101 protein-coding genes, 4 tRNA genes, 2 pseudogenes, 1 riboswitch and 3 other annotated features are annotated in these 102,027 nt (G+C 54.0%); of the genes and pseudogenes, 55 read left to right on the top strand and 52 right to left on the bottom strand.

The features are described 5' to 3' along the window. The 50 genes and pseudogenes from L5656_RS01080 to dnaA form a co-directional block, all read right to left on the bottom strand. Positions 1-91: pseudogene (locus L5656_RS01080) on the bottom strand (30S ribosomal protein S10); the annotation flags it as partial. Positions 92-208: 117 nt separating this feature from the next. Continuing rightward, positions 209-1,411 (bottom strand): elongation factor Tu, encoded by a 1,203-nt coding sequence (gene tuf / locus L5656_RS01075; RefSeq protein ID WP_297197760.1) that lies wholly within the window; start codon positions 1,409-1,411, stop codon positions 209-211. Positions 1,412-1,487: 76 nt separating this feature from the next. Further along, positions 1,488-3,566: an elongation factor G gene (gene fusA, locus L5656_RS01070; RefSeq protein ID WP_297197758.1), complete on the bottom strand. Its 2,079-nt coding sequence runs from the start codon at positions 3,564-3,566 to the stop codon at positions 1,488-1,490. A gap of 35 nt (positions 3,567-3,601) precedes the next feature. Further along, positions 3,602-4,072, bottom strand: coding sequence for a 30S ribosomal protein S7 (gene rpsG, locus L5656_RS01065; RefSeq protein ID WP_297197756.1), 471 nt, complete (start codon positions 4,070-4,072; stop codon positions 3,602-3,604). 42 nt (positions 4,073-4,114) lie between these two features. Next, positions 4,115-4,489 carry a 30S ribosomal protein S12 gene (gene rpsL / locus L5656_RS01060; RefSeq protein WP_297197753.1) on the bottom strand — a complete coding sequence of 125 codons (375 nt, stop codon included), beginning with the start codon at positions 4,487-4,489 and terminating at the stop codon, positions 4,115-4,117. A 120-nt stretch (positions 4,490-4,609) separates the two neighbouring features. After that, positions 4,610-4,861: a ribosomal L7Ae/L30e/S12e/Gadd45 family protein gene (locus tag L5656_RS01055; RefSeq protein ID WP_297197750.1), complete on the bottom strand. Its 252-nt coding sequence runs from the start codon at positions 4,859-4,861 to the stop codon at positions 4,610-4,612. Between the two features lie 39 nt (positions 4,862-4,900). Beyond that, positions 4,901-8,383, bottom strand: a complete 3,483-nt coding sequence (gene rpoC / locus L5656_RS01050) for a DNA-directed RNA polymerase subunit beta' (protein ID WP_297197745.1) — start codon at positions 8,381-8,383, stop codon at positions 4,901-4,903. Positions 8,384-8,413: 30 nt separating this feature from the next. Continuing rightward, positions 8,414-11,851: a DNA-directed RNA polymerase subunit beta gene (gene rpoB, locus L5656_RS01045; RefSeq protein ID WP_297197742.1), complete on the bottom strand. Its 3,438-nt coding sequence runs from the start codon at positions 11,849-11,851 to the stop codon at positions 8,414-8,416. Positions 11,852-12,135: 284 nt separating this feature from the next. Then, positions 12,136-12,519, bottom strand: coding sequence for a 50S ribosomal protein L7/L12 (gene rplL, locus L5656_RS01040; RefSeq protein ID WP_297197740.1), 384 nt, complete (start codon positions 12,517-12,519; stop codon positions 12,136-12,138). Between the two features lie 22 nt (positions 12,520-12,541). Next, complete coding sequence (rplJ, locus tag L5656_RS01035) at positions 12,542-13,084, bottom strand: 50S ribosomal protein L10 (protein WP_297197736.1); 543 nt, start codon at positions 13,082-13,084, stop codon at positions 12,542-12,544. 22 nt (positions 13,085-13,106) lie between these two features. Further along, positions 13,107-13,246, bottom strand: a sequence feature (ribosomal protein L10 leader region). A gap of 13 nt (positions 13,247-13,259) precedes the next feature. Further along, a complete protein-coding gene (gene rplA / locus L5656_RS01030) occupies positions 13,260-13,961 on the bottom strand; it encodes a 50S ribosomal protein L1 (protein ID WP_297197733.1) in 702 nt (233 codons plus the stop codon). Positions 13,962-14,053: 92 nt separating this feature from the next. Continuing rightward, the gene (rplK, locus tag L5656_RS01025) at positions 14,054-14,479 is read right to left on the bottom strand and encodes a 50S ribosomal protein L11 (RefSeq protein WP_084662963.1); all 426 of its coding nucleotides are present in this window, start codon (positions 14,477-14,479) and stop codon (positions 14,054-14,056) included. Between the two features lie 40 nt (positions 14,480-14,519). Continuing rightward, positions 14,520-15,047 carry a transcription termination/antitermination protein NusG gene (gene nusG, locus L5656_RS01020; RefSeq protein ID WP_297197723.1) on the bottom strand — a complete coding sequence of 176 codons (528 nt, stop codon included), beginning with the start codon at positions 15,045-15,047 and terminating at the stop codon, positions 14,520-14,522. Positions 15,048-15,081: 34 nt separating this feature from the next. Beyond that, positions 15,082-15,309: a preprotein translocase subunit SecE gene (gene secE / locus L5656_RS01015; RefSeq protein WP_297197720.1), complete on the bottom strand. Its 228-nt coding sequence runs from the start codon at positions 15,307-15,309 to the stop codon at positions 15,082-15,084. A 26-nt stretch (positions 15,310-15,335) separates the two neighbouring features. Then, entirely contained in the window at positions 15,336-15,500 is a 165-nt protein-coding gene (rpmG, locus tag L5656_RS01010) for a 50S ribosomal protein L33 (RefSeq protein ID WP_366017780.1), read from the bottom strand. Between the two features lie 118 nt (positions 15,501-15,618). Further along, the gene (locus L5656_RS01005; protein ID WP_297197714.1) at positions 15,619-16,134 is read right to left on the bottom strand and encodes a TQO small subunit DoxD; all 516 of its coding nucleotides are present in this window, start codon (positions 16,132-16,134) and stop codon (positions 15,619-15,621) included. A gap of 120 nt (positions 16,135-16,254) precedes the next feature. Next, complete coding sequence (locus L5656_RS01000) at positions 16,255-16,917, bottom strand: response regulator (protein ID WP_297197711.1); 663 nt, start codon at positions 16,915-16,917, stop codon at positions 16,255-16,257. Between the two features lie 11 nt (positions 16,918-16,928). After that, on the bottom strand, positions 16,929-18,356 hold the full coding sequence (locus tag L5656_RS00995) for a sensor histidine kinase (protein WP_297197708.1): 1,428 nt from the start codon (positions 18,354-18,356) through the stop codon (positions 16,929-16,931). Between the two features lie 78 nt (positions 18,357-18,434). Then, positions 18,435-19,718, bottom strand: a complete 1,284-nt coding sequence (gene serS / locus L5656_RS00990; RefSeq protein WP_297197704.1) for a serine--tRNA ligase — start codon at positions 19,716-19,718, stop codon at positions 18,435-18,437. Positions 19,719-19,779: 61 nt separating this feature from the next. Beyond that, entirely contained in the window at positions 19,780-21,357 is a 1,578-nt protein-coding gene (gene serA / locus L5656_RS00985) for a phosphoglycerate dehydrogenase (RefSeq protein ID WP_297197701.1), read from the bottom strand. A gap of 27 nt (positions 21,358-21,384) precedes the next feature. Next, positions 21,385-22,542, bottom strand: coding sequence for a pyridoxal-phosphate-dependent aminotransferase family protein (locus L5656_RS00980; RefSeq protein WP_297197699.1), 1,158 nt, complete (start codon positions 22,540-22,542; stop codon positions 21,385-21,387). Positions 22,543-23,579: 1,037 nt separating this feature from the next. After that, positions 23,580-24,659: a redox-regulated ATPase YchF gene (gene ychF, locus L5656_RS00975; RefSeq protein ID WP_297197696.1), complete on the bottom strand. Its 1,080-nt coding sequence runs from the start codon at positions 24,657-24,659 to the stop codon at positions 23,580-23,582. Between the two features lie 57 nt (positions 24,660-24,716). Continuing rightward, positions 24,717-24,792, bottom strand: a tRNA-Thr gene (locus L5656_RS00970). A gap of 1 nt (position 24,793) precedes the next feature. Continuing rightward, positions 24,794-24,869 (bottom strand) — tRNA-Met (locus L5656_RS00965). Between the two features lie 59 nt (positions 24,870-24,928). Next, a tRNA-Tyr gene (locus tag L5656_RS00960) sits at positions 24,929-25,014 on the bottom strand. Between the two features lie 153 nt (positions 25,015-25,167). Further along, entirely contained in the window at positions 25,168-25,812 is a 645-nt protein-coding gene (sigH, locus tag L5656_RS00955) for an RNA polymerase sporulation sigma factor SigH (RefSeq protein ID WP_297197693.1), read from the bottom strand. Between the two features lie 141 nt (positions 25,813-25,953). Continuing rightward, positions 25,954-26,709 carry a 23S rRNA (guanosine(2251)-2'-O)-methyltransferase RlmB gene (gene rlmB, locus L5656_RS00950; protein ID WP_297197690.1) on the bottom strand — a complete coding sequence of 252 codons (756 nt, stop codon included), beginning with the start codon at positions 26,707-26,709 and terminating at the stop codon, positions 25,954-25,956. Further along, positions 26,694-27,422: an FAD-dependent thymidylate synthase gene (gene thyX, locus L5656_RS00945; protein ID WP_366017787.1), complete on the bottom strand. Its 729-nt coding sequence runs from the start codon at positions 27,420-27,422 to the stop codon at positions 26,694-26,696. Before thyX ends, rlmB begins: the two co-directional genes overlap by 16 nt. Positions 27,423-27,558: 136 nt before the next feature. Beyond that, positions 27,559-29,028: a cysteine--tRNA ligase gene (gene cysS, locus L5656_RS00940; protein ID WP_297197685.1), complete on the bottom strand. Its 1,470-nt coding sequence runs from the start codon at positions 29,026-29,028 to the stop codon at positions 27,559-27,561. Beyond that, positions 28,970-29,686 (bottom strand): serine O-acetyltransferase, encoded by a 717-nt coding sequence (cysE, locus tag L5656_RS00935; protein ID WP_297197682.1) that lies wholly within the window; start codon positions 29,684-29,686, stop codon positions 28,970-28,972. The genes cysS and cysE overlap by 59 nt, the downstream gene beginning before the upstream one ends. A 69-nt stretch (positions 29,687-29,755) precedes the next feature. Beyond that, positions 29,756-30,011, bottom strand: a binding site (T-box leader). A 38-nt stretch (positions 30,012-30,049) separates the two neighbouring features. After that, entirely contained in the window at positions 30,050-30,544 is a 495-nt protein-coding gene (gene ispF / locus L5656_RS00930) for a 2-C-methyl-D-erythritol 2,4-cyclodiphosphate synthase (RefSeq protein WP_366017786.1), read from the bottom strand. Next, on the bottom strand, positions 30,535-31,269 hold the full coding sequence (gene ispD / locus L5656_RS00925; RefSeq protein WP_297197676.1) for a 2-C-methyl-D-erythritol 4-phosphate cytidylyltransferase: 735 nt from the start codon (positions 31,267-31,269) through the stop codon (positions 30,535-30,537). Before ispD ends, ispF begins: the two co-directional genes overlap by 10 nt. After that, the gene (locus L5656_RS00920) at positions 31,257-32,381 is read right to left on the bottom strand and encodes a PIN/TRAM domain-containing protein (protein WP_297197673.1); all 1,125 of its coding nucleotides are present in this window, start codon (positions 32,379-32,381) and stop codon (positions 31,257-31,259) included. Before L5656_RS00920 ends, ispD begins: the two co-directional genes overlap by 13 nt. Before the next feature lie 159 nt (positions 32,382-32,540). Beyond that, the gene (gene radA, locus L5656_RS00915; protein ID WP_366017785.1) at positions 32,541-33,899 is read right to left on the bottom strand and encodes a DNA repair protein RadA; all 1,359 of its coding nucleotides are present in this window, start codon (positions 33,897-33,899) and stop codon (positions 32,541-32,543) included. 18 nt (positions 33,900-33,917) lie between these two features. Next, a complete protein-coding gene (locus L5656_RS00910) occupies positions 33,918-34,742 on the bottom strand; it encodes a PHP domain-containing protein (RefSeq protein ID WP_297197666.1) in 825 nt (274 codons plus the stop codon). 591 nt (positions 34,743-35,333) lie between these two features. Next, positions 35,334-35,969: an HD-GYP domain-containing protein gene (locus tag L5656_RS00905; RefSeq protein WP_297197663.1), complete on the bottom strand. Its 636-nt coding sequence runs from the start codon at positions 35,967-35,969 to the stop codon at positions 35,334-35,336. Between the two features lie 80 nt (positions 35,970-36,049). Beyond that, positions 36,050-36,150, bottom strand: a riboswitch (cyclic di-GMP riboswitch). Positions 36,151-36,213: 63 nt separating this feature from the next. Next, positions 36,214-36,567, bottom strand: a complete 354-nt coding sequence (locus tag L5656_RS00900) for an AbrB/MazE/SpoVT family DNA-binding domain-containing protein (protein WP_297197660.1) — start codon at positions 36,565-36,567, stop codon at positions 36,214-36,216. Then, complete coding sequence (gene pnpS, locus L5656_RS00895; protein WP_428849287.1) at positions 36,545-37,954, bottom strand: two-component system histidine kinase PnpS; 1,410 nt, start codon at positions 37,952-37,954, stop codon at positions 36,545-36,547. Before pnpS ends, L5656_RS00900 begins: the two co-directional genes overlap by 23 nt. A 42-nt stretch (positions 37,955-37,996) precedes the next feature. Beyond that, positions 37,997-39,211 carry an HD-GYP domain-containing protein gene (locus L5656_RS00890; protein ID WP_297197654.1) on the bottom strand — a complete coding sequence of 405 codons (1,215 nt, stop codon included), beginning with the start codon at positions 39,209-39,211 and terminating at the stop codon, positions 37,997-37,999. Positions 39,212-39,309: 98 nt separating this feature from the next. Beyond that, entirely contained in the window at positions 39,310-39,534 is a 225-nt protein-coding gene (locus L5656_RS00885) for a DUF1858 domain-containing protein (RefSeq protein WP_297197651.1), read from the bottom strand. Positions 39,535-39,622: 88 nt separating this feature from the next. After that, positions 39,623-39,723, bottom strand: a tRNA-Sec gene (locus tag L5656_RS00880). A 37-nt stretch (positions 39,724-39,760) separates the two neighbouring features. Beyond that, entirely contained in the window at positions 39,761-40,870 is a 1,110-nt protein-coding gene (locus L5656_RS00875) for a glycoside hydrolase family 15 protein (protein WP_297197648.1), read from the bottom strand. Between the two features lie 77 nt (positions 40,871-40,947). Next, positions 40,948-41,517 (bottom strand): pyridoxal 5'-phosphate synthase glutaminase subunit PdxT, encoded by a 570-nt coding sequence (pdxT, locus tag L5656_RS00870; RefSeq protein WP_297197645.1) that lies wholly within the window; start codon positions 41,515-41,517, stop codon positions 40,948-40,950. A gap of 33 nt (positions 41,518-41,550) precedes the next feature. Further along, positions 41,551-42,471: a pyridoxal 5'-phosphate synthase lyase subunit PdxS gene (pdxS, locus tag L5656_RS00865; RefSeq protein ID WP_297197643.1), complete on the bottom strand. Its 921-nt coding sequence runs from the start codon at positions 42,469-42,471 to the stop codon at positions 41,551-41,553. Positions 42,472-42,548: 77 nt separating this feature from the next. Beyond that, on the bottom strand, positions 42,549-44,960 hold the full coding sequence (gene gyrA, locus L5656_RS00860; protein WP_366017784.1) for a DNA gyrase subunit A: 2,412 nt from the start codon (positions 44,958-44,960) through the stop codon (positions 42,549-42,551). A gap of 37 nt (positions 44,961-44,997) precedes the next feature. After that, positions 44,998-46,908, bottom strand: coding sequence for a DNA topoisomerase (ATP-hydrolyzing) subunit B (gyrB, locus tag L5656_RS00855; protein ID WP_297197638.1), 1,911 nt, complete (start codon positions 46,906-46,908; stop codon positions 44,998-45,000). A 39-nt stretch (positions 46,909-46,947) separates the two neighbouring features. Beyond that, positions 46,948-47,202, bottom strand: coding sequence for an extracellular matrix regulator RemB (gene remB, locus L5656_RS00850; protein ID WP_297197634.1), 255 nt, complete (start codon positions 47,200-47,202; stop codon positions 46,948-46,950). 25 nt (positions 47,203-47,227) lie between these two features. Then, complete coding sequence (recF, locus tag L5656_RS00845) at positions 47,228-48,304, bottom strand: DNA replication/repair protein RecF (protein WP_297197631.1); 1,077 nt, start codon at positions 48,302-48,304, stop codon at positions 47,228-47,230. Between the two features lie 8 nt (positions 48,305-48,312). Next, positions 48,313-49,431 carry a DNA polymerase III subunit beta gene (gene dnaN / locus L5656_RS00840; protein WP_297197628.1) on the bottom strand — a complete coding sequence of 373 codons (1,119 nt, stop codon included), beginning with the start codon at positions 49,429-49,431 and terminating at the stop codon, positions 48,313-48,315. 153 nt (positions 49,432-49,584) lie between these two features. Beyond that, positions 49,585-50,922, bottom strand: coding sequence for a chromosomal replication initiator protein DnaA (dnaA, locus tag L5656_RS00835; protein ID WP_297197625.1), 1,338 nt, complete (start codon positions 50,920-50,922; stop codon positions 49,585-49,587). A 246-nt stretch (positions 50,923-51,168) separates the two neighbouring features. Here dnaA and rpmH point away from each other — a divergent pair, with 246 nt between their 5' ends. The 14 genes from rpmH to L5656_RS00765 all read left to right on the top strand — a co-directional run bounded on the left by rpmH (position 51,169) and on the right by L5656_RS00765 (position 62,787). Further along, a complete protein-coding gene (gene rpmH, locus L5656_RS00830; protein ID WP_297197622.1) occupies positions 51,169-51,303 on the top strand; it encodes a 50S ribosomal protein L34 in 135 nt (44 codons plus the stop codon). Positions 51,304-51,346: 43 nt separating this feature from the next. Beyond that, complete coding sequence (rnpA, locus tag L5656_RS00825) at positions 51,347-51,718, top strand: ribonuclease P protein component (protein WP_297197619.1); 372 nt, start codon at positions 51,347-51,349, stop codon at positions 51,716-51,718. Continuing rightward, positions 51,693-51,920: a membrane protein insertion efficiency factor YidD gene (yidD, locus tag L5656_RS00820; protein ID WP_297197615.1), complete on the top strand. Its 228-nt coding sequence runs from the start codon at positions 51,693-51,695 to the stop codon at positions 51,918-51,920. Before rnpA ends, yidD begins: the two co-directional genes overlap by 26 nt. A gap of 36 nt (positions 51,921-51,956) precedes the next feature. After that, positions 51,957-52,634 (top strand): YidC/Oxa1 family membrane protein insertase, encoded by a 678-nt coding sequence (locus tag L5656_RS00815; RefSeq protein ID WP_297197612.1) that lies wholly within the window; start codon positions 51,957-51,959, stop codon positions 52,632-52,634. Then, complete coding sequence (jag, locus tag L5656_RS00810; protein ID WP_297197610.1) at positions 52,631-53,254, top strand: RNA-binding cell elongation regulator Jag/EloR; 624 nt, start codon at positions 52,631-52,633, stop codon at positions 53,252-53,254. The genes L5656_RS00815 and jag overlap by 4 nt, the downstream gene beginning before the upstream one ends. Before the next feature lie 141 nt (positions 53,255-53,395). Further along, positions 53,396-54,775: a tRNA uridine-5-carboxymethylaminomethyl(34) synthesis GTPase MnmE gene (gene mnmE / locus L5656_RS00805; protein WP_297197608.1), complete on the top strand. Its 1,380-nt coding sequence runs from the start codon at positions 53,396-53,398 to the stop codon at positions 54,773-54,775. 44 nt (positions 54,776-54,819) lie between these two features. Continuing rightward, positions 54,820-56,721 (top strand): tRNA uridine-5-carboxymethylaminomethyl(34) synthesis enzyme MnmG, encoded by a 1,902-nt coding sequence (gene mnmG / locus L5656_RS00800; RefSeq protein WP_297197605.1) that lies wholly within the window; start codon positions 54,820-54,822, stop codon positions 56,719-56,721. 37 nt (positions 56,722-56,758) lie between these two features. Further along, positions 56,759-57,484: a 16S rRNA (guanine(527)-N(7))-methyltransferase RsmG gene (gene rsmG, locus L5656_RS00795; RefSeq protein ID WP_297197603.1), complete on the top strand. Its 726-nt coding sequence runs from the start codon at positions 56,759-56,761 to the stop codon at positions 57,482-57,484. 160 nt (positions 57,485-57,644) lie between these two features. Then, positions 57,645-58,406 carry a ParA family protein gene (locus L5656_RS00790; protein ID WP_297197600.1) on the top strand — a complete coding sequence of 254 codons (762 nt, stop codon included), beginning with the start codon at positions 57,645-57,647 and terminating at the stop codon, positions 58,404-58,406. Continuing rightward, positions 58,399-59,277 (top strand): ParB/RepB/Spo0J family partition protein, encoded by an 879-nt coding sequence (locus tag L5656_RS00785; RefSeq protein ID WP_297197597.1) that lies wholly within the window; start codon positions 58,399-58,401, stop codon positions 59,275-59,277. Before L5656_RS00790 ends, L5656_RS00785 begins: the two co-directional genes overlap by 8 nt. An 86-nt stretch (positions 59,278-59,363) precedes the next feature. After that, on the top strand, positions 59,364-60,197 hold the full coding sequence (gene larE, locus L5656_RS00780; protein WP_297197594.1) for an ATP-dependent sacrificial sulfur transferase LarE: 834 nt from the start codon (positions 59,364-59,366) through the stop codon (positions 60,195-60,197). Next, complete coding sequence (gene larC / locus L5656_RS00775) at positions 60,194-61,414, top strand: nickel pincer cofactor biosynthesis protein LarC (RefSeq protein WP_297197591.1); 1,221 nt, start codon at positions 60,194-60,196, stop codon at positions 61,412-61,414. Before larE ends, larC begins: the two co-directional genes overlap by 4 nt. 184 nt (positions 61,415-61,598) lie before the next feature. Continuing rightward, a complete protein-coding gene (locus tag L5656_RS00770) occupies positions 61,599-62,114 on the top strand; it encodes a DUF4446 family protein (RefSeq protein WP_297197588.1) in 516 nt (171 codons plus the stop codon). A 31-nt stretch (positions 62,115-62,145) separates the two neighbouring features. Continuing rightward, positions 62,146-62,787, top strand: a complete 642-nt coding sequence (locus L5656_RS00765) for a phosphoribosyltransferase (RefSeq protein WP_297197584.1) — start codon at positions 62,146-62,148, stop codon at positions 62,785-62,787. Here the strand turns inward: L5656_RS00765 and yyaC are convergent. Further along, positions 62,772-63,404: a spore protease YyaC gene (yyaC, locus tag L5656_RS00760; RefSeq protein WP_297197582.1), complete on the bottom strand. Its 633-nt coding sequence runs from the start codon at positions 63,402-63,404 to the stop codon at positions 62,772-62,774. The two genes, L5656_RS00765 and yyaC, sit on opposite strands and share 16 nt — an antisense overlap. Before the next feature lie 225 nt (positions 63,405-63,629). Between yyaC and L5656_RS00755 the strand changes: the two genes are divergently transcribed. Beyond that, complete coding sequence (locus tag L5656_RS00755) at positions 63,630-64,658, top strand: GerMN domain-containing protein (RefSeq protein ID WP_297197578.1); 1,029 nt, start codon at positions 63,630-63,632, stop codon at positions 64,656-64,658. A gap of 6 nt (positions 64,659-64,664) precedes the next feature. Here L5656_RS00755 and L5656_RS00750 read toward each other — a convergent pair whose 3' ends face one another. Beyond that, positions 64,665-65,111, bottom strand: coding sequence for an Hsp20/alpha crystallin family protein (locus L5656_RS00750; protein WP_297197575.1), 447 nt, complete (start codon positions 65,109-65,111; stop codon positions 64,665-64,667). Between the two features lie 129 nt (positions 65,112-65,240). Here L5656_RS00750 and L5656_RS00745 point away from each other — a divergent pair, with 129 nt between their 5' ends. The 40 genes and pseudogenes from L5656_RS00745 to L5656_RS00555 all read left to right on the top strand — a co-directional run bounded on the left by L5656_RS00745 (position 65,241) and on the right by L5656_RS00555 (position 101,935). Beyond that, positions 65,241-66,407: a M24 family metallopeptidase gene (locus L5656_RS00745; RefSeq protein ID WP_297197766.1), complete on the top strand. Its 1,167-nt coding sequence runs from the start codon at positions 65,241-65,243 to the stop codon at positions 66,405-66,407. A 152-nt stretch (positions 66,408-66,559) separates the two neighbouring features. Then, positions 66,560-67,963: an L-seryl-tRNA(Sec) selenium transferase gene (gene selA / locus L5656_RS00740; RefSeq protein ID WP_428849286.1), complete on the top strand. Its 1,404-nt coding sequence runs from the start codon at positions 66,560-66,562 to the stop codon at positions 67,961-67,963. A gap of 14 nt (positions 67,964-67,977) precedes the next feature. Next, the gene (selB, locus tag L5656_RS00735) at positions 67,978-69,888 is read left to right on the top strand and encodes a selenocysteine-specific translation elongation factor (protein ID WP_297197569.1); all 1,911 of its coding nucleotides are present in this window, start codon (positions 67,978-67,980) and stop codon (positions 69,886-69,888) included. A gap of 114 nt (positions 69,889-70,002) precedes the next feature. Then, positions 70,003-70,797, top strand: a complete 795-nt coding sequence (locus tag L5656_RS00730) for a DUF1848 family protein (protein ID WP_297197566.1) — start codon at positions 70,003-70,005, stop codon at positions 70,795-70,797. Between the two features lie 57 nt (positions 70,798-70,854). After that, positions 70,855-71,134: a binding site (T-box leader), on the top strand. Between the two features lie 40 nt (positions 71,135-71,174). Beyond that, positions 71,175-72,296, top strand: coding sequence for a 3-deoxy-7-phosphoheptulonate synthase (gene aroF, locus L5656_RS00725; protein ID WP_297197563.1), 1,122 nt, complete (start codon positions 71,175-71,177; stop codon positions 72,294-72,296). Between the two features lie 73 nt (positions 72,297-72,369). Beyond that, positions 72,370-72,792 carry a DUF1934 domain-containing protein gene (locus L5656_RS00720; protein WP_297197560.1) on the top strand — a complete coding sequence of 141 codons (423 nt, stop codon included), beginning with the start codon at positions 72,370-72,372 and terminating at the stop codon, positions 72,790-72,792. A 30-nt stretch (positions 72,793-72,822) separates the two neighbouring features. After that, positions 72,823-74,505 (top strand): arginine--tRNA ligase, encoded by a 1,683-nt coding sequence (gene argS, locus L5656_RS00715; RefSeq protein WP_297197557.1) that lies wholly within the window; start codon positions 72,823-72,825, stop codon positions 74,503-74,505. A 6-nt stretch (positions 74,506-74,511) separates the two neighbouring features. After that, entirely contained in the window at positions 74,512-76,146 is a 1,635-nt protein-coding gene (locus L5656_RS00710) for a CTP synthase (protein WP_297197554.1), read from the top strand. Further along, complete coding sequence (locus L5656_RS00705) at positions 76,137-77,252, top strand: lipid II:glycine glycyltransferase FemX (protein ID WP_297197551.1); 1,116 nt, start codon at positions 76,137-76,139, stop codon at positions 77,250-77,252. Before L5656_RS00710 ends, L5656_RS00705 begins: the two co-directional genes overlap by 10 nt. Positions 77,253-77,342: 90 nt before the next feature. Continuing rightward, positions 77,343-78,572 (top strand): alanine racemase, encoded by a 1,230-nt coding sequence (gene alr / locus L5656_RS00700; protein WP_297197548.1) that lies wholly within the window; start codon positions 77,343-77,345, stop codon positions 78,570-78,572. A gap of 141 nt (positions 78,573-78,713) precedes the next feature. After that, entirely contained in the window at positions 78,714-79,118 is a 405-nt protein-coding gene (locus tag L5656_RS00695) for a response regulator (RefSeq protein WP_366017783.1), read from the top strand. A gap of 109 nt (positions 79,119-79,227) precedes the next feature. Then, positions 79,228-79,617, top strand: a complete 390-nt coding sequence (locus tag L5656_RS00690; RefSeq protein WP_297197545.1) for a hypothetical protein — start codon at positions 79,228-79,230, stop codon at positions 79,615-79,617. A 114-nt stretch (positions 79,618-79,731) separates the two neighbouring features. Then, positions 79,732-80,586, top strand: coding sequence for a class II fructose-1,6-bisphosphate aldolase (locus L5656_RS00685; protein WP_366017782.1), 855 nt, complete (start codon positions 79,732-79,734; stop codon positions 80,584-80,586). 67 nt (positions 80,587-80,653) lie between these two features. Then, a complete protein-coding gene (locus L5656_RS00680; protein ID WP_297197539.1) occupies positions 80,654-80,806 on the top strand; it encodes a DUF1540 domain-containing protein in 153 nt (50 codons plus the stop codon). 140 nt (positions 80,807-80,946) lie between these two features. After that, positions 80,947-81,594, top strand: a complete 648-nt coding sequence (gene fsa / locus L5656_RS00675; protein WP_297197537.1) for a fructose-6-phosphate aldolase — start codon at positions 80,947-80,949, stop codon at positions 81,592-81,594. Position 81,595: 1 nt separating this feature from the next. Beyond that, positions 81,596-83,164, top strand: a complete 1,569-nt coding sequence (gene rho / locus L5656_RS00670) for a transcription termination factor Rho (protein WP_297197535.1) — start codon at positions 81,596-81,598, stop codon at positions 83,162-83,164. Between the two features lie 149 nt (positions 83,165-83,313). Further along, positions 83,314-84,222, top strand: a complete 909-nt coding sequence (locus tag L5656_RS00665; RefSeq protein WP_297197533.1) for a peptidoglycan DD-metalloendopeptidase family protein — start codon at positions 83,314-83,316, stop codon at positions 84,220-84,222. A 177-nt stretch (positions 84,223-84,399) separates the two neighbouring features. Beyond that, positions 84,400-84,600, top strand: coding sequence for a 50S ribosomal protein L31 (gene rpmE, locus L5656_RS00660; protein ID WP_297197530.1), 201 nt, complete (start codon positions 84,400-84,402; stop codon positions 84,598-84,600). A 48-nt stretch (positions 84,601-84,648) separates the two neighbouring features. After that, on the top strand, positions 84,649-85,533 hold the full coding sequence (locus L5656_RS00655) for a DUF1385 domain-containing protein (protein ID WP_297197527.1): 885 nt from the start codon (positions 84,649-84,651) through the stop codon (positions 85,531-85,533). Further along, a complete protein-coding gene (prfA, locus tag L5656_RS00650) occupies positions 85,527-86,603 on the top strand; it encodes a peptide chain release factor 1 (protein WP_297197525.1) in 1,077 nt (358 codons plus the stop codon). The genes L5656_RS00655 and prfA overlap by 7 nt, the downstream gene beginning before the upstream one ends. 149 nt (positions 86,604-86,752) lie before the next feature. Beyond that, the gene (prmC, locus tag L5656_RS00645; RefSeq protein ID WP_297197522.1) at positions 86,753-87,655 is read left to right on the top strand and encodes a peptide chain release factor N(5)-glutamine methyltransferase; all 903 of its coding nucleotides are present in this window, start codon (positions 86,753-86,755) and stop codon (positions 87,653-87,655) included. 11 nt (positions 87,656-87,666) lie between these two features. Beyond that, positions 87,667-88,743, top strand: coding sequence for an L-threonylcarbamoyladenylate synthase (locus tag L5656_RS00640; RefSeq protein ID WP_297197520.1), 1,077 nt, complete (start codon positions 87,667-87,669; stop codon positions 88,741-88,743). 45 nt (positions 88,744-88,788) lie between these two features. After that, positions 88,789-89,337 carry a manganese efflux pump MntP family protein gene (locus L5656_RS00635; RefSeq protein WP_297197517.1) on the top strand — a complete coding sequence of 183 codons (549 nt, stop codon included), beginning with the start codon at positions 88,789-88,791 and terminating at the stop codon, positions 89,335-89,337. Between the two features lie 164 nt (positions 89,338-89,501). After that, entirely contained in the window at positions 89,502-89,993 is a 492-nt protein-coding gene (locus tag L5656_RS00630) for a low molecular weight protein arginine phosphatase (protein WP_297197513.1), read from the top strand. A 76-nt stretch (positions 89,994-90,069) separates the two neighbouring features. Next, positions 90,070-90,510, top strand: a pseudogene (gene rpiB, locus L5656_RS11290) (ribose 5-phosphate isomerase B); the annotation flags it as partial. 81 nt (positions 90,511-90,591) lie between these two features. Beyond that, the gene (locus L5656_RS11285; RefSeq protein ID WP_366017781.1) at positions 90,592-91,119 is read left to right on the top strand and encodes a TIGR01440 family protein; all 528 of its coding nucleotides are present in this window, start codon (positions 90,592-90,594) and stop codon (positions 91,117-91,119) included. A gap of 21 nt (positions 91,120-91,140) precedes the next feature. Further along, the gene (gene glyA, locus L5656_RS00620; RefSeq protein WP_297197507.1) at positions 91,141-92,385 is read left to right on the top strand and encodes a serine hydroxymethyltransferase; all 1,245 of its coding nucleotides are present in this window, start codon (positions 91,141-91,143) and stop codon (positions 92,383-92,385) included. A gap of 108 nt (positions 92,386-92,493) precedes the next feature. Continuing rightward, complete coding sequence (locus L5656_RS00615) at positions 92,494-93,015, top strand: ComE operon protein 2 (RefSeq protein WP_297197504.1); 522 nt, start codon at positions 92,494-92,496, stop codon at positions 93,013-93,015. Then, positions 92,981-93,289 carry a MazG-like family protein gene (locus L5656_RS00610; RefSeq protein WP_297197501.1) on the top strand — a complete coding sequence of 103 codons (309 nt, stop codon included), beginning with the start codon at positions 92,981-92,983 and terminating at the stop codon, positions 93,287-93,289. Before L5656_RS00615 ends, L5656_RS00610 begins: the two co-directional genes overlap by 35 nt. Before the next feature lie 20 nt (positions 93,290-93,309). Beyond that, on the top strand, positions 93,310-94,494 hold the full coding sequence (gene wecB / locus L5656_RS00605; protein WP_297197497.1) for a non-hydrolyzing UDP-N-acetylglucosamine 2-epimerase: 1,185 nt from the start codon (positions 93,310-93,312) through the stop codon (positions 94,492-94,494). 136 nt (positions 94,495-94,630) lie between these two features. Then, positions 94,631-94,900, top strand: coding sequence for an AtpZ/AtpI family protein (locus L5656_RS00600; protein ID WP_297197495.1), 270 nt, complete (start codon positions 94,631-94,633; stop codon positions 94,898-94,900). A 49-nt stretch (positions 94,901-94,949) separates the two neighbouring features. Then, entirely contained in the window at positions 94,950-95,252 is a 303-nt protein-coding gene (locus tag L5656_RS00595; RefSeq protein ID WP_297197492.1) for a hypothetical protein, read from the top strand. A 185-nt stretch (positions 95,253-95,437) separates the two neighbouring features. Continuing rightward, positions 95,438-96,130 (top strand): F0F1 ATP synthase subunit A, encoded by a 693-nt coding sequence (gene atpB / locus L5656_RS00590; RefSeq protein ID WP_297197488.1) that lies wholly within the window; start codon positions 95,438-95,440, stop codon positions 96,128-96,130. A gap of 48 nt (positions 96,131-96,178) precedes the next feature. Further along, positions 96,179-96,397, top strand: a complete 219-nt coding sequence (gene atpE / locus L5656_RS00585) for an ATP synthase F0 subunit C (RefSeq protein ID WP_084666915.1) — start codon at positions 96,179-96,181, stop codon at positions 96,395-96,397. A gap of 90 nt (positions 96,398-96,487) precedes the next feature. Then, positions 96,488-96,994 carry a F0F1 ATP synthase subunit B gene (gene atpF / locus L5656_RS00580; RefSeq protein WP_297197483.1) on the top strand — a complete coding sequence of 169 codons (507 nt, stop codon included), beginning with the start codon at positions 96,488-96,490 and terminating at the stop codon, positions 96,992-96,994. Beyond that, positions 96,991-97,536, top strand: coding sequence for an ATP synthase F1 subunit delta (atpH, locus tag L5656_RS00575; protein WP_297197480.1), 546 nt, complete (start codon positions 96,991-96,993; stop codon positions 97,534-97,536). The genes atpF and atpH overlap by 4 nt, the downstream gene beginning before the upstream one ends. Positions 97,537-97,660: 124 nt before the next feature. Continuing rightward, positions 97,661-99,169: a F0F1 ATP synthase subunit alpha gene (gene atpA, locus L5656_RS00570; RefSeq protein WP_297197477.1), complete on the top strand. Its 1,509-nt coding sequence runs from the start codon at positions 97,661-97,663 to the stop codon at positions 99,167-99,169. Between the two features lie 31 nt (positions 99,170-99,200). After that, positions 99,201-100,049 carry an ATP synthase F1 subunit gamma gene (gene atpG / locus L5656_RS00565; RefSeq protein ID WP_297197475.1) on the top strand — a complete coding sequence of 283 codons (849 nt, stop codon included), beginning with the start codon at positions 99,201-99,203 and terminating at the stop codon, positions 100,047-100,049. 32 nt (positions 100,050-100,081) lie between these two features. After that, positions 100,082-101,473 carry a F0F1 ATP synthase subunit beta gene (gene atpD, locus L5656_RS00560; RefSeq protein ID WP_297197472.1) on the top strand — a complete coding sequence of 464 codons (1,392 nt, stop codon included), beginning with the start codon at positions 100,082-100,084 and terminating at the stop codon, positions 101,471-101,473. Between the two features lie 30 nt (positions 101,474-101,503). Then, complete coding sequence (locus L5656_RS00555; RefSeq protein ID WP_297197469.1) at positions 101,504-101,935, top strand: F0F1 ATP synthase subunit epsilon; 432 nt, start codon at positions 101,504-101,506, stop codon at positions 101,933-101,935. Positions 101,936-102,027 lie beyond the last annotated feature (92 nt).

The raw sequence follows: 102,027 nt of genomic DNA, 5'->3' as shown, positions 1-102,027 counted from the left end.
TAGCTGTCTCCACAATCTTCTGGGAGGACTGATCCAGAACCCTATGGTCAAAGGCCTTAAGACGGATTCGTATCCTCTGCTTAGCTGCCATGAATACCTTTCCCCTCCCTCCTGGCCGTCTTTTTATTTTCGGAAGGGTTCCCGCCCTGCACATGACGGGGATATGCCCCGGCAGAAGATTCCAGGAACATATCCCCGCCCTTCAGGGCTATTCCAGAATCTTGGTGACCACTCCTGCACCTACGGTGCGTCCGCCCTCCCGTATGGCGAACCGTAAACCTTCCTCGATAGCAATGGGTGTTATTAGCTCTATAGTCATCTTTACGTTATCGCCCGGCATGACCATCTCTACACCTTCGGGCAGCTTTACTACGCCAGTAACGTCGGTGGTCCGGAAATAGAACTGGGGCCTGTACCCGTTGAAGAACGGCGTGTGCCGGCCGCCTTCCTCCTTGGTCAGGACGTAAACCTCTGCTTCGAACTTAGTATAGGGTCTGATGGTTCCCGGCTTGGCCAGAACCATTCCCCGTTCTACTTCTTTACGCTCTATCCCTCGCAGGAGGGTACCGATATTGTCACCAGCCACAGCCTCGTCCAGGGTCTTGCGGAACATTTCCACACCCGTTACGACGGTCTTACGGATATCCTCCCTTAAACCTATAATTTCTACCTCATCTCCTACCTTTACCTTACCGCGCTCCACACGCCCTGTGGTAACCGTTCCACGACCGGTGATGCTGAATACGTCTTCAATGGGCATAAGGAAGGGCTTATCCACATCCCGCTGGGGCGTAGGAATGTACTCGTCCACAGCATCCATAAGCTCCAGTATCTTGCTGCACCACTGGCACTCGCGCTTTCCGCAACCGCATTCCATGGCCTTAAGGGCCGAACCCTTCACCACCGGCACCTCGTCGCCCGGGAACTCGTACTGGCTAAGGAGCTCCCGTACCTCCATCTCCACGAGCTCCAAAAGCTCGGGATCGTCCACCATGTCCACCTTGTTGAGGAACACCACGATGTAAGGTACACCGACCTGCCGGGCCAAGAGTATGTGCTCCCTGGTCTGGGGCATAGGCCCATCGGCGGCCGATACCACCAGGATAGCCCCGTCCATCTGAGCAGCTCCGGTTATCATGTTCTTTACATAGTCAGCATGGCCCGGGCAGTCTACGTGGGCATAGTGGCGTTTCGGTGTTTCGTACTCTACGTGGGCGGTAGCGATGGTGATACCGCGCTCTCTTTCCTCCGGAGCCTTATCGATCTGGTCATAAGCCGTAGGTGTAGCCAGCCCCTGCTTGGCGAGGCAGAAGGTGATGGCTGCGGTCAGCGTAGTTTTACCATGGTCTACATGCCCTATGGTACCTACGTTGACATGTGGCTTAGTCCGTTCAAACTTGGCCTTGGCCATGATTTCCCTTCCTCCTTACAGGATAAGCTTTTTATATAAGTATTGCTCTCCGGCGGGACGTGCCCGCCGGAGCTGTTTACGCGCTCTGGCGCTTCTTTATAATTTCTTCGGCTAAGTTGGCGGGCACCTCGCTATAGTGGGAGAACTGCATGACGTAGGTGCCCCGTCCCTGGGTGCGGGAACGCAAATCCGTCGCGTACCCGAACATTTCCGCCAGGGGCACGTAGGCACGGATAACCTGAGCTCCCGCCCTGGGCTCCATACCTTCGATCCGGCCCCGCCGCGCGTTGAGATCGCCTATCACGTCTCCCATATACTCTTCGGGAACGGTAACTTCCACCTTCATGATGGGCTCAAGGAGTACCGGTTTAGCCCTCTTTACCCCATCCTTTAAGGCTTGGGAGGCCGCAATCTTGAAGGCCATCTCTGAGGAATCTACCTCATGGTAGGAACCGTCTACCAGAATGGCCCGGATATCCACCAAAGGATACCCGGCGAGCACCCCGTTTTCCATGGCTTCCCGGATACCGGCATCCACCGCCGGAATATACTCCTTGGGGATAACGCCACCCACGATTTTGTTTACGAATTCATAGCCCTTGCCCGGCTCAAGAGGCTCTAGCTCAAGGATCACGTGACCGTACTGGCCGCGACCACCCGTCTGGCGTATATACTTGCCTTCCGCCCGGACGGGCCTGCGGATAGTCTCTTTGTAGGCCACCTGGGGTTTGCCTACGTTGGCGCCCACCTTAAATTCCCGCAGCAACCTGTCTACAATTATTTCCAGGTGGAGTTCTCCCATGCCGGAGATGATGGTCTGGCCGGTCTCCGGATCCGTATGCATCCTGAAGGTAGGATCCTCTTCGGCCAATCTCTGCAGGGCCAGGCTCATCTTTTCCTGGTCCGCTTTGGTCTTGGGCTCTATGGCCACGGAGATCACCGGCTCGGGGAAGTCCATGGATTCTAGGATAATAGGATGTTGTTCATCGCAAAGGGTATCGCCGGTGGTGGTTTCCTTTAGCCCCACAGCCGCTATGATATCACCCGCAAAGGCCTCGCCAACTTCTTCGCGGTGATTGGCGTGCATGCGCAAGATACGCCCTATGCGCTCCCTCTTGCCCTTAGTGGAATTGTACACATAGGTTCCGGGCTTCAGCGTCCCCGAGTATACACGGATAAAGGTAAGCTTGCCCACGTAGGGGTCGGCCATGATTTTAAAGGCCAGGGCAGCTAGAGGTTCGTTATCGCTGGCCTTTCTCCTGTCCTCCTGCCCCGTCTCGGGATCTATACCCCTGACCGCCGGGATGTCGACGGGGGAAGGCAGATAATCCACAATGGCGTCTAGAAGAGGTTGGACGCCTTTATTCTTAAAGGACGAGCCACAGAGCACCGGAACCATTTTGAGAGCGATGGTGGCCTTTCTGATGCCTTTCTTTATTTCTTCTTCTGTAAGCTCTTCGCCCTCCAGATACTTGACCATCAATTCTTCATCGCTTTCTGCTACTGCCTCAAGGAGTTTCTCCCGGTACTCGTCTACAAGCTCCTGCATATCTTCGGGTACCGGACCTTCCTCGATCACCGTGCCCAGCTCATCGACGAAATAGAGGGCTTTTTTGCGAATGAGATCTACCACGCCCTGGAAGCTATCTTCCACCCCGATGGGAAGCTGAACCGGCACAGGTGTGGCCCCCAGCTTTTCGGAGATCTCCCTTACGGCGCGGAAGAAATCAGCTCCTACGCGGTCCATCTTGTTAATGTAGGCGATGCGCGGTACGCCGTATTTGTCCGCCTGCCTCCAAACAGTCTCCGATTGGGGCTCTACGCCACCCACGGAGCAAAATATGGCTACAGCTCCATCCAGCACCCGTAAAGAGCGTTCTACTTCCACGGTAAAATCCACGTGCCCTGGCGTGTCTATAATGTTTATACGACAGTCACGCCAGAAGCAGGTGGTAGCCGCCGAAGTAATGGTGATACCCCGCTCCTGCTCCTGGACCATCCAGTCCATAGTGGCCGTACCCTCGTGTACCTCACCCATCCGGTGAACCCGGCCGGTGTAGAAAAGTATCCTCTCTGTGGTGGTAGTCTTACCGGCATCGATATGGGCCATTATGCCGATGTTGCGCGTCTTCTCTAGTGGATGCTCCCGTGCCATGTTCTCACCCCCTCGCAATCAGGTGTATACAGCAATTACCACCGGTAATGGGCAAAGGCCCGATTGGCTTCCGCCATCTTATGGGTGTCTTCCTTCTTTTTCACGGCGCCACCGGTGTTATTGGCAGCATCTATAAGTTCTGCGGCAAGTTTTTCCTCCATGCTCTTCCCGCTACGCTCCCGGGCGTAGTTCACAATCCAGCGGATGGCCAGCGTCTGCCGCCTCTCCGGCCGCACCTCTACCGGAACCTGGTAGTTGGCTCCACCTACCCGCCGGGCTCTGGTCTCTAAAACCGGCATCACATTTTTCAAAGCCTGTTCAAAGACTTCCAGGGGATCTCTCCCGGTCTTCTGTCTAATTATTTCAAAGGCGTCGTAACAAATACGCTGGGCCAAGGATTTTTTGCCGTTGCGCATAACTTGATTGATAAGTTTAGTTACTTTCGTACTACCATAAATCGGGTCGGGTTCTACCTCTCGCTTGGGTACGCTTCCCCTTCGCGGCACCCCTTTATCCCTCCTTTCGCGCCCTCATAAACGGCTCCCAGCTTATTTCTTAGGCCGCTTAGCACCATACTTAGAACGGCCCTGGTGCCTGTTCTGAACACCAGCAGCGTCAAGAGCACCGCGAATTATATGGTATCTTACGCCTGGCAAATCTTTTACTCTGCCTCCCCGCACCAGAACTACCGAGTGTTCCTGCAGGTTGTGTCCTATACCGGGGATATAGGCTGTAACCTCGATCCCGTTGGTGAGCCGTACACGGGCCACCTTGCGGAGAGCTGAATTAGGTTTCTTAGGTGTAGTAGTATAAACCCGCGTACACACGCCACGGCGCTGCGGCGCCCCCCTTAAGGCCGGTGCCCCCGATTTTTTCTCTACTTTTTTACGCGCCTCACGGACCAACTGCTGAATGGTGGGCATCCCTCGCACCCCCTTCCCTGCCACGGAACCCCCACAAGAAATCCCCCACTTCTATTATCAGCCGCTGGGCCGCGAACTACCTCCTTACGGCCCAGCGGGCTTTTAGCGCACTACCTTTAACTACTCTTCCAGGATGGCTGCCGATGCTGAGCTAACCTCGATACCACAGGCGCGGCCTAGCTCCCTCATAGAATCTACCATAATGACTTCGACACCCTTCTCCCGGCACAGGGAGACAAGGGGCTCGGTAACGTGTGGCTCAGCATCTCTAGCTATGAAGACCACCCGGGCTAGGCCCTTCTGGACGGCCTTGGTAGTCTCCCTGGTACCGACCGTCCTCTTTTTGGCCGCCTTTATACGCTCGTAAGACACTATCCGACCCTCCCAGGTGTCACACATTTAGTTATATTATCATTTTCCAGCAGCGGAGTCAACAGCATCTGTCAATTCTTGTTCCTCAGGAATTACGACTTTAATGTTCCGGTAACGAGCCATGCCTGTTCCTGCCGGGATGAGCTTTCCTATGATCACGTTCTCCTTAAGGCCCATGAGGGGATCCACCTTCCCCTTTATGGCCGCTTCGGTAAGTACCCGGGTCGTCTCCTGGAAGGAGGCTGCTGAAAGGAAGGATTCCGTCGTAAGGGAAGCTTTAGTAATCCCCAGGAGCACCGGGCGAGCCACCGCAGGCTTGCCGCCCTTAGCCTTGACTTCCTCGTTTTTATCGGCGAATTCAAAGGCATCCACCAGGCCCCCGGGCAACAGATTGGTGTCACCGGGGTCCTCCACCTTTACCTTGCGGAGCATCTGCCTTATCATAATCTCAATGTGTTTATCGTTTATTTCCACACCCTGCATGCGGTAAACCCTCTGAACCTCTCGCAGGAGGTAAAGCTGTACCCCCCGCACCCCTTTAACCTTTAACAAGTCATGGGGGTTGACCGAACCCTCGGTCAGCTCATCGCCCAGTTCTACCCGCTGGCCGTCTTCCACCCGCAGCCGGGAGCCGTAGGGAACCTGGTAGGTGTACCTTTCTCCGCTGTCCGCCACGAGTTCTATTTCCCGCCGCCCTTTAACTTCATTGATCCTTACAATACCGGACGCCTCGGCGATAATGGCCTGCCCCTTGGGCTTCCGGGCCTCAAAAAGCTCCTCTACCCGCGGAAGGCCCTGGGTGATATCCTCGCCGGCCACGCCGCCCGTATGGAAGGTACGCATGGTTAGCTGGGTACCGGGTTCCCCTATGGACTGGGCGGCGATGATACCAACAGCTTCCCCTATCTCCACCAGCTTACCCGTAGCGAGATTACGGCCGTAGCATTTACAGCACACACCGTACCTTGTCTTACAGGTGAGCACGGAGCGGGCAGGAACTTTCTTGATACCTGCGGCAAGTATGGCCTCCAAAGCCTCTTCGTCTATTTCTTCATTCCGGCGGACAATAACTTCCTTCGTTTCGGGGTGTACGATATCCCGGGCAGCTACACGCCCTAAAAGACGTTCCTCCATCTTTTCAATGACTTCGTTACCGTCCTTAAGATCTTCGATCTCCACATACTCTTCGGTGCCACAATCGTATTCACGCACGATCACATCCTGGGCTACGTCCACCAGCCTCCGGGTGAGGTATCCGGAGTCCGCGGTGCGTAACGCCGTATCCGCCAGACCCTTACGGGCACCATGGGTGGAGATGAAATATTCAAGGACCGTAAGACCCTCACGGAAATTGGATTTGATGGGCATATCAATTATACGCCCGGACGGGTCCGCCATAAGGCCCCGCATACCGGCAAGCTGCCGTATCTGCTGGATGTTGCCCCGGGCTCCCGAATTAGCCATCATAAACACGGGGTTTAATTTATCCATCTTCTCCACGAGGGCTTTAGTTACTTTTTCTGTAGCCTCATTCCATATCTTAATGACCTTCTGGTAGCGCTCTTCTTCGCTTATAAGGCCCCTCCGGTACTGTTGTTCTACACTTTCTACCTGTTCTTCTGCCTGACTTACTATCTCGCTTTTCTCCTCAGGTACATCAATGTCATCCAGACCGATGGTAACTCCGGCTAAGGTAGCATAATGAAAGCCCAATCTTTTTATACCATCTAGCATCTTGGCAGTAGCCGCGGTGCCCAGCTCCCTGTAGCAGCGGGCTACAATCTCTCCTAGCTGCTTCTTACCTATTTCACAGTTGTAGAATCCCAGTTCTTTAGGGATGGGGCTCTCTTTGTTGAAGATCAACCGACCTATGGTGGTCTCTACCAGCTTGCCATCCTCCATCCGCACTTTAATAAGGGCGTGAAGGTCGATAACTTTGTGTACGTAAGCCATATAAGCCTCTTCGTAGCTGGCAAAGACTCGCCCCTCTCCTTTAGCACCCGGTCTGGCCACCGTAAGCCAGTAACACCCGAAGACTATATCTTGGGTCGGGGTAACCACCGGACGACCATCCTTGGGGTTAAGTATATTGTTGCTGGCCAGCATGAGGAGCCTCGCCTCTGCCTGTGCTTCCGCGGAAAGGGGCACATGTACAGCCATCTGGTCACCGTCAAAGTCAGCGTTATAGGCCGTACATACCAGGGGATGTATCTGAATGGCCCGTCCTTCTACCAAGACCGGCTCAAAAGCTTGAATACCCAAGCGGTGCAGAGTGGGAGCGCGGTTTAGGAGCACGGGATGCTCTTTGATAACTTCTTCCAACACATCCCATACTTCATTGCGTACGCGCTCTACCATGCGTTTGGCGCTTTTTATATTATGGGCAAAGCCCTTGTCCACCAGCCTTTTCATCACAAAGGGTTTAAAAAGCTCCAAAGCCATCTCCTTGGGCAGCCCGCACTGGTGAAGCTTAAGTTCAGGCCCAACTACGATCACAGAGCGCCCGGAATAATCCACGCGCTTACCCAAAAGGTTCTGGCGAAAGCGACCCTGTTTGCCCTTTAACATATCGCTTAGGGACTTCAGAGGCCGGTTGCCGGGCCCCGTCACCGGCCGGCCCCGGCGGCCGTTATCTATAAGGGCATCTACAGCCTCCTGGAGCATGCGCTTTTCGTTGCGTACAATGATGTCCGGCGCGCCCAAGTCCAAAAGTCTCTTTAAGCGGTTATTCCTGTTTATAACCCGCCGGTAGAGGTCGTTTAGGTCCGAGGTAGCAAACCGCCCACCGTCCAACTGGACCATCGGTCTAAGTTCAGGGGGAATAACTGGGATCACATCCAGGATCATCCACTCAGGCCGGTTCCCCGACTGGCGGAAGGCTTCCACCACTTCCAAACGGCGTATGGCCCGGATACGCCGCTGGCCGGTGCTCTCCTTAAGCTCCTGCCTCAATTCTTCGGCCAATTTATCGAGGTCTATTTCCTGCAGAAGCTCCTTTATGGCCTCCGCACCGATACCTGCCCTGAACCGGTCGCCATACTTCTCCCGGTATTCCCTGTACTCAGCTTCAGAAAGGAGCTGTTTCTTGGTTAACCCCGTATCTCCGGGATCGATAACTATATAAGAGACGAAATAGAGCACCCTTTCTAAGGCCCGCGGGGACATGTCTAACAGTAAGCCCATCCGGCTGGGTATACCCTTAAAATACCAAATATGGGACACGGGAGCCGCAAGCTCAATATGGCCGAGCCTCTCGCGCCGTACCTTGGAGCGGGTCACCTCCACGCCGCAACGGTCGCACACTACACCTTTGTACCGGACCCTTTTGTACTTACCGCAATGGCACTCCCAATCCCGGGTAGGCCCAAAGATGCGCTCGCAGAATAGGCCGTCCCGTTCGGGTTTCAAGGTACGGTAATTTATGGTTTCCGGCTTCTTCACTTCTCCGCTCGACCAGGCCCGGATCTGCTCCGGGGAGGCCAGGGCGATACGTATACGTTCAAAATTGCTTAAATCCAGCACAGGACTCCCTCCCAAGAAATTTTGGGTGCTCTATTCTTCCTCGTCTTTTGATTCATCAAGGTAAGATAAATCGAGGTCTTCTTCCCCCTCTTCTAAAGGAGGAAGCTCTGCTTCAAACTCTGCCAGGTCCAGCTCCTCCTCTGCCTCCTCTTCTTTATCCTCGGCTTGTTCCGCTGCCTTTGGCTGTGCAGCCTTAAGGAGCCTGGGCTCCGGGTGAATGTCTAAGCCCAGATCCTTGCCCGGCTCTGTAATATCTTCATCTTCATCCTTTATCTCTATCTCCTGGTTTTCTTCCGAAAGCACCTTCACATCCAGGCCCAAGCTCTGAAGCTCCTTAATGAGAACCTTAAAGGATTCGGGTACTCCCGGCTCCGGCACATTTTCTCCTTTGACAATAGCTTCGTAGGTTTTAACACGTCCCACTACATCGTCGGATTTTACCGTGAGGATCTCCTGGAGGGTATAAGCCGCGCCGTAAGCTTCCAAGGCCCACACTTCCATCTCTCCGAAACGCTGGCCGCCGAATTGGGCTTTCCCGCCCAAGGGTTGCTGGGTGACCAGGGAATAAGGCCCTGTAGACCGGGCATGTATCTTGTCATCTACCAGGTGGGCCAGCTTAAGCATATACATATACCCGACGGTAATAGGCCTATCGAAGGGCTCTCCGGTCCGGCCGTCATAAAGGATGGTCTTACCGTCCTCAGGAAGCCCGGCCCTCCGCAGGGCCTCCTTGATATCTTCTTCATCGGCACCGTCGAACACAGGACAGGCCACATGGATCCCTAAGGTCTTGGCCGCCCAACCCAAGTGGGTTTCGAGGATCTGGCCTAGATTCATACGGGAAGGCACACCCAAAGGATTGAGCACTATATCCACAGGCGTACCATCGGGCAAGAAGGGCATATCCTCCTCCGGCAATATCCGGGAGATAACTCCCTTATTACCGTGGCGGCCAGCCATTTTATCCCCCACGGAGATCTTACGTTTCTGAGCCACGTAAACCCGGACCAGTTTATTTACCCCCGGTGGTAGTTCATCTCCGTTCTCCCGGGAGAACACTTTAACGTCCACGACTTTACCCGATTCTCCATGGGGAACCCGTAAGGAGGTATCCCGTACCTCCCGAGCCTTCTCACCGAAGATAGCCCGTAGCAGCCTCTCCTCGGCCGTAAGCTCCGTCTCCCCTTTAGGCGTCACCTTACCCACCAGAATATCCCCGGGCCGTACTTCGGCTCCGATGCGTATGATACCGCGCTCATCCAGATCTTTTAGTACATCTTCGCCCACGTTGGGGATGTCCCTGGTTATCTCTTCGGGACCCAGCTTGGTATCCCGGGCTTCACACTCGTACTCTTCTATATGAATGGAAGTAAAGATATCCTCCTTAACTAAGCGCTCGCTTATAAGAATAGCGTCTTCGTAGTTATAACCCTCCCAGCTCATAAAGGCTACCAGAACATTGCGGCCCAAGGCCAGTTCTCCCTGATCGGTGGAAGGGCCGTCGGCGATAACCTCTCCCGCTTCCACCCTCTGCCCCTTCCGCACAATGGGCTTCTGGTTAATGCACGTCCCCTGGTTGGACCGCACGAACTTCTGGAGCTTATAAACGTCGGTAGTGCCGTCGTCCTTGCGTATAACAATTTCCTGCGAAGTAACCCGTTCTACAACACCGGAATTCTTAGCCAAAACGACTACACCAGAATCGCGCGCTGCACGCCACTCCATACCGGTACCTACTAAAGGTGCCTCTGTTCGGATCAACGGTACGGCCTGCCGCTGCATGTTGGCACCCATTAGTGCGCGGTTGGCATCGTCGTGCTCGAGGAAAGGAATAAGGGAAGCTGCCACGCTCACCATCTGTTTGGGTGAAACATCCATAAGGTCTACGCGCTCGGCAGGTACCACTACTATTTCGCCCCGGTGCCGGGCGGTCACTTTCGGCACCAAAAAGCGGCCTTCTTCATCTACCGGTGTATTAGCTTGGGCAATAACGTACTGATCCTCCTCATCGGCCGCCAGGTACACCACCTCATCGGTAACTACGCCCCGTTCCTTATCTACTTTGCGATAAGGGGTCTCTATGAAGCCGAATTCGTTCACCCTAGCATAGGTACCCAAGGAGCCGATTAGCCCAATATTCGGACCTTCCGGAGTTTCGATGGGACACATGCGGCCGTAGTGGGAGGTATGCACATCGCGTACCTCGAACCCCGCCCGCTCGCGGCTTAAACCTCCCGGACCCAAGGCCGAAAGACGGCGCTTATGGGTGAGCTCTGATAGGGGGTTAGTCTGGTCCATAAACTGCGACAGCTGGCTCGAACCGAAAAATTCCTTTACCGCTGCGACCACCGGCCGTATATTTATCAATACCTGCGGGGTTATAGCCTCTACGTCCTGGATGGTCATGCGTTCACGCACTACCCGCTCCATACGGGCAAGGCCGATTCTGAACTGGTTCTGCAGCAATTCCCCTACAGAGCGGACCCGGCGGTTACCCAGATGATCTATGTCATCGGGCTTAACCTCACCATCCATAAGGCGCAACAGGTACTTAATAATGTGGACTATGTCCTCTTTGGTAAGGCAACGGATGTATTCTCGCCGGCCGTTGACTTCTTGGGTGAGCACACCGTGGTTTAGTTTTTTATGCAGCTTGTAGCGCCCAACGTGGCCGAGATCGTAACGCTTGGGATCGAAGAAAAGGGACTCTACGAGGTTCCGGGCACTATCTACGGTAGGCGGCTCGCCAGGACGCAAGCGTTTATAAATCTCTACCAAAGCCTCTTCTTCGGAATCCGTAGTATCCTTTTCCAGAGTAGTTTGTATACGGACATCATAATCGAAAAGCTCCAAGATCCGGGCCTTAGTGTTATATCCTATGGCTTTAAGGAGCACAGTGACAGGAATTTTGCGCGTGCGGTCCACACGGACGTAGATGCTTCCCGTATTGTCGGTCTCCAGCTCCAGCCAGGCCCCGCGGTTGGGGATGAGGGTGGCGGTATATATTTTGGTCCCCGAAGGGTCTACCGCCTCCGAGTAATAAACCCCCGGAGAACGTACAAGCTGGCTGACGATCACCCTTTCGGCCCCGTTAATAACAAAGGTCCCCTTAGGAGTCATCAGGGGCAGGTCCCCCATGAAAACCTCCTGCTCCTTGACCTCCCCTGTCTCCTTATTTATAAGGCGTACCTTAACCCTTAGAGGGGCCGCATAGGTCATATCCCGCTCTTTACACTCTTCTACCGTATACTTGGGCTCACCTAAAGAATGTTCGCCAAATTCGAGGATGAGATTACCTGTAAAATCTTGAATGGGGGAAATCTCCTGGAAAGTCTCCCGTATCCCTTCCTCGATAAACCACTGGTAAGACCTGCGCTGGATCTCGATAAGGTTGGGCGGATCTATAACTTCTTTGATGTTAGCATAGCTCCACCGTTCTCTTTTGCCAGTCTTGATGGGAAAAGGCATGCCCGGTCCCCCTTAAAAGAAACTACAAAAGCAAGGTATCAGCAACCTCGCTTCTTTAAAAAGGCCACCTTACTCTAAGTAATTATTGCCCAGTCAGGAAAAATTTAATCCTACCAAGACCCCAAAATAATGGCATTTTAAAATGCTAGCATAAGGCCGAAGGCCTGTCAAGATTTACAGAAAAAATTTTTATGCTAGGGGTGCCCATAGAAAACTGGGACCCACCGGTCCTTTCGGAAATGGGTCCCAGCCCAAGAAATTCTCTTCACACGGGCAATTTAGCATTATTTTATTTCTACAGTAGCGCCCGCTTCCTCGAGCTTGGCCTTTATACGCTCGGCTTCTTCCTTGCTTACCTTTTCCTTTACCGGCTTGGGAGCTCCATCTACCAAGTCTTTAGCCTCTTTAAGGCCTAAGCCGGTAAGCTCGCGGACAACCTTGATAACATTAATCTTCTTATCTCCCGCCGCTTTGAGGATAACATCAAATTCCGTTTGCTCTTCGACTTTTGCCTCTGCCTGGGCAGGAGCAGCACCCGGTGCCACCGGCATTGCCACCGGTGCAGCAGCAGTCACACCGAATTCCTCTTCCAAAGCTTTAACCAGTTCGGCAAGCTCTAGAACCGTCATCCCTTTGACGGCTTCGATTATTTCTGCTACTTTGCTCATGTAAGGTATTCCTCCTTTTTAGCTAAGCTTGAGTACCAGCCGCAGCCTCTTGTTTCCTGCGGATGGCCTCCAACACGTAGACCAGCTTGCGGATGGGCCCAGATAAGGCGCTTACCATGCCATACAGAGGCGCCTGCAAGGAGCCCACCATTTTGCCCAGAAGCTCTTCCCGGGGGGGGAGCTCGGCCAGGGCTTTGATCTGGTCTAGCCCGATAACTTTCCCCTGGAGAACCCCGGCTTTAAGTTTGAGATGCTCATTATTTTTAGCCATGTTAGAAAGTATCTTAGCCGGGGCCACCGGATCCGTTAAACTAAAGGCGATGGCCGTGGGACCCTCAAGATAGGGCTCTAAATCTTGAAGCCCCAACTCCCGGGAAGCGATGCGCGTCAAAGTGTTTTTTACTACTTTAAACTCCACACCCGCAGCCCGCAGTTCACGCCTTAGCCCGGTCATCTCGGCCACGTTGAGGCCGCGGTAATCTACCAAAATAGAAGCTATAGACTGCCCCAGCTTATCCTTAATTTCCTTTACCACCAGGGCCTTGGCCTCCCGCTGTTTGCTCAAGGCATCACCCCCTTTAACCTGCTGTTAAAATATTATAGCCCCTGCCGCAGACAGCAGGGGCACTGATCCCTTAAGGAATTTTAGGGGCTAGCAACCTCGGCAGGCTGGCTTTAAGCTCCTCTAAGGAGCACCTGCTGTCTATGGCTGCAACTATTTCTTAATTTGATTGTAAAACCTACTTGCGACCTAAAACCTTGGCCGGATTCACCTTTATACCCGGTCCCATGGTACAAGACAGGGTGATACTTTTTATATACTGGCCCTTTGCAGCAGGAGGCTTGGCTCTGATTACAGCCTCGACCAGGGTTTGGAAATTCTCCCGCAGCTTTTCCTCGTCAAAGCTCACTTTGCCGATCGGAGCATGGATAATGCCCGCCTTGTCCACCCGAAATTCTATTTTACCGGCCTTGACCTCCTTAACCGCCCGGGCCACATCCATAGTCACCGTACCGGCTTTGGGGTTAGGCATCAGACCCCGCGGACCTAAAATCCGTCCCAGTTTACCCACCATTCCCATCATATCCGGTGTGGCTATGGCTACATCAAATTCTAGCCAACCGTCCTGGATCTTTTCTACCAGCTCTTCGGCCCCTACTATATCGGCTCCAGCTTCTTCTGCCTCCCGGGCTTTATCCCCTTTGGCAAAAACCAGAACCCGCCGTGTCTTACCCGTACCGTGGGGCAGGACCACGCTACCCCGCACTTGTTGGTCAGCATGGCGGGGATCTACGCCTAAGCGTAGAGCCACTTCGACCGTCTCATCGAATTTAGCCGTAGCTGTTTTCTTTACTAGACTTATGGCTTCCGCGGGATCATACAGCCGTCCAGGCTCTACCAGTTTCCTGGCTTCTAAATACTTTTTCCCGTGCTTAGGCATAACATCTTCCTCCTTGTGGTACCAGCGGAATACTCCTCCCACTAGAGAGAGCACCCAGAACCGCTTCGAGCTACTTTTAGATACTTTTGAGGCTATCCTTCCACCTCTATACCCATACTCCGGGCCGTGCCCTCGATCATGCGCATGGCTGCCTCAATATCATTGGCATTAAGATCCTTCATCTTGAGCTCGGCTATCTCCCGGATGGTTGCCCTTGATACCTTCCCTACCTTTTTGCGGTTGGGTTCTCCGGAGGCCGTTTCAATCCCCAAGGCCTTCTTCAGCAGGACAGATGCGGGCGGGGTTTTGGTTACAAAGGTAAAGGAACGATCCTCATATATGGTTATCTCTACCGGAATTATGAGCCCCGCCTGGGAGGCCGTCCTCTCGTTAAATTCTTTTACGAAGGCCATTATATTAACTCCGTGCTGGCCGAGGGCTGGACCAACCGGAGGAGCAGGGGTGGCCTTACCAGCCGGAACCTGTAGCTTCACCACCGCCATAACTTTCTTGGCCATAAATCATCACCCCCAGGTTCGCTACTCCACAATAAAAAGTTCAATCTAGCTTTTCTATCTGGGTAAACTCCAATTCTATCGGTGTCTCACGGCCGAACATGGAGACAAGAACCTTTAGTTTCCCTTTCTCCGGATAGATCTCTTCTACCGTCCCGATAAAATTCTCAAAAGGCCCGCTGGTAACCCTGACATTCTCGCCCACGCTCACGTCTATCCGCGGGCGCGGTGTCTCCACACCTGTACGTTCGAGGATCTGCTTTACCTCTTCCTCCTGTAAGGGAATCGGTTTATTGCCAGCGCCCACGAATCCGGTAACTCCCGGCGTGTTGCGGACTACATACCAGGAATCGTCGGTAAGGATCATTTCTACTAGTATATATCCCGGGTAAATGCGGCGCTTGACGATCTTCCGTTTCCCGTCCTTTATCTGTATCTCATCCTCCATGGGTACTACTATCCGGAAGATCTTGTCGCCCATGTTCATGGATTCTATACGCTTCTCCAAATTGGCCTTAACCTTATTCTCATAACCCGAGTAGGTGTGGATAACATACCAGGCCTTTTCCATAAGATTATCCCTCTATAAATATAAGCTTAAACACCTACAATATGAGCCTAAACAAAAAGCTATAGACGGAATCCATTATCCAAAGGAGAAGCCCTACCAAAAAGACAGCCAGTAAAACGACCCCCGTGTAGACTACAAGCTCCCGACGTGTGGGCCAATGAACCTTTTTAAGCTCCGCCCAGGAGCCCTTAAAAAACTTGACCAGCCTTTCTCCCGCTTTCGCTTTCTCACCGGCCGGCTTGGCCACTGACTTGGTAGCCATTTTCCTCACACCTTACTTACTTCGCCTTATTTGGTCTCTTTATGCACCGTATGCCTGCCGCAATGCGGGCAATATTTTTTTAGTTCTAACCGGTCCGGATCGTTACGCTTATTTTTAGTGGTAGTATAATTACGCCGCTTACATTCAGTGCACTCTAAGGTTATCCCTATCCGCAAAACGGCCACCTCCATGCGCTGGCCCGAAAGAATGCCTAACCTAATTTAGCATAAAAGCCATACCCTGTCAACAAACCCGAGGCTTTAAAAATGAAAAACCCCGGCACAAGCCGGGGCTTTGTTTCTTCGTTCTTTAGGTGCGGGTAGCCACAGCTTCCTTCCGGCGCATCTGCTGGATATAGGGCAGAAGATAGCGATCTATACCGTACTGGTAAGCCGCTTGGCCGGCCAGCAGGAGTAGGATGGCTACGGTATATAATACCGGATTGGTACTAGCCGTACCCGCCAGCATGAAGTTAAGATTCATGAAGGCTCCTACTGCCAGGGCAAAAACAGTGGCCACACCCAGGATGAGAGCTATACCCGTAAGAAGTTCACCGAAAACAACCAACTTGGAAAACCACGTATAATGACCGCCGTCTAGCAAACCCTGGATGAAGGCCTTATACCAGCCGTACTTGATGGCCGGTTGGGTATTGGGCAGAGCGCCCACTGCCTTGGCCCAGAAACCTTTTAACGCCTCTCCCCCTTGCATCCACTTAGGATCCGAAATTTTGTGCAACCCTGCCTCCAGCCACTGCCAACCCAGCCAAATCCTTAGCAACGTCCACAGCGGGGCAAGACGCGGGTTACGTAAAATACTTAACATGAGGCCTCCCCCCTAGTTTGTACTCGCTCTCTTAAGCTTTACTATATCTTCGGGGAGGAAGCCTTTGCTATCGGCTTAACATCCGATTTTATCTAGGATACAGACCCTAGGGTATTAGCCCTAGTCCTCTTTCTCGAGGTGAAGTAACCCCTTCCTTAGAGCATACTTCACCAGGTCCACCCGGTCGTGAACCCCCAACTTCTTCATTAGGTTCGCACGGTGAGCCTGCACGGTTTTTACGCTGATGAAGAGTTTCCGGGCGATCTCTTGATTAGTAAGACCTTCGGCCACCAGGCGAAGGATTTCCTCTTCCCTAGGGGTAAGTTCGGGGTCTGTTTCACTACCCCTGTTTAGGGGTAGGCCCTTCTGCAACCCCTCCACTACCCGGCGGGCGATGGTGGAATCCAAGTAGGCTTCCCCGGAGTGTACAGCCCGTATAGCCTTTAAGAGTTCGGCCACTCCGGCCTTCTTTAACACATACCCTGTGGCCCCCGATTTTAAAGCCCGTATAACCGTCTCTTCTTCATCATACATGCTTAAAATAACTACCTTTATATCCGGAAAGGCCTCCTTAAGTGCCCGGCAGACTTCCATCCCGCTTTTACCGGGAAGCCGCAGGTCAAGGACCACTACCTCGGGCCGGGTCTGAGCAGTTACTTGTAAAGCTTCCGCAAAATTTCCCGCTTCCCCCACTATTTCGATATCCTGTTCCGAAGCCAGTAACGCTTTAAGGCCCTCCCGAACTATGACATGATCCTCTACCAGCATTACTCTGATGCCCACCAGCTCACCCCCTATTTTTCGGACGCTACATAGGGGATCCACACCTCAACCTCCGTACCCTTACCCAGCCCGGAGGTTATCTCCACCCAGCCCCCGGCTAGGGCCGCCCGCTCCCGCAAATTTACAAGCCCCATGCCTCGAGAAAGGTTGGCTTCGGGGATAAAGCCCACCCCGTTATCCTTAACCAGTAGGCGCAACCCTGAAGAACCCAAATCCAGTTCAACGTGTACAAGGGTTGCCCGGGAGTGCCGCCGTATATTGCTTAAAATTTCTGTCGCCATGTAGTACAAGTGTTCCCTCTGAACAGGGTCAAGCTCCCGTGGCTGCTTGCCCCGGACATTAAACACCAACCTCTGATCCGTAGAGGCCATATATCCGGCCAAAAGTTCTTCCAAAAGCGCAACAGCACGGCCGGGTAGTTCTACGGGAAACTCCATATTTTTTAAGTACCCTCTGAGCTGGTTTATGACCTCGCCGGCCCGCTCTTTCAGTTCCTTGAGTTTGTCCCGGCAGGCACCGGAGTTGCCCTCCAAAAGATTTAAAGCATGATCTAACCCTAAGACCAGACCGTAAATAGCTTGAGTTATGCCATCGTGAAGGTCCCGCCTTATACGCTCCCTCTCCAACCAAAGAAGCTCTCGCTGCCGCAAGTTTTCTAACTTCTTTCGGTTTTCCACTTCGTAAAATTCCAGGCTGCAGATGATAAAGTAAGCCATAAAGAGCCCAGCTATAGCCCGTAAAAACTGCACAGGGAGACCCAACCGTAACATCAAAGAGGTATTTAGGAAACTCGCCGGAGGAAAGGAAGCCGGCGGAACCACCAACCCGCCGGCAAAAGCATAAAGCCCAAAGGCTAAAGAAGCCCCTATAAGGCTGCGCTCTAAAGGCGGATGCCTTAATCCCCTAAGCTCACTACGCTGCAAGATCATACCTAAAGAGCTCAAAAGAGCACCGGGAAAGGCCAAACAATAGCGTACCAGTATCTCTGTATAACCCAACCAGCCGGGAATCTCCGAGGCCTCATTAGGCTGGGAGATGAAAAAAATCCCTAACCACACGCCGAAAAGAAGGACGGCCAGCTTCTTCCCCCACCCCGCCCGGCCCCAAGTGCTGGCTAAAAGCTCCGCCCCGAAGGCAAAAAGGAAGGCAAAGGAAAGGGCTATAAGCACAGCATGTCCTCCAGTAAGCACAGCTCCCTTGAGGGCCTCACGGCCACCGGCCAGAAATCCCGGTGTAAGAAAAATGTAAGCCCATTCCGCCGTTCCGTGCAGGAGGCCGAAGCCGGCCAGCAATCTAAGATGTTGCCCCAGCCGGAAGGTGCTGGGGCGTTTAGCCTGCAAGGCGATACTAAAACCCATAAGAAAAAAGGCCAAACCGTAAATGAAAAAGATGAGATACCAGTTCCGGTCCAGCACATCCTCAAAAGAACCCTTAAGCACCAGATGCCCTCCTGCTCGTGAATACCACTCCGCGCCCAAGGCTATTACCTAATCCCCGGGTGGCTGCCCGGGGACTTCTTAAGATCCTTTCCTGGCTATCACCTCTTGTCCGCCCATATAAGGCCTTAAGACAGGAGGAATCACCACCGATCCATCCTCCCTTTGGTAGTTCTCTAAGATAGCCGCTAGTGTCCGGCCTACGGCCACTCCCGAACCGTTCAAGGTGTGCACATAACGTGGCTTTTCCTTGGGGCTGGGTCTAAAGCGTATGTTAGCCCGCCGGGCCTGGAAATCCTCGCAGTTGCTGCAGGAAGAAATCTCCCTGTAGGTGCCTGCAGCGGGGAACCACACCTCAATATCATAAGTCTTAGCGGCGGAAAACCCCAGATCTCCAGCGCACAATACTACCACCCGGTAAGGAAGACCGAGAAGTCTAAGGACTTCCTCCGCATCGCGGGTCATTTTTTCCAGCTCCTCGTAAGAGTCCTCCGGGCGTGTAAACTTGACCAGTTCCACTTTATTGAACTGGTGCTGGCGGATTAAGCCCCGCGTTTCCCGGCCCGCGGCCCCGGCCTCGGCTCTAAAGCATGCGCTGTAGGCTACATGGTAAATGGGAAGAAGATCGCCGTCTAGGATCTCATCACGGTAAAGGTTGGTCACCGGCACTTCGGCTGTAGGAATGAGGTAATAATCGGTACCCGTGACGTGAAACATATCTTCGGCAAATTTAGGAAGCTGCCCGGTGCCGATCATGGTCTGGCTGTTTACCAAATAAGGGGGAAATACTTCCGTATAACCGTGCTTCTCTATATGCAAATCGAGCATGAAATTTATAAGAGCGCGCTCAAGGCGGGCCCCAGCCCCCCGGTAAAATACGAAGCGCGCGCCGGCGACTTTAGAACCCCTTTCGAAATCTATAATCCCCAGCTCTTCCCCTATCTCCCAGTGGGGCCGGGGGGTAAAGGAGAAAGAAGTTTTTTCCCCCCAAGTGCGCACCACCACATTATCTTCGGGCCCGGAGCCGTCCGGTACCGAAGAATGGGGAAGGTTGGGGAGGGTGAGAAGCTCCTTATCTAGCTCTTCCTCCACTGCGCGTATCTCTTCATCCAAGGCTTTGATCCGCTGGGAGACCTCCCTCATCTCTGCGATGAGTTCTACTGGTTCCTTCCCCGCCTTTTTAAGTTTGCCTATCTCCTCGGAGACGACATTCCTCTTGTGCTTTAGTTTTTCAACTTCAGTAAGAAGGCTACGCCGCCGGGCATCTAGCTCAAGGAAGTGGTCCAAAGGGGCAGCCAATCCCCGCCGCTTAAGCCCCCGGTCTACGAGCTCTGGATTATCGCGCAAAAGTTTGATATCTAGCACCAGGTTCTTCCTCCTTCCCCCATTATTATTACCCCATCCGGCCTCCTTTAGCAAATATTACTTACAGGCAAAGATACCTTACATCTAAAACCCCGTCTACCTGGCGGATGCTATCCAGAACCTCCCGGGGTACCTCAGAATCTATGCGTAGGATCATCACCGCCTCGCCACCAGCCTCCCGGCGCCCTACTTGCATGCCAGCAATGTTTATGCCGTAGTCGCCTATAGCCAGTCCCACCGGACCTACAATTCTGGGCTTGTCTATATGGGGTATCACCAGCATATGGCCCTCAAGCTCGGCATCCAAACCGTACCCGTTAAGGCCCACCAATCTCGGCTCGCCTCGCTGGTTTACCGCACCAGCTACCGTATAACCTTCCCGCCGACCCTTAACTGTGGCAGATATCACCGTGGTATAATAACCCATCTCCCGGGTTTTATTTTCCCTTACACGGATACCCCGCTTCCTGGCCACTACAGGGGCATTCACGTAGTTTACCGTCTCGCCCAGAAGCGGCCGCAAAAGACCTTTAAGGAACGCATTGGTTAAAGGAGAAAGCTCGTGCTGAGCCAACTCACCGCTGGTGGAGAGTTCGGCCTCTAAAATAGGACCTTCCATGAGTTGGGACAAGAAGCTGCCCAGCCTTTCCACTAGTTTAAGATAGGGTCGCAGGGTCTCTAAGGCCTGCCCACGTAGCACAGGAATATTAACCGCGTTGAGCACAGGCTCACCTCTAAGGCAGCGTACAACATCCTGGGCAACTTCCACAGCTACCGCTACCTGGGCTTCGGCAGTGGATGCTCCCAGATGAGGGGTAACAATGACGTTATCTAGTTTAAACAAGGGGCTGTCGGTCAAAGGCTCTTCTTCAAATACATCTAGGGCAGCGCCCGCCAGGTGGCCAGAGGCTAAAGCTTCGTATAAGGCCTGCTCATCCACTATCCCACCCCGGGCCACGTTAAGAAGGCGCGCGCCTTGCTTCAGCAAAAGAAGCTTTTCCCGGTCAAGGAGATGGTAGGTATCCCGTGTAAGCGGAAGGTGCAAAGTTAGAAAGTCGGCCTGTTTTAGTACTTCTTCCAAAGGCAGGAGGGTCACCCCTAAACGCTCGGCCTGCTCAGGAGAAACATAAGGATCATAGGCTATAAGGCGCATGTCGAAGGCGCGTGCCCGGCGCGCCACTTCGCTCCCGATTTTACCTAGACCAAGGATCCCTAAGGTTTTGTGCCTTAACTCTACTCCCAAGAACTTCTTTTTCTCCCATACGCCCTGTTTTAAAAGGTTGCTCGCCTGGGGAATATTCCTGGCCAGGGCCAGCATCAGAGCCAAGGTATGCTCCGCTGCGGCCACCGTATTGCCTTCCGGAGCGTTAACGACCAGTATACCCTTTTCTGTAGCCGCATCTACGTCAATGTTATCTATACCCACTCCGGCCCGGCCGATAATTTTAAGCTTCTTCGCCCCTGCCAGGGCGGAAGCGGTAACCTTGGTACCGCTGCGCACGATGAGGGCGTCAAAGGAGGGAAGAGCTTCCTTAAGCTCTTCCTCCTTCATTTTACCCCTAGCTTCTACTTCCAACCCGGCCTCCTCAAGCACCTTTATCCCCTGAACATCTATGTCGTCTAAAGCCAATACCTTCATAACTTCCCGCCTCCCTATTCTCCCCCTTTAAGCGTTGAATTTCTGATAGACTTCTAACGCTTTGGCCACACCGATACCGCTAACGGAAATAACTCCCAAGCTGGCCAAAACCTCCTCCAGGGCCGCAAGGCCACTTAAAACGTCCATATGATTAACATAACCTAAGTGACCTATGCGAAAGACCCGGTCCTTCACCTGCCCCTGGCCTCCCGCCACCACTACCCCGTGCTTTTCCCGGAGCGGCACGGTAATGTCCGCAGGTTTAAGGCCTGCAGGTACTTTAACCGCAGTTACCGAAGGAGAGGCTACCCGGTCATCAGCTAAAGGTTCAAGGCCCAGGGCCTTTATGCCGGCGCGTACCATATCCCTTAAGCAAGCATGCCTGCGGAAGCTTTTCTCCAACGTTTCCTCTTCCAACATGGCTAAGGCTTCCTTAAGCCCGTACAAAAGAGATACCGCGGGAGTGTGGGGGGTCTGGCCCTTTAGTCCGTAATTTCTGGCGTCCTTGAGGTCCAGGTAATAGCGGTGGTTTTTGCACTTTTCTACAGCCTGCCAGGCCCTATCGCTTAAGCTCAGCATAGTAAGCCCTGGCGGGACCATAAAAGCCTTCTGGGAGCCAGCAATGGCCACATCGATGCCCCACTCATCGACCCGCAGGTCGGCAGCAGCCAGGCCACTGATGGTATCCACCACAAGAAGGGCAGGGTGATCGCCGCGGGCCTTGCTTATGGCTTCTATGTCGTTAAGCACGCCGGTAGAGGTTTCGTTATGCTGCACCAGAATAGCTTTTATCTCTCCTGCCTTATCCCGGGCCAGTCTTTCGGCTACGGCTGCAGGGTCTGCTGCCTGGCCATAGGGGAAGGCCAGCACTTCCGTTTCCACTCCAAAGCGTTGGGCTATCTTAACAAAGCGCTCACCAAAAACTCCTACCGTTACTACTAAAGCCTTATCTCCCGGGGAAAGGAGATTGGCTACCGCCGCCTCCATACCTCCGGTCCCCGAAGCGGTAAGGATAACTACATCGTTATTGGTTTTAAAAACCCTTTTCAGCCCCTGCGTTACTGTGTGGAGCAGCTCACTGAATTCAGGGCCCCGGTGGTTGATGGCCGGTCTGGCCATGGCCAGGGCCACACGTGGCGGTACGGGGGTCGGTCCGGGTAGGAGCAAGATCTGCTTATCAGTCATACTCTACATCCCTCCCTGTAAGTTAAATCTGGTTAAAATAAAAACCCCCGTCCCCGCACATGGCAAAGGGACGGGAGTTTTCTCCCGCGGTGCCACCCTTCTTGGCCAGGAAGGCTAGCTCCTTCTTTAAACCCATCCTGTTTATAACCCCTCCTGACCCACTCTACATGCATAACGGGCATGCCCGGGCCGATTTGCTCCGCAAGACAAGCCTTGCGGATTTCTCACCGGCCGCTCAGGGGTGCCTGGCTACGACCTCCGGGCTGGTTCCCACCGACCACCAGCTCTCTCGTTTACCGGAGTGGGTCGTGCCCTGTCCCCCTCATCACTTTTCCGCTTTTCTGTTTGGGCATGATTGTAGCACAGGGTAAAGGAAAACGCAAGGGGGTCTTGCCCCGGCGTATCACCAGTTTTGATCCGAGCCCTGCTTGGCTTCCCTCGCGGGCAGGACTTTTGCTTGGCTCAAGGCTCCGGCAGGCTTCCCGGCAAATTCGGCTTCCTGCCTCAGTTGCGGGCCGCAGGTTTCTCATGCCCTCGGGCCTTTCTTAAGCCTTTCGCCAAGCTTGAGTTGGGCTACCGCTCGGGTTTAGTCGGTCGCTTTCAAGCTCAAGCAGGCCTGCTCTGTAAAAAGTGGGGATAACTCAGGGGACTTGCCCTGGTGCATCTCCACTTTCACTCTGAGGGCCCTGAAAAAAGAAGCCCGCAAAAAGGGTCTTGCGGGACACATAGGAGGGGATTTGTCACCTCTTGGTTATAACCAGGTAAACAAGATGAGCAACAATATCAAAAACAAGAACACCAGCCCGCCATCCGCTACAATATCCCGGGCAGTCTGTTGAGTTACCTGTCCGGCCTCCACCATAAAAAGCCCTCCCGTCAAAATTTTTCCGTTACTTTATTATGAACCTGGAAGCCGTAAGGTTCCGCCGAAGTTTTAAATATTCCACCTGAGCCAGGCCCGGTAGGTGTTAATTTTCCCGGGAGGTTTTCGTTCCGCTAAGGTTTTAATCGCCTCTGCGGTTTATAAGCTTTTGCTGTTACCTGTGAACGTTAAACCGGAAGTTGATTATATCTCCATCTTCCACTACATAATCCTTGCCTTCCAGGCGCACGAGGCCCCTTTCCCTGGCTTTAGCCATATTACCGCAGGCCAAAAGGTCCTCAAACTTTACTACCTCGGCCCGTATAAAGCCTCTCTCCATGTCTGAATGAACTTTGCCGGCCGCTTCCTTGGCCCGCGTCCCTTCCCGGATGGTCCAGGCCTTAACTTCATCCTCACCGACGGTCAAAAAGGAAATAAGTCCCAGTCTCCGGTAGATGGCCCGGGCCAGGCGGTGAATACCGGGCTCATCTATCCCCATCTCTTTCAAGAAGGCTTCACGGTCGGCAGGATTTAACTCCGCTATCTCCGCTTCAAGCTTGGCACACAGTGTTAAGACAGGTAGCCCCCGTGCCGAAATATAAGCTTCAACTTCTGCCCGCCCTTGGTAATCCCCGTTTTTGAGCTGTTCTTCATCGATATTAACCACAATAATCATGGGCTTAGTTGTAAGAAATTCGATATGCCGAAGCGCGCGCCATTCCTCCTCCGTGAGGCCGGCTTCGCTTAAAGGCCGCTCCTCCTCGAGGGCCGCCTTACAGCGTTTCAGCGCTTCCTGCTCAGCCAGAAGTTCTCCTTTGACTTTTTTACTTGCGGCAATCCGCTCCAGCCTAGTTTCTACAAGTTGAAGATCGGCCAGGATAAGCTCTGTATTAACGGTATCTAAATCCCGGGAGGGGTTGATCTCTCCTGCTACATGGGGTACGTCTTCCCGGCGGAAAGCACGTACCACGTGAATTAAAGCATCAACTTCTCGGACTGCAGAGAGAAAGGCGGCTCCTGCTCCCGGCGTAAATCCTGGGACGTCGATGACTTCCAGGGTGGCCGGAGTTACCTTGCGGGGCCGATAAAGGGAAGCCAGAAAGTCAAGCCGGCGATCGGGAATGGGTGCCGTCCTGACGTTAGTCTTGGTCTTTCCGGCAAAGGTGGAGGTATCCGCTTGGGCCAAGGTAAGAAGGTTGAATAAAGTGGTCTTCCCCACCAGGGGAAGGCCGATTATCCCGCAGGTTAAGGCCAATTCCCTTCACCTCGTCTTAAAATGTTTGGCCCCGGGGACTTCCCCCGGGGCCAGATTTGGAGCCCATAACCGGGATCGAACCGGTGACCTCCGCCTTACCAAGGCGACGCTCTACCCACTGAGCTATATGGGCATGGTTGCGGGGGTTGGATTTGAACCAACGACCTTCGGGTTATGAGCCCGACGAGCTACCCGCTGCTCCACCCCGCAACGCGATCTTTAGGATCTTTAGGCTTTAAGGCAAATCTTTTAAGGTAAGTGCTCCTTCCTGGTGGAGGGGGCTGGATTCGAACCAGCGAAGGCATCGCCAGCAGATTTACAGTCTGCCCCCTTTGGCCAGCTTGGGTACCCCTCCTTGAGCACTTGCGCTGGAAGCAAGACTAATTATAACAACTCCTTCAACCTTCGTCAAGGCATATTAAACTTTCAATTTCCTGTTCATTTTCCTTTTCCTCTTTAAAAAGGGCTATAAACTACTTTTACGGTTTGCTCCCCTGGCATATTTCTGTTATTCCTCTCTTTTCTCCAGATACCGCTCCAGTTTGCGTTTGACCCTTTGCAAGGCATTATCTATCGACTTAACATGCCTTTTTAAATCCACGGCTATCTCCTGGTAGGACTTACCCTCTAAATACGACATCAGTACCTGCCATTCCAGGGAGCTTAAGATCTCGCCCATTTTTTCCTCTATATTATCAAACTCTTCCCGGCTGATGATAAGCTCTTCCGGGTCCGCAATGCTTGAGCCGGAAATAACATCCAGCAGAGTGCGGTCGGAGTCCTCATCGTACACGGGCTTATTCAGGGACACGTAGGAGTTGAGAGGAATATGTTTTTGACGGGTGGCTGTTTTAATGGCGGTAATGATTTGCCGGGTTATGCATAGTTCGGCAAAGGCACGGAAGGAGGAAAGTTTATCTCCACGGAAATCCCGGATGGCTTTATAGAGGCCTATCATGCCTTCCTGAATGATGTCTTCCCGATCGGCCCCCACTAGGAAGTAAGCACGTGCTTTGGCTCGCACGAAGTTGCGGTACTTATTTATGAGATATTCTTGGGCTACATCGTCCCCCCCTTGGGCCAGCGTGACAACTTCCTCATCCCCCATGACCTCATAGGTTTGGAAGGCTTCGCGCTGGAGATCAACGCTCATGACATCGCCTCCGCCCCGGTTTCTCCGTAGTCGTTTAGGTTTTATCTCTGTTTTCGGGAGGCTTTTACCTTGTCCAATGACACCATTAATTATACCGGAAACAGGCGCCCCAAGCAAGACTGGAAAAATTTCCTGCCCTTCTTAAGTCTCCTGAAACACCTTGGGAAATTTTCTCTGCCGGACCACCTCGTAAAAGAGAACTGCTGCGGCTGTAGCCACGTTAAGGGAAGTTACATGCCCCAGCAGGGGAAGCCTTACTACCATGTCGCACTGTTTCCTTAACAAAGGTGAAAGTCCCTTTCCCTCACCTCCCAGGATAAGGACCAGAGGTACCGTAAAATCAGCCTCAAAGGCCAAAGTTTCCCCGTCTCCTTCGGCGCCTATGATCCACATGCCGGCATCTTTTAAGGTGTCCACAGCCTGGCGAAGATTGCTCACCCGGGCCACAGGTACATACTCAACGGCTCCGGCCGAGGCCCGGGCTACGGCGGAAGAAAGTCCCGCACTGCGCCGTTTCGGAATTATTACACCTTGAACGCCGCAAGCATCGGCCAAGCGCAAAATGGCCCCCAAATTTTGAGGATCTTCCACCCCGTCCAGCATAACGAGGAAGGCGGGATCCTCCTTAGCCTTAGCTGCGCTTATCAAATCTTCTAGTTCAACATACTCCTTGGCTGCAGCCAGGGCTACTATCCCCTGGTGGGAGACACCCTCGGCCAGCCTGTTGAGGGCCTTACGCTCTACTTTTAACACAGGTATACCGCGTTCCCGGGCCAGGGATTGAATCTCACCAAGAAGGGAGCCTGTTGCCCCTTCTGCTATTAATATCTTATGCAGAGGCCTCCCGGCCTTAAGCGCTTCCCGCACCGCTTGGCGCCCGGCTATGACTTCTCCCATAAGTCTCTCCGCCCTCGGTACTCTTCTACTCCGGCTTCTGCCCTAGACTTGATCACCGGAGCCCGGCCACAGCTAAAAGGGCCCTCGTAACATATCCCTAAAATTTCACAATTAGGACCGGCCTTGGCGAACAACCGGGGTGCCACCTGCCGTACGGCGTCCCTCATTTTAAATGCCAGCTCCCGTATCTCCCACTGGGCCCGGGAGCAACAGCGCAGGCGGAAAAAATTAAAAAGGCTGCGGGCATTAAAGGTGCATACCAGCTTGGTCTCGCAGGCCTGGGGCAATATGTACCGAGCATCCTCACGGGGAACAAGCTTTATAAGGCGGGCGTAGGCCTCCTTTATCTGGGATAGGCAATCCTCAAAAACCTTTAAGGCTTCCGGTTCTTTATTTATCGTAGGCGGCACGATGTAGGAAAAATTTTCTTCGGAAACATAACGCTGGGAGCGTTGGGAGTAGGAGGCTATACGGTGCCGTACGAGCTGGTGCGATAACGCCCGGCTTACCCCTTCTATAGCAAAGGTAAAGGTAACGTGTTCCACGGGCGACTCATGGCCTGAAGATAAAAGCAAGCCGATTAACCTCTCTATTTCTTCATCTCCCATGTTTTCCATAAGTTCGCCCGCCCCTTTCTGGGAATAACAAATACGGGCGGCCGCGGCCACTATTTTCTCCGGTTCAGGAGTATACGCGATGAGCTCCACCCTCAAGCTTCTTCTCCCCTTCTCGCAACCGTGGGTTTCCGGCACAGGTTTTCTTCCGTTTAGAATCAATGAGCAATGCTCTTTTACTTTGTAGCCGGAGGTACTAGTGGATACAAACACCGGAAAAGTCAGTTAACGAGGGCTAGCGCCTTATTTTCCAGCGTGTACCATGGGGGGTATCTTCCAGCGTTATGCCCAACGCATTAAGCCGCTCCCGCAGGTAGTCGGCCGTAGCCCAGTCTTTCTTTCGGCGTGCTTCCTGCCGCAACTCCACCACCAGTTCTATCAAGCCGTCTACCAGGCCGGTGTCAGCAGCCCTTTTAGCAGGGCCGAAGAGCCCCAGCACCCCCTCACCTAGCTCCTCGAGGGCCGCTGCAGCAGATTTCAATGCTTCCTGGGCTCCGGGCCCGGCTTCCCCTTTGTGCAAATAGCTGTTTATCTCCCGCACCAGTTCGTACAGTACGGCTAGGCCCTGGGCGGTGTTAAAATCATCATCCAAGGCTTTTTCAAACTGGCCCCTCAGTTCCTCTACCTTTGCTTTCAAGTATATGCTGGAAGTTTTTTCTTCCCTCGCAGGTACGTAGCCTTTCCCCGCTTCCTTCTCCTCTCCTTCCAGGCGTTTTAAAGCTTCCGACAACAAAGTGCGGGCATTATCTAGCCGTTCGAAGCTGCGCTCGGCCTCCTCAAGGTATTCATCGGCAAAATCCAAAGGGCTGCGATAATGGGTGCTAAGGAGGTAAAGGCGCACGGCTTGGGGTGAAAAGCGGCCAAGGATCTCCCGCACGAGGAAAAAATTTCCCCGGGATTTGGACATCTTCTCCCGGTTTACGGTAATAAACCCGTTATGCAACCAAAAACGGGCAAGGGGTTGACCCGTCCACGCCTCCGCCTGGGCTATTTCATTTTCGTGATGGGGGAAAATAAGGTCCGCGCCCCCGCCGTGGATATCGAAGTTGGGTCCCAGATATTTTAAGGCCATGGTAGAACACTCAATATGCCAGCCCGGCCTTCCCGGACCCCAGGGGCTTTCCCATGCCGGCTCCCCCGGCAGGCTCTTCTTCCATAAGGCAAAATCGAGGGGATTTTTTTTACGGGCATCTACTTCCACCCGGGCACCGGCCAGCATCTCTTCAGGCCGGCGGCGGGAGAGTTTCCCGTAGCCCGGGAACTTGTCCACCGCAAAGTAAATATCTCCTTCTACGTTGTACGCATATCCTAAACGCAGCAGGTCTCCTACTACCTTTATGATGTCGCCTATATGGTCAGTCACCCGGGGGTAAAAATCGGCCCGCCGGACATTTAAGGCATCGGCGTCCTTGAAATACTCTTCAATATACCGGGCAGCCACCTGAGCCGGGGTGCTTCCTTCTTCCTGGGCACGCTTTATGATTTTGTCGTCGATATCGGTGAAGTTTTGAATATAAAACACCCGGTAGCCTTTATATTCCAGATACCGGCGAAGTGTATCGAAAACCACCAAAGGCCGGGCATTACCCAGGTGGATATAGTTATAGGTAGTCGGCCCGCAAACGTACATGCTCACCCGGCCCGGTTCACGAGGAACGAACTTTTCCTTGCAACCCGTCAGCGTGTTGTAAAGATATAGGCTCATGGCATTTACCCTCCAGCTCCTCGATCCTGCGCTCCAGCCGCTGTATCTGGCGCTGCAAGCAGAGCAGCATCTCCGCCACGGGATCCGGCAGATCTTCGTGCCGCAGGTCGATTTCGGACACTTGAGCATCCGCCACGCGGCGGCCGTTGCGTACCACGATCCTGCCCGGAACCCCTACTACGGTACAGTTGGCAGGTACGTCCCGCAAAACCACTGAACCCGCCCCTATTTTTACGTTGTCTCCGATACAGATATTACCCAGCACCTTGGCTCCAGCTCCTATGACCACATTATTACCGATGGTCGGATGCCGCTTACCCTTCTCCTTACCGGTGCCCCCCAAAGTTACGCCTTGATAAAGGGTGACATTATTCCCGATCTCAGTTGTCTCGCCTATAACCACGCCCATGCCGTGGTCGATGAACAAGCCTTCTCCTATACGGGCTCCCGGATGGATCTCTATACCCGTTAAGAAGCGGTTGAGCTGGGAAATAACCCGGCCCAGAAGCTTAAATCCTTTGCACCAGAAAAAGTGCGCTATGCGGTGGAGGAGAATGGCATGGAAGCCGGGGTAGCAGAGAATAACCTCTAGGACGCTACGCGCTGCAGGATCCCGCTCAAACACGACCTGAATATCCCGCTTAATCTGCCTCCACATATACACCCACCCCGCCCTTTTACAACTTAGCATTTTAAAACCCAAATAACCTCAAAAGCCCCCCACCCTTTCAGGGGCGGAGGGCTTCCGCGGTCCCACCCTGCTTGGAAGGCAAAAGGCCTGCCTTCCCCCTCTTTTAGCGCAGAACGCGCCTTACGCCTTTAACGGGGCTAACCCGGAGCAGCCTACTTAAGGCCTTCAGCCTTTCGGCCACCCGGCTCCCGGGCGCACTTCAGCGCCTGCCTTCCTAGGGCCGCTTCCAGCCCCCGGCGGCCCCTCTCTGGAGGAGGCAAACGCGCTTACTCTGCCCGTTCCTCGCCTTTACCCTTTCTTTTAACTCAGCTTTACTCTTCCCTTTGCCCATTATAAGTCCGGGGGGATCTCCCTGTCAAGAAAAAGCAGGACGGTAGCCAGCGCGGCGATCCCCTCACCCCGCCCGGTAAAACCCAATCCCTCGGTAGTGGTAGCTTTCACCCCTACCCGCTCCACTCCGACTTGCAAAATCCGGGCAATGTTTTCCCGCATGGCAGGTATATAAGGAGAAAGCCGCGGCCTTTCGGCCACCAAAACGGTATCTACGTTCGCCACGCGGTAACCCAACTGGCTAACTTTATCCCAAACCTCCTGCAGGAGAACGCAGCTGGAGGCACCTTTCCACCTGGGATCATGGGGAGGAAAATGCTGCCCGAGGTCTCCTAGGGCGGCTGCGCCGAGCAAGGCATCGGCCACCGCATGAAACAAAACGTCCGCATCCGAGTGCCCATCTAAGCCCCGGTCGAAAGGGATCTTTACACCTCCCAGGATGAGATCACGGCCCTCGACAAAAGGATGCACGTCAAACCCCAATCCTACGCGTATGGCCCCGGCCTCCTTTCCCCGAGGAATGCCCAGTCTTGCCTTTTGCGGGCTTCCAGAAGAGCGGTGGCCAAAATCACATCTACGGGGGTGGTTACCTTTATATTCCCGTAATCACCTTTCACTATCCTAACGGGGTAACCGCACCTCTCGACTAAAGATGCATCATCAGTGGCACGCCATCCTTCCAGCATAGCCCGGCTGTGGGCTTCTTCCAACCAATCCCGGCGGAACACCTGGGGCGTCTGGGCAGCCCACAGCCCCTCCCGGTCAACCGTACCTTCCACTATTCCGGCCGTCCCGGAACGCTTAATGGTATCCTGTACCGGGACGGCTGCTATAGCCGCACCCGTCTCCAGCGCGGCTTCTACTACTGCTGCCAGAAGCTCTTGCGTCACCAGGGGCCGGGCTGCATCATGTACAGCCACAAACTCGGTTTCCGCAGGCAGGGCTTTCAAGCCTTGACTTACTGAGTCCTGCCTTTCTTCTCCTCCTTCTACCACCCGGATACTTTTAGCATATCCGCGGCCTATCACATCCCAACATTTAGCCACATCTCCGGGAGCAGTGACTACTATCACGGCCTGGACCAGCGGAGATTTTTCTAGCACCTCCAGGCTGTAACTCAACAATGGACGGCCTTTAAGGTGTAAGAAAACTTTATTATACCCCAGCCCCAGCCTCCGCCCTTTTCCCGCTGCCGCTACCAGGGCGGTTACGAAAGGCACTGGTATTCTCCCCGCTCCAAGGACTGGTGCTGGTTATTCTTTTTGTCAAAGGCCTTGGGCCGGGCGAATATCATCCTCCCTGCCGAAGTCTGCAGGACGCTGGTCACAAGGACCGCTATGGACTGTCCAATAAACCGCCGCCCGTTCTCTACCACTATCATGGTGCCATCATCCAGATAACCGACGCCCTGGCCGGCTTCTTTCCCGTCCTTGATAACCTGTACAGTCATCTCTTCACCCGGCAGCACTATGGGCTTTACAGCGTTGGCCAGTTCGTTAATGTTTAAAACCTTTACACCGTGGAGTTCCGCCACCTTATTTAGATTATAGTCGTTAGTTAAGATGGGTGCCTTGAGCTTCTGGGCCAAACGTACAAGTTTAGTGTCCACTTCAACAGCATCCTCAAAATCTTCCTCGTAAATTTTTACGTTGACGCCTAACTCCTTACGGATTTTATTCAACATATCTAGCCCCCGGCGGCCGCGGTTCCTTTTAAGCACATCCGAGGAATCCGCTATATGGCGGAGTTCTTCGAGTACAAAGCTGGGAACTATTATGGTCCCCTCCAGGAAACCTGTGCGGATAATATCCGCAATACGGCCGTCGATTATGACGCTCGTATCTAAAATCTTGGCGCTCGAGGCAGGAGATCCTCCTTTGGACTTATCCTTGGAGGTGAGCTTAAAAAAGGAAAAAAGACCCCAGAGTTCTTCCCTCCTTTTAGTTCCCAAGCTCCAGCCCAGATAGCCGAACAATATACTTGCCGCCATGGGTACGTACGGGCCCACCCAAGGCAGGTGTATAAAAGAGGCCCCCAGCAAATTAGCGATGATAAGTCCGAGGATAAGACCCATGGCGCCGCTTACTATCTCTTGAGCAGAAAGGCGCTGGAGCTTGTTTTCCAGGCGGCGCACGAGCTGTAAGGTGGCCTCGATCAGGTGACGGGACACGACGAAGCCGGCTAGGGCGGCCAGAAGGGTGGCGAGCGCTATAAGAGAGTACTTGGCTCCGGGGGGAACGCCAACCCACCAGCTCAAAACGCTTTGAGCCAGGGCAAACCCCAGGGCGCCTCCCACCAGAGATATCACGCCCCGAAAAAAGAGGTATAACATCTTCTTCCTCACCTTCTTTAGTTAGATTTTCTTTCCTGGATTATTCCTCACCGCCCACCACATTATACCAGCCCCTTCGCCCGGTCTTGATTATAACAGATATTTGTAGGAATGGCAAAGTTGACCTAGGAAAGCCTAGCCAGTTAATTTGCGGTTAACTTAAATGGCCAGCTCTAAAGCCTGTGTTATGCTTTTCACATAGTAAATTTCCGCCTTCTCCCCTGCCAAGGCCGTACGATTCCCTTCCGGAAGGATGAAGCGGGAAAATCCTAACCGCCGCGCCTCCTCCAACCTCTTATCTATCTGGGGGACGGCGCGAACTTCTCCGGCCAGGCCCACCTCCCCTAGTACTAAAAGGCGCGGGTCTACAGCCCTATCCCTTAGACTAGAAGCCACGGCCAAGCAAACCGCGAGATCGGCTGCCGGCTCGCTGATACTTATGCCCCCTGCGACATTGAGGTAAATATCACATAGACTCAAAGGAAGCTGGGCTCTTTTCTCCAGGACGGCAACAAGTAGTGCGGCCCGGTTATAATCAAGGCCAGTTGTAAGGCGCCGGGGATTTCCAAAACTCGTGCGACTCACTAAAGCCTGTATCTCCAAAAGTAAAGGCCGGGTACCCTCTACGCACGCCGTAACCACTGAACCGGCCACGCCTTGGGGGCGTTCTGCAAGAAGCACCTCCGAAGGGTTGGGTACTTCCATGAGACCTCGGGACGTCATAGTGAAAACACCTATTTCATTGGTGGAACCGAACCGGTTTTTTACGGCCCGCAAAAGCCTGTACCCCTGCAAGCCCTCCCCGTCTAGGTACAACACGCAATCCACCAGGTGTTCCAAAACCTTAGGGCCAGCCAGTAAACCGTCTTTAGTTATATGTCCCACCAAAATTATGGCCAGACCCCCTGTTTTTGCCGCGCGCAAGAACAGGCTTGCGCTCTCCCGCACCTGGGATACACTTCCGGGGGCCACAGGTATCTCCGGTATAAAGACCGTCTGGATGGAATCCACAATTAAAAGCACGGGTTTTAAATGCTCTACGTGCTCCAGTATAGCGGGAACACTGGTCTCGGAAAGTAAGTAAATGGAAGAAGATAACGTTCCCAGACGCTCAGCCCTGAGGCGGGTCTGGGACAGAGATTCTTCTCCGGAAACATAAAGCACCGAGCCCCACCGGCTCCCCACAGCGTAAGCCAATTGGAGAAGGAGGGTGGACTTCCCTATCCCCGGTGAGCCTCCCACCAGAATGAGAGAACCGGGTACCAGCCCTCCTCCCAACACTCTATCCCACTCTCTAAGCCCCGTATACAGGCGGTCTTCTTGTGGCCGCGGGGCTTCTGTCAAAGGCACGGGCGGCCCTGTTCCAGTCCCGATACCAGCTTTAGTGCTGCGTGAATTTACAGGAAGGGTCTCTGCCGTAAGCGTATCCCAGGCACCGCAGGCCGGACAGCGGCCAAGCCAGCTCGCACTCTCATACCCGCATTCCTGGCAAACAAACTTAGTTTTAGCCCTCGCCAGTCCACCCATCCCCCAATTTTAAAACCCCCGGCCGGTCCGCGGCCGTCTCCGGTGCCACCCCAGGAACTCCTTCACCCTGGCGGCGGTAAGATTGACTATCTGATCCTCGGTTATCCCTGCACCCCGCACCACTTGCCAGGCCCGCATAAAGCTCCCTACGGCCGTAAATACATGAGCATCGCTCGATAATACAATAGGGACTTTATATTTTTTAGCTAGCTGGGCTAGGTGCTGGCACCGGGGTAAACTGCCCGGACGGCTATAGAAAAAAGAGTTATTGTTAAATTCCAAGGCCTTACGGTTGGCCGCCGCAGCCTGGGCCACAGCTTCAAGATCCAGCGGGAAGTCCGGATTTCCGGGATGAACCAAAACGTGTACATAAGGGCTGGCCAGAGCGGCCAAGGCGCCGCGTGTATACTCCTCTTGGGAACGCCCATCAAACCCCGTACCGGCATGAAAGCCGGCCAGTACTATATCGAGTTTTTCTAAAATATGTTCTGGGACGTCCAGATGCCCCTCTGCATCGATGATGTTGGCCTCCACCCCTCTTAATATCTCTACTTCACCTATTTTACGTGGTAATGATATCAGATTATTGAAATAATATTCGTGGGGGCCTCCAGGCATAGCCAGGCCGTGATCGGTGATGGCTATCATTTTTAACCCCTTCACCTGGGCTGCTTCCGCAAGCTCCTTCACTGTGCTGTAAGCGTGGCCGCTAGCTATGGTGTGGGTATGGAGATCGGCCTCGCAGTACATCATCTTCCGCTCCTTTTCCTCTAAATACGGTTTTCTATCTACAAGTATAGCGTAAAGACAATAACTTGTCCTTCTGTTTAACAAAAAAAGATCGCTTTTTCCTTTTAAAGAATATAATATTGTCGCCCGGCCGGGGTAATAATAATAACGTCAGGGTCCATAGGGGCCGAGCCCAGGAGGTTGCCGGGTCCTAAATTAAGGGCTCGGTAATCTCCGGCCAAAGGCCGATACCGGGTCAAAGGGCTCGGTACCGACCGGCGGGAAGATCAAGGATAGGTCCGTCAAGGCTTGTCTCTGGTCCGAAGGACCAGAGACGGGTCAGCAGGATGATCCTTGGTCGGGCTAAGACAGTTTAAGGTGCCGCAGGCACATGCTAGAGGTCGGGCAAGGTCGAGAGATCTGGCCCGGCTTCTCAGGTACTTTAAACTGTCGAGCTAAGGTCAGCATAGGTTCCGTAAGGGTCTATACCAGCCGGAAGGCTGGTGTGGGCTCTGCAGGGACGTATGTTGGCCGGAGCGAAGGTCCTTATGGGCTCTTTAAGGGAAGGCCGCATTTTGGCGGCCTTCTTTGCTGGTCAAAGAAAAGCCCAGAGGAATTCTCTGGGCTAAAAAGGTTTATATTTAAAAAGGAGGTCAGAGGACGCTTGTGATGGGCTAGCGGGCTTTCTATTGGAGATCATAACTCCTTACTGTTAAGTTTGCTTGTCGTTGTATTTAAGATCAGGTTAATTCTACTTGGGTCAAAAACTTGCCGGCCTTTAAGGAGGTCACAAGTCAAAGAAAAGAAGGCCTCCACCACCCGCGGGTCGAACTGGCTACCGCTACATTCCTCGATCTCCTTTAACACAGCGCTCAAACAGCGTGCCTTTTGATAAGGCCGCCATGAGGTCATGGCATCAAAGGCATCGGCCAGGGCAATTATCCTGGCTCCTAAGGGGATGCTCGGGCCTTTCAAACCGTAATAGCCCCTGCCGTCCCATTTTTCATGGTGGTAGAGGATGATATCCTTAACGGGTCGCCAGGTGGGATCATCTGGGAGAAAACGGCTTCCTTGTTCGGGATGTTTATACATGATCTCCCATTCCACTTGGGTGAGCCTTCCTTTTTTATGCAGGATACCCCGGGGGATGTTGAGCTTCCCGACATCGTGCAACAGCGCCCCCAAGAAAATCCTCTCCACCTCTAAATCTTCTAGTCCGAGCTCCATGGCTAATTGGCGGGCGGTAACAGCTACGTGCAGGGAATGATAGTAGGTAAGCCGCGAATGCCTGAAGAGTGCCTCGAGCAACGCGCTAACGGCGCAGGCGTCCACCTTAAGTGCATCCCCTTTTAAAAAACAAAATAACCTTGCTTCAGAGCAAGGCTCATAAGGGTGACTTCACCCCTTCCAGAGCTGGCAGCCTGGCGATCATAGCCCCCCTTTTAAAGTTAGGGGAAGCCTTAGACCCATGGCTTTGTGCCCCTGCCTTTCGACAGGTTTACCCTGAAGCAGCTCCCGTATCGAGATTTTTCTTTGTAGCAGTAAATTTGTTCGACGCCGTTAGCGAAAATCCTTCTTAATCTGGCAAATTCCCACCTGTTCCCACAGAAATATCCAGTCGGAGCTCCCGGGCCAGAAGAAATACATATTTTTGGGCGCAGCGGCGGCAGAGGACTTGTCCCCAAACCTCTATCAAGTCCGCTCCGCAACCGCAAAAGGTGCAGGATCGCTGGTGGAGGCCCTTACGTATGTACCATTCCCCGTCCTCCCGCAGGAGGAATTCCACCTCTTCTCCCGCCCGTATCTCCAGTTGCTGCCTCATCTCCGTAGGTAAGGTTACCCTTCCCTTCTCGTCTACCACCCGCCGGAAGACCCTTTCTCCAGACCCTTCCCGGGCCGCTACCGTCTTAGCTTTCCGTAACTCCCTCACCCCCCTCCTTTCCTTCGGCTTGGGGAAGTATAAAGTAGAAGGTACTACCCTCCCCCACCCGGCTACGGACTCCCACCGTTCCACCGTGGGATTCTACCATATGCTTCACAATGGACAATCCCAAACCGGTACCTCCCAATTCCCGGGAACGCGCTTTATCCACCCTGTAAAACCGTTCAAAAATCCGGGGCAGGCTTTCCTCCGGTATCCCGATACCCGTATCCCGCACTTCTACACGGATATTACTTCCTTCCCTACCGGCAGATACGGTCACCGAACCTCCCGCAGGGGTATATTTAATCCCGTTGTCTAAAAGGTTAAGAAGAACTTGTTCGAGAAAGTTCTCCGGAAACTTTAAGGGCGGAAGATCAGGGGGAAGTTCCACCTTTAACTCTACACCTTTCTCCTTGGCCAAAGGCTCTACCACCTCTAACACCCGGTTTAAAGTACGGGACAGAGAAGCTCCTTTAACAACCTTTTCGGGTTTTTCGTGCTCAAGCCGGGAAAGGGTAAGAAGATCTTCAATTAACCGCTGCAAGCGCTGGGCTTCGCTATTTATGATGGTTAGAAATCTGCGGCTTATATTTTCATCTTCCAGGGCTCCCTCCAGGAGGGTTTCTACAAAACCGCGGATGGATGTCAGGGGTGTTCTCAGTTCGTGAGAAACATTGGCCACAAATTCGCTGCGGACCTGCTCCAGCCGCCTGAGCTCCGTAATATCCCGGATGGAAAGGACCGCACCAACGATCCTGCCCTCTTCACTGTTTATAGGAGCGCCGTGGACCCTAAACACCCGGGACGAGGTGGGAAATAAACGAAGTTCGGCCTCCCGTATCCCGCCTTTATCTAAGATGTCCCTGGCCAGGCTGTCCATCTCATGGCTGCGGATAACTTCCAGGAGAAATTTCCGTACCATCTCCTCTTCTTTCTTCCCCAACATTTCTTCCGCCGCCGGGTTTACGAACATGATTCTTCCTACCTGATCCACTGCCAGTACCGCATCCGTAAGACTCGTCAATATGGCCTTAATTTTGTTCCTTTCTGCTGAGATCTCCTTTATATTGTTACGGAGGCGGTCCACCATATCGTTTAGGTGTTTGGCCAGGACTCCTAGCTCATCATCCCTTTCTACTTCTATACGCTGTTCTAGATCACCGGCGGCTATCTTACACGTTGCAGGCAGCATGGTCTTTAAAGGCAGCAAGAGTCTATAACACAGGTAATAAATTCCCGCTCCTGCGACCAATAGAAAAGCTACAAAGATAATCCCCGTCTGCCCGGAAAAACCCACAAAATCCCTTGCCCCCGGTAATCTTAAGATGTACCGCAGGACTAGATAAAAAACGAGCAGAACAGAAATTATCCATAAAGTGGCATGGATGGCCATTTTCCGGGCTAGGCGGCTCAATTTTTTTCACCTCATAGGTTATTATTCACCGATATTTTCCACGAGTACACAAGCCACATCCACTATACGGGGATCGAACTGGGAGCCTGCCCCTTCACGGAGGTGTTCTAGGGCTTGCCGGGGAGTCCTCATAGGCTGGTAAGGACGGGAAGAGGTCATGGCATCAAAGGCATCGGCTACTGCAAGTATGCGGGAGGGAAGGGGTATTTTCTCCCCCTTCAGCCCGTACGGATACCCCTTGCCGTCGTACCTTTCGTGGTGCAGACCCGCTATTTCAGCCAGGCGGCGCAGCCCGGATACCTGTTCAAGCAAGGCCATAGTCCGCAGAGGATGGCGCCTGATTATTTCAAATTCACCGGGATCTAAGGGGCCAGGCTTATCCAAAACTGACCGGGGTACAGCTACTTTCCCAAAATCGTGTAGTAAAGCAGCTATCTCCAAATCTTCCCTTTCTTCCTTTTTAAGCCCCAAGGCTTCGGCCAATTTCAAAGCGTAAGCGGCCACCCGGTGGGAATGCCCTCCAGTATAAGGGTGCTTGGCGTCTATGATATGGGCGAAAAGGGAGATGGTTACCTTTAAAAGATCCCCGGTTAAACCGTCAATAGGAGGCAAAATTTCATGCACCGTCCTGAGGCGCTCGTCTAGGCTACTGTCATAAGCGATCTCTTCCCAAAAGGATGAATTCATCAACCTGTCAAAGACCTTCCAGAGGTCCGGCGGATACGCCTTACCTGAAAGTTCCGCCATTGTCGGCCTTACCCTCTCCCAGGTTTTCACCCGGGAAACCCGCAAGCGCAGATCGAATATGTCGCTTATACCTATAAGCAGGGCACCGGGATGTATATCCCCGTTTTTGAGCCCCCGGGGATAACCTGAGCCATTCCAGTGTTCGTGGTGCTGTTCTATCATAACGGCAATTTGAGGTCCCAAGACGGGGAGAAGGCGTACCATCTCCGCACCCCTTAGGGGATGCTGCCGCACCTCTAGATCTTCTTCTCCTCCAGGCTGCAGGACCCTGTGGACAATGTGATCAGGTAAACCTATGCCTCCCATGTCATGGAGAAGGGCTGCATAAAAAATACGGGCCTCCTCACCGGGTAAAAGTTCCCGGGCTAGCCTCCGGGCCAAAAGGGCAACGCGCCAGGCATGGTAAAGTTTAACTTCATCTTCCATATCCAAGACGGTACCCAAAGCAGCAATCAGCTCACAGAAGGGTTTTTCCTTGGGGCAGCTCACCCTTTGCTTTACCTCCCAAGGCTCGCCGAAAATAATAAAAAATCGCCCTTGATCTTGACAAAAAAGCTGCGATCAAGAGCGACCTTCAAAATCCCAAATTAAGCGTCGGCTTTAGAGTCTTTTTCCCCGGCCACTACTTTATTGAGGTCCTCTATCAACTTGTCTACATCGATACCGTGGGCCCGGGCACCCTGTTCAATGTTTTCAAACCTGGCCGCGGCACAACCCAAACACCCCATTCCGTGCTCCATAAAAACCGGAACCGTCTGGGGGTACCTGCTTACTACCTCGGTGATGCTCATATCCTTAGTTATGACGGCCATTAATATAAACCCCCTTCCTTGTGATGGGCCTTTCCTTCTATGTGCCCTACCTTTCTCCCCTACTTTACCCATGCCGATAACCTTAATGTGGCGGGAGCGTGTGGGAATCGAACCCACCGCGCCCGGGGTTTCCCCCGCGCGCCAGCTGGATTTGAAGTCCAGGCGGGCCACCAGGCCCGATCCACCCCCATAGCTTCCGCTTTAGGCAGCAGCTTTAGGTAGTATTTTAACACACCTTCTGGTTTTGGTGCAAGGAACAACTTACTACAGGTACTGGAGCCGGAAGCCTAGCGGCTATATACATGGCATGGGACCAGAGCAAGGGGCGGGCTATCGGGCCCCAACGCTCCACCCAGTAACGATAATGCTCTTCAGAGGTCAGGTTAACGGGGACCTGCTCCGGTAGCTGTCCCTCTTCATCAGCCTGGGCTTCTATCCAACCTAAAAGCTCCTTACCCTCTTCTTCTTTTCCTTTAAGCCGATAATACCAGGCCAGCCAAGCAGCAAGCAATACCCATTCCCCGCCTCCATAAAAGGTATCTCCCCGGTACCGCTTGACTCCCCCGCCGCGCAAATCTTTCTCTATCTTTTGTACGGTGGCAGCAAAAACGGGGTCCTCTATATCCAGCAGCCCGTAGGGTACGGCCAACCACAGGAGGTTAGCGTCTACTTCGGGCGAACCAGACTCCTTTACCAAGTGCCCGTCTACCACGAATCCGGCCCTTACTACTTGCGGAAGCTCAACAAGAACCTCCCGGGCCTTTTCAGCTAAGTCCGGGGGAAGCCATTCCAAAACGGCTTTTAACCCCCCATAAACGGCGGCCAGGGTAGAGGGATGGAGGCGGTCACCTCTTTCCTCCCAGCAATCGAGGCAGGGAACCTTCCAGAGCCCGCAGAGATAGCGGCTTATTTCGCAGATGGCCTTTTTATATTCTTCCCTCAGTTTACCTCCGACACGCAGGTGGTGGGCTAGGCCCCAGAGGAAGGTTCCGTAACCGTCGAGCTGAAAATTGCCCCAGGGCTCGACCCCTTCTTCTCCGTCTAAGGTATACCGGGTGTGGAGGCATGTGGCATCATCCGGGGAATGCCCCTTAGAAGCCCTCTCTAAGGCGTTTTCTATCTTATAGCTGTGCTTTAAAACCGTATGGCTCATAAAAGTATAAAAAGATCCCGCCGCCTCCCTTTCCCCTACCCAGTCGAGGGCCCAGGCCACAAAAGTCCCGTCCCTCAACCACACATAGCGGTAGGGAGGAAAGTAGGGAGCAGCGGGAAAGGCACCCGTGCGGGCTTGATATTTCTTTAGAATCTCAGTGCTTTTTCGTAGCAGGTCACCCAAAGGTGCTGCCTCCCAAACCAACCCCAGGCAGATAGAGCGGTGAGCGAAGCACGGAAACCCCTGCATCCCGAGGTAGGTTAGCCGCTCACCATGCCTATAAAGTACCTGTGAAAACGCTCGTCCGTAGTCAGTTCCGGGTGGAAGGCCGTCACCAAGATCTTGTCCTGGCGGGCAGCCACGATTTTGCCTTCCAAGGTGGCCAGCACCTCCGCCGGCGGCCACAGTTCTTCTATATAGGGTGCCCGGATGAAAACGCCCCGGAAGGGCTCGGGCCCCAAAACGGGTACTTCGAGATCGGCCTCGAAACTATCTACCTGCCGGCCGAAGGCATTGCGCCGGACCCGCGCGTTTAGGACCCCCAGCCGCGGCTGCTCGCTCCCTACTATTTCCCTGCAAAGGACTACCAGGCCTGCACAAGTCCCAAAAACGGGAAGGCCTCCTTTGATAAGATTAACAAGGGGATCAAGAAGGCCGAAATCCACCATCAGCCTTCCAAAGGTAGTGCTTTCTCCCCCCGGAATTATTAGGCCATCGATGCCGTCTAGCTCCTCCTTCTTGCGTATTTCCTTGGCCTTTACTCCACAGCGTTCCAAGACGGCTATATGCTCGCGGAAGCCTCCTTGCAAAGCTAAAACACCTATAACCATAATTTATTCTTCCTCCTGAAGCTCCTCTGAATTCTACCACCCGCGTTCCTGGAGGCGCTGTTCCGGCCGCAGGGTGGCCACATCGATACCGGGCATGGGTTCACCCAGGTCCTTAGAAACTTCGGCCAGAACCTGGGGATCGTTGTAATAAGTCGTAGCCGCCACGATGGCCCGGGCCCTCTTCATGGGATCCGATGACTTAAAGATCCCTGAGCCGACGAAAATACCGTCCGCACCGAGCTGCATCATAAGGGCAGCATCCGCAGGAGTGGCTATGCCACCTGCCGCGAAATTCACTACCGGCAAGCGCCCCAGCTTCCTCGTCTCCATTACCAGCTCGTAAGGTGCCTGGATATTCTTAGCAAAGGTCATTACTTCTTCCTCGGGCATGTTTTGTAGCCGCCGGATCTCGCTCATGATAAGGCGCATATGTCTTACGGCTTCCACCACATTTCCGGTTCCCGCCTCACCCTTGGTACGGATCATGGCCGCACCCTCTCCGATCCTTCGCAGGGCTTCCCCCAGATTCCGCGCCCCGCATACAAAGGGCACCTTAAAGGCATGCTTGTTTATGTGGAATTCCTCATCGGCCGGGGTCAATACCTCGCTCTCATCGATATAATCTACTCCCAAGGCCTCTAAAATCTGCGCCTCTACAAAATGGCCGATACGCACCTTGGCCATTACCGGTATGGTAACAGCTTCCATGATCCTTAAGATTACGGTGGGGTCGGCCATGCGGGCCACCCCGCCGGAAGCCCGTATATCTGCGGGAACCCTCTCCAAGGCCATCACCGCGCACGCCCCGGCTTCTTCAGCAATTTTGGCCTGCTCAGGCGTGGTGACGTCCATTATTACCCCGCCTTTAAGCATCTCCGCCAGGCCTTTTTTTACTACCCAGGTACCCTTCTTAACCCCATTTCCTTCCCCGTTAGGCTTTTCCAGTAAGGCCACGGGTTTCCCCTCCTTTCAAACCTGGCTGTATGTGATCTTACATCACCCTTTAACTTGCTGCAACAAGTTTATAAGAACTAAAGTCGGGCTACGGCCATAACACGGTCCTTCTCTTCTAGCCGCATCAGGGTAACACCCCGGGTATAGCGCCCTTGCCGGGGAACATCCCCTACATTTAAACGGATGAGCAAGCCTTCAGCCGTGATAAGCATAAGCTCGTCGTCATCTTTGGCCACAACTAAAGCCACCAGCTCGCCGGTCTTTTCGCCTAGTTTCATGGCCAGCAACCCTTTACCGGCTCTACCCTGGCCCCGGTACTCTTCTAAAGAAGTACGCTTACCGAAGCCCCTTTCCGATACGAGGACCAGGTCGGCAAAGGGTTTTACCTTGGCCATGCCTACAACCTCGTCCCCCTCCTCCAGGGCTATGCCGCGTACCCCCCGGGCCACCCTGCCCATAGGCCTGACTTCTTCCTCAGAAAAGCGTATCACCTTGCCCTGGCGGGTGCCCAAAATGATTTCATCCTTCCCCGAAGTAAGCTCAACTCCAATCAGCTCATCCCCTTCATCCAGGTTCAAAGCGACGATTCCATCACGCCGGGAGGTGTTATATTCTTTTAGCGCGGTTTTCTTAACAGTTCCTTTGCGCGTGGCCAAAAACAAATAGGCGTCTTCCTCGAAACTTTCTACGCTTATAAGGGCTGTTATCCTCTCTCCCGGGCTTATATAAACCAGGTTGACCAGGGCGGTACCCCGGGCCTGGCGGTTAGCCTCAGGCACATCAAAGGCTTTAAGCCGGTACACCTTACCCTGGTTGGTGAAAAGGAGAAGGGAATGGTGGGTGGTGGTCACGGTAAGGTGCTCTACGAAGTCCTCTTCACGGGTAGTTAAGGCTTGAATGCCGCGGCCACCCCTCCTCTGGCTCCTGTAGGTATCGAGGGGGAGCCGTTTAATGTAGCCGCGGTGGGTAACAGTGATGACCACTTCTTCCCGGGATATAAGATCTTCGGCTTCCAGGGGCTCCTCTTCGTCGACTATCTGCGTGCGGCGGGGATCGGCAAATTTGGCCTTGATCTCTAGAAGCTCCTCGCGTACAATGGCCAATACTTTAGTCTCATCCGCCAGAACTCCTTTAAAGTAGCTTATTTTCTCCCTAAGTTCCCGGTATTCTTCTTCTAGCTTTTCTCGTTCCAGGGCCGTAAGCCTCTGCAGGCGCATATCCAGGATAGCCTGAGCCTGCTTTTCACTTAAAGAAAAGTTTTCCATAAGGCCCCGGCGGGCAGAATCGACGTCAGGGGAAGTTCTTATGATCTTTATGACCTCGTCCAAGAATTTAAGGGCGATCCTTAATCCTTCTACGATATGGGCCCTGGCTTCGGCCTGGTTTAGAAGGTAGCGGGTGCGGCGGGTGACGATCTCCTTCTGGTGCTTAAGATAATGCTCTAGCATCTCCTTTAAATTAAGGACCTGCGGCCGGCCGTCTACCAGGGCTAGCATAATAACCCCGAAATTCTCCTGCATCTGGGTGTGCTTATATAACTGGTTCAGGATGACTTTGGGCTGGACGTCCTTTTTAAGCTCGATCACTACCCTTAGGCCCGTACGGTCGGACTCGTCTCTTAAGTCGGTTATCCCTTCTATCTTTTTCTCCCTTACCAGCTCGGCTATGGTCTCTATAAGGCGGGCTTTGTTAACCTGATAGGGGACCTCAGTGATGACAATCTGCGTTTTGTTACCCACCTGCTCTATCGCCGCCTTAGCCCTGACTTTTATGGTACCCCTCCCCGTGCGGTAGGCGTTACGTATCCCTTCCCGCCCGATGATCAAACCTCCGGTGGGGAAATCCGGGCCCTTGACAATATTTAAAATCTCCTTCAATCCCGCTTCCGGCCGGTCAATGAGCAAAACTAAGGCATCCACCACCTCCCCCAGATTGTGGGGAGGAATATTGGTGGCCATGCCTACGGCTATTCCAGCCGAGCCGTTTATTAAAAGATTGGGTATGCGTGCGGGCAAAACTACGGGTTCCTTCAAGGTTCCGTCGTAGTTGGGGACGAAATCTACCGTGTCTTTTTCGATATCCTGGAGCATGGCCATGGCTATACTGGACAGCCTGGCCTCGGTATAACGCATGGCAGCCGGGGAATCTCCATCTAAAGAGCCAAAGTTTCCCTGGCCGTCTACTAGGGGATAACGGCTGGCGAAATCCTGGGCCAACCTCACCATGCTCTCGTACACCGCGGCATCACCGTGGGGGTGGTAACGGGCTAAAACGTCACCCACCACCCTGGCTGACTTCTTATATGGCTTGTCCGGCGTCATGTTAGCCTCATACATGGCATAAAGGATACGCCGGTGCACGGGCTTTAGACCGTCCCGTACGTCGGGTAAAGCACGCCCCACAATTACGCTCATGGCGTAATCGATGTAGGAGCGCTTCATTTCTTCTTCTATTCTAACCGGCAAGATGGTACCGGTGGGCTCTGCCAGCAAAGAGACAAACCCTCCTTCAAGCTAAATAAAAAACCTAGATATCCAGATTGCGCACCTCGTGGGCATGTTTCTGAATAAATTCCCGCCGGGGTTCTACCCTATCTCCCATGAGTATGTTGAATATCTCATCCGCTGCTACCGCATCCTCCAAAGTAACCTTAAGGAGGGTACGGGTGGCAGGGTTCATGGTCGTCTCCCACAACTGCTCAGGGTTCATCTCACCCAAACCTTTATAGCGCTGCACCTCCCAGCGTTCCCCGTCCCGGGAGGCCAAAAATTGCTCCAGGGCCTGATCGCTATATAGGTAATGTGTCTCCTTGCCCCGGGAGACCCTGTAAAGGGGCGGTTGGGCTATATAAATATATCCCTTTTCGATGAGGGGCCGCATATAGCGGTAGAAAAAGGTTAAAAGCAAGGTACGGATATGGGAGCCATCCACATCCGCGTCGGCCATAAGTATAGTCTTATGATAACGGAGCTTTTCTATGTTGAAATCATCCCCGATGCCCGTACCCAAGGCCGTTATAATGGCCCTTATTTCGTCGTTATTTAAAATTTTGTCCATCCGGGCCTTTTCTACATTGAGTATCTTGCCCCTCAAGGGCAAAATAGCCTGGAACCGCCGGTCCCGCCCTTGCTTGGCCGAGCCCCCCGCAGAATCTCCTTCTACGAGGAAGAGCTCCGTGACCTCCGGATCCCTGCTGGTACAGTCAGCCAGCTTACCAGGAAGATTTATGATTTCCAGTGCGCTCTTGCGCCTGGTCAGCTCCCTGGCCTTGCGGGCCGCTTCCCTGGCCCGGGCAGCAGTCAGGGCTTTATCCAGGATACGTCTTGCCACCGACGGATTTTCTTCCAAGTACGCGCTTAAATATTCACCTACCACGCCCTCCACAATGCCCCGTACTTCTGTGTTACCCAGCTTGGTCTTGGTCTGGCCTTCAAACTGGGGTTCCCTGACCTTCACACTTACTACGGCCACCAAGCCTTCCCTTACGTCGTCACCGGAAAGGCTGATCTCGCCGTCCTTTAAAATATTAAAGCGGCGGCCGTAATCGTTGATTATGCGGGTCAGAGCTGATTTAAATCCTATTTCATGGCTGCCGCCTTCTGCGGTACGGATGTTGTTGGCGTAAGATAAGATAAGCTCGTTATAACCGTCGTTGTACTGGAGGGCCACCTCCACCTGCACATCTTCCCTAGTAGCGCTGAAGTATATGGGATCGGGGTGGAGAACATTTTTATTTTTATTAAGGTAACGAACGAAATCCACCAAGCCACCCTCGTGCTGGTAGACCTTGCGTTCCTCCCGTATTTCATCCTGAAAGATTATTTTTAAACCGTGGTTAAGGAAAGCTAGCTCCTCAAGCCTGCGGCTTATTATATCCGGATCGAACTCTACCGTCTCAAAAATCTTAGGATCCGGCCGGAAGGTGATTATAGTCCCCGTGCCTTCTGCCTTCCCCGTAACTTTAAGCTCCGTTACCTTCTGGCCCCGCCGGTAGAGCTGCTCAAAAATCTTGCCTTCCCTTTTTACTTTAACCTTTAGTTCCGCAGAAAGGGCGTTGACTACGGAAAGACCAACGCCGTGGAGGCCGCCGGAGACCTTGTACCCGTTGCCGCCAAACTTTCCTCCGGCATGGAGTATGGTAAGGGCTACCTCTACCCCCGGCAGTCCCGTCTTCTCGTGTATATCTACAGGAATACCCCGGCCGTTATCCTCCACCGTAACCCGACCGTCGCGGTGAAGGGTAACCCTTATCTCATCACAAAAGCCCGCCAGGGCCTCATCTACGCTGTTATCTACCAGCTCAAACACGAGCTGGTGCAAGCCCCGTACCCCGGTATTCCCTATATACATTCCGGGGCGGCGCCTTACAGCTTCCAGCCCCTCTAGTACCTCAATCTGGCTTGCGTCATAAAGATTTTTATTTTCCCTTTCCTCCATCTCTGGCCTCCTACACTAGATTTTCCAGGGCAAATATTATCACAAGTAATTTTCGGCCGCAATGTACCTGTAGGTAAAGGTTTCTACCCTGCGGGCTAAGGTGAGGGAGGATATGGGAGAATAATACACTTTATTATCCTTGGTAATTATACAGGACTTTACCCCTTCCGGAGCTTTATTTTTGGACTTCCAAAAATCTTTGTTGAGCGGGGATTGTATCACTTTCTCATAATCAAGTATAGCGACTATTTCTTTTAAGGGAATGACTATTTCGCCGCCGATATGCAGGTACACAAGGCCCACCTCCCTTGGGTAAATCCTACTTTCCTAGCGGAAAGGTAAGGATATTTCCTTTATTTAACAAACTCGCAGGTAAGAAGGCCACCTCCGTTGTGGTTATAAAACTTTGGCCTCCCTCATTTATTAACTGGAGAAGGACCTCCTGCCTTCTTTTATCCAGCTCTGAAAAAACATCGTCTAACAAAAGGCACGGCCTAATTCCCAATATTTCGCCGAAATATACCACTTCGGCCAGTTTGAGCACTAAAACTAGGGAGCGCTGCTCACCCTGGGAGGCAGCATGGCGGGCAGGGCGGCCGTCTATATAAAAATCAAAATCATCGCGGTGGGGTCCCCAGAGGGTAGCCCCGGCAGCCACTTCCCTTTCTAGACGCTCAGTTATCTGCTCTAAACAATCTTTTCCGTCGGGCAGGCTCGGACGGTAAACCACGCTTATAGTCTGCTTTTCAGCCAAGCGGAAATAAAGCTTACAAGCCAGGGCGTTAAGACGCTCTAAAAAAATTTTCCGGCGTTCCACTATAGTTTGCGCCAGGCCGACAAGTTGTACGTTCCAAGGATCGACATCTCCTCTTTTAACTTTTCCCTCGGCTACCTGCTTAAGGATAGCATTCCGTTGCTTAAGAACCCGGTGGTAGGATATAAGATACTGGGCGTAGGAACGGTCGGTCTGGCAGAGCTCCCGGTCCAAAAATCTCCGACGAAGGGCCGGCGGCCCCTTTACCAAGTGCACATCATCGGGCCCGAAGGTGACCGTAGGAAATAAACCCAGAAGGTCCAGAATCCGTTGCGTGGTCCCGTTAATTGTTAACTCCTTACGGCCCGGATGGTATACAATACGCACCTGTACTTTCCCGTTTCCCCGCCGTACTGTACCGGTAAGTTCAAACCCTGTGCAACCCCAAGTTGTAAGTTCCCGATCAGCATGGTAGCGGAAGGACCGGGCCAGGGAAAGGTAGCCTATAGCTTCCAAGAGGTTTGTTTTTCCCGTTCCGTTCGGTCCTACTAGGATGTTAAGGCCGGGAGAAAACTGAAAAGCAGCCTCCCGGAAATTGCGGAACTCCTTTAGCCTAAGCTCGGATAAAAATGCAGCCTCCATCTTTATTTTTACCCGATTCTAACCGGTAAGATAAGACAAAAATAGTCCTCGTTACCCAGACCTTGCACTACAACGGGTTTTAAGGGTTCGTTGAATTTCAAGATTACCCTATCTTCATCGATTACCTTTAGAGCGCTAAGGAGGTACTTGCCGTTCAAGGCCACTTCCAGGCCCGGACCGGAAATTTCTGCCTGGAGCTCTTCCTCGATCTGTCCTACTTCGGGAGCCTGGGTAGAAAGTTTTAATCCTCCTTCCACCTGCAGGCGGATGATGGGGGAGCGCAGCCGGCTATCATCCCTGGCCAGTACCAGGGCCCGCTCCACAGCCAGGGTAATCTCCTGGGCGTCCATTATGGCTTCTGTAGCGAAGCTGGAAGGCAATACCTGGCGGTAGGGGGGAAACTGTCCGTTGAGGAGTCGACCGTAAAATACCAAATTTTCGGCTGCGGCAAAAATCTGGCTGGAACCCAAAGTAAAGGTCACTTCTCCTTCGCTACCCAGAAGGCGGGCGAGCTCGGCCAGGGTGCGGTGCGGTATTATAGGAGCCGCTTCCTGTTTACCTTCAAGCACGACAACCTTACCTCGCTGGAGGCTTAACCGGTGGGTATCTGTGGCCACCATGGTAAACTCCCCGGTGGAAGGATCTATTTCCCACAGAATACCATGATATATGCTGCGGAGGTCCTCGTTTCCGGCAGCGATACCGACCTTCTTTATGGCTTCTTTAAAGGTTTCTGCCGGTACCCGGAAAGACGCGGTTCCTTGCGCGTCGGGCAGGGCCGGAAATTGTCCGGGATCCAGGCTATAGAGCTCTACTCGTGACTGCTGGTAAGAGAGGGTGACCACTCCTCCAGCTACGCCGTCAATGTGTACATTGACGGGAGGCAAGTGGCGTACTATGTCCGTAAGGAGCCGGGCTGGAAGAAGGAGTTCTCCTTCCTCCTCTATGTCTGCCTCCATATCAAGAAGAATACCCATTTCTAGGTCCGTAGCGTGAAAAGAGAGACGCTTGTCGTGGGCTTTTATAAGTATTCCCGTTAAGGCCGGTAGAGGACTGTTAGTGGTTATGACCCGGTGAAGTTTCTGTACGGCACTTAAAAGTAGAGGTTGGGGACAAGTTACCCGCACGGAGCTTTGGACCCCCTTTTCTTCTCCTTCTTGTTATTATTTAGAGGTTATAAGTCCCGAGTAGTGATCGTAGTATAAAGGTGTGGAAATTGTGGATGATAACCGTTAGGGGCTTGACAAAATAAAAAACCGGTGTCAGTAAAACTGTGTAATTTATCCTTGTTTTATCTGTTGGATCAGGTGTTCTATGGTTTGCTGCAGGTCGGGATCTTTTTGGAGCTCCTGACCTATTTTTTCCCAGGCGTGTAAAACGGTAGTGTGGTCCCGACCTCCGAAGGCTTCACCGATCTTGGGTAAAGAAGTATCGGTTAGTTCGCGGGCCAAATACATGGCGATCTGGCGTGGATAGGCGAGATCGCGCGTCCTGCGTTTAGACTTAAAGTCTTCTACTTTAAGGTTAAAGTAGGCGGCCACCTTTTCCTGGATGAGGTGTACTGTTATGGGTTTGGGTTTAGCTAAGTTCAGGGCTTCTTTAAGGATTTTCTCCACAGTTTCCACAGTGAGTTCTTGTTCCGTGAAGGCCGCATAGGCGGCTACCCTGATGAAGGCTCCCTCTAGCTCCCGGATGTTAGAATCGATCTTTTGAGCGATAAAAAGCATTATATCGTCCGGCAAGTGGATGTTTTCTAGAGAGGCTTTTTTTCTGAGTATGGCCACCCTGGTCTCCAAGTCCGGGGGCTGGATATCGGTAATCAGGCCCCATTCGAAGCGGGAGCGCAGCCTCTCCTCCAGAGTAGGTATCTCTTTGGGTGGCCTGTCGCTGGATATTATGATCTGCTTGCTGGCCTCATAAAGGGCGTTGAAAGTGTGGAAAAATTCTTCTTGCGTGCGTTCTTTTCCTGCCAAGAACTGTATGTCGTCTATGAGCAATACATCGATATTACGGTATTTATTACGGAAAGATACCGTATCATTATCATGGATGGCGTTTATAAGTTCGTTGGTGAACTTTTCGGAGGAAACATACATGACCCGGTAGTGGGGCATATGCTGGCGTACGTAATGTCCTATGGCTTGCATGAGGTGGGTTTTCCCTAATCCTACCCCTCCGTAGATAAACAGAGGGTTGTAAGCCTTGGCTGGGGCTTGAGCCACGGCAAGGCACGCGGCGTGGGCAAACCGGTTGCTGTTTCCAACCACGAAGGTATCGAAGGTATATTTGGGATTGAGGTAGCACAGCTCTTCGCTTTCGGGAACCACTGGCACTCCTAGGGAAAAGGAGCCCTCCTCTTCCCCGGGGGGTAACGCTATAAGCTGGACGTTCACATACCGCTGGAATACCCGCTCCAGGGTGGCCTGGAGCAAAGGCGAAAAGCGGCTTTGGATGTAATCCCGGGCGAATTCATTAGGAACGGCCAAGATGAAGGTGTATTGTTTTAGAGCTAAAGGCCGTGCTTGGCGGAACCATACTTCTACGGTCCTTGGTGGTAGTTGCTGTTCTAGGATTTGGAGAGCTTGTTGCCACGCAGCCTGTAAATTTATGGGTGGCAAAGGCCAAAACCTCCTTAACTGTGGATAGCGGGCAAAATTATCTTAACAAAGATGTGGATAAGTAGCAACGGCCCTTTTTTCTTGACAGGGGGAAAAATGCTGGGATATAATGTAACTGCGCTGCTGCTTATTATGCGTTTTGAATATGATTAAGCCGCAGACGGTGCGTGATATTACGGCTTACCCTTTATATTGTTGTATCGGCATCAAAAGCAGGGATTGTTTGCGGTTTTGGGAGGGAAGAAGTTGAAAAGGACTTACCAGCCTAAGCGCAGGCGGCGCAAAAGGGTGCATGGGTTTCTAAAGAGGATGAGTACGAGATCGGGGCGCGAAGTTTTAAGGAGGAGGCGGCGTAAAGGTAGAAAGCGCTTGACTGCTTAAGGCCGGGAGTGGCCTTATAACATTTTTACTAGGGGGTCAGGATATGCTTCCTGCCGCCCGTAGGATCACCCGGACAGCGGAGTTTAGAAGGGTTTATCGGCAGGGGCGCAGGGTAGGTAGCAAGGCCCTCGTCTTATATTGGCGTCCGAATGACAAGGGATATACTCGGTTCGGTTTTTCCGTTTCGAAAAAGATAGGTCGCTCCGTGGTCCGCAACCGCTTGAAGAGGCTGTTACGGGAAGCCTGCCGGCGGCATTTAGCCTCCTTCCGGCCGGGATTTGACGTGGTTTTGGTGGCGCGGGAAGGCATTAGGGGATGGGGTTTTAAAGAAGTTCTGGGCGAGGTATTAACGTTGGGCCAACAGGCTAAACTGTTAGTGGATTCTGCAAGTGAAGGGGCGGAAGACCCTGGTTAAGGTGGCTGTTTTCATTATAAGGATGTATCAGCGGTTTCTTTCACCTTGGTGGGGACCCCGGTGCCGCTTTTATCCTAGCTGTTCCCATTATGCTGTGGAGGCTTTGGAGCGTTACGGTATACTGCGGGGGGGATGGCTGGTGGTAAGGCGCCTTATTAAATGCCATCCGTGGTATCCGGGCGGATATGACCCCGTGCCTTAGGTGCGTAGAGGGTAAAAAGGGGGATTTAGAAGTATCTTGGGCGGGCTAGTAGAGTTTCTATCACAATCGCTTCAATTTTTCTATAGTATAACCGGGGTGTTGGGTGTTCCCAACTACGGTCTAGCTATAATATTCTTCACTGTGGCCGTAAAGTTGCTGCTGTCGCCCCTCACGTACAAACAGCTGAAATCTATAAAGCGGATGCAGGAGTTGCAGCCCAAAATACAGGAGATACAGAAAAGGTATAAAAATAACCCGCAAAAGGCCCAACAGGCCATGCTAGAGCTTTACCGCGCCGAGAAAATAAATCCTTTAGGCGGCTGTTTGCCGCTACTGGTCCAGATGCCCATTTTGTTCGCCTTGTTTGCTGCCCTGAGGGACTTTTTTGATCCTCGGCGGAACCCGGCTGTGAACATGGAACATGCTAATTTCTTCTGGATTCCCAACTTGGGACAGGCGGATCCTTACTTCCTGCTACCGGTGCTGGTAGCAGTTACTACTTATTTACAGCAGCGGATTAGCATGGTAAATCCCCGGGACGGCTCGCAGAGAACCATGCTTGTTGTTATGCCCCTTCTTATCGGGTGGATGAGTAGCCACTTTCCGGCCGGGTTGGCTCTGTATTGGGTGGTATTTAGCGTAATGGGCATCCTGGAGCAGTGGTTGTTGCGGAGACAGCCGGGGTTGACGAAGGGGGAAGTCAGCGCTAAATGAGGGCTGTAGAAATGACGGGCAGAACGGTGGAGGAAGCTATTGAGGCGGCTTTACGAGCTTTGGGTGCGCGCAGGGATGAAGTGGAGATTGAGGTTTTGGAAGAGGGTAGTAAGGGTTTTTTAGGGCTATTGGGTTCCCGCCAGGCCAGAGTGAGGGTTAGCTTGTTGGAAAATCCGGAGAGGGCTATCAAGGGTTTTTTAGAGAAAGTTCTTAGTGCCATGGCTTTGGAGGCGGGTGTGGAGGTAAGAAGACGTGAGGATTATTTTTTGGTGAGCTTTTATGGCCGTGACCTTGGGCTTTTAATAGGGCGGCGGGGCGAAACTTTAAATGCTTTGCAGTATCTGACTAATCTGGCAGTAAGCCGCATGATAGGCGAGCGGGTGCGGATTGTTTTGGATGCGGAAGGGTACCGGAAGAGGAGGGAGCAGGCACTAGTTCGGTTGGCGCGGCGGCTTTCGGAGAGGGTTAAGCGCACCGGTAATAAGGTCGTGTTGGAACCTATGACTCCTCAGGAAAGAAGGATAATCCATACGGCCCTACAAAACGATTCTCAGGTTGTAACTTACAGCGAGGGGGAGGAGCCGAACCGTAAAGTAGTTATATGTCTGAGAAAGGGATGAAGGTTAAGGTTTAGGAAAAGATAAAAATGGTTTGGGATGGGGATGGGCAGGCCCAGTAATACATATTTCCGTATTACTGGGCTTTATGCTATCTTGGTAGAAAGGTGAGGAAAAGCTATAGGTGGTGGAGGTAAGTCGGGGTTGCTGGAGGATACCATAGCTGCCATATCCACCCCGTTAGGAGAGGGTGGCATAGGGATAATACGTATAAGCGGGCCGGAGGCTGTGAAGGTTGCTTCGAAGGTTTTTAAGCCCAAGAGGGGAGCCCCCCTGGAGGGTACGGCCAGCCACAGGGTACGGCTGGGCTTGGCTTTAGACCCTAAGACGGGTGAGGTTTTGGATGAGGTTTTGGCCCTGGTGATGAGGGCTCCCCGCAGCTACACCGCGGAAGATGTGGTGGAACTTCACTGTCACGGGGGTCCCCTGGCGTGTGCGCGGGTACTGGAGGCAGTGTTGAAGGCTGGGGCGAGGCTCGCGGAACCCGGGGAGTTCACGCGGCGGGCTTATCTTAACGGGAGGTTGGATTTAGCCCAGGCGGAGGCGGTTTTAAACATCATTAGAGCGCGCAGCCGGGCAGGGTTGTCCGCAGCGGTGAGGCAGCTGGAAGGGAGTTTGTCACGTAGGGTTAGGGAGATCAAGGACGCGATTGTAGGGGTATTGGCTGCAGTGGAGGCTAGTATCGATTTCCCCGAGGAGGTGGGGGAGCCGGGTACGGAGGTACGGGAAAGGCTGGGGAAAGTTAGGGAGGACCTGAAGGGTTTACTTGCGACTTGGGAGGAGGGTAAAATCTTAAGCCAGGGGATAAGGATAGCCCTGGTGGGCAGGCCCAATGTGGGTAAGTCCAGCTTGCTTAATGCTCTTTTAAAGGAGGAGCGGGCCATTGTAAGCGATATCCCGGGTACTACGCGGGATACCATTAAAGAGACGCTGCAGCTGGGGGGCCTTGCTTGCGAGCTGGTGGATACTGCCGGGTGGAGGGAGGCGGCGGAAGGGTTAGAAAGGATGGGAATAGCCAGGAGCCGGGAGGCTGCTTTGGCTGCGGATTTGGTACTGCTGGTGGTGGACCTTACGGTGGGTGTAACGAAGGAAGATAGAGAAATTAGGGAAAGTTTGAAGGATAAGCCCCTGGTGGTGGTGGGCAACAAAGTGGATGCAGTGGCAAGGGCGGAGGTAGAGCCGTTAAAGGATTTGGCTGGTTCATGGCCCTGGGTGGTGGTTTCGGCTAAAACGGGTGCGGGGCTTGAGGAGCTGGGAAGTAAAGTGCGGGGTCTTGTTTTAAGCGGTCAGGCTTTGAGGGCTCCGGATGAACCGTTATTGCTCCGTGAGAGGCATAAGGTGGCTTTAGAAAGGGCTTTAGAACATGTGGAGGATGCTCTGGCGGGGTGGTCGGAGGGGCTTCCATGGGACCTCATAAGCATCGACCTGCGGGGTGCTTGGGAGGCTGTAGGCGAAATTACGGGGGAGACCGCACAGGATGAACTTTTAGATCGCATTTTCAGCGAGTTCTGTTTAGGAAAGTGAGGATGGTGAGTGTTGATTTTCGAAGGAAAGGAGGGGGAAAGGAGATGTACCGGGCGGGAGATTATGATGTGATTGTAGTGGGAGCCGGACACGCCGGGTGCGAGGCCGCCCTGGCTTCGGCGCGCCTGGGTTGTCGGACTTTGCTTTTGACCTTGAGCTTAGAGGCTGTAGCTATGATGGCTTGCAACCCTTCGGTAGGCGGGCCCGGAAAGGGGCACCTGGTGCGCGAGGTAGATGCTCTGGGAGGCCAGATAGGGCTGAACACGGACCGGAGCCGGATTCAAATAAGAAGGCTTAATATGGGCAAAGGACCCGCGGTCAGGGCCTTGCGCGCCCAAACGGATAAAAAGCTTTACCAGCAGCTTATGCTTTTGACCCTCCTTAGGCAGCCTAATCTTGAACTTAAGCAGGCCACGGTTACCCGGGTGGTAACGGAGGGTGGCCGGGTCAAGGGAGTTGTTACCAGGACGGGGGCGTTTTTCGGCTGCCGGAGCTTGGTGGTGACTACGGGGACGTATCTTAGGGGCCGCATTATAATCGGTGATGTAACCTATGAGGGTGGTCCTAACGGGCAGTTTCCCGCGGTAGAGCTAGCGGAAAGCCTGCGGGAGCTGGGCCTTAGAATGGGCCGCTTTAAGACGGGAACTCCTCCCCGGGTAAACAGGAGGTCGGTCGATTTTTCTAAGATGATCGAACAACCCGGGGATGAGGGACCGCTGTATTTTTCCTTCTGGGAGGAAACGCCTAACCGGCCTAATGTACCCTGCTGGTTGACCTATACGAATGAAAGGACGCACCAGATCATCCGAGACAATTTGCATCGGGCTCCGCTGTTTACGGGTCTTATAGAGGGCCGGGGTCCACGGTATTGTCCTTCCATTGAGGACAAGGTAGTTAGGTTCGACCGGCCGGCCCACCAGGTTTTCCTTGAGCCGGAAGGGCTGGGTACGGATGAGATGTACGTGCAGGGGGTGTCCACCAGTCTGCCGGAGGACGTGCAGATCGAGGTGTTGCGCAGCATCCGGGGTCTGGAGAGGGCGGAAATGGTGCGTCCCGGTTATGCTATTGAATATGATTACGTGGATCCGACCCAGCTCAAATTGACCTTGGAGTGCAAGGATATACCTGGGCTTTTGTTGGCCGGGCAGATAAACGGTACTTCCGGATATGAGGAGGCGGCCGCCCAGGGGCTTATAGCCGGTATCAACGCTGCCTGCCTGGCTAAGGAAAGGGAGGGCCTGGTTGTTAGCCGGTCTGAGGGTTATATAGGAGTGTTGATCGATGACCTGGTGACGCGCGGAGTAACCGAGCCGTACCGGATGCTCACCTCCCGGGCTGAGCACAGGCTTTTGTTGCGAGAGGATAATGCGGACCTTCGTTTGGCCGAGAAGGGTTATAGGGTAGGTCTGTTGGACGGGGCCCGCTTTGAGGCCTTTTGTCGCAAGAGGGAGGCCATATCCAGGGCTTTAGAGGACTTGCGGAGCCGGCAGGTCGGGCCGGATGCGGAGGAACTGCAGGATTTGCTGGCGGAGAAGGGGGAGAGCCCCCTTAAGGGTCCGGCAAGCCTTGCGGAAATTTTAAAGCGGCCGCGTATTACTTTAAGAGATCTTCAGGTTAGGGGGCTTTTTCCCGAGCTGGAACCTGCCGTGGCGGAAGAAGTAGAGATCACTTTGAAATACGAAGGGTATATCGCCAAGGAAAAAGCCCAGGTGGAAAAGCTGGCCCGGTTGGAAGGTCGCCGCATACCGCCCGACTTAGATTACTACGAGATAAAAGGGTTGTCGCGGGAAGGGCAGGAGCGGCTGAGCAAGGTACGTCCGGAAACGGTGGGTCAGGCCCTCCGTGTGCCGGGGGTTACTCCTGCGGACGTGAGCCTGTTACTTGTCTATTTGGAGGAGAGGCGGCGCAGGTCCGGGGGGAATGAGGGTTTGCGGGCGGCAAGGTAAGCTTTAGATCAGTTTTGGAGCCGGGGGTAGCTTTGGGATGGGGAGCCAGGATAATTCGGTAGAGCTACGGCTTTTTTTAGAAGAGCAGGGCTTGACGTTGGAGGAGGAAAGAGCGCTGCTCCTTTACCGTTACGGTAAGATGCTGAAGGAGGCGGGTTCTAGGTTTAACGTTACGGGCGTGAAGGAGGAGAAGGAAATCTGGAGGAAGCATTTTCTGGATTCCCTTCTCCTTTTTTTTGCCGTGGAGGTTCCGCCGGGCGCGCGAGTGGTGGATATCGGTACGGGTGCAGGTATTCCCGGGTTGGTAATTAAGATTTACAGGCCCGACCTTGAAGTTTCCTTGGTGGACAGTAACCGGAAAAGGTTGGGTTTCGTACAGGGGGTAGTGAAGGAATTGGGGTTGGAGGACGTGGAGTGTGTGGTGGCGCGGGTAGAAGAGTTGGGTAGGCGGAAGGGTTGGCGGGAATGCTTCGACTTGGCTCTGGCTCGGGCTGTAGCGGAGTTGAGGGTGCTGGTGGAATACGGTCTGCCCTTGTTGAAGATGGGGGGGAGGCTTGCGGCGTACAAGGGACCCCGGGCTGAGGAGGAAGTGGAGAGGGCAGGCCGCGCCCTGGATACCATCGGTGGCACGGTGGAGAAGATGTGGAGGGGGCGCCTTCCGGATGGAGGTGAGGAGCGCAGGATAGTTGTTATCCGGAAGGTTGCTGCAACGTCGTCGGAGTGGCCGAGGCGGGTGGGAATTCCTGCTAAGAGGCCTCTTTAAGTATCTGGCCGGGGTGAGGATGTCGCCTCTGGGGCGGGAGTTTTACGAAACGGCCTCTTTATGTGGAGCGGATGGTTCTGGTATAGTAGAAGGCGGAGATGAAGAAGAGAGACCGCTAGGTACAGGTTACAGGAACGAAGCGGGTGGGAGGTAAGGTTCCATGGGGAGGGTTATTGCCATAGCCAATCAAAAAGGAGGGGTTGGAAAGACAACTACTGCGGTTAATTTGAGCGCATGTCTCGCTGAAGAGGGGAAGAAAGTCCTCTTGGTGGACATAGACCCGCAGGGTAACGCTACCAGCGGGGTGGGCATTGACCGTTTTAGGGTGGAACACTCAATATACGATGTGCTTATCGAAGGGGTTCCTTTGGAGGCGGTCATAGTTCCTACGGCGGTAAGGGGTTTACAGGTGGCGCCGGCTACCATGGAGCTTGCCGGAGCTGAGGTAGAGCTGGTTAACGCTGTCGCTAGGGAGGAACGTTTGAAAAAAGCGCTGGTCGGGGTTAAGGAGGACTATGATTTTGTTATTATTGATTGCCCTCCCTCTTTAGGCCTTCTCACCCTGAATGCTTTAACTGCTGCGGACCGGGTTTTGATCCCCATTCAGTGCGAGTATTATGCTTTGGAAGGCCTAGGCCAGCTTATGAACACGGTGCGGCTTGTATCGAGGCATCTGAACCCTGGCCTTGAGGTCGAAGGGGTGGTTCTTACCATGTTTGACCCCCGCACCAATCTGGCCATCCAGGTGGTAGAGGAAGTAAAAGGTTATTTCCGGGATAAGGTGTTCCGAAGCCTTATACCGCGAAACGTAAGGCTGAGCGAGGCTCCCAGTTACGGGCAACCCATAACTTTGTACGACCCCCGTTCCCGGGGCGCGGAGGCTTACCGGGAACTGGCTAAGGAGGTGCTTGCCAATGGCTAAACGGGGGCTGGGACGCGGGTTGGGTGCTTTGCTGCCGGACATCAGGGATAAAGAGGATTCTTCGGGGGTCCAGCTTTTGCCGGTGGACAGTATTATACCCGGGAAGCACCAACCGCGGGAAGATTTTGATGAGGAAAAGCTGGCCGAGCTGGTAGATTCGATCCGGGTGCACGGAGTGATTCAGCCAGTTATTGTACGGCCCGTGGGGGAAGGGCGTTATGAATTGGTGGCCGGCGAGCGGCGCTGGCGGGCGTGCAAGGCGGCGGAAGTGAAGGAAATACCGGCGTTGGTCAGGGAGTTGGATGAGCGGCAGGTGCGGGAGATAGCCCTTATTGAGAATGTGCAGAGGGAGGACTTGAACCCTCTGGAGGAGGCCAGGGCTTATGAGGCCTTGATGGTGGAGTACGGGCTTACTCAGGAGGAGATAGCTTCACGTGTAGGTAAGAGCCGCCCGGTTATTGCCAATGCGCTGAGGCTTTTACAGCTTCCCGCGGCGGTACAAGAGATGCTCCGGAGGGGTGAGCTTTCGGCTGGGCATGCCCGGGCCCTTCTGTCCCTCGAAGATGCGGACTTACAGGTCCGGGCGGCGGAGGAGGTTGTGGAGCGGGGCTTGAGTGTGCGGGAGACGGAGGAGTTGGTGCGTCGCTGGCAGGGGAAGGCCCCCCAAGGACGGAAGGCTGGATCTGTAAGGGTTTCGGAGGAGGCGGACTGGGAGTTAGAGGCGATGAGAGAGGCGTTGGAGGAGCGGTTCGGCACGGCGGTTAAGATCCGGCGGATGCGTCAGGGCGGGCGTATTGAAATTTATTATTACAGTGAGGGAGAGTTAGAGCGTTTGTTGCAGGTGTTGGGAGGGGAGATGGTATCATTATAAGTATTTCGTGTGGAGAATGTTTCACGTGAAACATTTTATGTGTCCTCGGGCAGTAACTTTATAACCACAGGAGGGGAAAACAAGTTATGTTAGACGAGACCCTTAAGGAAAAGTTAGAGCGGCTGAAAGAGATATTAGCTGGGTTGGAGACTGTAGTGGTAGCCTACTCGGGCGGGGTGGACAGTACATTTCTTCTACGCGTGGCCCGGGAAGCCGCGGAAAAGGTCCTGGCCGTTACGGCGATTTCTCCTACTTACCCTCAATCTGAGCTGGACCAAGCGCAAAGGCTGGCCCAGAGCCTGGGTGTGGAACACCTGGTAGTAGAAAGTCATGAAATGGACAACCCCAATTTTTGCGCTAATCCGGCCGATAGGTGCTATTACTGCAAAAGCGAGCTTTTCAGCCGCCTCCAGGCTATAGCGGCGGAGAGGGGCTTTAAAGCCGTAGTAGACGGCTCCAACGCCGAAGACGCGGGCGACTTCCGTCCCGGAATGCGAGCAGCCCGGGAATACGGTGTAAGGAGCCCGCTCCTGGAGGCGGGCCTCACCAAAGAAGAAATAAGGAAGCTCTCCCGCTACTACAATCTGCCCACCTGGGATAAGCCGGCCATGGCCTGCCTGTCCTCTCGTATCCCCTATGGCGAGCCCATTACTCTTGAAAAAATAAAGCAAGTAGCAGAGGGGGAAGCTTTTCTGCGCAGCCTGGGCCTTAGGGAGGTGCGCCTCCGGCACCACGGCCCTATAGCCCGCCTGGAAGTGAGCCCCGCAGCCTTCCCACTACTGATCACCGCAGGAACGAGGGAAAGGATCATCACGACCTTGAAAAGCCTGGGCTTTACCTATGTGACTCTGGACCTGGAGGGTTTCCGCAGTGGGAGCATGAACCAACTCTTAAAGCAGGGGGCAGGTGCCGGAAAATGAAGGTGGCCTATCTCGATTGTTTTTCTGGTATCAGCGGAGATATGTTCCTGGGAGCACTCCTGTCCTGTGGGTTAAGCCTGGAAGACCTTAAGGCGGGGTTAAAGTGCCTTCCCCTCGAGGGCTGGGAGCTTAAGGTTGAAAGGGTACGCCAGCACGGTATAGAGGCCGTGGACGTAGAGGTCAGGGTACAAGGCTCCCATCCGGAGCGCCACCTCCAAGATATACTGGGTATAGTCCGGTCCTCTTCGCTGCCTGCGGCCGTGCAAGAAAAGGCCGAGGCTACCTTTCAGCGCCTGGCCGCGGCCGAGGCGCGCGTGCACGGTATTGCGCCGGAGGCGGTCCATTTTCACGAAGTCGGGGCAGTGGATGCCATTATCGATATTGTGGGCACCTGCTGGGGGCTTTATCACCTGGGCATAGAGGAGGTACATTGCTCACCCCTGCCCTTAGGTTCCGGCTGGGTGCGCTGCCGCCACGGGGAACTTCCCGTACCCGCGCCGGCCACCGCGTACCTTCTGGAGGGCGTTCCCGTTTACGGGAGCGAAGTTCAGGCAGAGCTGGTCACTCCTACGGGCGCAGCCCTGGCCACTACCCTAGCTTCCTCCTTTGGCCCCCTACCCCCCATGAAAATTTCGGCCTGCGGTTACGGAGCAGGTAAAACTCCCTTAAGCCGGCCCAATCTCCTGAGGATATTTATAGGGGAACCCTGGCCGAACCCCGGCCAAGAAGATTTTTTTTTAAACGATAAGGTCCTGGTGGTAGAGACAAATATAGACGATATGAACCCGGAATTTTTCCCACACCTGGTGGAAGAAGTTCTGGCTGCCGGAGCTGTAGACGCCTTTTTCACCCCGGTCCACATGAAAAAGGGGCGGCCGGGGGTTGTCTTTACGGCCCTGTGTCCCCCTGCCAGCCTGGATGCCGTGGCTTTGGCTTTATTCCGCCACTCCACTACCCTGGGCTTGCGTGTGCGGGAGGAAGCACGGCTGGTGGCCAAGCGTGAAGTCTGCACAGTCCCCACAGAGTACGGGGAAGTCTTGGTTAAATGGGGGGTCCTCCACCCTTCCCGGGAAAAGGAAGCAATACTCAACGTCGCGCCCGAATTTGAATCCTGTTACCGCATATCCAAGGAGAAGGGCGTACCGTTAAAGGAGGTCTACGCTGCGGCCCTCGCCGCGGCCAGGGCCTCCGGCCCGCCGCCCACCCTTACCGGGTGACCAGTCGGCCAGACCGACCTTAACACAGGGTTCGTCCTACCGCTTCCCTTACCCTCTTTGCCCCTCCTTAAATGGGAGGGGCTCCCTCACCCCTCTGGGATTCTAAGAGGGAAAGGCACAGGGCGCTCCAGCGTAAAATCAATTTGAGGGCTGCTTTGTAAGCACCGGGAGGGATTTAGCCACTATGCTCGCACAAATCACCCGCTGGGCGGAGTTTATTTACCCTTACATACCCTATATAAGTGCAATGGTCCTGGTAGCAATCATTATTTTAACGGCTCTTACGCTTTATGCCACAAGTGAAATAAAACGCCTGGATCGCAGGCTGCGGCGGTTGGCGGGCGCGGGAGAGGGCGAGGATATTAAGGAGGTACTGGAGCGCTTCCGGGACATAAAGGATGTAAAAAACCAGATGGATCGCTTGGAGGAGAAAATCCAGCATATTCTGGAGAACCTGGAAAACGCCCTCTGCCGGGTGGGGATGGTCCGCTTTAACGCCTTTTCTGATACAGGAAGCGAATTGAGCTTTGCCTTGGCCGTCCTGTCCAAGGAAGGCGACGGTTTTATCCTCACGAGCCTTTACTCCCGGGATGAGACGAGGGTATTTTTAAAGCCTGTAAAGCGCGGCCGCCCCCTTTACCGGTTAAGCGAAGAAGAGGAGAAAGCCCTGCAGATAGCCTTAGGTTATATTACGGCCTGAGGGGAAAAAATAAAGCGGGGGTGAAAGCTCAATGCTTTTCAAAGACCGCAAGGAGGCAGGGGAAAAACTCGCCCGAGCCCTAAGGTCCTTTTCGGGACGGAATGCCCTGCTACTGGCCATCCCCCGGGGAGGGGTGGTAGTCGGGCAGCCGGTTGCGGAAGCCCTGGAGGCCGAGTTAGATGTTATTATCCCCCGCAAGGTGGGGGCTCCGGGCAATAGAGAACTGGCCGTTGCGGCGGTGGCCCCGGACGGGACTGTCCTGTATAACGAAAAGGCCCTTAACTTGCTGGGATTGCGTAAAGAAGACCTACTACCGGAGATCGACAGGGAGATTAGAGAGATCAGGCGCCGCTTGGAAGTCTACCGGCGAGGGCGGGAGGAGCCTACAATAAAGGGCAGGGTGGTCATTGTCATAGATGACGGCCTGGCTACGGGATTCACCATGGAGGCCGCCTTGACCTCCCTTCGGAAAAAGGAGCCCCGGGAACTCGTCCTGGCGGTGCCCGTAGCACCGCCTGAAACCTTGGAAAGGTTACGCCCACTGGTGGAGGAGGCGGTATGCCTGGCCACACCGGAACCCTTCTATGCCGTAGGCCAGTTTTATTTATCTTTTCCCCAAGTAGAGGACGAGGAGGTACTCGCTATTCTAGGGAAGGGCTATTGTAAGCCCTGAACAGCAGGATAGGAATCTAAACCATAGGCCTGGCGAACCCCGTGGTAGATAGCCAGAGCTATCCTTTCGGCCATGCGCATGACGAGGCTTAACCGGGTGTTTTGCAGTACAAAATACTCCATATACCCGCCGACGTTTACTATCCCCGTGAAGTGAACATCACCTACGGCTGGCAGGACCTTGTTCACTCCAGCCCCCGGCCGGAGGGCCCCGGGAGATAAGGTGATGGTGCCTACGCTGTCGACCTGGCCCAGACAGGCGTCTACCGCTATTATGAAGGGGTCGGGAAAGCTGGTGCGCATCTCGTCCAGCTTTTCAGTAAGATTGCTGGCATGGACAGGATCCTCCAGGGTACCGAAAACGCAAGCCGGGAAATCGGCAAAGGATACGAGTTTGGTTCCCACCAGAGGCCCCAGACTGTCTCCTGTAGACCGATCGGTACCGATACTTAAGACCACCACGGGCCGCGTGTGCCCGGGATTAAGCCGCAGGAGGTACTCCTTTAGCCCGGAACTCAGCTTCTCTACAACCAAAGGATCCTGATAGTGAAATTTAAGCTTTCCGAGGGAACCGGAGTTTTCCACAAGATGGCGGGAGATAAAAGGAAGTGCAACCATAACTTCCCTCCTGTAACAACATCGTGGCTACAGTATATGCTATTTCTGCCTTTTTTATACGCAAGTTTAAGAGCAGCCTAGACCCCGCTACATAAGATATAATATGATGAACGGTTACACCTCTCGACCAAGCGCAAGGATTAAAGTTAAAGAGAGCGGGGGAGGATTTTTCTTCTCGTTTGTCGAACATTTTTTATTCAAAGGGCCAGAAAGGAGTGTAAATTCATGCTTGCCCGCGCCTTAAAACGCAGGCTAAAGATAGGAGGGTGCGCGGCCACTATTGCCCTATCTTTAATCCTGGCCCTAGCCACAATCCAGGGCTGTACTCACCGAGCAAAGGCGAACGCAGAAATACCACCAGCCTTAAGTTCCAGCAAGCAAATCCGCACCATTTTGGATAAACAGGAGCTACAGCAGGTGCTCGTTTATTATGCTACGCCCGACGGCCGCTATTTGGTGCCCGTCACGGTGGGAATCAACCCGACCCGCGAATTGGCGAAAACAGCGGTGGAGAAGCTTTTGGCCGGACCGGCCCGGGAGGGTCTCGCCCGCACTATACCTGAAGGTACCAAGCTTAAAGAGATATACTCCTTAACTGGAGAGAACACCGCCTACGTGGACCTAACCAAGGAGTTCCTCCAGCTCAAAAGCGCTAAAGAAGCAAAGCTAGCCCTCGACTCTTTGGCACTTACTCTCACGGAGCTAGGGGGTATAGATAGCATAACGGTTTTAGTGGAGGGCCAAAAGATAGAAAGGCTAGGCGATCTCGAGGTACGGGAACCCGTAAGGCGACCCCCGGCCGTAAACCCGATACTTGAAGGCCAGGGGGCGAGCAGTGATACGGTACAGGTCTACTTTAGCGATAAAAATGCCCTTTACCTTATTCCCATTACCATACCTGTCCCCAAAGGCAAGGAAGGGGAGAGGGAGCGGGTGGCCCTCGAAGCTTTAATAAAGGGCCCTCCGCCCGGTAGCGGCCTGCTTCCCACTGTTTGGCCAGGAACGAAACTAATCAATTTCTTTATAAGGGATGGAGTAGCCTGGGTCAACTTTAGCCAGGAGGCCCTTGCCTACGGGGGAGGCTCTACTGCAGAAAGAATGTTTGTCAATTCTGTGCTTCTCACCTTGACGGAAGCTGTGACAGTAAATAAAGTACAATTTTTATTCGAAGGAGAAAAGCGAGTTCACCTCCCGGAAGGGACACCGGTGGACCAACCTCTTCCCCGGCCTGAACAGATCAATATGATCTACTAGCGGCCTTTAGTGTACGCTTATCTGGATGCGCCGCTGTTTCTGCTGGGCTGCCTTGGGGAGGCGTATTTCCAAAATGCCGTTTTGGTAGGAAGCAGTAGCCTTTTCAGGCTCTACTTCCGCCGGCAGTCCTATGGTTCTGGCGAAGGTGCCGTAGAAGCGCTCCGTACGGTGATAGTTACGATCCGAGGCTTCCTGGGATCGCTTTATCTCTCCCCGTATGGTAAGAGAATCCTCCGTAGCGGTTATTTCCACGTCGTCCTTAGAGACCAGGCCGGGGAGTTCAGCAGTTACCACTACCTCGCGGTCAGTCTGGTAAAGATCGAGTCGCGGCCCTTCTGCCAGCCCGCCTAGCCAAGTACCGGGCCAGGCCCGCATAAGCTCATCCCGAAAACTGGCCAGTTCCCGCCAAGGCCAAAGGCCCTCGCGCCACTGGCGCCAAGGGGTAATTTCCATGCTTGCTCAGCCTCCTTAAAGATTTTCCATGGACGGAGCCACTCCGGACGAATGCCGTTGCGCTCCGGTAGTCATTTATTAGATTTTATATTTTAGGCGATATTATGCATGGGAGGAGAAGTTTTGTCGATGGAAAAAGAGACACGGCCCGGAGAGTACGAGCTACGGATTAGACGCTTTCAAGAGAAGCTAAAAGAAAAGGACTTACAGGGGGCCCTGGTTTTTCAGCCAGCAGACCTCTTTTACTTGGCCGGCGCCTGTCCGGACGGCCACCTTTTTATTCCTTCGGAAGGCAAACCGGTTCTTTTAGGCTACGGAGGACTGGAAAGGGCGAGGGAAGAAGCGGCCTGGCAGCCGGTATTTCCCGTAACGGGCTTCCGGGACATACGCCGCGTGCTTATAGAGTTGGGTTTTAAGGATTTAAAGAGGTTGGGTACGGAAATGGATGTCATCCCTCTAAAGCTTTTTTCCCGTTACCAGACCCTCTTTCCGGATTGCGAGTGGCAGGATATAAGCCCTGATATACGTGTCTTGCGGATGGTAAAGTCGCCTGGAGAAATAGAAGCCATACGTTATGCAGCCTCCCGGCATTCTGAAGTGTTCCACTACATAAAGGACCGTATCCGGCCGGGAATGACGGAGCTGGAGATAGCGGCGGATTTAGAAGGGTACGCGCGGCGCCTGGGACACCAAGGTCGGGTCCGCTTCCGCGGGCTAGAGCAGGGGATGCCTGCTGGAGTGGTGGCCGCAGGCAGAAGCGGCACTTATAACGTCGGCGTTCCGTGGACAGTAGGCGGGCATGGCCTTTCCGGACTTTACCCCATGGGGGCAGGCAACCGCAGGTGGGAGCCAGGGGAACCCCTGCTGGTGGATTATCCAGGAGCATATGGGGATTACCTGGTAGACCAGACCAGGGTATACTTTACCGGCCAGGTGGAGCGCACCCTGGAACGAGCCCAGGCCGTAGCCTGCGAAATCGCAGAATTTCTGGCCGAAGCCGCCCGGCCGGGAGCAGTAGCGGGAGAGCTTTATGCCTTGGCAGAAAAAAAGGCCCGGCAGGCGGGCTTAGCCGAATACTTCATGGGCTTTGAGAGAAAGGCGGGCTTTGTCGGCCACGGCGTGGGGTTAGAACTAAACGAGTGGCCGGTTTTGGCACCGGGGGAGGAGACGGTGCTTCAAGCAGGTATGGTGGTGGCCATCGAACCGAAATTCGTTTTCCCCGGCTGGGGTGCGGTGGGCGTGGAGGATACCTACCTCATTACCGAGCACGGGGCCAGACGCCTCACGCAGGGATAGAGGTCCTTCCCTGGATTACTTTTGCAACGGTAGGGCCGATGGAGGCCTTTCCCTTTAAGGGATAAACCATTTGTCAGGGGGAAGAGGTTAGGGGTATAATGACGGAGAGAAATTCGGTTGATAATGCCGAAGGGAAACCTGGGGTGAAGGCTATGCAGGGGCCAGCCCATTCATCTCGAGAGCACCTCCGCAGCCTCCCGGCGGTTCATGAGGTACTGCAACACCCCCTGCTGCTCGATGCTGCGTCTCGTGATCGCACCCTGGCTAGGGATTGCGTCCGCCGGGTACTGCAAAAATGGAGAGAGCGGATCCTCAAGGAAAATACAGAGCCGCCGCCCCTAGAAGACCTTGCTGCCGAAGCCATGGCTCTGTTTTCCAGCTCGGGTAAGCCCAGCCTCCGGCGGGTCATCAACGCTACCGGAGTGGTGCTGCACACCAATTTAGGCCGCGCCCTCTTAAGCAGACCAGCCGTAGAGGCAGTTCAAGAATGTGCAACCCGCTACACCAACCTGGAGCTGGACCTAGAAACCGGCGAGCGCGGAAGCCGCTATACCCATGTAGTGGAGCTCCTCCGGGAAATAACAGGCGCGGAAGCCGCTTTGGTGGTCAACAACAATGCGGCTGCCGTATTCCTCTGCCTGGCCGCCTTGGCTTCGGGCAGGGAGGCCATTGTTTCCCGCGGAGAACTGGTGGAGATCGGGGGTTCCTTCCGGATACCCGAGGTTATGGCCCAGAGCGGCGCTCGCCTGGTGGAAGTAGGAACTACTAATAAGACCTACCTTGCCGACTACGAACGGGCCATAACTTCTGAGACGGCCCTCCTTCTTAAGGTACATCCCAGCAATTACCGGATCCTGGGCTTTACCCACCAGGTCTCCACAAAGGAATTGGTCGAGCTAGGGCGCAAGTATAACATTCCGGTTATGGAGGACTTGGGTAGCGGCTCTTTTCTAGACCTCTCCCCTTACGGCCTTCCCGGCGAACCTACCGTGCAGGAAGAGGTGGCTGCTGGGGTAGACCTCCTGACCTTTAGCGGCGACAAACTCCTAGGGGGACCGCAAGCAGGGATCATCGTAGGTCGTGAGGATCTGGTACGCCTTATTGCCCGGCATCCCTTAAACCGGGCGTTACGTATAGATAAACTTACCCTGGCCGCCCTGGAGGCTACCTTAAGGGCCTACCGGGACCCGCAAAGGGCACGGGAGGAGGTACCCACTTTAAGGCTTTTAACCTTGCCTCAGGAAGAGCTAAAAAAACGGGCCCAGAAGCTCTACCGCTTATTATCTAGAAGCAAAGTGAGCGGTGCGGAGATCGTCATGGTAGAAACGGTCTCCCAGGCCGGCGGGGGATCCCTGCCCCTGGCAGAATTGCCTTCGTGGGGTATTATGATAAAGCCCCTGGATAGAAGTCCGGCAAGGCTCGCCGCGGAACTGCGGCAGGGGGAACCCCCGGTATTAACCCGCCTACAAGGGGAGGCGGTACTTTTAGATCTCCGTACAGTGCTACCCGGGGAAGAGGTGGAAATCGTGAGGGCCGTGGCCAGGGTGCTAGGTTGAAGGAGGATCTTGCCTTGCAACGCATAGTGGTAGGTACGGCCGGGCATGTAGACCACGGTAAAACCCTTCTCGTTAAGGCCCTGACCGGCGTGGACACCGACCGGCTTAAGGAAGAGAAAGAACGGGGGATCTCCATCGAGTTGGGGTTTGCGCCCCTTAAGCTGCCCGACGGCCGCCAGCTGGGGTTGGTGGACGTACCGGGGCACGAGCGTTTCATCCGCCAGATGCTGGCCGGGGTGGCGGGAATAGACCTCGTCCTTTTGGTGGTGGCTGCAGACGAAGGGGTGATGCCCCAGACGCGGGAACATCTCGCCATCATAGACCTCCTGCAGATTAAACGGGGGATCCTGGTTATAACCAAAATAGATCTGGTAGAGCCCGCCTGGTTGGATTTGGTGGAAGAAGAAGTAAAAGAGCTGGTGCGGGGGACGACGCTGGAGGGGGCCCCGGTAGTGCGAGTCTCCGCGGTTACAGGCGAGGGTCTAGAAGAGCTTAAAGAAGTCCTGGCCAGGATAACCCTGGAAATCCCCCCGCGGCCCAGCTCGGGGAGGATAAGGTTACCCGTTGACCGGGTGTTTTCATTACCAGGGTTTGGTACCATAGTGACCGGGACTTTGTGGTCCGGAACCATAGAGGTAGGTATGGAAGTAGAGGTTCAGCCCGAGGCCCGTAAGGGCCGGGCACGCAGCCTGCAGGTCCACGGCCGGTCCGTATCCCGGGCCGAAGCAGGACAGAGAGTAGCCGTAAACTTGGCCGGCATAGAGGTCCAGCATGTACGGCGGGGCAGTGTCTTGGTAGAACCGGGCCTGTGGCAGCCGGCCGTGCGGTTGGACGTAAACATCAAACTGCTTCCCGGGGCCCGGTTAAAGAACAGGGAACGGGTGCGCTTTTACCTGGGCACTAAGGAAGCCTTTGGAAGGGCCGTCCTGCTGGACCGGGAGGAGCTGGAAGGCGGTGGGGAAGCCCTGGGCCAGCTAGTTTTAGAAGAACCGGTGGTGGCCGCACCCCGGGACCGCTTTATTCTGCGGACCTACTCCCCGCTTATGACCATAGGCGGGGGGGAGGTTATAGCGGTGAATACCCCCCGCCACCGCCGCTATGACGAAAAGGTTCTAGAAACTTTGAAAAGGCGGCTTACGGGCAGTCCTCCTGAACTTTTTCTGGACCTTATCCGGGAAAGTAAGGAAGGATTGGAGCTTAAGAAAGCTTGTTCCCAAGCCGGGCTGGCTGTGGAAGAAGCCCGGGATATCCTTAAGGAAGAGGCCAGCCGGGGAGAATTCATAATACTTCCAGCAGGAGAAGGAGAAGAGTACGTATTGACCCGCGAGGGCGTGGACCAGTTTTGGGAGCGGGTACATCCCCTTCTTAAAGATTTTCACCGGCGTTACCCGTTGAGACCGGGCTTACCCAAGGAAGAATTGAGAAGCAGGATATTTAGCCGCCTGGACTGGCGGGCCTTTCAGGGTATCCTTGAGCTGTGGTCAAAGGAAGGCAAGATAAGGCTGGAAGGCAATGCCGTCGCCCTGGGAAGCCATAGGCCGGGGATGGATGAAGAGCAGGAGAAGGTAGCGAGGATCTTACTAGAACGGTACAGGGCGGGCTGGTTTCAGCCACCTTTGCCCGAGGAGGCTGCCCAAGGTCTGGATTTGGCCCCCGAAGAATTGGAGGAAATACTGCACTTTTTAGTCCGGCAAGGAAGCCTGGTGAAGGTGGCGGAAAAGCTCTATTTCCACAGGGAAGCTTTCCGGGCCGCCCAGGAGGAGATACGGCGCTTGGGCAGGGAGGGGCTATTCACCTTGGGCGCGGTGCGGGATGCCCTAAAAAGCTCCCGCAAGTACGTGCTTCCGCTCCTTGAGTATATGGACCAGATAAAATTTACCCGGAGGATAGGGGACAAGCGAACCGTAGTTGAAGGACCCTCTTGAAAAAGCTCTTATTGGCGGCTGGTGGAAGCAAGGAGCATCGACCTTTTTCGAAGGTGAAGCTTGAAGGAAAGTAGGAGAATAAGCTAGCGGGATTTAAAAAGAAGGTAGGGAAAGATGAAGGAGGGAAATAAAAGTAAGAAAGTAGTAATAAGCCTTTCCCGCCGGACAGAGCCCTATTTTTTTGCCCGGGAGCTTACCCGGCTTCTTTTAACCCGTTATCCCCCGGAGCGGGTGCACACAGTAGTGGTATGGACCAAATTCCCCCAGGTAGTTTTAAACACCATGCGGGACGTTTTAAAAAAATACGACCAAGTCTACGTTCATCTCACCATCACCGGACTGGGGGGGACGCCGGTAGAACCCCGGGTACCACGGCCCGAGGAAGCCTTATCCCACCTACCCGAGCTCATCGACTTTTTAGGAGACCCCCGCCGCCTGAGGGTCCGACCGGATCCGCTGGCAGTTATAAGGCGGGGACCAGAAGTCTTTTCTAATATAGAAAAAGCAGCAGAGATCATCAGGAGAGCCGTACAATTAGGCGTGCGCCATTTTTCTACTTCCTTTATGGAAGTTTACCCTAAGGTACGGCGGAGGCTCACCTACCTGGGCTTTGAGGCCGTAGAGCTTGATCAAAAGGAACGGAAGGAAATATGGGAGACGTTGGCCAACGCAGCAGCCGAAGGCGGGGGCACCCTTTATGCCTGCTGCGTCCCCGGCTGGCCGACTTCGAGGTGTATAGATGGGGCACTTCTTAAAGCCCTCCATCCGCGGGGTGAAGATTGTCGTACAGATAAACCAGTTGGCCAGCGGACGTTATGCGGATGCACCCATTCTGTAGATCTGGGGTGGTATAGCATGAAGTGCCCTGCCGGCTGCCTGTATTGCTACGCCGAGCCTCTAAGGAGCTAGAAAGCCTTGACTGGTCAAGCTTTACTGTGCTATAGTAACGCCAAAGGTAAATAGCGGGTAAATTCAATGAAGGGGAAAAGTAGGAGTGCGGCGGCTTACCCAGCGAGCCGGCGGCGGTGGGAGGCCGGTTAAGCCCTGCACTTTGAAGTTCTCCCCGGAGAAGCGGGCTGAATGTGGGTTGGTTACCCACTAGTAGGTTTAGCCGGGGCTCCCGCCGTTACAAGGGAGGGGGTATCGGAAAAGGAGGGATAACTTTTCCCGTACCCTTTTAAAGAGGGGCCCTTAGGCAATTAAGGGCAACTAGGGTGGTACCGCGGGTAAGCTCCCCGTCCCTGGGACGGGGAGCTTAAATTTTTTAAGGAGGTAGCCTTACGGCCATGATAGTAGTTATGAAGCCTGGTGCAACCCGGGAACAGATAGCTATGGTTTGCCAGCGCCTGGAGGAACTGGGATTTAAGGCGCATCCCATCTTCGGTCAGGAGAAGACGGTAATAGGGGCCATCGGTAATAAGAGGGCCTTGAGCTCGGAAGCCCTAGTTAACCTTCCGGGAGTAGAAAGGATAGTCCCCATCCTTAAGCCTTACAAGCTGGTAAGCAAGGAGTTAAAGGACACCCCCACCATTGTGCGCATAGGGGGCATACCGGTAGGGGGCCGCAGTATAGTGGTAATGGCCGGGCCGTGCGCTGTAGAAGACGAGGAGCAACTTTTTAAGACTGCCTACGCTGTAAAAGAAGCAGGAGCCCAGATCTTAAGGGGAGGAGCCTTTAAGCCCCGCACATCCCCGTATTCCTTCCAGGGGTTGGAGGAGGAAGGGTTAAGGATGCTGGCTCGCGTACGAGAGGAGACCGGCCTACCCTTTGTCACTGAAGTTTTAGATACCCGGGATGTTCCCCTGGTGGCGGAGTACGCTGACGCCCTGCAGATCGGAGCGCGCAACATGCAGAATTTCCGGCTTCTTAAGGAGGCTGGGGCTACGGGGAAACCCGTCTTACTTAAGAGGGGCCTGGCGGCTACCGTTGAGGAGTGGCTTTTGGCGGCCGAATATATTCTGGACACGGGTAACCAGCAGGTTATCCTGTGCGAAAGGGGCATCCGCACCTTCGAGACCTCCACCCGCTTTACCCTGGACCTGGCCGCGGTAGCCGTAGTCAAAGAGAATTCCCACCTGCCCGTCATCGTAGATCCCAGCCACGGAACGGGGAATTGGAGATATGTTCTTCCTTTAGCCAGGGCGGCCATCGCGGCCGGAGCTGACGGGCTTCTCGTGGAAGTGCACCCGGATCCGGCCCATGCCCTCTGCGACGGGCCGCAGTCCCTGCACCCGGAAACCTTTGTACGCCTGATGGATGAGGTGACGGCGGTAGCATGGGCTGTGGGGAGGGGTTTGGCTTCTTCTAGTCTCTCACCGGTGGTTTCAGCAGCAGGATGCAAAAGAGTTGGGGCAGGACTTTCTACCCATAAAAAGGAAACTGTAAAAGTTAGTTTGCGAGCAAATTAATAAAAGGAAATTACCTAAAAAAAACGAATATAACTAGTAACGGTTTTTACTATTCCAGAAGGGGTGGGGGCGGGTGAAAAAGGATGTGCTCCTTAAGGTCAAGGGCACCCAGACCACAGATTGGGGGGAAAAGAGCTCTATAGAATTTGTAACGGCGGGGCAGCTATTTAGCCGGGAGGATCATTTTTACATCCTGTATAATGAATCCAGCCTGGCCGGAATGGAGGGTATCACTACTTCCCTTAAAGTAGAGCGCACGCGGGTCACCTTGAACCGCATGGGCCGGACCGAACATAAGGCCACCTTTGAAGAAGGGCTTTTAAGCGACGGATTTTACGTTACACCTTACGGAGTATTGCGGCTTTCCATTCTTTCCTCCAAGGTAGAAGTTGACTTGACAGAGGCAGGGGGAAGTATTAATCTAGAATATGAGTTGCAGCTAGGAGATGAAAAAGTAAGCAATAACCAGCTAGAGATCACCGTAAGATCACTATAATCCACCAGGAAGAGTTCTCAGGAGGTTACCGTGAACATAGTACAAGAAATGAAAAGAAAGCTGGCCCGCGCCTTAGAGGAGGCCGCAGCCAGCGCTAGGGCAGCCGGCGAGGTGGCTTACGACGAGCTGCCCACTTTTGTGCTTGAGGTACCCAGGGAAAGAGAGCACGGCGATTTTGCCGCAAACATCGCTTTTGTGCTCGCCCGCAAGGCCCAAAGGCCGCCGCGGGAGCTGGCGGAGGTGCTGGTGCGTCACCTGCCCCTGCCCATCAAAGGGGTGGCGCGGGTAAATGTAGCCGGGCCGGGGTTTATTAATTTTACGTTAGAGGAAAATTGGGCCCTCCCGGTACTGCCAGCCGTACTGGCCGAAGACCAGTACTACGGCTGGTCCAATATCGGACAGGGACAAAAGGTCCAGGTGGAGTTCGTAAGCGCCAACCCTACCGGGCTTTTGCATATGGGCAATGCCCGGGGGGCTGCCTTGGGAGATGTTATCGCTAACTTGCTGACCGCTACCGGCCACGAGGTCACCCGTGAATTTTACATCAACGACGCCGGAAACCAGATCGAAAATTTCGGCCTCTCTTTGGAAGCGCGGTACCTGCAGGCCTTCGGTATTGAGGCGGAAGTGCCGGAGGAGGGCTACCACGGCCGCGACCTTATTGATACCGTTAAGAGGTTTATCGAAAAAGAAGGAGACAGGTATCTCCACGCCGCCCCTTCTGAGCGGAGGAAAGCTTTGGTCGATTTCGCCCTGCGGGAAAAGCTTACTGCTATAAAGAAAGCCCTGGAGGATTTCGGGGTTTATTATGACGTTTGGTTTAGCGAGCGGAGCCTCCACGACTCTGGCGCTGTGAAGAAGGCTATAGAGGACCTTAAAGAGCGCGGCTATATTTACGAAAAGGACGGGGCCTTGTGGTTTAGGAGCACGGCCTTCGGCGAGGAGAAGGATGAGGTAGTAGTACGCCAGAACGGGGTACCTACCTATTTTGCTGCGGACATAGCCTATCACCGTAACAAGTTTGAGCGGGGATTCGAACGTGTTATAAATATCTGGGGTGCAGACCATCACGGGCATGTAGGGCGGTTAAAATCCGCACTTGCCGCCTTAGGCTATGACCCGTCGAGGTTGCAGATAGTGCTTATGCAGCTTGTGCGGCTCTTCCAAGGGGGAGAAATTTTACGCATGTCCAAGAGGACCGGGCAATACGTCACCCTGGAGGAGCTTTTAGAAGAAGTGGGAAGGGATGCGGCGCGTTTCTTTTTTGTGATGCTCAAACCGGACAGCCACTTGGATTTTGACCTGGATCTAGCCCGCTCCCAGACGAGCGACAACCCCGTCTATTACGTACAATACGCCCATGCCCGGATATGTAGCATCCTGCGCCTGGCCAAGGAAAGGGGCTTGTCGGTACCTTCACCCCAGGAAGTAGATTTAAACCTCCTTAAGCATCCTGCAGAACTCGCACTGGTCAAGAAGATAGCCGAGCTTCCTGAGGTAGTCGCTGGCGCAGCCCGAGCCCTGGAGCCGCACTGGCTTACTCGTTATGCCCAAGAACTGGCCTCCCTTTTTCATACCTTCTATACCCATTGTCGCGTCCTGGCTGATGAGGAGACTTTGCGCGGGCCGCGGCTTATACTGGTGGAGGCGACACGGATTACTTTGCGTAATGTTTTACACTTATTGGGTATTAGTGCACCCGAGAGGATGTAGCATGACATGGGGGAGAATACGAAGTTTATTTTTATCACCGGCGGTGTCGTCTCTTCCTTAGGGAAGGGGATAACCGCCGCTTCTTTAGGTAGGCTTTTGAAGAGCAGGGGGCTTAAAGTAGCCATACAAAAGTTCGATCCTTACATTAACGTAGACGCCGGTACCATGAGCCCCTACCAGCACGGGGAGGTTTTTGTAACCGAGGATGGTGCGGAAACGGACCTGGACTTGGGGCATTATGAACGGTTTGTGGACATAAACTTAACCGGGGCCAGCAATGTGACGGCCGGTAAAGTTTACTGGTCGGTGATAAACAAAGAGCGGCGGGGAGATTATCTGGGGGGCACGGTGCAGGTGATCCCCCACGTAACCAACGAAATTAAAGAGCGGATATACCAGGTGGCCGAAGAGACCGGCCCCGATGTAGTTATTACGGAAATAGGGGGCACCGTCGGAGACATCGAGTCCCTCCCTTTTCTCGAAGCCATAAGGCAGCTTAAGAGTGATATAGGCCGTGAGCGGGTTTTGTATATCCACGTTACCTTGGTGCCCTACCTTAAAGCCGCCGGGGAGGCCAAGACTAAACCCACCCAGCACAGTGTAAAGGAATTGCGCTCCATAGGTATCCAGCCGGATATAATCGTGTGCCGCACTGAAAGACCCCTCTCCCGGGAGACGGCCGAAAAGATAGCTTTATTCTGCGATATTGAAAGGGATGCCGTAATCCAGGCTGTGGATGCCGAATCTATTTACGAGGTTCCCCTTATGATGGAGGAAGAAGGGCTGGCCCGGATCGTTGTAGAGAAGTTGGGCTTGAAATGCGGGCCTCCTCAGCTCGATGATTGGCGGGCTATGGTAGCCAGGATGAAGAACCCCAAATACCAGGTCACCATAGCCTTGGTGGGCAAGTATGTAACTTTACCGGATGCCTACCTTAGCGTTGTGGAGGCCCTGCGGCACGGGGGTTTGGTCCACGAGGTGTCCGTGGATGTCCGCTGGATCTACTCAGGGGCCCTTACCCCCCTTGGTATGGAGGAGGCCCTGGAAGGGTGTGCGGGGATTTTGGTGCCCGGAGGATTTGGGGAGCGGGGTATAGAAGGGAAGATCCTGGCTGCCCGGTGGGCGCGGGAGAAAGGGATCCCTTACTTGGGTATCTGCCTGGGGATGCAGCTTGCCGTAGTGGAATTCGCGCGGCACGTGTGCGGCCTGGAAGGGGCCCATAGCTCAGAGTTCGACCCCGACACCCCCTATCCGGTTATCGACCTCCTGCCGGAACAGAAGAAAGTAGAGAATTTAGGAGGGACCATGCGCCTGGGCGCCTACCCCTGCCTGGTTAAAGAGGGAACCCGGGCGTGGGAGGCCTATAATGATAAGCTGGTATACGAACGTCATCGGCACAGGTACGAATTTAACAACGCCTTTAGGGACATCCTTGCTTCTAAAGGCCTCGTTATAAGCGGCACCTCGCCGGACGGCGACCTGGTGGAGATAGTGGAAATGGAAGACCACCCGTGGTTTGTGGCCTGCCAGTTCCATCCGGAGTTTAAATCCCGGCCCAACCGGCCCCATCCGTTATTTCGCGACTTTATCGGGGCGGCGCTGGCTTACGCGAAACAGAAGGGTGGGCTTAAATGGCTTTAAAATACCGCCTCATAGCGCCGGAAGAAGAAAAGGTTTTCGACGGCTTTCTCGCCAGCCACCCCTATGGTCATATATTGCAGACCTATGCGTGGGGCGAGGTTAAGGCTAAAACCGGCTGGAAGCCCTTGCGCCTGGTAGTGGAGGAAGACGGGCGGATTGTCGCTGCAATTTCCCTCCTTAAGCGGAGGCTGCCCCTCCTAGGGAAGAGTATTTTTTATGCACCCCGGGGTCCGGTGGTGGATTTCGGGAACCCTCCTTTGGTGCGTTTTTTGTTCCAGGCTGTAAAAGAGCTTGCCCGCCGGGAAGGGGTTATTCTGTTAAAGATAGATCCCGCCGTTTCGTCTGAAGAGGTACAAGTAACGGAACTGCTCCGTGAACTGGGGTTCCGCTTGGCCACGCGCGGTACGGGGTTTGAGGGGGTACAGCCCCGCTACGTTTTTCGCTTGAGCCTTGCTCCTTCTTTGGAGGAGATAAAGAGGAACTTTCACCCCAAGACCCGCTACAACCTGGGGCTAGCCCAGCGCAGGGGTGTGACCATCAAAAGCGATTGCACTTTAGAGGATCTTCGGGTTTTTTACAAGCTGCTGCAAGAGACCGCGCTGAGGGACGGCTTCCTCATCCGCTCCTATGATTATTTTCTCACCTTATGGGAAGAACTGGTGGAACGCGGTTACGCCAAGCTCTTCCTGGCTTATTATCAGGGCGAGCCCATCGCCGGCACCCTGGCCTTTATCTTCGGGGGTAAGGCCTGGTACCTGTACGGTGCCTCTAGCAACCGGCACCGCAACGTCATGCCCAACTACCTTCTCCAGTGGACTATGATCTGCTGGGCCAAAGAGCAAGGTTGTACTTTATACGATTTTCGCGGGGTACCGGGGGATCCGTCGCCGGAGCATCCCCTGCACGGGCTTTACCGGTTCAAAAAGGGGTTCGGTGGGGTGTTCACGGAGTTTATAGGGGAGTATGACCTGGTATATTCTCCTTTCTACTACTGGCTGTGGCGGGCAGCCCAGCCGGCCCACTCTTTACTGCGCCGCTTGCTTTTTTTAAGGCTAAAAAGCAGGGCAGCCGGAGGAGAGGATTCTTCCACTACCGGCGAAGTTTAGTACTGGGCAGGGATAGGACCTTAAACCCTGCGAGGTAAGGGAACCTACTAGGGTCGAGGGAATCCGGGAGACGGAGGCGTTTTTATTTTTATGGAACAGGGATATGCGGGCAGCCCCGGACTATACGAATTTTTAGGGCCTCGCTGGGTAGAAATAGAAGTAACGGCCTTGGAGAACAATTTACGCGAGGTAAGAAGAATACTTAACCCTTCCACCCGCCTTTTGGCCGTGGTCAAAGCTGACGCCTACGGCGCTGGTGCAGTGGAGGCCGCACGGGTATTCAGCCGGGCGGGCGCCGACTACCTGGGAGTAACTACTCTGGCTGAAGGGGTGGAGCTTAGGCGGCACGGCCTTATCATGCCGATTCTTGTCATGAGCCCTTTGCTGCCTGAAGAGATCCCGCAAGCCTTAAAATGGGATCTCACCTTGTCGGTAGCCAGCCGCTGGGGAGCTGAAGCCGTAGCCCGTGCGGTTAAGGAGACGGGGCGGCAGGCCCGCGTTCACCTGGAAATAGAGACCGGTATGCACCGCACAGGTCTTGAGCCGGAGGAGGTTAAAGCTGTAAGGGATGTTTTGCGCTGCCCGAGCATTGTGGTAGAGGGCATTTATACCCACCTTTCCCACGCAGCCGACAGGCGCAAGGCCGTAGAGCAGTTTTCTCTGTTCTGTCGCATATGCCGTGAATTAGAAGAAGAAGGCCTGGAGATCCCTTTAAAGCACGTGGCCAACAGCTTTGCCTGCCTTAGTTATCCGGAGATGCACCTGGACATGGTCCGGGTAGGCACACTCCTTTACGGTCAATATCCTTTTGGAGCAAAGCGACGGGAGCTGGAACTTAAGAATCCCTGGAAGGTGAAAGCCCGGCTGCTCCATGTAAAAGAGGTTCCCGCGGGGACAGCGGCAGGGTATGGAGGTGATTATGTCACCAAACGCCCCGCGCGCTTGGGTACCGTACCTTTAGGGTATGCGGACGGACTGGGGTTGACTGCTATAGCACGGCCCAAATCTCTAGCGGATCTGCTCCGTTTCTGGGCCAAAGCGTTGCTGGCTTACCTGGGCCGGCCCCACCGGGAGGAGGCGGTTTTCGTGCGGGGGCGGCAAGTTCCCGTGGTAGGCCGCGTGGGCATGCAGCTTTCTTTAGTGGATTTGGGAGAGCTTCCTGCAGATGAAGGGGAGGAAGTGGAGGTCAACCTGGGCCGCTCCTTCGCTTCGGCTAGGCTTCCCCGGCTGTATTTACGGGAGGGGGAACCTTATCTTTTACGCTTGCCTACCGGGGAATGGCGCACTTTGAAAGATAGCCTGGCCCGGGAATATGTATAAAGGCCCGGTGATAAAGGGAGCAGGAATTCCTTGGCCTTTTAGCGAATATATTGTATTTTTAGAGGAGCGGATTCCCTATTCCCCTTTACCAAATGAGCTAGCGGAGCCTAACTGACGAGTTTGGTAGGGGATGGGAGGTGAATTGGCCTGCGCAAAAATTCTATACTTATCGTAGATGACCAGCCGGGTGTAAGGCGCCTGTTGTTGGAAGCCCTGAGTCAGGCGGGCTTCCGGGTTTGCCAGGCGGCAAGCGGGGAAGAAGGACTACAGAAGATAATAGCGGAGAAGCCCAGCCTGGCCATACTGGATATGAAAATGCCGGGGATGAGCGGAGTGGAGTTTTTACGCGAGCTACATAGGAGGGCATGCTCTCTACCTGTAATTGTGGTGACGGCCTACGAAGACAAGGAACTAGCGGAGCAAGCGCGCAAGCTGGGCGTGCGGTATTTCCTGCACAAGCCCTTCGATCTCTCCCACCTTTATCACCTGGTGGATGCGGCTTTAGCCCAGTCGTGCTATTCACAGCTGGAAATTGTAACGGGATGAATAGACGGGCCCGGTCTTTAAACCGGGCCTTTATTTTTCAAGGGCGGCCTGGAGGATTTCACCTAAGGATAGCGAATTATAACTTGTCGGAACAGAAAGGGAAGGGTCCATGGTCATCTTTACCGAGGTAGCTTGCGCTCTTTACTGCCCGGGGTGCGGTAGTCTCGAAGTTTATAATTTTTCCCTCTTTACCCTAGGGCGGGGTAACTTCCAGATCCGGTGCCCTTGCGGGTGCGTGCTTTTAGATATAGAGAGGCAGAAGGGGAAGGGGTTTGGGGTTCAGTTTAACTGCATAATTTGCGGGGCCCGGCATTGCTGGCCTTTTCCCCGGTGGGATAGGCTGGGCGCAGAGCTCTTCACCTTTTTCTGCGAGGACATGGGATTGGAAGCGGGTTTCATGGGGCCGCGGCCCTTGGTCCAGCAGGCCATGAAACAGTTAGACCGGACTTTGGCCGAAATTGCGGCCGACCTAGGGCTCCTGGATGGCCGGTGGATATAAGAATATCCAGTGTTGCGAGCACAAAAACTATGCAGGGATATTGAGTAAAACTGGACAAGCGGGCGGCGGATGGGGTTTATTACAACCGACCTGGATTTTAAGCGAGGGATAAGGATGCCTCTGGTAAGCTTAAGGGAAGTGCTGGAAAGGGCCGAGGAAGGTGGCTACGCGGTAGGAGCCTTCAATTGTAATAACATGGAAATAGTTCAAGCCATCGCCGAGGCAGCGGAAATGGAAAGAGCTCCGGTGGTGATCCAGGCCAGTCAGGGGGCTCTAAAATATGCCGGGTTAAACTATATAGTCTCCCTGGTTCGGGCCGCGGCGGAAAGCATTCGGGTGCCCGTAGTTTTGCATCTAGACCACGGAACGGACCGGGAGCAAGTACTTAAAGCCTTGCGGGCGGGCTTTACGTCCGTGATGATAGATGGATCTAAATACCCGTTGGAGGAGAATATTGCCGTAACCCGGCAGGTTGTAGAGGTCGCCAGGCCTATGGGAGTATCGGTAGAAGGTGAATTGGGCCGTATTATGGGAACGGAGGATAATATTCAAGTGGATGGCCAGGAAGCCTTTTTTACCGATCCCGAAGAAGCCCAGCGCTTTGTAGCGGAGACAGGGGTGGATGCCTTGGCGGTGGCAGTAGGGACCGCCCACGGTGTATATAAAGGGGAGCCAAGGCTTGATTTTGACCGGCTAAAAAGGATACGGGAGCTAACCCGGATCCCCCTTGTATTGCACGGTTCCTCAGGTGTGCCCGATGAGGCTATAAGAAGGGCGGTAAGCCTTGGGGTGCGCAAGGTCAACATAGATACCGATATTCGGCTAGCCTTCCTGCAAAAGGTGCGCGAGGAGCTGGACCGCCGTCCAGAAGAGATCGATCCCCGGCGGATTTTGGGACCGGCCCGGGAAGCGGCCCGGGAGGCCATCCGGTATAAGATGCGAGTTTTCGGCTGTGCCGGCAGGGCCTGATAAATAAAATTTCCGCCTCCTGGGGAAGGCTATACGGGGAAGCAACACCTGAAAGGAGGCGGTGTAAATGCCTAATATCAAGTGCGGGGTGGAGGAATGCCAGTACTGGGATAACATGATCTGTACAGCAGACAGTATTGAAGTGCGGTCAAGCGGTGACCGCCGGGTACGGACCTCCGAAGACACAGCTTGCCATTCCTTTAGGCCCCGGAAAAGCTGACCTTTTTCGGAAAAATTGTTTTCAAGGGCCCGACGTTCCAGCCGTCGGGTCTTACTTTGATTTAAAACCTCGTGCTTTTTGCAGGATTTTCCCCGGTCATGGTGAAAATAAAGATTAAGCTTAAAGGGGAGGTGCATTTTTTGCGCATTTTTCTCGATACAGCCAATATAGAAGAGATTAAAGCAGCCGCTGAATTGGGTATAATTTCTGGTGTAACGACCAATCCCACGCTGGTTGCCCGGGAAGGCCGCCCCTTGCGCCAGGTGGTAGAAGAAATTTGCCGGCTGGTAGACGGCCCGGTAAGTGCCGAAGTCATTAGCCAGGATGCCCCGGGTATGGTTGAAGAAGCCAGGGAACTCGCCTCGATACACCCCAATGTGGTCATTAAAATACCCATGACGGCCGAAGGTTTAAAGGCCGTCAAGGCCCTCTCCAGGGAAGGTATAAAGACCAATGTTACTTTAGTTTTTTCGGCCAATCAAGCCCTTCTTGCTGCTTTAGCCGGGGCCACCTTTGTAAGCCCTTTTATAGGCCGTATAGATGACGTAGGTCAAGAAGGAATGGAAGTTTTGCACGATGTAGTATCCATCTTCGCCCAGTACGGGTTTAACACAGAGATCATTGCTGCTAGCATCCGCCATCCGTTACATGTTTTGGAAGCCGCTCGCTTGGGCGCCGACATTGCTACAGTCCCCTATTCAGTTCTCCTCCAGATGATAAAACATCCCTTGACTGATATCGGCTTGGCCAAATTCTTAGCCGACTGGGAAAAACTTAAAGCAAAATAAAATGGAGGTTGTCTTTTCCTTGGATTTAAAGGAATTAGAAGGTAAGACCATTCTTGAGCTCCAGCGCTTGGCCCGGGAGATGGGGCTTAAGGGTTATTCCAGGTTGCGCAAAAAAGAGCTTGTGTCCAGGCTGGCTGAGCTTCTGGCCGAAAGAAAACCAGAGGGAGAAACTCCTGGTGAAGAGGGGAAGCCCACATTTGAGGAGGAGCGAGCCGGGGAAGTCGAGGCTAGGGAGAAGCTCCCGCAGGCGGTAGCAGGGGAGCCCCCCTTAGAAAGGCCGGGTCCCCGGCGAGAAGCTCCAGCAGAATCTGAAAGGGTTGGCCCCCCAGGGGAGAGGGTGGAGGGCCGGGAAGAGGATAGAAGGCCCTTAAAGCCCGGGCCGCCGGAGCAGGTGACCGAGCAGCCAGAGCGTATTGAAGTTGTGGAGCGTGCTGAAGAGGCCGAGCCCTTGCAGGCTCAGGGCATCTTGGAGATCCTTCCCGACGGCTACGGTTTTTTACGCCCCTTTGCTTATCTTCCCAGCGAAGACGATATCTATGTTTCCCCTTCCCAGATACGACGTTTTGACCTGCGTACGGGGGACAAAGTCAAGGGGTTGATACGCCCGCCTAAAGACAACGAGCGGTACTATGCGCTTTTAAGGGTGGAAGAAGTCAACGGCGAAAACCCCGAGACTGCCCTGCGGAGGCTTCATTTCGACGAACTTACCCCCGTATTTCCTTACGAAAGGCTTACTTTAGAAACCCCGGATAACGACCCCTCCACGCGTATAATAGACCTTATAGCTCCCTTGGGTAAGGGGCAGCGGGCCCTTATAGTTTCTCCTCCCAAAGCGGGTAAAACTGTTCTGCTCAAGAAAATCGCCAACAGCATAACCACCAATTACCCGGACATAGTGCTCATTATACTGCTGATTGATGAACGCCCCGAAGAAGTTACCGATATTGAGCGTTCGGTTAAGGGAGAGGTGGTTAGCTCTACCTTTGACGAGTTACCGGAAAATCATGTCAAAGTAGCGGACATGGTGCTGGAGAGGGCAAAAAGATTGGTAGAGCATAAAAAGGACGTGGTGGTGCTTTTGGACAGCATCACCCGCCTGGCCCGGGCGAACAACCTGGTTGTTCCTCCCAGCGGCCGTACCCTGTCGGGTGGCGTAGACCCGGCGGCCTTGTACAAGCCTAAGAGGTTTTTTGGCGCTGCCCGGAAGGTAGAAGAAGGCGGAAGCCTTACCATTGTAGCCACGGCCCTTATTGATACAGGCAGTCGCATGGACGAAGTGATTTTTGAGGAATTTAAAGGTACGGGTAACATGGAGCTCATCCTGGACCGTAAACTGGCGGAGAGAAGGATTTTCCCGGCCATCGACGTTAAACGTTCCGGGACCCGCCGCGAGGAACTCCTTCTTTCACCAGAGGAATTGGAACTGGTCTGGCATTTCCGGCGGGCCACGGCCCATTTGGGTACTGTGGAGGTTGCCGAAATGCTCATTGATGCCATGAGGAAAACAAAAAGCAACCGCGACCTTCTGCGCGCCCTTCCTGCCTTATTTCCCCGGGAAAGCAGGGTGTGAAAGTTTTAAGTTAGACAGCTCGGCGCCGGCCCACCGGTTTCAAGCCGCTGCGCAAAGCAGGGTATGAAAATTTAAGTTAAAGGTTAAACTATTAAAGCTGGTGGAAGCATATACCAGCAATTCCTCCTTTAAGGGGTGATGTAAACATTATGCTGATGCGCAGGGCAGCAGGCTGGGCCTTAAGCCTGGTTCTGGCCGGCCTGTGGGCGCTCAGCGGCTTTGGGCCGGGAACTTGGGGGACGCGTAGCCGAGCGGAGGCGGCCATTGTGGAGGATCTGCAGGAAGTAGCGGCCGTCGTGGCCCCCGCCCAGTATGAAGAGCTAGCTTCCCGAGTAAACCCCCTGACCCGCCTGTACCAGGTGGAGGAGGGCGACACCATAAAAGGTATTGCTCGGCGCTACCGGCTGGATGCCGAGCTGTTGGCGGCCATGAATGACCTGGACCTCGAGGCCTCCTTGACTACCGGCCAGTTTCTGGTCTTACCTTTCGAGGGCGAGCGGACCTACGAAGTGAAAAAAGGGGATACCATATGGGGGATAGCCCAGGTCTTCGACCTGAGGGTAGAGGAGATAATGGAAGCTAATGGTATAACTGATCCCCGTACCCTGCAAGTAGGTACTCTGCTCACCCTGCCTGAGAGCCGCAAGCCGGTTGGGAATTATTCCCATCCCGTCTCCCGCGGGGGTTTGGTGTCTTTCCTCTGGCCGGTGATAGGCCCCATAACTTCCTTTTTCGGCTGGCGGGGAGAAGAGTTTCACCACGGCTTAGATATTGCGGTCGAAGCGGGTACCCTCATCCGTTCCGCCCGGTCCGGTACAGTAGAATTTTCGGGGTGGCGGAACAGCATATACGGCCGTACGGTTATCCTGGACCACGGGCAGGGACTGAAGACCGTGTATGCCCACAACGAAGCGAACCTGGTAGTACCGGGTGAATATGTGGAGGCAGGCCAGGTGATAGCTAGAGTCGGAAGCAGTGGCAGGGCTACCGGGCCCCACCTGCATTTTGAAGTCTGGGAAAAAGGGCGGCCTGTAAACCCGCTACGCTTCCTGCCTTAAACAATAGGCCGGCTAAAGGCCGGCTTTTTTTATTTATGTGTGGCAAGACGGGCTTTGAGTAGCTTTCCTTACGAAGTGAAGCGGGATCCGTGGCCCCTAGGCCCGGGTATTTGCAGGGCCGGGTGTTCTGTGCTATACTTAAATGAGTTCTACAATATACGGAGGTGATATATTCTTATGAAGCCCGGAATTCACCCTCCTTACGAGAAGGCGCGTATTATATGTGCTTGCGGCAACGTCATCGAGACGCGTTCCACCAAGAAAGAGATCCGGGTGGAAGTATGCTCTAGCTGCCATCCTTTCTATACCGGAGCTCGACAAGTGGTGGTGGAGCGTGGGGGGCGCATAGAAAAATTCAGACAGAAGTACGGCAAGTAAAGGTAGTTGCAGGTAAGGAAGGAGAGCGGAGCCCGAGGGCTTTCAGTTATGCCGGAGGTACAATTTGGCGGTCAAGCGGTCATCGAGGGAGTCATGATGCGGGGTCCCCACAGGCTGGCCGTGGCCATTCGGCGGCCGGCGGGGGACATCCTGGTGGAAGCCCGGCCGTTTTCTTCTTGGGCTTCACGTCACAGGTTATTGCGGCTCCCTTTTTTTAGAGGCGTAGTAGCTCTGGTAGAATCCCTGGTCTTGGGTATAAAGTATTTAAGCCTTTCTGCCGGCGTTGCTTTGGAAGAAGAGGGGGAAGAGCTTAGACCCCGCGATTTGATTTTGACTGTAGCCTTAGCTCTAGTTGTGGCTACAGGTATTTTTGTGGTTATACCGGCTGTTCTAGCGATGCTCACCCACGTTTGGCTCCCTTTTTACGGACAGAGCCTGCTGGAGGGGTTTTTGCGCCTGGCTTTATTTTTAGGGTATATAGCGGCCATATCGCAGGTCAAGGATATCCAGCGGGTTTTTCAGTACCATGGGGCCGAGCATAAAGTAATAAATGCTTTAGAGGCGGGGGAAGAGCTTACTGTAGAGAGGATACGTCCTTACTCTACCTTACACCCGCGCTGCGGGACTAGCTTCCTTTTATTGGTAGTGTTGCTCAGTGTTTTCTTTTTCTCCTTTTTAGGGAAAGGCGGTATCTGGTGGAGGCTTTTCTCCCGTATAGCGCTTTTGCCGGTTGTGGCCGGGTCGGCTTATGAAGTGATCAAGTGGGCCAGTCGCCACATGGGTTCTCCCGTGGTGCGGCTTGTGGTGGCGCCCGGACTGTGGTTACAGAAGTTTACTACACGCGAACCCGATGACGAAATGCTGGAAGTGGCTTTGAAGGCCCTATTGGCGGCTAAAGGAGAGGCTAGCGCAGGGGAGGTGGTGAGGTGTTAGAGAAGCTCAGGGAACTGGAGGAAAAGTATGAGGAGCTAGGAAGGCTTATGACAGATCCGGCCGTCTTGACGAACCCTGAGGAGTTGCAGAGGACGGCCAAGGCCTATACAGAACTAGAGGAAATTGTAACTACCTTCCGGCGCTACCGCCAGGTGGAAGAAGAGCTGGCTACGGCTCGCGAGATGCTAGGCGAAAGCCAGGACCGCGAATTTATAATGCTCCTTAAAGAAGAGATAGAAAAATTACAGGAGGAAAAGGAAACACTAGAGAAAAGGCTTAAGATTTTGCTGCTTCCTAAGGACCCCAATGATGAAAAGAACATCGTCATGGAGATCCGGGCTGGAGCGGGTGGCGAGGAGGCCGCACTTTTTGCGGCTGACCTTTTCCGGATGTACCAGCGTTATGCCGAAGGTAAAGGCTGGCGCACGGAAGTAGTGGATGCCCATCCTACGGAATTGGGCGGGTTCAAGGAGATTGTCTTTATCGTGGAAGGCCGGGGAGCCTACAGCCGGTTGAAATTTGAAAGCGGCGTGCACAGGGTTCAGCGGATACCGGTTACAGAGTCCGGAGGGCGCATACACACCTCTACGGCTACGGTGGCTGTTTTACCGGAAGCGGAAGAGGTGGAGGTAGAGATAAGACCCGAAGACCTGCGTATCGACACTTTCTGCTCTAGCGGACACGGGGGGCAGTCGGTTAACACCACCTACTCGGCGGTGCGCATCACCCACCTGCCCACGGGGCTGGTAGTTACCTGCCAGGATGAGAGGTCCCAGCTAAAAAATAGGGAGAAGGCTTTGAAAGTATTGCGGGCCAGGCTTTTGGATATGGCCAGGGCCCAGCAACACAACGAACTGGCAGCGGCCCGGCGTTCCCAGGTGGGCACAGGTGATCGCAGCGAGCGTATACGCACTTATAATTTTCCGCAGAATCGGGTTACGGATCACCGTATAGGCTTAACCCTCTATAACTTAGAAGCAGTCCTCGACGGGGAACTGGATGAGATCATAGATGCCCTGGTGGCTTCGGAGCAAGCAGAAAGGCTTAAGGCTCTGGATAAGGAGAAGTAAAAGAAGTGCCCGAAGCGGTCTCCGCCCGGAAGCGCCCAAGGCCTTATTTTAATGCCGGGTGGGTGACATATCAGAGCTTATATCTGGGAAGGCAGATAAGTAAACAGAGTGTGCTGTCGTAAAGTAAGCCCGGAGGAGCGGGATAAAAGTTGGGAGGCGCGGCTAAAGAAGGAGGGGAGGAAAGCTTCGCCCAGGCTTTGGCCCGGGCGCAAGAAAAATTTAAAGAGGCCGGGATTGACAGGCCTCGTCTTGAGGCGGAAGTGCTTTTGTCCTTCGTTACCGGTCTTACGCGGGCACAAGTTTTGGCCCGGCCGGGGGAGCTTTTGGAGCCTAAAGTAGCAGATGCTTTTTGGAGGATGGTGGAGAGGCGGGCCCAGGGCTATCCGCTGCAGTACTTAACCGGGCGGCAGGAGTTTATGGGCCTTAACTTCAAAGTGACGCCCCAAGTCCTCATACCCCGGCACGATACGGAGGTTTTGGTAGAAACGATACTGGACCGGGTGGATAAGGGTAGGCCTTGGATGGCGGCCGATGTGGGTACGGGTAGCGGGGCCATAGCAGTAAGCCTGGCGTATTACCTGCCGCAGGCCTTTATTTATGCCCTGGACATAAGCCCAGAGGCCTTGGAGGTAGCCCGGGCCAATGCTCAAGACCTGGGCGTGGCGGACCGCATTCTTTTCCTTAAAGGGGATCTCCTGGAGCCCCTTTTAAAAGGGCAGGGCTGTAAGGGTGAGATGCTCGATGCGGTGGTGGCCAATCTTCCTTATATACCTACGGGGGAGTTAGACGATCTTCCTAAGGAGGTGCGCCATGAGCCCCGCCTGGCCTTGGATGGAGGCAAGAGCGGTCTTGAGGTTGTGGCTAGACTGCTTCCCCAAGCGGCAGCCATTCTTAAACCGGGCGGGTGGCTGGCCTTAGAGATAGGGTGGGACCAGGGTGAAAAGGTTAAAGAGCTGGTGCGGTCGTTGGGCGTTTTTGCTGGGGACGAAATAATCTGCGACTACGGGGGAAGGCCCCGCTGCTTCCTTGCCCGCAAGGTAGAAGTCTTGTAGAGGTGAAACGGGTGCCTACGTTTAAGAGAAAGAGAACTAAATATATAAAGATAGACCCGCGCGTACCCGAAATACATAAGATAAGGCTTGCGGCACGAATTTTGCAGCGCGGGGGAGTAGTCGCTTTTCCCACGGAGACGGTTTACGGCCTGGGAGCCAATGCCTTGGACAGCCGGGCCGTCAAACGTATATTTTGGGCCAAGGGCAGGCCCCAGGACAACCCCTTAATAGTCCACGTAGCAAGCCTCCCCATGTTGCGCTCCCTTATTAGTGAGCTTCCTCCCAAGGCTTTGACCCTCATACAGCGGTTTTGGCCGGGGCCGCTCACCTTGGTTTTGCCCAAGAGCAAGGTGGTACCGCCCGAGGTGACGGCCGGGCTGGATACGGTAGCTGTACGCATGCCGGCTCACCCGGTGGCCCTGGCCTTGATCAAAGCGGCAAGGCTACCTGTGGCGGCGCCCAGCGCCAACCTTTCCGGGCGGCCGAGTCCGACCACCGGACACCACGTATTGCGGGACCTGCGCGGGAAGATAGATGCTGTAGTTGACGGCGGTCCGGCGGTTGTGGGAGTAGAGTCGACTGTTTTGGATTTAACCTCGCCCGTACCTACCATTTTGCGGCCGGGCGGTATCACCAAAGAACAACTTGAGGAAATCTTGGGAGAAGTGGCGGTGGATCCTGCAGTCCTCGGGGATGGCGCGGAACGGCCCAAGGCTCCGGGTATGAAGTACACCCATTACGCTCCGGAGGGTGAGGTGTACCTTGTGGCCGGTGAGCTTTCGCGTATGGTACGGCGTATTCGCGAGATGGTGGAAGCCTTTAAGAAAAAGGGTTTGCGGGTGGCAGTGCTGGCCACGGTAGAAACAGCCAGCAACTATCTTAAAGAGCCGCGGCCGGACTATTTAGAGGTTTTAGGAAGCAGACAGGATCTTACGCAGGTAGCGGCCCGCCTTTTTGCTGCCCTGAGGAATTGTGACCGGCAGCAGGCGGAAGTTATACTTGTAGAAGCCTTTCCGGAACAAGGGCTGGGCTTGGCCATCATGAACAGGCTGCGTAAGGCTGCGGGTTACCGGGTGATCCAGGCCTAGGGGGGATAGAGGATAGAGAGTGTTGCTGCGGTTTTTCTGGTGGCCATGGCCTTAGGTACGGATGCCTTTTCCCTGGCCGCAGGCTTAGGGATGGCAGGACTTAAAGGGCGGCCCGCTCTGTTTTTATCCGGCTTGGTTGGGTTATTACATGTGGTTATGCCTTTGATCGGTTTTTACCTGGGCCTTATGGTCGGGCGGATCCTGGGGAGGCTGGCCTCCGTAATAGGTGCCTGCGTTCTTACCGCACTGGGCCTTCTTTTGCTGAAGGAGGCTTTTTCGGAAGAGCCTTCCGCCTCCCTTAGCGGGCCTTTAGCCCGGGTTTTTTCGGGCTTTTGGGGGGTTACGCGGGACCTAGGGGCTATCTGCCTTCTGGCGGGCAGTGTAAGTATTGATTCTTTAGCCGTCGGTTTCGGCCTCGGTACGCTACAGGTGAGCCTGCCCCTTGCCGTAATAATCATGGGATTTATGGCGGCGGTCATGACGGGTCTGGGGTTGATTTTGGGCCGCCGAGCGGGGCGCTATTTAGGTGACAAGGCGAAGGTGGCGGGAGGTCTGGTGCTGGTCGTTATCGGGTTAAAGATGCTGGTAGGTTAAAGAAACCTAATGCCGCTGTAAAGGAACGGGCTGTAGCCAAGCCTTACTTAATAGGTCCCGGTGGCGAACCTTTGGCCGAGAGGGCGGCCCGTTGCGGGGCGCGGCCCGCGAAAGAAGGCGGTTAGAAATGTTGGTAGGTTAAAGGGATGGGGAGGAGAAATAAGATGCCCGTCATCCTTTTTATATGTACCGGTAATACCTGCCGCAGCAGCATGGCCGAAGGACTGGCCAAAAAGCTGGCCCGGGAGATGGGCCTTGAAGTAGAGATTGCTTCCGCGGGTGTGGCAGCCTGGCCCGGAGCACCCGCTACTTGGGAAGCTATCCAAGTTGCGGAAGAGCTAGGAGTTGATCTCAAAGAGCATAAAGCCCGTAGTCTGGAAGCTCCCATGATAGATGAGGCCGATCTTATTCTCACCATGGAAGAAAGGCACAAAGATGTTGTTTTGTCTCGCTTCCCCCAGGCTGGGGGCAAAATTTTTAGCCTCAAGGAATATGTGAGCGGCTCTAAAGGGGATATCGCGGACCCCATAGGGAAACCCTTGGAGATTTACAGGGCCTGTGCAGCGGAGCTTAAGGAGCTTATCGAACAGGCTCTGAAGAAGTTTAAGGCAGGGCAGGAAGGCCAAATTCCAAAAACAGAAGATGGAAAAGAATAATAAGGCAGCAGGAAACTTAAGAGTTTAGTCGAATATTAAATAATACTTAATAAATGCCGGGGGATTTAAAGTGAGATTGCGAATAGCTTTGGCCAGCGATCACGCAGGGTTTTATTTAAAAGAGGAAATAAAAAAATTACTCGAGGAGGAGGGTTTAAGCTACCACGATTTCGGCACTTACTCCCCGGAGGCTGTGGACTACCCGGACCAGGCCAGGGCAGTAGCGGAGGCTGTAGCCAGGGGCGAGTTTGACAGGGGTATTCTCTGCTGCGGTACGGGGATCGGTGTGGCTATGGCCGCCAACAAGGTCCCCGGTATCCGGGCGGCTCTCTGCCACGATACGTATTCGGCCCGTACCTCGAGGGAACATAACGACGCCAATGTTTTGGCCCTAGGAGGCCGTGTGGTAGGACCGGCCCTGGCCCGGGAGATTGTGTCTGTCTGGCTCAAAACCCAATTTTCGGGAGGCCGGCATGCCCGCAGAATAGCTAAAATAGCCGAGATAGAAAGGCAGTACAGTAGCCGTCTGGACGGAGAGGAGGTCTTCTGCGGGTGCAGCCCGGGCGGAGGGTTACCGCAGGAGGTAAGGGAAGGGGACTTGGCCGCACAGGTGGCCTACGTGGCCCGGGAGCTGCTTAAGGTAGCTGGGCTTAAACCCGGGGATATTTTGGTGGCCGGTTGTAGCACCAGCGAGATAGCCGGCCAAAGGATTGGTACGGCTTCTTCTTTGGAGATAGGAGAGCAGGTGCTCCAGGGTTTGCTTGAAGCCACCCGGGAGTACCAGGTGTACCTGGCTGTACAGTGTTGCGAGCATTTAAACCGGGCCTTGGTGGTGGAGGCGCAGGCCGCAGAGATCTATGGGCTGGAGCAGGTTACTGTCGTTCCGGCTCTTAAAGCGGGCGGCGCGTTAGCCACTGCCGCATATCGTGCCCTGCACCGCCCGGTAGTCGTATCCAGTATAAAGGCCCATGCAGGGATAGATATAGGGGATACTTTGATCGGTATGCACCTTAAGCCCGTGGCCGTACCTGTGCGCCTGGAGGTTAAAACTATAGGTTGCGCTCATCTAACCTTGGCCCGGACCCGGCCGGCACTGATCGGAGGGGAACGGGCGGTGTACCGTTAGAAAAGGGGGCTTTAAGTCACTATGAATCTTTTGCCGCTGGAAGAATACGACCCTCAAGTGGCGGAGGCCATCAAAAAGGAACTTAAACGCCAGCAGTCGCACTTGGAACTTATAGCCTCGGAAAATTTCGTAAGCCCTGCCGTGCTGGCTGCCATGGGGAGTGTCCTGACCAACAAGTATGCCGAAGGCTATCCGGGGAACCGGTACTACGGCGGTTGCGAATGGGTGGATGTGGTGGAAAACCTGGCCCGGGAGAGGGCCTGCGCGCTCTTTAAAGCGGAGCATGCTAACGTACAGCCCCATTCAGGGAGCCAGGCCAACACTGCCGTGTATTTTGCCGTTCTCCGGCCCGGAGACACGGTTATGGGTATGAACCTGGCCCACGGAGGCCATCTCACCCACGGCAGTCCTGTTAGCCTGTCGGGGAAATATTATAACTTTGTTTTTTACGGGGTAGACCCTGCCACCGGATATATAGATTACGACCAGGTAGCGAGGCTGGCCCGGGAACACCGGCCCAAGCTAATCATAGCAGGGGCCAGCGCCTACCCGCGTATCATCGATTTTGCCAGGTTCCGGGAGATAGCCGATGAAGTGGGAGCCCTCCTCATGGTAGATATGGCACATATCGCCGGGTTGGTAGCGGCGGGCGTACATCCTAGTCCAGTTCCTTATGCTCATTTTGTAACCAGTACCACTCATAAAACTTTGCGGGGGCCGCGCGGGGGCTTTATCCTTTGCTTTAAAGAGTATGCCGGCACTATAGACAAGGCGGTATTTCCGGGCATTCAGGGCGGGCCCCTTATGCATGTTATTGCCGCCAAGGCGGTGGCCTTTAAGGAGGCTATGGAACCGGGATTTAAGGATTACCAAAAGAAGGTCGTGTCCAATGCCAGAGCGCTGGCCGAGGCCCTTAAAAGGTACGGGTTCAATTTAGTTTCCGGTGGTACGGATAACCATCTTCTCTTGGTAGATCTGAGGAATAAAGGGATAACGGGAAAAGAGGCGGAAGAGATCCTGGGCTCTGTTCGGATCACGGTAAATAAGAATGCCGTTCCCTTTGATCCCCAAAAGCCCAGCATTACCAGCGGTATACGGTTGGGCACCGCTGCCGTAACCACCCGGGGCATGGATGAGGAAGCCATGGAAAAGATAGCGGAAGCCATAGACCTGGCCCTATCCTACGGCAGAGATGAAAAAAAACTCGACCGGGCCCGCCAAATTGCGGACGAGCTCTGCCGGAAGTTCCCGTTGTACGAAGGGTAGGACGGTTTTGTAAGTGCCCGGCAAAAAGCTTTGCCGGGCGTTTTTATTGTCATCGCAAGGCGAAAATGGTAGACTTGTCTTGAGGTAAGCGTCGGAGGAGGAAAATCTTTGAGAAGGCTTCCCTGGGATGAGTATTTTATGGCCCAAGCCAAGCTGCTGGCCTCCCGTTCTACTTGCTTGCGGCTTAAAGTAGGGTGCGTTATAACTAGAGAAAAAAGGATCATAGCCACGGGCTATAACGGGTCGGTATCAGGCGAGGTCCATTGCTCCGAGGCGGGATGCAAGATGGAGGACGGCCACTGCATCCGCACCGTACATGCCGAAGCCAACGCCCTAACCCAATGTGCCCGCTTCGGCGTAGCTACCGAAGGAGCAAGCCTTTACGTGACCCACTTTCCCTGCTTAAATTGTGTAAAGCTCATCATTCAGGCGGGGATAAGGCATATATATTACGCCCATGAATATAGGATACATCCTTACGCCTTAGAGCTTTTACAGCTTAAAGGTATCGGGCTAACTCAGATATCCGTATCCCTAAGGGATTGGTTTGCGGAAGTAGAGAAGGAGGAAGAGGAGAGCGCCGGAGGTGCCCCAGGTGCAACAAAAAATCATAACCTTGCCCAAGCTTAACAACCTTACACCCACCATGGAATCCACGGCCCTTAAGCTAATGGAGGAGGCCGGGGAGCTGGCCCAGGCTATAGGTAAGCTGCGGGGATTAAGCGGCGAGAGGGTCGAGGTGGAAGAAAGAGAAGTAATGCGGGTCATTGCCCGGGAGCTTCTGGATGTGGCCCAGACGGCAGTATCTTTGATGTTCGTCCTTGAAGAACAGTACGGGGTAGATCTCCAACAGGCTTTACAGGAGCATGTAGAAAAGCTGCGGCGTAAGGGATATTTAGATTAGGGGAGCTGGAGGCGGAAGCGTTGCCACCTGTCAAAGTGCTTGCCGTTTTTGGAACCCGTCCGGAAGCTATAAAGATGGCCCCGGTAGTACAAGAGCTAAAAAAATCTAAAGAGGAGTTCTGTTGCCTGGTAGCGGTGACGGCCCAGCACCGGGAGATGCTAGACCAGGTTTTAAGGCTTTTTTCCATTGAACCCGAGTATGACTTAAATATTATGCGCCCGGGACAGAGCCTGGAAGAGATAACTGTGAGGGCTTTAGAAGGCCTGGTGGAGGTGCTTGACCGGGAAAAGCCGGACCTGGTCCTGGTACATGGAGACACTACCACCACTTTCGTCGCAGCTCTGGCAGCCTTTTACCGGAAGATCCCTGTGGGGCATGTAGAGGCAGGACTGCGCACGGGAGACAAATATGCCCCTTATCCGGAGGAGATGAATCGACGTCTTACCGCAGCTTTGAGCGATGTTCATTTTGCGCCCACCCTTAAGGCCCGGGAAAACCTCTTACGGGAAGGTGTACCGGCAGAGCGTATTTATGTTACAGGCAATACAGTTATCGATGCCTTAAAAGCTACGGTGCGGGAGGACTATATCTTTACAGATCCGCTCTTGTCTACTCTAGATTTTAATAAGCGGATAATCCTGGTTACCGCTCACCGCAGGGAGAACTGGGGGGAACCTATGCGGGAGATTTTCTCTGCACTGCGCAAGATAAAAGAACAATACCGGGAGGTTGAGATTGTCTTTCCGGTGCACAAGAACCCCCGTATCCGTGATATAGCGGAGGAGATACTTAAAGGTGTGCCAGGGGTTCACTTAATAGAACCTTTAGATTATGAGCCCTTCGTAAATCTGATGGCTCGCTCTTACCTGGTGCTAACCGATTCAGGGGGGCTACAGGAGGAGGCTCCGGCCTTAGGTAAACCAGTGCTGGTATTGAGGGAAGTTACTGAGCGGCCGGAAGCGGTGGAGGCCGGGACCGTGCGCTTAGTAGGGACGTCTGAGGGGGCTATAGTGGAGGCCGCCAGCGAGTTGTTAGAAGATAAGAGAAGCTACCTTAAGATGGCCCAGGCTGTAAATCCTTACGGCGACGGCCTGGCCTCCAGGCGTATCCGGGGGTTTCTACGATATTATTTCGGCTTTTGTCTTGCTCCCCCGCCCGAGTTTACATGTCCTGAGGCCGGAACGGCACCGGTTGGACAAGGCTAGAAGAAAAAACCATAAATTTTTACCGCACTTTGAAAGGATTCTAGATGAAAAGAGCGAATACCTACTATTCGTGTAACGAAAACTTTTATAAAACAGGGCCCCCACCTTGATATGGACCCAAGGAGGTACTGTCTTTTTGAAGAAGCCCCGCTGGGCTAGGGATTATTGGAGCTATGCTAAGTATGCTAATCTGGCCTTTTCCCTGGCGGTTACTCTAGGGGTGAGTATCTTTTTGGGGCTTTGGGCCGGACAGTGGCTGGACAGGCGGTTGGGCACGGGGCCCTGGCTAATGGTTTCTGGAGTGCTGGTGGGGGTTGCGGTGGGGTTTTACAGTATTATAAAGGAGATCGGTGTTTTGGCAGATGGAAAGGGAGACAAGCCCGGCGACCGGGAGCCCGAAGATTAGGCTCGCGATGTTAATAGGGGCAGGCCTTCTCATTTTGGGAGGATTGATCTTGAAAGAGTTTTTCTTTAGCGCAGGGGTCTTGGCGGTGCTACCGGTATCCCTGCTATTCCAACGCTGGCTGGAACGGTCAGTGGAGGGTGTGCGCTACCCTTCTGCTGTTAAGGCTTATAATGCCTTTCTTGCCCGTGCCCTTTTACGGATGGGTGCGAGCCTCGTTATTTTGGTTCTGGCGTCTGCAAGAGGGCCGGCCTTTCTTCTGGGAGCCTTAGCAGCTCTTCTCCTTCCCATGCTGGCTTACTTCGCTGAAGCAGTAGCCTTACTCGTTCCCTCCTTAAAAAGGAGCCAGTCTTAAGCTCCGGGGGATAAGGAGGGGCAGCCTGCACAGTAAAGCAAGGCGTGTTTGCGGTGAACCCCAGCATAGGTAATGAAAGAGTAAGGTGGATGAAGCGAAGGAGTTTACTAAAGGGAAAGATGTGGGATAAAATAGGGGTGTGCCTGTCGGGATGGACGGGCTGGAGGGAGGAAGGATAAAAAGGGATGGTGGCGGAAAAGCTTCATGAGCTAGCCGCAGTCATGGAACATATCAAGCCTCATGTGGTATTTTACCTCGGGCCCATTCCCGTGTCTTCTACCGTGGTTAACACCTGGATTATAATGGCACTCCTTTTTGCAGGTGTTTTTATCCTCACCAGGAGGCTAGAGTTCATTCCCCGGGGATCCCAGCACATCCTGGAGATGATACTACAGTTCATATCAGGGCTTTTGGAAGAGGCCATGGGTAAAGAAGGGCGCAAGTACCTTCCCCTGGCGGCTACCCTCTTTATTTTTATCCTAAGCTTAAACCTCTCATGGTTTATACCCGGCATGAAGCCGCCTACCATGGACTTAAGCACCACGGCGGCCTTCGGAGTTACAACCATAATATTGGTCCAGCTCATAGCCATAAAGAAGAAAGGGCTAAAAGGTTATATAAAGCATTTCTTCTCTCCCATACCGTTCCTGTTTCCGTTAAATGTTATAGAAGAGATGGTCAAGCCTGTATCCCTCTCCTTGCGTCTCTTCGGTAATATGTTCGGTGAAGAAATGGTAGTTACCATACTGGCTATCCTAGTTCCCTTTCTGGTACCCACCCCTATCATGCTTTTAGGGGTCATTATGGGTTTCATCCAGGCCTTTGTGTTTACCTTGCTGACCGTAACATATATAGCTAACTTCATCCACGGCCATTAAAGCAGGCCGTAATTTAAAGAAAAAACCTTGGATAAAGGGGGATTAAAGATGCTCGGATTTATCGGTGTAGGACTAGCCATTGGTATGGCGGCCTTGGGGTCAGCTCTAGGACAAGGGAATGCCGCGGCCCGGGCCATGGAGGGTATAGCCCGGCAGCCCGAAGCATCGGGGGATATCCGCACCACCTTGCTCCTGTCTTTGGCCTTTATGGAGGCCCTGACCCTTTTCTCCTTCGTTATAGCTATACTCATGTGGACTAAGCTCTAGGAGTCTTAAGGGAGGACAGGCATATATAACCCTTGGGCCCTGCCTGTCCCCCCCTGTGTGTAAAGTCAAGTAAGTCAAGGGGGGATCCCTTTGGAGGCCATTCTTCAGGCCTTAAATTTTAATTTCTGGACTTTCCTCTGGCAGGTGCTAGATCTTCTTATTGTTATGGGGGTCCTCTACCTTTTGCTATACAAGCCTTTAGGTAGAATCCTAGCAGAAAGGGAGGCTAAAATAGAGGGCTCCTTGCAGGATGCCCAGGCAGCCAAGGAGAAGGCGGAAAAGCTTTTAAAAGAGTACGAAGACAAGCTGGCTGGCGCACGGCAGGAAGCACAGGCTATAATTGAACGTGCGACCAGGCTGGGTGAGGAGATGCGGGAAGAGATCTTGACTAAGGCCCGGGAGGAGGCCAGCCGTACTCTGGAAGCTGCAAGGGCAGAAATTGCCGGAGAAAAGGCTAAGGCCCTGGCCGCCATCCGCGATGAGGCGGCAGGGTTGGCCGTGCTGGTGGCCCAAAAGATCTTGGAGAGGTCTCTGACACCTGAAGATCAGGAGAGACTTTTAAAAGAGTCCTTACCTGAGGTGGAGAGATTGCAATGAGCTCCAGGGTAGCCAAGCGTTACGCCCAGGCACTGTACTCCCTGGCCCAGGATAAGGGCGTCCTGCCCCGGGTAAAGGAGGATCTAGACCGGGTTGTAGGGACCTTGGAGGAAAACGAGGAGTTCAGGCGGCTTTTTTACCACCAGCTCGTTCCACCAAGACAAAAAAGGGAGCTCCTTAAAGAGGTTTTCCCCGCTATAGGGGATGATACCAGGAAATTCTTGGGACTGGTTTTAGAAAAGCACCGGGAACGGCTCTTACCCGAAATTGCCTCCCATTTTAGGCTTCTCGTCGACCGGGCCGAGGGTATTGTGGAGGCCGAGGTAACGGTGGCCTTCCCCTTACCGGATGACCTTGAGGAGCAACTCAAAGAGAAGCTGAGCCGCCTCTTGGGGGGCAAGGTACGCCTTAAAGTATGCGTAGATAAGGACATAATGGGGGGAATGGTGGTACGGGTAGGGGACCGCATCCTGGATGCCAGCGTAAGAAAAAAGTTGGAGCTTTTTAGGGAACGCCTGCGCCATGTAGAGCTAAGGCCTTAGAACGTGGCCTAAGGATATTTAGCCCTCCAGAACCAGCCGGCTTATAGACTTGCTAGCCTATTTAAAACAGCAAGTGTGTACTACTTTTAAGCGCTAAAGCGCGAGCTAAAGAGGTGAGGCCTCATTGGGTATTCGACCGGATGAGATCACCAGTATTCTGAGGAAGCAGATTGAGGAATTTGAAGCAGAAGTAGAGGTAGCCGAAGTAGGTATCGTCACCCAGGTGGGCGACGGTATCGCCCGTATTTACGGCCTTGAGAAGGCCATGGCTGGGGAACTAGTGGAGTTTCCCGGCGGAACTTACGGTATGGTACTTAACCTAGAGGAAGACAGTGTGGGGTGCGTTATCCTGGGCCCTTACACGCATATCAAGGAGGGTGACCGGGTAAAACGCACCGGGCGCATTGCCGAGGTACCCGTGGGCGAGGCCCTCATCGGGCGGGTGGTAAACGCCCTGGGGCAGCCTATTGACGGGAAGGGGCCCATTCATACCGATAAGTTTAGGCCCATAGAATCCCCTGCTCCCGGGGTCATCTACCGTCGTCCGGTTAATACCCCTCTACAGACGGGGATCAAGGCCATAGATGCCATGATACCCATAGGCCGCGGGCAGCGGGAGCTTATCATAGGCGACCGGCAGACGGGCAAGACGGCCATCGCGGTGGATACCATAATCAATCAAAAGGGCCAGAACGTAATCTGCATATACGTAGCCATAGGGCAGAAGGCTTCCACCGTGGCCGGCGTGGTAAGGAGGCTTGAGGAGTACGGGGCCATGGATTATACCATAGTGGTTGCCGCTACCGCCAGCGAGCCTGCTCCCCTGCTCTATATTGCGCCGTATGCCGGGTGCGCTATGGGCGAGTATTTCATGTACGAGCAGCACCGGGATGTGCTGTGCATATATGATGATCTCTCCAAACACGCCGCGGCCTACCGTGAGCTGTCCCTCCTCCTCAGGCGTCCGCCGGGCCGGGAGGCCTACCCGGGAGATGTGTTCTACTTGCACTCGCGGCTTTTAGAGAGGGCGGCCCGCCTTTCCGATGAGATGGGAGGGGGGTCCCTTACGGCCCTGCCTATTATTGAGACCCAGGCCGGCGACGTCTCGGCCTATATCCCTACGAACGTCATTTCCATCACCGACGGCCAGATCTACCTAGAATCTGATCTCTTCTACGCCGGGGTGCGGCCGGCCATTAACGTAGGTCTATCGGTATCCCGTGTGGGCGGTGCTGCCCAGATCAAGGCCATGAAGCAAGTGGCAGGTCGCCTTCGCCTGGATCTCGCCCAGTACCGGGAGCTGGCGGCCTTCGCCCAGTTCGGCTCCGACCTGGATAAGGCCACTCAGGCCAGGCTGGCCAGGGGCGAGCGCATGGTAGAGCTCTTAAAGCAGGACCAGTATCAGCCCATGCCCGTGGAAGAACAGGTGGCCGTTCTTTATGCCGGAGTGAACGGTTACCTTGATGATCTGCCTGTGGAAAAGGTCCGGACCTTTGAAACAGAATTTCTCCGTTATCTCCGTACCCAGAAGCCGGAAGTCCTGGCCGGGATTAGGGACAAGAAAGAACTTACCGCGGAGATTGAGGAGCAGCTTAAGCAGGCTATTCGCGAGGTAAAGGCCACCTTCCAGTAAGCCTTAGGCCCCTTAGAGGAGTGTAAAGGCCATGCCTACCATGCGGGATCTTAAGAGACGTATCCGCAGTATAAAAAATACCCAGCAGATCACCAAGGCCATGAAGATGGTGGCTGCGGCCAAGCTGCGCAAGATACAGGATAAGGTTATCGCCGGGCGCCCCTACGGGGATAAGATCCGGGAAGTGGTGGGGCGCCTTTTGGCCAGCGCTGAAGGAATAGACCTGCCTCTCGCCCAGGAGCGGGAAATAGGGAAAGTGGGCTATTGCCTCATTACCGCAGACCGGGGGCTGGCCGGCAGCTATAACGCCAACCTTATACGACTGGCCCAGGAACTCGTGGAAAAGGAGACCAAGCCGTGCGGCCTTATTGCAGTAGGCCGGAAGGGGCGGGACTTTTTCCGCCGCCGGGGAGTGGAGATTCTGGCCGAGTACACCGGCGTGGAAGACGTGCCCGATTTTACCTTCGCCCGCAGGCTGGCCCGGGATTTGGTACGGCTCTTCCTGGAAGGAACCGTGGACCAAGTTTATCTGATTTACAGCCGCTTTTATTCCGCATTAAGGCAGGTCCCTCAAGTGGTAAGGCTCCTGCCGGTTGTTCCTCCGGAGGATACCCCTCCCGCGCCGGAGTATATATATGAGCCGCCGCGCGGGGTTCTTTTAGCCGAGCTCCTTCCCCGTTTTGTAGAAATTCAAGTGTACAGGGCGCTCCTGGAGGCTAAGGCCAGTGAGCATGGGGCCCGGATGACGGCCATGGATAACGCTACGGAAAATGCGGCGGAAATGATAGATAAACTTACCTTATCCTTTAACCGGGCCCGGCAGGCAGCCATCACCAAGGAAATCGTAGAAGTAGTGTCCGGAGCTGAGGCTCTAAAGTAAACTTTAGCGAAAATTCGAGGGGGGTGAAATCCTTGAACATAGGAAGAGTAGTCCAGGTTATTGGCCCAGTTGTGGACGTGGAATTCCCCCACCAGCTTCCTGACCTCCTCAATGCCATCGTGATCAAGACCGAAGACGGCCGGATCAACCTTACCATGGAGGCCATGCAACACCTGGGCAATAACACGGTGCGCTGCGTCGCCCTAGCTTCCACCGACGGCCTTCAAAGAGGTATGACGGCCATCGATACAGGTGGTCCTATTACTGTGCCTGTGGGCAGGGCTACGCTGGGGCGCATTTTTAACGTTTTGGGTGAGCCCATCGACAACCTGGGTCCTGTGGAGGCCACCGAGCGCCTGCCCATTCATCGGCCGGCTCCCTCCTTTGAAGAGCAAGAACCGTCCACCGAGATCCTAGAGACGGGTATAAAGGTAGTAGACCTCCTGGCTCCCTATCCCAAGGGGGGTAAAATCGGTCTCTTCGGTGGTGCCGGTGTGGGCAAAACGGTTATCATCATGGAGCTCATCCGCAACATAGCCTACGAGCACGGTGGGTTCTCCGTGTTCGCCGGTGTAGGAGAGCGCACCCGTGAAGGTAACGACCTATGGTTGGAGATGAAAGAGGCGGGCGTCTTAGATAAAACGGTACTTGTCTTTGGCCAGATGAATGAGCCGCCCGGAGCCCGCCTGCGGGTGGGCCTGACAGGCCTCACCATGGCCGAGTACTTCCGGGATGCCGAAGGCCAGGACGTGCTTCTGTTCATAGACAACATCTTCCGGTTTGTCCAGGCCGGTTCGGAAGTGTCGGCTCTCCTCGGCAGGATGCCCTCGGCGGTAGGTTACCAGCCCACCTTGGCCACGGAAATGGGAGCACTGCAGGAGCGCATCACTTCGACCAAGAAAGGCTCTATTACCTCGGTACAGGCCATTTACGTTCCTGCCGACGACCTGACGGACCCTGCCCCGGCCACTACCTTTGCCCACCTGGATGCCACCACTGTACTATCCAGGCAGATAGCCGAGCTGGGGATATATCCCGCCGTAGATCCCCTGGACTCCACTTCCCGTATCCTGGATCCCAGGATAGTAGGCGAAGAGCACTACCAGGTGGCCCGGGGAGTGCAGAGGGTCTTACAGAGGTACAAGGAGCTGCAAGATATCATCGCCATCCTGGGTATGGATGAACTTTCCGAAGAAGATAAGCTCATCGTTGCTAGGGCCCGTAAAATTCAGCGTTTTCTCTCGCAACCCTTCCACGTGGCCGAAGCTTTCACCGGGCGGCCCGGCGTATACGTTCCCCTTAAAGAAACCATCCGGGGCTTTAAAGAGATCTTGGAAGGCCGGCACGACCATCTACCCGAACAAGCCTTCTACATGGTGGGAACCATTGATGAGGCAGTAGAGAAAGCCAAGGAGATGACGTAGGCCAACTTACGGCAAGAGGGGGTGCGGCCCTTGGCGGAGGAAGGGAAAGGGATCGGTGGCCGGTCCTTAGAGCTTGAAGTAGTTACACCGGAACGGGTAGTTTTATCTACCGAGGTAGAAAGTCTAATGTTACCGGGAGCCCTAGGCTACCTGGGAGTCCTGCCTGGCCATGCACCTCTGGTCACCCAGCTTTCCCCCGGCGTGGTGTTTTACCGCTACCACGGCGAGGAGAAACGCCTGGCCGTCAGCGGAGGGCTTGCAGAAATAACCGGGCAGAAGGTGCTCCTTCTTGCGGATACCGCGGAAAAGTCCGAGGAGATCGATGTAGAAAGGGCCAGGCGGGCCAAAGAGAGGGCCGAACGGAGGCTCAAAGAGCGCCCGCCGGGTGTAGATATAGCCCGGGCAGAGGCTGCCTTAAAACGGGCTGTTGCACGCCTTAAGGCCGCGGGACAACCTACCTAAAAGGTAGTTCCCGCGGCCCATTTTATTTCCTGCCTCCGTAGCGGAAAAGCGTTTTTTAAACCAACCGCATTCCTCAAAGAATCCCCTATTTT

Origin of the sequence: Thermanaeromonas sp. (assembly GCF_021890735.1) — a bacterium.
Classification (GTDB): Bacteria; Bacillota; DSM-521; order Neomoorellales; family Neomoorellaceae; genus Thermanaeromonas.
The sequence above is the reverse complement of the archived record's forward strand: the minus strand, read 5'-3'. Positions and strand labels throughout refer to the sequence as shown.

What these genes read in the sequence shown, in the direction of transcription:
- tuf (WP_297197760.1), bottom strand. Translation starts at nt 1,411, where the DNA reads ATGGCCAAGGCCAAGTTTGAACGGACTAAGCCACATGTCAACGTAGGT.
- fusA (WP_297197758.1), bottom strand. Translation starts at nt 3,566, where the DNA reads ATGGCACGGGAGCATCCACTAGAGAAGACGCGCAACATCGGCATAATG.
- rpsL (WP_297197753.1), bottom strand. Translation starts at nt 4,489, where the DNA reads ATGCCCACCATTCAGCAGTTGGTCCGTGAGGCGCGTAAAAAAGTAGAG.
- rpoB (WP_297197742.1), bottom strand. Translation starts at nt 11,851, where the DNA reads ATGCCTTTTCCCATCAAGACTGGCAAAAGAGAACGGTGGAGCTATGCT.
- rplL (WP_297197740.1), bottom strand. Translation starts at nt 12,519, where the DNA reads ATGAGCAAAGTAGCAGAAATAATCGAAGCCGTCAAAGGGATGACGGTT.
- rplA (WP_297197733.1), bottom strand. Translation starts at nt 13,961, where the DNA reads ATGCCTAAGCACGGGAAAAAGTATTTAGAAGCCAGGAAACTGGTAGAG.
- rplK (WP_084662963.1), bottom strand. Translation starts at nt 14,479, where the DNA reads ATGGCCAAGAAAGTTATGGCGGTGGTGAAGCTACAGGTTCCGGCTGGT.
- nusG (WP_297197723.1), bottom strand. Translation starts at nt 15,047, where the DNA reads ATGGAAAAGGCCTGGTATGTTATCCACACCTACTCGGGTTATGAGAAT.
- secE (WP_297197720.1), bottom strand. Translation starts at nt 15,309, where the DNA reads ATGGCTACCAAGTCAGTGGCCAAGCCGGCCGGTGAGAAAGCGAAAGCG.
- rpmG (WP_366017780.1), bottom strand. Translation starts at nt 15,500, where the DNA reads ATGGAGGTGGCCGTTTTGCGGATAGGGATAACCTTAGAGTGCACTGAA.
- L5656_RS01005 (WP_297197714.1), bottom strand. Translation starts at nt 16,134, where the DNA reads ATGTTAAGTATTTTACGTAACCCGCGTCTTGCCCCGCTGTGGACGTTG.
- serA (WP_297197701.1), bottom strand. Translation starts at nt 21,357, where the DNA reads ATGAAGGTATTGGCTTTAGACGACATAGATGTTCAGGGGATAAAGGTG.
- L5656_RS00980 (WP_297197699.1), bottom strand. Translation starts at nt 22,542, where the DNA reads ATGACTGATAAGCAGATCTTGCTCCTACCCGGACCGACCCCCGTACCG.
- sigH (WP_297197693.1), bottom strand. Translation starts at nt 25,812, where the DNA reads ATGAGCGTTGATCTCCAGCGCGAAGCCTTCCAAACCTATGAGGTCATG.
- rlmB (WP_297197690.1), bottom strand. Translation starts at nt 26,709, where the DNA reads ATGGGAGAAGTCATAGCCGGGCGCCAAGCGGTGCGGGAAGCGCTTAAG.
- cysS (WP_297197685.1), bottom strand. Translation starts at nt 29,028, where the DNA reads ATGAGCCTATATCTTTACAACACGCTGACGGGTTGCAAGGAAAAGTTC.
- cysE (WP_297197682.1), bottom strand. Translation starts at nt 29,686, where the DNA reads ATGTGGAGGCAGATTAAGCGGGATATTCAGGTCGTGTTTGAGCGGGAT.
- L5656_RS00920 (WP_297197673.1), bottom strand. Translation starts at nt 32,381, where the DNA reads ATGTTATACCTCTTTTTTCGGGGCGTGATATCTCTGGTGGGAGGCGCC.
- pnpS (WP_428849287.1), bottom strand. Translation starts at nt 37,954, where the DNA reads ATGGCCATCCATGCCACTTTATGGATAATTTCTGTTCTGCTCGTTTTT.
- L5656_RS00885 (WP_297197651.1), bottom strand. Translation starts at nt 39,534, where the DNA reads ATGGCCGTCATAACTAAGGATATGAGCATCACCGAGGTAGTAAGCAGG.
- pdxT (WP_297197645.1), bottom strand. Translation starts at nt 41,517, where the DNA reads ATGGTTATAGGTGTTTTAGCTTTGCAAGGAGGCTTCCGCGAGCATATA.
- gyrB (WP_297197638.1), bottom strand. Translation starts at nt 46,908, where the DNA reads ATGGAGGAAAGGGAAAATAAAAATCTTTATGACGCAAGCCAGATTGAG.
- recF (WP_297197631.1), bottom strand. Translation starts at nt 48,304, where the DNA reads ATGGAGGCTGCATTTTTATCCGAGCTTAGGCTAAAGGAGTTCCGCAAT.
- rnpA (WP_297197619.1), top strand. Translation starts at nt 51,347, where the DNA reads ATGCTTCCTGCCGCCCGTAGGATCACCCGGACAGCGGAGTTTAGAAGG.
- jag (WP_297197610.1), top strand. Translation starts at nt 52,631, where the DNA reads ATGAGGGCTGTAGAAATGACGGGCAGAACGGTGGAGGAAGCTATTGAG.
- mnmG (WP_297197605.1), top strand. Translation starts at nt 54,820, where the DNA reads ATGTACCGGGCGGGAGATTATGATGTGATTGTAGTGGGAGCCGGACAC.
- rsmG (WP_297197603.1), top strand. Translation starts at nt 56,759, where the DNA reads ATGGGGAGCCAGGATAATTCGGTAGAGCTACGGCTTTTTTTAGAAGAG.
- L5656_RS00790 (WP_297197600.1), top strand. Translation starts at nt 57,645, where the DNA reads ATGGGGAGGGTTATTGCCATAGCCAATCAAAAAGGAGGGGTTGGAAAG.
- L5656_RS00785 (WP_297197597.1), top strand. Translation starts at nt 58,399, where the DNA reads ATGGCTAAACGGGGGCTGGGACGCGGGTTGGGTGCTTTGCTGCCGGAC.
- larE (WP_297197594.1), top strand. Translation starts at nt 59,364, where the DNA reads ATGTTAGACGAGACCCTTAAGGAAAAGTTAGAGCGGCTGAAAGAGATA.
- larC (WP_297197591.1), top strand. Translation starts at nt 60,194, where the DNA reads ATGAAGGTGGCCTATCTCGATTGTTTTTCTGGTATCAGCGGAGATATG.
- L5656_RS00770 (WP_297197588.1), top strand. Translation starts at nt 61,599, where the DNA reads ATGCTCGCACAAATCACCCGCTGGGCGGAGTTTATTTACCCTTACATA.
- L5656_RS00765 (WP_297197584.1), top strand. Translation starts at nt 62,146, where the DNA reads ATGCTTTTCAAAGACCGCAAGGAGGCAGGGGAAAAACTCGCCCGAGCC.
- yyaC (WP_297197582.1), bottom strand. Translation starts at nt 63,404, where the DNA reads ATGGTTGCACTTCCTTTTATCTCCCGCCATCTTGTGGAAAACTCCGGT.
- L5656_RS00755 (WP_297197578.1), top strand. Translation starts at nt 63,630, where the DNA reads ATGCTTGCCCGCGCCTTAAAACGCAGGCTAAAGATAGGAGGGTGCGCG.
- L5656_RS00750 (WP_297197575.1), bottom strand. Translation starts at nt 65,111, where the DNA reads ATGGAAATTACCCCTTGGCGCCAGTGGCGCGAGGGCCTTTGGCCTTGG.
- L5656_RS00745 (WP_297197766.1), top strand. Translation starts at nt 65,241, where the DNA reads ATGGAAAAAGAGACACGGCCCGGAGAGTACGAGCTACGGATTAGACGC.
- selA (WP_428849286.1), top strand. Translation starts at nt 66,560, where the DNA reads ATGCAGGGGCCAGCCCATTCATCTCGAGAGCACCTCCGCAGCCTCCCG.
- L5656_RS00730 (WP_297197566.1), top strand. Translation starts at nt 70,003, where the DNA reads ATGAAGGAGGGAAATAAAAGTAAGAAAGTAGTAATAAGCCTTTCCCGC.
- aroF (WP_297197563.1), top strand. Translation starts at nt 71,175, where the DNA reads ATGATAGTAGTTATGAAGCCTGGTGCAACCCGGGAACAGATAGCTATG.
- L5656_RS00710 (WP_297197554.1), top strand. Translation starts at nt 74,512, where the DNA reads ATGGGGGAGAATACGAAGTTTATTTTTATCACCGGCGGTGTCGTCTCT.
- L5656_RS00705 (WP_297197551.1), top strand. Translation starts at nt 76,137, where the DNA reads ATGGCTTTAAAATACCGCCTCATAGCGCCGGAAGAAGAAAAGGTTTTC.
- alr (WP_297197548.1), top strand. Translation starts at nt 77,343, where the DNA reads ATGGAACAGGGATATGCGGGCAGCCCCGGACTATACGAATTTTTAGGG.
- L5656_RS00690 (WP_297197545.1), top strand. Translation starts at nt 79,228, where the DNA reads ATGGTCATCTTTACCGAGGTAGCTTGCGCTCTTTACTGCCCGGGGTGC.
- L5656_RS00685 (WP_366017782.1), top strand. Translation starts at nt 79,732, where the DNA reads ATGCCTCTGGTAAGCTTAAGGGAAGTGCTGGAAAGGGCCGAGGAAGGT.
- L5656_RS00680 (WP_297197539.1), top strand. Translation starts at nt 80,654, where the DNA reads ATGCCTAATATCAAGTGCGGGGTGGAGGAATGCCAGTACTGGGATAAC.
- rho (WP_297197535.1), top strand. Translation starts at nt 81,596, where the DNA reads ATGGAGGTTGTCTTTTCCTTGGATTTAAAGGAATTAGAAGGTAAGACC.
- L5656_RS00665 (WP_297197533.1), top strand. Translation starts at nt 83,314, where the DNA reads ATGCTGATGCGCAGGGCAGCAGGCTGGGCCTTAAGCCTGGTTCTGGCC.
- rpmE (WP_297197530.1), top strand. Translation starts at nt 84,400, where the DNA reads ATGAAGCCCGGAATTCACCCTCCTTACGAGAAGGCGCGTATTATATGT.
- L5656_RS00655 (WP_297197527.1), top strand. Translation starts at nt 84,649, where the DNA reads ATGCCGGAGGTACAATTTGGCGGTCAAGCGGTCATCGAGGGAGTCATG.
- L5656_RS00635 (WP_297197517.1), top strand. Translation starts at nt 88,789, where the DNA reads ATGGCCTTAGGTACGGATGCCTTTTCCCTGGCCGCAGGCTTAGGGATG.
- L5656_RS00630 (WP_297197513.1), top strand. Translation starts at nt 89,502, where the DNA reads ATGCCCGTCATCCTTTTTATATGTACCGGTAATACCTGCCGCAGCAGC.
- glyA (WP_297197507.1), top strand. Translation starts at nt 91,141, where the DNA reads ATGAATCTTTTGCCGCTGGAAGAATACGACCCTCAAGTGGCGGAGGCC.
- atpB (WP_297197488.1), top strand. Translation starts at nt 95,438, where the DNA reads ATGGTGGCGGAAAAGCTTCATGAGCTAGCCGCAGTCATGGAACATATC.
- atpE (WP_084666915.1), top strand. Translation starts at nt 96,179, where the DNA reads ATGCTCGGATTTATCGGTGTAGGACTAGCCATTGGTATGGCGGCCTTG.
- atpH (WP_297197480.1), top strand. Translation starts at nt 96,991, where the DNA reads ATGAGCTCCAGGGTAGCCAAGCGTTACGCCCAGGCACTGTACTCCCTG.
- atpG (WP_297197475.1), top strand. Translation starts at nt 99,201, where the DNA reads ATGCCTACCATGCGGGATCTTAAGAGACGTATCCGCAGTATAAAAAAT.